The organism is Methylobacterium sp. E-041 (genome assembly GCF_022829665.1).
Classification (GTDB): domain Bacteria; phylum Pseudomonadota; class Alphaproteobacteria; order Rhizobiales; family Beijerinckiaceae; genus Methylobacterium.
This window is the reverse complement of sequence record NZ_JAKSYQ010000285.1, coordinates 111046-223413: the sequence shown is the minus strand read 5'-3', so window position 1 is coordinate 223413 and position 112368 is coordinate 111046. Positions and strand designations below refer to the sequence as shown.

The window sequence follows — 112368 nt, the reverse complement described above, 5'->3', positions numbered from 1 at the left end:
CGCCGGCCGAGGGCGGCCACGGCGCGAGCCTGCCCGAGCTGTTCGCCCTGCTGGTCGAGCTGTCGGTCGCGGATTCCAATGTCACCAATGCGCTCCGGGCCCATTTCGGCTTCACCGAGGATGCGCTCTGCTCGTCGTCGCCGGAATGGCGCGCGGCCTGGATCGGGCGGATCGGAGCCGGCGAGACCATCGGCAGCGGCGTCTCGGAAACGGGGCCGGCCAAGGTCGGCGCCTTCGACACGGTGGTGCGCCGGCGTGACGGCGCCCATGTGGTGGATGGCCGGAAATTCTACACGACCGGCTCGCTGTTCGCGGACTACATCCACCTCTCGGCCGAGGACGAAGCGGGCGGCCCGGTCACCGCGGCGGTGCCCGTGCGCGCGCCCGGCGTGACCATCGTCGACGATTGGGACGGATTCGGGCAGGCGCTCACCGCCAGCGGCACCGCGACCTTCGAGGGCGTGGTGCTCGATCCGGGCCTGATCAAGCCCGATCCCGCCCGCTTCCCCTATGCCATGGCGTTCTTCCAGCTCGTGCACCTGGCGACGCTGGCGGGCGTCGGCCGGGCTGCGGCCGACGACGTGGCGCGGCTGGTGGCCGAGCGCACCCGCGTCTACAGCCACGGCAATGCCGGGCGGACGGCCGACGATCCGCAGATCCAGGCGGTCGTCGGCCGCGTTCGGGCCAACGCCTACGCGGCGGGCGCGATCGTGCTCAAGGCCGCCGAGGCGCTGCAGAGGGTTTACGACGCGCACCGTGCCGGATCGCCGGATGCGGAGCGACAGGCGACGCTCGCCGATGTCGAGGTCAACCAGGCGGTCGGCGTGGTCACCGACCTGATCCTGACCGCGACGACCAGCCTGTTCGACGCGCTCGGCGCCTCCGCGGTCAAGGTCGGAACCGGGCTCGATCGCTACTGGCGCAACGCCCGCACCATCGCCTCGCACAATCCGCGGATCTACCGGGACCGCTCCGTCGGCGCCTTCGCGATCTCCGGCGCGGCGCCGCCGCGCCAATATCGCGTCGGATCGGCGTGAGGCGGCGACGGGCATGGGACGCCGCGACCGCATGCGCCTGGGCGCGTTCCTGTATCCCGGCGGACACCATGTCGCCGCAGGCGGCATCCGTCGTCGCAGGCCGATGCCGGGATCAACGCCGCCCATGACCGGCAGATCGCCCGCACGGCCGAGGCGGCGAAGTTCGACCTGATCTTCCTCGCCGACGGGGTCAGCGTCCGGGGCGACGACCTCGAGGCCCTGAGCCGGACGGCGATCCGCTATGTCGGCCAGTTCGAGCCCTTGACCCTGCTGTCTCACCTCTCGGCGGTCACGGAGCGCATCGGCCTCGTGGCGACCGCGTCCACGACCTACAACGAGCCGTTCCACGTCGCGCGCAAGTTCGCCTTCCTCGACCATCTGAGCGGCGGCCGCGCGGGCTGGAACCTCGTCACCTCCGCCGACCCGCGCGAGGCCTGGAATTTCAGCCGCGCGAGCCACCTCGCCCATGCCGACCGATATGCCAGGGCGGAGGAGTTCGTCGATGTCGTGCGCGGCCTGTGGGATTCCTACGCGGACGACGCCTTCGTGCGCGATCGCGAATCCGGGCGCTTCTTCGATCCCGAAAGGCTGCACTTCCTCGCGCACGAGGGGGCGCATGTTTCGGTGCGCGGCCCCCTCAACGTGCCGCGTGCGCCGCAGGGGCATCCGGTCGTGGTGCAGGCCGGCTCCTCGGAAGCCGGCAAGGCGCTCGCCGCCCGCACCGCCGAGGTGATCGTCACGGCCCAGCAGACGCTGGAGGACGCGGCCGCCGGGAGACGCCATTCCGGACAGCCTAGGCCGCCAGCCTGCGCGCTTGCGCGGCGGTCGGATCGACCGTCAGGGCGATTTGACCCGATGGCGGGGCGGTCTGCACCGTGCTTTCGGCAGCCGGGTTGACGCCGAAGGTCGACATCGCCGCGACGAGCTGCGACGCCTGCGTCTGGGTTCCGGGATCGATGGCGGCCGCGCCGTTCGAGACCGGCGACGGGTTCGTCCGGAACCGCAAGGCGACGTCCGCGATGTCGCCGCGAGAGCCGTCGGCCCACGTGAACCTCCCGTCGGCCAAGATCGTGTTTCCGTGATCGGGGCGACCATCCGGCGTGGCGTTCAGATCGATAGACACGATGCCCAGATCGCCCAGGGAGTGGAGCGAACCGGGGTCCGATACCGCGGTCCCGGACGCATCGACCCAGACCTTCAGGTTGCTCCAGCCCGCATCATGCGCATCGAGCACGCTGTCATGATTCGTATCCGCCGCTCGTAGGGCTTCGAAGGTCGGCACGAGATCGGCAGCATCGGTCGGGGTCTGGGCACCGCTCGGAAGGTCGACGAGATAGCCTTCGCCTGGCGTTCCCCATCCTGTCTGAACCCGGCGGCCGTCGTTCCCCATATCGAAGCGCGCGGGCGAATGGTCGGCGTTCACGGTCTGAACGCCGCCGTGGGCGAGGTCGAGGATCAGCGGGTCGCCGAAGCCACCAAAGAAACCTCCGTCGTCCCCGCCGTCCGCACCGATTGACCCGTCCGAGCCGTCCGAGTTGCCGGGGCTGGTGGAACCGTCCGAGCCGTCCGCGCTGCCGGGGTTGATGGAGCCGTCCGACCCATCCGAGCCGTCCGGGCTTCCGGGGCTGGTGGAGCCGTCCGAGCCGCCTGGATCGTCTCCTTGACCAGAACTGCTTGGATCATCCCCGCTATAGTATCCGTTGTCGAAAGGCGCGTTTCCTTCGTAATCGCTCATGAAGTCATCCGGGGACGTGATCTGGTCCCCCGGCGCCGATGAGTATCCGTCGCCCGTTCCGTTGAGAGACGCCTGCGTTTGGGGGCCGAAGAAGATCCCGGTGGTCTGGTGATCGATCGCATCCGAATTCTCACGGTCATTGCTGACATTAAGTGTATCGGGATTACCGTCTGTATTTCCGATGTAGATGCGTTCGTCGGCGCCCCCGTTGATGGTGTTTCCCCCGCCATGGACGGCAATGCTGTCGCCGGTGTTGAGATTGATCGTATTACCAGAGCCGTCGATGTTCGCGGCCGAGTTGGCGGTGAGGTTGATGCCTTCACCCGATCCGCTGATGACCTCGTTCACAACAGCCGGCGCGGTGTTGACGGTCGAGCCGCTGTCGCCGAGCATCAGGCTTTGTCCATTGTTAATAAGGCCTACAGTGCCGCCACCGTTGACGGTTGCCGTGGTTCCGTCACCGCCGAGGTTGACTACGTCGTTGCCCGTGTCGCCGTTGACGGTTTGGTTTTGGCCAAACACGCCGATCTGATTGTCGGCGTTGCTCTGAAGTTGAATAACGTCCCCTGTCCCAGAAATGTTTATTAATTCACCTGACATAATATTTATATTTGCGCCGTCAAAATTATAATTTCCACCAGCATATATATCGACAGATTGTAGATTTCCACTCTGATCGTAATGGTAGACCGAATTTTCAACACCTGTTGTACTATAGTCGGCGATACTGTTGTTACCGTCTTCGTCTTGGATTTTATATTTATATGCACCAGCCTCACCAATATCTGGGGCGTCATATTCATCTTTTTGCGCCTTAGGCGATAGAAATTGCTTAATACCGCTGTTTCCATCCCTAAGGATATTTATTGCTTGTGCGGTATTATTGATTTGATCTAATTTTATGCCGCTTGCCAAAAACGCGTCATTTTGATTTGCACCAGCTAAATCACTAGTGCGCGCGGCATTTTCATCACTATCATGATTTCCAAACAACCTGTTTGCCGTGTCTATAGTTATGGTCCTAAATAAATAATCGCCGACTGCATTGTCGTGCCCAATCCTCGTGTCCCCAGAAAGGTCTGGGAATTCTACGTGTACTGCTTCATGCACTGCGGTGATCTCAAAGGGCTTGGCTACACCATTTGAATTTATCATTACAACGCCCCCGGCACCATCGGGATGCATATTGTTAATATTAAACGTTGTGACTGCATTCTCCCCGCCGCCGCTCGTTGTTGCATTTTTAGCTGGATCGCCGTTTGAAAAAGCAATTCGATAGCTGGTATTCTGTCCTTGTATCAAATCTGACGTTTGCGCGTCGCCGTAAAGCGTTGCAAATGTTGATTTCACCGACGATAACATATTTGCCGGAACACCAGTATAGTCAATTGTCACATTGCCAATTCTTTGTGTGTTATCCATTTGTCATCTCCATGCAAGAGTAATGACGCATTGATTTTACTTTAGGCTTGTCTTTTCCCAAGTGCCATTTAATCCGCAATCTTCGAATCGTAATTTGGAATTGTCTATTGAAACATTGTATTTACATTTATCTACTTCATTTGGAGAGGGCCACCCATTTCCGGGAAACCCCATGATTGTGATAGAGGTTGATGTGGCCTGGAAAATACCATTTTCGGAAAATGCTTCGCCGGTTTTTGATGTAATTCCGGTAACTGTGCCCTTTGAGTCAAAGCACAAGCGATCGATAATTTCTCCATCTGATTTTTTCCAGCACCCTAAAGCAAACAAGTAAAATGGTGTATTCCTGTTTTTGGCGTATGAATGTCTCGGAATGGCAGTGAAAAAAATTATAGCTACAAGAAAATATGATCGAGATGTTGCAATCAGAAATTTGACAATCCAGACGGATATTGGGGAGATGGCGGCCGATTTTCTATAAAGTTTTACCGACATGCCCGGCCTCCTCGACATGATTCTCGATGGGATTCAAGAGGAAAGCGATCGCCCAGTGCTGGCTGGTGGCGATGTCGACCTGCGCTGGCATCCCCAGCCGCAGTGCAATGTCCGCCCCCTCCGCGCGGACCTGCGCGCGATGCAAGGAGACGAGGAGACGGTAGCCTTGTCCCCCGCGGTCGCCCGACAGGCCGTGAAGTTGCGCCCGACTGATCGTTGGCAACACCTAGTGGTTTCTGTCTATTATTTGTAGAATCGTCATATAGCACGCTATAGATGCTGATAAGCAACGGAACAGGTAGATCATTTGGGTTGTCGGTCGCAACCACATCGTTAGACCCGCGATGAAATCCGTGCCCGGTTATGACAATCGAGCGGTCGACCCGAGCATCGGTGTCGATCAACTTATGAGCATAATTCACCAGTGCATCTTGGTGGCTCCCGCTAACGATGATTTTGACCGGGCCGCCATCAACAGTTTGTGCCATTTTCTTCTCCTAACAATGAGGTTCAATTTATCCTGCAGAGTCGATTTATTTGATTTCTTTCAACGTCTATTCTTTTTATTTTTCCATCAGGGCTTCTTGTTGCATGAATAATAGAACTGCCTCCCACTATATCAGTCACTACTATGTATCTGATGATAGAGGAATCATCCGGCAATTGTTCGATGTGATCATATGTTTCCATAAAAATCCCCTTGACATTCTCGACTGAATACGTCGGGTTGCCTCTTACAGTAGTTATTACAGCACTTTCATCAGAAATATGCACTTTAAATATCTGATGTCCATCCAGCTTGTAAACGAATGTGTCTTTGTCTTTCGTCGGGGAAAAGCTTTTGATTTTGGATACAAATTCCTTTATGTCTGTACATCTATTGAAGATTATTTCCGCATGCGATCTTGAACATGAGGATGATATTGTGAAATAAAACACGGTAAATAACACGTGCATTGTCAACGTACGGAAATAAGCGACCTGTCCTCTGGTTCTATCGTTCATGTCCTGCCTCCGAGACGTGTTTCTCGAGGGGATCGAGGAGGAAGGCGACGATCCGGCGCTTGCCCGTGGCGATGTCGACCTGCGCCGTCATCCCCGGCCGCAGCGCCACCTCCGCCCCTTCCGCGCGGACCTGCGCCCGACACCGAAGCCCGCAAGTGCCGCAAGGCCTCGCGCTGGCGCTCCTTGCGCAGGCTCTGGTCGGCCACCGCCACCTTCTGGAGCGCCTTCACCCGCTGGTCGGCCGCCTCCTTCAGGTGATACTGATGTCACCGATCAAAGTAATGACATCGGCGACTTGAGTATTAACGGAAGCGCCTTGATTATGGCCTGCAATCAATTTGTTTATTTGGAGATCGGCCGCTACCATACCAACCGTACCTGCTGTCAGAGGAGCTACAACAGTAAACAATTCTGCGCCCATTGCTGAAAGATGAGCGCTATTGATCGCCTGCGATAGGGTATCTGAACCAACGCTTGTGGTCGAGTCGATCCCACCAGCCGCACCGGTGATCCGACCAATGACATCAATTGATGGCATTTTTATTTTTCCTGTGAGATGGACACTTAGATTATGTTGTAGATCTTTGTCGCGCGGTACTATCGTCTTCGTATTGATTTGTTTTATCATTTGGTCATAAAAACTTTTTAACAAGAACCATCATAAAAACTATGGTTGAATTTAGCACTATGAAATATGTCATCGGCCTTTTGTTATATACTTTCATTATGCTTGACACCAAGTCTTCGTGTCTTGTCAGTATAAGCCATAGTGACGCGACAAAAGGTAGTATATCTACGCATGATAAAATAATATATAAATCCGCATAGTAATTTCTCTGTCCATTATTGGTTTTACTGAAGTAATAAGCTGATGTAAGGAATAGTGGCATCAAAATTATGGAAGTCTTTATTGCAAATTTTAGAACTATAGTGTTCCGCATGTAGGTCCTCATTTGGACTAAGTTAAATTTATTTAAGAATCTGCTTGTGGTTTTTGCTAGATTTATCTATCGTTCATGTCCTGCCTCCGAGACGTGTTTCTCGATGGGATCGAGGAGGAAGGCGACGATCCGGCGCTTGCCCGTGGCGATGTCGACCTGCGCCGTCATCCCCGGCCGCAGCGCCACCTCCGCCCCTTCCGCGCGGACCTGCGCCCGATCCAGCGAGACGAGGAGACGGTAGCCTTGTCCCTCGCCGTCGCCGGATGCGGTCGGCGCTGGCGCCTGCCCCGGCGGCTTCGGCGCGACGCTCGCCTCGCGGCTCACCAGCCGGACCGCGCCCGGCACCGTGCCGTACCGCGTGAACGGGAACGCCTCGAGCTTCGTCTCCGCCCGCTGGCCCTCGCGCACGAACCCCATCTCCCGGTGCGGCAGGAACGCCTCGACCTCCAGGCGCGCCGCGTCCGGCACGATCGTCATCAGGCTCTCGGCCGCGTTCACCACGCCGCCGAGGGTGTGCACCTTCAGGTCCTGCACCACGCCCGACACCGAAGCCCGCAAGTGCCGCAAGGCCTCGCGCTGGCGCTCCTTGCGCAGGCTCTGGTCGGCCACCGCCACCTTCTGGAGCGCCTTCACCCGCTGGTCGGCCGCCTCCTTCAGGAACTGCGCGTGCACCTGCGCCCGCTTCTGCTCCAGTCCCGCGATCTCCGCACGGAGCTGATGTGCCTGCTCGGGCAGGGATCGTTTCTCGGTCTGCTTGTCGATCAGGTCGTACTGCGCCTGCAGCAGATTGAGCTTCGAGGCGTTGCCGCGATCGTACAGGCCCTTCTGCGTCGCGTAGCGGTCCTCGGCCAGCGGGGTCAGCTCGGTGTTCCTGGCCGTCTCGAACGCCTTGGCGGCGAGGGCCGCATTCTTGTCGGCGATCTCGCTGCCGAGCTCGGCCAGGGCCGCGCGGTGCTCCCTCATCTGCAGCCGCACCTGCTCCTGCGTCGCCGCGAGCAGGGCCGGCTCCACCTCCGCCAAGGGCGCGATCACCGGCTCGGGCGTCTCGCTCAGGAGCAGGCGCGCGGCCTCCGCGTCGAGGAGCGCCTGCATCCGCTCCATGCGGGTGGCTTCCAGGTCCGCCGAGGCCTCCGTCGGGTCGAGGTCGACCAGCACCTCGCCCTCCGCGACATGCTGTCCCTCGAGCACGTGGATGCCGCGCACCACGCTCGTCTCCAGCGGCTGCACCAGCTTGACCTCGCCGACCGGCACGACGCGCCCCTGCGCGGTGGCGACGATCTCGATCTCGCTGAAGCAGGCCCAGCCGACGGCGCCGGCGACCAGCGCCATCAGGACCCAGCCGGTCGCCCGCAAGGTCGGCGAGGCCGGCGTCTCCAGCAGCTCGAGGTGGGCCGGAAGGAAGGCCCGCGCCGTCGCCCTGCCGGCCTCGGGGATCGGGAAGGGGTGAACCTGGCCCATCGTCAACCTCCCGCCACGGCGACGAGGCCGGCGTAGAGCCCACCGGGCCGGGTCGCGAGATCCTGGTGCGTGCCCTCCTCGGCGAGCCGGCCGCGGTCCATCACCAGGATGCGGTCCGCCCCGCGCACCGTCGAAAGCCGATGGGCGATGATCAGCACCGTCCGCCCCCGGCAGATCGCGCGCATGTTGGCCTGGATCGCCCGCTCGCTCTCGTAGTCGAGGGCGCTCGTCGCCTCGTCGAAGATCAGGATGCGCGGATCGGTGGCCAGCGCCCGGGCGATGGCGATCCGCTGGCGCTGGCCGCCCGAGAGGTTGGCGCCGCGCTCCTCCAGGACGGTGTCGTAGGCCTGGGGCAGCTCCAGGATGAAGTCGTGCGCTCCGGCGAGCTGCGCCACCGCGATCACCCGCTCCATCGGCAGCGACGGATCGGCGAGCGCGATGTTCTCGCGCACCGTGCGGGCGAACAGCACGTTCTCCTGCAGCACCACGCCGACCTGCCGCCGCAGCCAGGCCGGGTCCATCAGGGCGAGGTCGACGCCGTCGATCAGCACCTTGCCGCGCTCGGGCACGTGCAGGCGCTGGATCAGGCGCGTCAGGGTCGACTTGCCCGAGCCGGAGCGCCCGACCACGCCGACCACCTCGCCGGCCCGGATCGCGATGTCGACGGCGCGCAGGACCTCGGGGCCGTCGGGGCGGTAGCGGAAGCTCGCGCCCTCCAGCCGGATCGCGCCGCGCAGCGGCGGCAGGTCCTGGCGGGTGCCGGTGCCGGCGAGTTCCGTCGGCGTGTTCAGGATGTCGCCCAGGCGCTCGACGGAGAGGCGGAACTGCTGGAAGTCCTGCCAGAGCTGGGCCAGCCGCAGGACGGGCTGGTTGACCTGCCCGGCCAGCATGTTGAACGCGACCAGCGCCCCGATCGTGAGGGCACCGTCCATCACGTCGTGCGCACCGAACCACAGCACGATCGCCGTCGTCAGCTTGGCCACGAGCTGGATGGCCTGGCTGCCGGCGGCGGCGAGCGACACCACCCGGAACGAGGCGGCGATGTAGGCGGCCAGACCCTCCTCGTAGCGCCGGCGCGCCTGCGGCTCGATCGCCATGGCCTTCACGGTCTCGATGCCCGCCAGGCTCTCGACGAGGAACGATTGCTGCGCGGCGCCCTGCCGGAACTTCTCGTCGACCCGTCGCCGCAGCATCGGCGTGAGAATCAGGCTCAGGGCGACGTAGAGCGGCAGCCCCAGCACGACGATCAGGGTCAGCCTCGGGCTGTAGCTGGTCATCACCGCCAGGAAGACGAACGAGAACACGAGGTCGACGGTCAGCGTCATCGCCGACGAGGTCAGGAACTGGCGCACGTTCTCCAGCTCGCGCATCCGGGCGACGGTCTGCCCGGTGGCGCGCGCGCCGAAGTACGCGATCGGCAGGTCGAGCAGGTGCCGGAACACCTGCGCGCCCAGCACGGCGTCGAGCCGGCTGGTGGTATGCGCGAAGACATGGGTCCTCAGGTAGCCGAGCACCGCCTCGAAGCCGGTGACGGCCACGAGCCCGAGCACCAGCACGTCGAGGGTGGTCAGCCCCTTGTGCACGAGCACCTTGTCGACCACGACCTGGAAGAACAGGGGGGCGGCGAGCCCGAGGAGCTGGATGACGAAGGAGACCGCCAGGATCTCGCCGAACAGGGCCTTGAACCGGGCGGCGGCCGGCAGGAACCAGGCGAGGCTGAAGCGAGTCTCGTGCGGGCCGGGCGCCCCGTCACGGCTGGTCAACAGGACGAGCTCGCCCGACCATTCCTGCGCCAGATCCGCATCGGTCCAGACGGCGGGCGCCTCGCCGGGCCGCTGCACCAAGGTGCGATCGTCCTGCCGGCGGGCCAGCACGAAGAACCGGCCGTCGCGGGATCGGCCGATGGCCGGCAGCGGAAGCGCGGCGAGGCGGGCCGGTCGCGATCGAACCGCTCGGGCACGGAAGTGGCTGCGCCGCGCGGCCAGGACCAGTTCCGATAGCGTCAGAGGCTGTCCCGGGCGTCCGGTCTCGTGCGCGATCCGGGACAGGTCCAGCGGCCGCCGATGAACCGCGGCGACGATGGCGAGGGAGAGGCCGCCCGTGTCGATCAGCGCGTTTTGCTGCTGTCCGGTCCGATGATCGTCGGATGAATGCGCGGCCTGATCGAGCAAAACCGATGCTCCCCCTCGTCTAGGAACGTTAGCCGGATGTCTAGGATCGATATGGCATCTGTAGGCCTGTTTTCTCAAAAGCCATGGTCATGAGTCAAGGCCGCGAGAGACTTTGTTAACGATCAGAAATAACGCCTAAATGAATGCAAGATCCTATTTCGAGGGATTCGGATACAAGCTTCCCGCTGGCATTCGGCGCATTCCGCGACGCGCACATGGCATGCGCGCTTCTCATGTCGGCCGACGCCCATCATTCAAAAGGCATTATTCAAGTGCGGATATAAGAAAACATGCTTGACGTGAGCGGGATTCGATCCTAGCCCTTCCCGGCGGCGTGAGCTTCGATTGCTTGGATAAGGGCAGGATCCTTATGCAAATCACTGGCGCAATTGGTCGGCTGGACACTATCAACGCGGATCCCGGTAGTAGATCCTTCGTCGATACGGATACGGTCTCCGCGGTCCTCTCGATCCTCGCGGCCGCGCATCTACGCCCGATCGGCATCGCTCGCATCGGCCGCGACGACGGACGCCTCGGCCAGCCTCCTAACCTCCAGGAACGCGTCCCGGCCGCACCCTGACCAGCGACCCGGCGAGGCCCCCGACGGCCAGGAGCGCGGACGCGCTCGCGCGGGCCTGGTCCGGCGATCTCCTCCCCCTCGGCGCACGCGAGGGCACGGCGGGGGCGCCTCGATCTTACTTGGTTCCCGACCGCAACTGCTTGGTTCGAGGCGCGGTCGACGAGGTCCGATCACGCTCGACGTGCTGGTCCTCGGCTTGGCCGCGTTCGCCGTCGTCGAACTCAGGTTGTCTTCCTTCGCACGAATAGGGGGCAGCGCACACAGGCATGGAGGCGTGAATCGATGGAACGATGGGAAGCGTCACTCATCGGCTGCTGGCTTGATCCGGGTTCCAAGAAACGGATGGACGTTGGGCCATAATAATAAGACGCATCGATCCAGCAGAACTCTATACTCTGATGGCGCGAGCGGTGCGCTGAAGCGGCTTAGCGTAGAGCGATGCCGTCGGGCTCCGGTACTGCCGCCCCAGCTCACGTTTCATGCGGCAGGCGACGAGCCTTGCCATTTCCTCACAACCGGGTGCGCGACATATGGCGGAGAGCAAGCATGAGCAGTAAGCATTCGTCACGCCTGAACGCGAGAAGACGGCGCGGCGCGATATATCTATGTCTTTACTTGATTTCTGCCAGTGCAACACCGGGCCGCGCAGAGGTGAGGGCAGATGACGCAACCCGGCACGAATCGATCACTCCGGAAACATTCGAAAAGGAATACGTCGAATTAAAAGAGACAAAGCATTTGAGAGCGACGCACAATTCCGAGACTGTCGATATCGTCATCGACACATATGTCAAAGAAATCTACAATAATCACAGCTATAAAATTCATATATTCAGCACCGAAGCCGAAGGTCGCAGATACATTATACCATTCGATCAGCCGGATCATTCATCAGAAGATTTCATCGGCTCTGCATTGTATGACAAATGTCAGGGAAGCGAGGTCAGATTCAAAAAGTCTGATGGTCAAATTCGCATTCTTGAGATCAAGCCCATATGGTCTGATCGGCATCAAGCAAGATATGTACTAAGTCAACTTTCATTTGAGGACGGCAGTATCGCGGGTATCACAAAGATGTACTTCTCCGTCGTGGGGGAGGGGCAATTTACACACCAATGCAAAGATGAGGAATAGGCAGGAGAATTAGGCAATGTCATATATCGCAGCCATGCAGGGGCCGGTACCTCACGGGTTTATCTTTATGGGAACGGCAATGTCGACATTCTTAGTGGAGGAACGAGGGCCGCAAGCGCCTACGATCCGAACGACACCTGCGCGCCTTACGAGCCCGGCGATCCGGAGCCCGGAACGCCTTTCGATCCCGGTGTGCCTGCATTCCGGGTCTCCCGAAGCTGGGCTCCGGTTGAGCGCCGAGGATGGCAGCTACCGGATCGCGGTGGGCCCGGACGGGAGGGCGTGAACGTCGCAGCGCACACCATGCCATTGCATCCCGGAACGGCGGCCCAGACGGATACCGGAACAGGTCAACGGCCTGCGACCGCGGTCCTGTTCGATCCGATCGCGAAGCATCTCGCGGAGGCGGGCATGAGGGACAAACCTCGCTGCGACGTGAATGCTGATCGTTGATGTTTTAGACAGGCGCGAGAAGATGAGAATCATCAGGAAGTGCAATAAAAAATTTATTCTGAGTTCTATATCGATAGTAATTCTATTTACTGCTATATATAATTTTTACGCGCTGATCGGGTTGTTCGTTGGAACAGTTAGATCTACCGAAGACAAAACCAGAGATGCAATGTTCGATAAGGCAATCGAGCAAATTTCTGATGATAAGAGCAAAAAAATCGAACTTTACGATGTCGATCTATCGCACTATTTCGCAAATGTAAGATCCGGCCTAACCGATAAGGAGTACGAAAACTATATCGATAAGCGGCTCGGATTAAAAAGAGGTCCGACGATATCGGAATATCTCGGATATTCACCGGTCTACCAGCTCTCTGGTGGTATTTCTGGTCTTACTCTCAAATCCTATAGTCATAATTTTTCGCTAGACGAACTATTGATATTTGGCTTTTCATTTTCTGATCCGCAATATTCTCATTTAATAAGAACTGGGACACATCTTGTGTATACAGGCGCATTCTAGGAGAACAACCATGGCGACGATCGAGTTGTTTTTCAAGCCGGCGACGAGCTCTGGCGTATCTTCTACTGACGGCGTCGGTGTCGCAAGCCACGGGTTCCTCATTTATAGGGATGATGATGGGCAAGTTACTGGATATGCACGAGGAGGCCCAGAAGCAGCGAGGACATCAAGTTTGACTGGCTTGGGTGTGTTCGGCAACATTGTTACCGATCATGGTCAATATATCGATGGCACTAGAGATTTTGATATATCAGTCCTTCATAACCCTGGATTCATTGTGCATAGTGGAACAAATGATGAAATAGAGGCAATAAAGCAAAAAGATTACAATACTTTGGATCAAATTCAAGATATTGGATTAAAATACAGTCCGTTTTACAGCAACAGCAATTCCGTCGCTGGGACAATATTGAAATCTGACGGTTTCGATGTTCCCCAAGCGGCCTTGAAAAGTATTTATTCGGCTCCTGCCATCGGCCAAGATCTGCTAGATCAGAATTTCATTAACAATGATCGGCAAACACAAGACGCTTTGCGAAATCTATCTGATTCACCGACAACTTACGATGCTTTATCATTTGAGGAAGGTAAGGCAGGCGGTATTACAGCGGTAAGGGGCGATCAAGTCCCTGTAAATCAATCCGACCAAAAGATAGCAGTTGTGGATGATTCTACGGTAAGTATAAATGGGGATAGAAATAGCATAACTCTTGGAATCAATGCCGGCGGCGGGATTTCCGGCACCGGAAATACCATCAACCTGCAGGCCGACAGCAACGAGACCATCGGCATCACGGGCCAGGGGCTGACCGTGACCGGAGACGCCGGCAACGACGTGGTCAACCTCAATGCCGACACCGCGGCCACGGTTTCGGGCGGCGGCTACGTCGGCCTCTGCGGCGACCGCGCGAGCGTCACCCTCACCGACCCGGGCTCATCGGTGCAGATGGTGGGCAATGCCGAGAACGAGTCCGTCAGCGCCAACAATTCCACCATCACATTGAGCGACGGCTCGCTGGTGAACATCAACGGCACCAGCAATACCATCAACCTGCAGGCCGACAGCAACGAGACCATCGGCATCACGGGCCAGGGGCTGACCGTGACCGGAGACGCTGGTAACGACGTGGTCAACCTCAATGCCGACACCGCGGCCACGGTTTCGGGCGGCGGCTATGTCGGCCTCTGCGGCAACGGCGCGACCCTCAAGACCGACGCCGATCAGGCCTTCACCATCAACACTGCCCCGAACGTCACGAACGACACCATCTACGCCGACAACTCGACCATCAACCTCGCCCCGGGCTGGTCTGGCAGCATCTACGGCCTGGGCCTGACCATCAACATGAGCCCCGACAGCGGCTCGGACGTCACGGTCTACGGCTTCGACGATCAGGTCACCGGTAGCCGGGGCGACACCCTGCAGGCCGACGCCTACGATCCGAACGACACCAGCGACCCCTACGCGCCTTACGAGCCCGGCGATCCGGAGCCCGGAACGCCTTTCGATCCCGGTGATTTCGACCCGTTTGATCCCCTGGATCCCTACGATGACGAACGCGTCGCGACGACGTCGACCAAATCCCCGCCTGCCGCTCCGAGCGCGACCGCGGCGCACGACATCCCCAGCATGCAGGCAGGCGCTTCCGCCACCCTCGCGAGCGATGCACCCTCCGCGATCGACTCCTCGAGCCACATTGCGACGCAGGTGTCGCAACTCGTTTCAGCGATGGCGGCCTTCGGTGGGAGCTCGGCCGGCATTACCAACCTGACGACCGCCACGTTGACGGCGAACACGACGCTGACCGCCAATCCGAGCCAGGCCACGCACGCGTTCCGCCACGCAGCCTGACATCTCCCCGGTCCGGGGGGGGGCGCCCCCAGACCTCACGGGCGTGAGGACGGGCCCGACGGCGAGCGCGGCATCGTCCAGCAGACGGCCCCGTTCCGGTCCGCCTGCGCGCCAGGATGGTCGATCATGGCCCCGTCCCTGCGCGTATGGTCCCCGTCGGAAGTTCGGTCGCGCATCGTGGATCGATGCCTTCGTGTGGAGGATGTCCACACGGAGGCTCTCGCTGGGCCGAGGTCCCAAGCCTCCCCCACTCGGTCGCGGACTCATAAAGCTCGCAGCCTGACCCGGACGGCAGCGCGTTTGACGCTGGCGAGGGAGTTGTCGGGATCCGTGTCGTAGCGCGTGGCGACGGCGCGGGCGTGCTTGATCTTGCCGAAGAAGCGCTCGACCCGGTTGCGGTACTCGTACGGGAACGGGCTGAAGGCCAGGACCTGCTTGCGGTTGGCATCGGCACCGACCGTCACGAGGACCGGTCGGGCACCGATATGGAGCATGACCCGCGTCCCCTTCACGCGCGCAGCGAGATCCCGCGGTGGACGCTGCCGCAGGTGATCGGTCCCGGTCTTCGGATCCTTCCAGGGACGGGCCATGCGAAGCGCCCTGTGTGAGACCGCTGTGCGAGAGTCGGCAGTCCCTAAGTCCTTGTCGAACCATAACGTCTTGCGCAGAAAGGCGAAAGGCTGGTGCCGGTGGAGAGGATCGAACTCCCGACCTTCGGTTTACAAAACCGCTGCACTACCGCTGTGCTACACCGGCGGGCATTCCGAAACCCTTGACAGACCTAAGGGTTCTGGCGCGTCAGGGGCGTCTTTGACTACGTTTGACGGCGCTTCGTCAAGGCGCGGGATGCGGCGCGGTCCCCGTCGCGATCCGCCCCGCCCGCCGGCCGCGACGCGCGACTCATCGTCGACTCCCCGTTCGTCGAAGCCCGCACATCGCTCGTTGCCGGACCGTCGGTCGCGGCGGCTGGCCGGAACAGTGCCCTGCGTGCCGCGATTGGTCCGTCGCCGCGACGAGGAACGGAGGGCGCGATGCCGAAACGGAACAGCAAGGCGTGGGCGCTCGGCGTGACGGCTGCGGCGCTCGCCTGGAGCGGCGCCGCCCTCGCGCTCTCGGGCGCGGCCCCGACGCCACCGGGCGGCCAGCTCCCGGCGACGGCCCCCGGGGGCACCGAGGGCATCGCCGGCCCGCGCAACGTGGATGAGGCGATCCGCAGCGGGAATGCCTACGCGGTCCGACCCGATGGCTCTCGCAAGGTCCACCGGCGACAGCCGAGCGTCGATCCCTCCCGTCGATAGCCGGGTGGCCGACCGGCCTCGTGGTTCCGGTGGCGGTCGGCGATCCCGACGGTTGCCCCGGGGCGCCTCCGTCGGCGGAGCACTCGACGACGGAATGGAACTTGGCGAGTGAGCAGAGCTTGGCGAGGGAGCAGGGAACGCGCGCGCTGCTCGCCGCTTTGCCCGCGGATACATCCTGGGAGCGAGACGATGAGCGACGCCGACACCCCGCGACCGGGCGACGATCCGGCGCCGATCGGAGACCCGTCGCCGGGCCCCCAGGAGCCGACCGGCGATCCGATGCCCGACCTCGGCCCGACGCCGCCGATGGACGACGCGGCCGCGATCGCGCAGACCGAGGAGCAGCCGAGCTAGCGGCTCTCAGTCGACCCGCTTCCGGTATCGGTTGCCGGTCGCGTCGGTGAGGATGATCGCGGCCGTGGTCGCGGGATCGGCCGCGATGGCGGCCGGCGCGGTGATGGCCTCGGCGCGGCGCATCGATTGCGCCTGATCCATCGCAACGACGCCGAGCGCCGCCACGGTGATCGCGGACCACAATCCGGCTACGGCGACGGTGGGGATCTTCGGCACGCTGGAACCCTTACGATGGATCGTAGGATGCCGGTGATCGGTTAATGAGGCCGATCCACGGCGGGCGCTCAGTCCAAAAAGACGCGGACCCCGTCGGTGTTGAGGATGTCGCGCTGGTCGGCGCACCAGCGCTCTGCGCCGACCTCCGCGATCTCCCGAGCGAGGCGCTGCCCTTCCTCGTCGATCGCGGCCTGCGCCTGCCGGTGGCCGATCGCCTTGTCGAGGGTGGGACGAACCGTCCGGAGCAGCCCGTCCGACACCGTGTCGTCGATCGTGTAGGTCTTCCGGCAGTACAGCGTGATGCCGGCCTGCGCCCCGACGATGCGCACCATCCCCTGGACCATCTCGGCCTCCTCCTCGGCCGGGGACGGCGCGGCGAGACAGGGGCCGGCGCAGAGGATCAGGGCGAAGGCGACGCGTGCGTAGGTCATCGGCGGATCCATGGCCGACGACCCTCCCTCGGCGTCGCGGCAACGTCTCAACACCCGAGGGCAACGCTCGGCTCCCTCGGCCGCTTGCGCGAGCGCCGTGACCCGACTCCGCGCGCGCCGCCGGCCGAGGCGTCCCTTGCGTCGCGGCGAGGCCCGGCCGTGGATCGTCGGCCGGGCCCGGGCGGCGCATCGGCGCCGCAAGCGGCGTATCAGAAGCGATAGGTGAAGTTGCCCTTCGCCGCATGGTCCTCGGCGCGGGACCCGACCTGCCCGGTATAGGCGATGCCGATCGTGGCGTTGGCCGAGACCCGCAGGTCGAGCCCGGCCTCGGCGACGAGGGCGTCGCGGTCGATCGGGATGCCGGCGGTCAGGAAGCTCGGTCCGGTGCCGAAGGCGAGCAGCGCCTTGGGCACGACGTCGCCGAAGGCGCGGCGGTAGCCGATCAGGCCATGGGCCGAGACCGGCGTCCCGAACCCGAGGTCGAGGCTCGTCTGCGCCCGGACGCCGGCGGTGGCCGCCCCGAGGTCGTAATCGCGGGCGAAGCTCGTGAGCGCCGCGAGGCCCCCGGTCTCCACGAAGCGGTCGCGCCCGATCGAGACGTAGGCGCCCCCGACGAACGGCTCGATGTAGCTGAGCGCCTGGACCGCCGGCGCGACGGGATCCTTCGAGACCAGCGCCGAGCGGCCCTCGCCGAGGAAGATCCGGTAGCCGATCTCGCCGAAACCCTGGATCGTCGAGCCCCCGGTGCGGGCGCTCGGCGTGTCGGTCAGCCCGGCGAACAGAGCGGTGCGGCGCGTGCGCGCCGAATTGTCGGCGTAGACCGCGCCCAGCCGCAGCGCGACCGGGCCGAGCTCGTAGCCGCCGTAGACGCCGCCGAAGCCGCTCTCGATCGTCGCCGATTGCAGGCGGCCGGCCGTGTCGAGGCTGGTCGTGGTGTAGCCGCCGGCCACGCCGACCCGGATGCCGTTCTCGAGGCGCACGTCGCCGCCGAGCACGAAGCCCGAGGTCTGGCGGTTGAGCCCGGCGGCGTTGCCGTCGGTCCGCGCCTGCCCGAAGGCGCCGAAGCCCTGGCCCCAGAACCCGGCGACCCGCGGATCGATCACCTGCATCGGCACCGGCGACGGCGCGACGCGGCGCCCCGGCAGGTCCGCCGTGTAGGTGGCGGGCAGGGTGCCGTAGCTCAGGCTCTCGGGCGCCCCGGGGGTGGAGCCCCAGCGCATCCGGTCGAGGATCGCCTCGCGGACGAAGAACGCGGTCTCGAACTCGGCCGAGACCGTGCTCGCGTGGATGTCGCCGGCCAGCGACCCGAAGGCGCTGCGCGCCGCCTCCGGGTTGGTGGTCACGAGGATGGTCTCGTAGAGGCGGTTGCCGGCGCCGAGGCCTTCGATGCCGGCACCGACCGCGGACTGGTTGCGCGTCGTGCCGACCGAGGCGAAGGTCGTCGCGTTGCGCGACACCGAGAGGTCGACGGCGTTGGCGCCGTAGGCGAGGTCGGTCCCGATGAAGGTGTAGCTCGGGGTCGCGAGGTCGAAGCGCCCGGCGACGCCGCCGGCCGCGGTCAGGATGGTGTAGCGCTGCCCGAGCAGGCTCCGGGCTTCGGCCGCGCTGAGCGGCGCGGCGGCGTTCTCCAGCGACACCGAGACGGTGCCGCCGGCGATCTGCGCCGTGCCGGCCGCCGCGATCCGGTCGCTGCGCCCGCCCGGCGCGACCTCGACGGCGTAGAGCGAGCCGGCCGCGAAGGTCGCGTTGCCGGCGACCGTCAGCGTCCCGATGCTGTTGCCCGGCGCGACCGTTCCGCCGCCGCGGACGTTGAGGGCGCCGACGCTGCCGCCGCCGCCGAGGGTGCCGCCCGCGTTGACGTTGGCCGTCGAGGTGATGGAGCCGTTGACCGCGAGGAGGCCGCCGTTCACCTCGGTGGTGCCGGTATAGGTGCTGGCCCCGGTCAGCTCGAGCACGCCGCCGCCGGACTTCGTCAGGCCGCCCTGGTAGGTGCGCGCGAGAAAGGCCTGGTCGCGGGCGACCCGCCATCCGTACTCGGCCTGCTCGTCGGGCGTCGCCGTCGCGGGCAGCCCGTTCGTCCAGCCGCGCGCCGCCTTCGTCTGCTCCCAGGCCGCGTGCTCGGCGCTGTCCTCGACGAAGCGCTGGCGCAGGGCCGCGTCGGAGATGTTGTTCGACCAGGTGTCGGCGACGCCGGCGCCGAGGCTGGCGTCGAAGCGGCCGAGGAACTGGCCCGGGCCGTTCATCGCGCGGCCGAGGTCGATCTTGCCCCAGCCGAAGACCTCGTTCGGCACGTCGGCGGGGCCGGTCCCGAGATGGGTGGCGGTGGTCAGCAGCACGTCGCGCGCCTGCTCGTTGGTCATGTAGGCGTAGCGCTCCATCACCAGCGCCAGGGCGCCGGAGACGTGCGGGGCCGACATCGAGGTGCCGCTCTTCACCCCGTAGCCGGCCTCGCCGGTCGTCAGGTTGACCACCGTCGAGGTGATGCTGCGGCCGGGCGCGGCGATGCACCAGTACTTGGCGACGCCGCAGCGGTTGAACTGGGTCTGGTCGGCGGCATTCAGGCCCGACGCGGCGATCCAGTCCTTCTCGAGGTCCGGCTGGAAGTAGGGCAGCGCCGCGCGGATGGTCGGGTTGTTGACCCCGGCGTTTCCGGCGGCGACGACCTGGATCACGCCGGCGCGGCCCGCATCCGCGATGGCGTTGAGCCAGCTCAGCTGGCGCGTGAAGGGGGCGTAGGCGGCCGTGAGGCCGGCCAGCGTGTTGTAGTTGTCGCGCGGCGGCGGGCTGCCCCAGCTGCTGTTGATCAGCCGTGCGCCCTGCGCGACGAGGTTGCCGTAGGCGCCCTTGAAGTAGGCGTAGTCCGCGTTCGGGCCGTAGATCGACGAGTCGGTGCCGTTGGTGTTGGTCGCGATCAGCTGGGCGCCGAAGGCGACGCCGTGGGTGCCGGTGCCGTCGCGGTTGGCGACGATGGTGCCGTCGACGTGGGTGCCGTGGTCGTCGTTGACGCCGCGCACCCAGGTGCCGGGCACCGAATAGGGCTGGCCGGCGGTGAAGAAGTCCGAGCGCGTCGTGCCGCTGTCGTAGCGGAAGCTGCTCGAGGAATAGCTGCCGGTGTTGGTGATCGCCCGAGCGCGACCGGCGAATTCCGGATGCGTCCCGAGGAACCCCGAATCCACCGAGCCGACCAGGACGCCCCTGCCGGTGATGCCGCGGGCATAGGCTTGGTCGGCGTTCATCGAGGCCTTGCCGTAATCGGCGAGGTATTCCGGGGTGCGCCAGCTCGCCGGGTCGCCGACGCGACCGGGATCCTGGTAGCCGGCCGACTGCGCCAGAGCCGCCGGGGAAACCGTCGCGCACAGGGCATAGGTCAGGCCTGCGACGCCGAGCGCGCGCGGACGAAAGGTCAAGGGCATGGATGTCACCGTATTCGAGTGAAGAACTACGGCCGATGGCGGCACGCGAAGGTGCGTGTTCTTTCCGAAGAATGCGATCGACGCATTCCTTCGGGCATTCACGATGTCTTGTCGATGCGCATCGTTCTTGAACTCAGTAACGTATGAGCCTCACGTTTCCGTGACTCAAGCTGGAAACGAATGGAAATCCCGATCGCTCGGGATTGTGGCCGGGCGGCAACATTCGCGCTGTGGAGGAGCGCCCTGCCGGCGCGGCGACGGCCGGCGGAGGGTGCCGCGACCCAGGGACCCAGCGCCCTGGCGGGAGGCGGCGAAGAGCTTATCTGCAGCCTCACGGAACGATCGTTCCCGGATGCCGCGATCCGCGGACGCGTCCGGACGCGCCGGTCCGTCGTGCGCGTCCCGAGGGTCCGGCGTCCGGTTCGTCGAGGGCAAGCACGTCGAAGCAAGATCCGGAGCGCCCGGTCCGACACGGTCGGATCGCGCTCCGCGGTCGGGGAGAGGTGCAGACCCAGCCGATGTCAGAGACCGATCCGGAAGCCAACCGCTTTTCCGCCCGCGCCAGCCGCTACGCCCGCGTCGGCGCCAATGTCGGCGGCGTCGCCGCGCGGATGGCGGGCGCACGCCTATTCGGCAAGGAGGGCACCACCAACGCGGCGGCGCTCGCCCAGGCGCTCGGCGGCCTCAAGGGCCCGATCATGAAGGTGGCGCAGCTGCTCGCCACCGTGCCCGACCTGCTGCCGCCCGAATACGCGGCCGAGCTGCAGAAGCTGCAATCGGATGCGCCGCCGATGGGCGCGGCCTTCGTCAAGCGCCGGATGCAGGCCGAGCTCGGCGTCGGCTGGCAGGCGCGGTTCGAGCGCTTCGACCTGAAGCCCGCCGCCGCCGCCTCGCTCGGCCAGGTCCATCGCGCCACCGCGCTCGACGGCACGGCGCTCGCCTGCAAGCTGCAGTACCCGGACATGCAGTCGGCGGTGGAAGCCGATCTGAAGCAGCTCGAGGTCGCCTTCGCCCTGCACCGGCGGATGAATTCCTGGCTCGACACCCGCGAGATCGCCAAGGAGATCGGCGCCCGGGTGCGGGAGGAGCTCGACTACGCCCGCGAGGCCAAGCACGGCGCGCTCTACGGCGCCGTGCTCAAGGACATCGCGCAGGTGCGCGTGCCGGCGATCCACGAGGACCTTTCGACCAAGCGCCTGCTCACGCTCGGCTGGCTCGACGGCGAGCGCATCCTGAGCTTCACCGAGTCGCCGGTCGAGATCCGCAACCGCATCGCGCAGGCGATGTTCAAGGCGTGGTGGCACCCGTTCAGCCGCGCCGCGGTGATCCACGGCGACCCGCATCTCGGCAACTACACCGTGTTCTCGGAGGGCGGCGCGGGGGACCGGGAGCCGCAGGGCATCAACCTGCTCGATTACGGCTGCGTGCGGATCTTCCATCCGCGCTTCGTCGGCGGCGTGGTCGACCTCTACCGCGGCCTCCTCACCGACGACATGGCCCGGATCGTCCACGCCTACGAGGTCTGGGGCTTCAAGGACCTCGACAAGGAGAAGATCGAGATCCTCAACATCTGGGCGCGGTTCATCTACGGGCCGCTGCTGGAGGACCGCACCCGCACCGTCGCCGACGGGGTGAAGCCGGGCGAATACGGCCGGCGCCAGGCCTTTGAGGTGCACCAGGCCCTCAAGGCGCGGGGCCCGGTGACGGTGCCGCAGGAATTCGTGTTCATGGACCGGGCCGCCGTCGGCCTGGGCGCGGTGTTCCTGCACCTCAAGTCCGAGCTGAACTACCACCGCCTGTTCGAGGCCGAGATCGAGCGCTTCAGCCTCGACGCCCTCGCCGCGCGGCAGGCCGAGGCGCTCGGCGCGGTGGGGCTGGCCCTGCCGGCCTGACCGGGGCGGCGGGCCGCGGAGGCGGCCTTCGCCGGCTCACGATCGCGTGTTCGGCGGGTGTTTTGTGCGCAAGTGAATTGAGGCCCAAGCGAAGCCGTGCGATGCCGGTTGCGGCCGATTGCGGCAGCAATAAGCTTGGGCTAAACCCGCACCCATCGAGAGTGGTAGCGTCGAGGACGAGCGCACGATGGCCGATACGAAGGGCGTTTCCGGGGTGGCCTACAGCCCCGCGATGGACGCGAAGACGCACGAGCAGACCTATCGGGGATTCGTCCGCTTCGTCGAGATCGCCACCGGGGTGGTGATCTGCTGGGTGCTCGCGCTGGCGGTCGGCGGCATCCGCGAGGCTTGGCTCACGGCGATCCTCGGCGTCGTCCTGTCGAGTGCGGCCGGCGCGCTCGGCGCCTTCGCTCCGAACATCGGCTGGCGCGCGCCTTGCGTCGTGGCCATCCTGATGGCGCTCTACCTCGCCTTCGCCTGAACGCTCGTCCTCTCCCTGAGCCCGGGACGGTCCGCGCCCCGCGCCCGGGCCTGCCATTACAATCGTAACGCTTCCGTCAGTCCGTCCGTTCAACCCGCCTCGAAAAGCCGTTCCATTTCGCGCATTCGGGAGCGGTCCATCGAGGGGAAATCCTGAATGCGCATCGCTGTCCTGTCGGAGACCGATTCCGCGGAACCGCGGGTCGCGGCGGTGCCCGAGACGGTCAAGAAGTTCCTGGCGCTCGGCGCGGACGTGACCGTGCAGTCGGGCGCCGGGCTGAAGGCCGGCATGCCGGATTCCGAGTACGAGGCCGTCGGCGCCTCGGTCGCGGCCTCGGCCGAGGAGGCCGCCCGCGACGCCGACCTGATCCTCAAGGTCCGCCGCCCCGCCGCCGACGAGCTGAAGCTCCTGAAGCGGGGCGCCGTGGTCGTCGCGATCATGGACCCCTACGGCCGCGAGGCCGAGCTGCAGGCGATGGCCGAGGCCGGCGTCGACGGCTTCGCCATGGAGCTGATGCCGCGCATCACCCGTGCGCAGGTGATGGACGTGCTCTCGAGCCAGGCCAACCTCGCCGGCTACCGTTCGGTGGTCGACGGTGCCTCCGAGTACGGCCGCGCCATGCCGATGATGATGACGGCGGCCGGCACCGTGCCCGCCGCCCGCGTGTTCGTGATGGGCGTCGGCGTCGCCGGGCTGCAGGCGATCGCCACGGCACGCCGCATGGGCGCGGTCGTCACCGCCACCGACGTGCGCCCCGCCACCAAGGAGCAGGTCGAGTCGCTCGGCGCGAAGTTCGTCGCCGTCGAGGACGACGAGTTCAAGCAGGCCGAGACCAAGGGCGGCTACGCCAAGGAGATGTCGGCCGAGTACCAGAAGAAGCAGGCCGAGCTGGTCGCGACCCACATCGCAAAGCAGGACATCGTCATCACCACGGCGCTGATCCCCGGGCGCCCGGCGCCGAAGCTCGTCTCGGCGGCGATGGTCGCCTCGATGAAGCCCGGCTCGGTGCTGGTCGACCTCGCGGTCGAGCGCGGCGGCAACGTCGAGGGCGCCAAGCCCGGCGAGGTCGTGGTGAACGATCGCGGCGTGAAGATCGTCGGCCACCTCAACGTCGCCGGCCGCCTCGCGGCGAGCGCCTCGGCGCTCTACGCCCGCAACCTCTACGCCTTCGTCGAGACCCTGGTCGACAAGGAGTCGAAGGCTCTGGCGATCAAGTGGGACGACGAGCTCGTCAAGGCCACGAACCTGACCCACGACGGCGCCGTCGTGCACCCGTCCTTCCAGCCGAAGGCCGACGCGGCGGTCGCCGACCGCCCGCAGGACGCGCCGCAATCCGAGCAGGCCTCGGTCGGGCTGTCGAAGACCGGGGTGTCGCAGTCACCCAGCACACAGGCAACGGGCGCGGCGTAGGCCGGTCGCGAGGAGCATAACGATGGCCAACATCCCCCCCGATCAGGCGGTCGACCAGACCCGCGTCCTCGCCGACACCGCGCGCTCGGCCGCTGCCGCCGCGCGCAACGCCGCCGACCAGGCCCAGGCCATCGCCGACGGCGTCGGCCACGGTCTCAGCGCCGTGACCCACGGCGCGGTCGACGCCACCGTGTTCCAGCTCGCGATCTTCGTGCTCGCGATCTTCGTCGGCTACTACGTGGTGTGGTCGGTGACCCCGGCGCTGCACACGCCGCTGATGTCGGTCACCAACGCGATCTCGTCGGTGATCATCGTCGGCGCGATCCTGGCCGCCGGCGTGCCCCTGATCGAGAAGGGCACCGGCTGGGCCCGCGCCTTCGGGTTCATCGGCATCGTGCTGGCGAGCGTGAACATCTTCGGCGGCTTCCTGGTGACCCAGCGCATGCTCGCCATGTACAAGAAGAAGGCCTGAGACATGTCCCAGAACGTCTCCGCCCTTCTCTACATCGTCTCGGGCGTCCTGTTCATCATGGCGCTGCGGGGGCTCTCGCACCCGACGACGTCGCGGCAGGGCAACCTCTACGGCATGATCGGCATGGCGCTCGCCGTGCTCACCACCCTGGTCGGCCATCCGCCGGCCGGCGCGGCCGCCTGGCTCCTCGTCTTCCTCGGGCTCGCCATCGGCGGCGGCGCGGGTGCGGTCATCGCCAAGCGCGTGCCGATGACGGCGATGCCGCAGCTCGTGGCGGCCTTCCACTCGCTCGTCGGCCTCGCCGCCGTCGCGGGCGCGGCGGCGACCCTCTACGCGCCGCAGGCGGTGGGCATCCTCGAGAACGGCCACATCCACAAGGAGTCGCTGTTCGAGATGGCGCTCGGCGCGGCGATCGGCGCGATCACCTTCACCGGCTCGGTCATCGCCTTCGCCAAGCTCGACGGGCGCATGTCCGGCAAGCCGATCATGCTGCCGAGCCGCCACCTCATCAACATCGGCCTCGCGGTGGCGCTGGTCGTGCTGATCGCGGTGTTCATCGGCGGCGAGAGCAAGGTCGTGTTCTGGCTGATCGTGCTGCTGTCGTTCGCGCTCGGCGGCCTGCTCATCATCCCGATCGGCGGCGCCGACATGCCCGTCGTCGTCTCGATGCTGAACTCGTACTCGGGCTGGGCCGCGGCCGGCATCGGCTTCACGCTCGGCAACCTCGCGCTGATCATCACCGGCGCGCTGGTCGGCTCCTCGGGCGCGATCCTGTCCTACATCATGTGCCACGCGATGAACCGCTCGTTCATCTCGGTGATCCTCGGCGGCTTCGGCGGCGACGCGGCTGCGGCCGGCGGCGGCGAGGTCGAGACCCGGCCGGTCAAGCAGGGCTCGTCGGACGACGCGGCCTACATCATGAAGAACGCCGAGCGGGTCATCATCGTGCCGGGCTACGGCATGGCGGTGGCGCAGGCCCAGCACTCGCTCCGCGAGATGGCCGACCTGCTCAAGAAGGAGGGCGTCGACGTGAAGTACGCCATCCATCCCGTCGCCGGCCGCATGCCCGGCCACATGAACGTGCTGCTCGCCGAAGCCAACGTCCCCTACGACGAGGTGTTCGAGCTGGAGGACATCAACGGCGAGTTCCCGCAGGCCGACGTGGCCTTCGTGATCGGCGCCAACGACGTCACCAACCCGGCCGCCAAGACCGACAAGACCTCGCCGATCTACGGCATGCCGATCCTCGACGTGGAGCGGGCCAAGACCGTGCTGTTCATCAAGCGCGGCATGGGCTCGGGCTACGCCGGCGTCGAGAACGAGGTGTTCTTCCGCGACAACACGATGATGCTGTTCGGCGACGCCAAGAAGGTCGTCGACCAGATCCTCAAGAACCTCTGATCTGGGCTTCCCGGGGTCGGGGTCGAAGGGCGGGCAGCGATGCCCGCCCTTTTTGCGTCGCGCAGCCCCCGCGTCCTCGGCTGCGGCCCGCGGGAATGGCGCCGGAGCGTCTTCAAGCGAGGCGGATCCCGGCTCGCGTGAAGAAAACGCGCGCTCTCAGCGCGATGGAGCATCGTCCGTGATCCCTGGATCACGGATGATGCTCCAGGCATGACAGACGTCGAGCGGGGCCCTACAACGCGCAACGCCGACCGCCGATCCGGCGCGATGGATCTCCAACCCGGGGCTGGCATGTCGCCCGAGACTTCCGATCCCGATCGACTGGCCGAGTTGGAAGCGTTCGCCGTCCTCGACACGGCACCCGAGGAAGCCTTCGACGACGCGGTGCAGATCGCCCGCACGATCTGCCTCGCCCCCGTGGCCCTGGTCAGCCTCGTCGCCGCCGACCGGCAGTGGTTCAAGGCCCGCGTCGGCTTCCCGCGCTGCGAGACCGACCTGAACGCGTCGGTCTGCAAGTACGCGCTCGGCGAGCCCGATCTCCTCGTCATCCCCGACCTGACGCTGGACCCGCGCACCCGCGACAACCCGCTGGTGACCGGCGATCCGCGGATCCGCTTCTATGCCGGGGCGCCGCTGCGCACGACGAGCGGCAGGGCGCTGGGCAGCCTCTGCGTGATCGACAACGTGCCCCGGCCCGACGGCCTCACCGAGGAGCAGGCGGACGCGCTGCGGCGGCTCGCGCGGCAGATCATGATCCTGATGCGCGAGCGGCGCCAGCTGGTCCGCCTGCGGGCGGAGGAGCGCCTGACCCGCGCCGCCTCGATCCGCCGGGCGGCCCTGATCGAGCTCGGCGACCACCTGCGCGACGTGGCCTCGGTGGCGGCGATGACCGCCAAGGCGGCGGAGATCGTCGGGCGGACGCTCGACGCGAGCCGGGCCGGCTACGGCGAGATCGACGCCAGCGGGGCGCAGGTCACCGTCCTCGAGGACTGGACCGCGTCCGGCGCCGGCAGCCTCGCCGGGACCCATCGCTTCGCCGATTTCGGCCGGCTGGGCGCCTCGATCGAGCGCGGCGACGCCCTCGTCGTCCGCGCGGTCGCGGACGATCCGCGCACCGCCGCGTTCGCGGCTCCGTTCGCGGCGCTCGCCATCGGCGCGATGCTCGACGTGCCGGTGCGGGAGCGCGGGCGCACGGTGGGGCTGTTCTTCGTCCACGCCGCCGCGCCGCGCGACTGGCTGCCGGAGGAGATCGCCTTCGCCCGCAACGTCGCGGACCGGGTCCAGGTCGGCATCGGCCGCCTGCGGGCCGAGGAGCAGCAGGCGGTGCTCAACCGCGAGCTCAGCCACCGCATGAAGAACACGCTGGCGATGGTGCAGGCCATCGCGATGCAGACCATGCGCAACGCCACCGACCTCGAAGCCGCCCGCGACGCCCTCGCCAACCGGCTGATCGCGCTCGGCAAGGCCCACGACATCCTGCTCGACGGCACCCGCGAGAGCGCCAGCCTGGAGAAGGTCGTCCACGGCGCGCTGACGATCCACGACGACGCCCAGGCGGGCCGCCTGCGGCTGTTCGGGCCGCACGTTCAGGTCGGCTCCAAGGCCGCCCTGTCGCTGTCGCTGATGATCCACGAGCTGGCGACGAACGCCGCCAAGTACGGCGCCCTCTCGACGCCCGCGGGCTTCGTGGTGGTCGACTGGTCGATCGACCCGGAGGGCCGCGAGCCGATGGTCCGGCTGCGCTGGGCCGAGAGCGGCGGGCCGCGGGTCGCGCACCCGACCCGGATGGGGTTCGGCAGCCGCCTGATCGAGCGCGGCCTCGCCGGGGCGATCGGCGGCGAGGTCCGCCTGACCTACCCGCCCGACGGCGTGCTGTGCGAGCTGGCCGTGCCCCTGGCCGGGATGGAGGCCGACGAGTAGCGCCGACGCCCGCACGCGGACCGGGATTTGGCCGCCGTTGCGGTCTATGGTGCGCCCCGTGTCAGTCCTGCTTCCAGAGTCCCGCGCCTTCCTCGGCGTCACCCGGTCCATCCTCGGGCGGCCGTGGCGGGAGCGCTGCGCCGACCCGGCCGCGCAGGCCTACGCCGCGACCATGGTCCAGGCCCATGGCCTGCCGGACCTGCTCGCCCGCGTGCTTGCCGGGCGCGGCGTCCGGCCGGACGGGTCGGAGGCCTACCTGCGCCCGCGCCTGCGCGACCTGATGCCCGACCCCGCCTGCCTCGTCGACATGGAAGCCGCCGCCGATCGCCTCGCGCGGGCGGTGCGGCAGGGCGAGAGCGTCGCGGTGTTCGGCGATTACGACGTCGACGGCGCCGCGAGCGCGGCCCTGCTGGCCGGATACCTGCGCGCGCTCGGCGTGCCGACCCGCATCCACATCCCCGACCGGATCACCGAGGGCTACGGCCCGAACACCGCCGCGGTCGCCGCGCTGGCGGGGGAGGGGGCGACCCTGCTGGTCTGCGTCGATTGCGGCACCAGCGGGCACGGGCCCCTGGCGGAGGCGGCGCGGATCGGCCTCGACGTGCTCGTCCTCGACCACCACGGCGCCCCCGAGCTGCTGCCGCCGGTGCGCGCGCTGGTGAACCCGAACCGCCTCGACGACCTGTCGGGCCTCGGCCATCTCTGCGCCGCGGGCGTCGTGTTCCTGACGCTGGTGGCCCTGGCCCGGACGCTGCGGGCGGAGGGGGCCTTCGCCGCGCGCCCCGAGCCGTCGCTGACCGACGCCCTCGACCTGGTGGCGCTGGCCACCGTCGCCGACGTGGTGCCGCTGACCGGCCTCAACCGCGCCTTCGTGGTCCAGGGGCTGACCGTGATGCGTGCCCGCGGCCGCCACGGCCTCGCGGCGCTCCTCGATGCCGCCGCCCTCGACGGGCCGCCGGAGGCGTGGCACCTCGGCTATCTCCTCGGCCCCCGCATCAACGCCGGCGGGCGCATCGGCGACGCGGGTCTGGGCGCGCGCCTGCTCACCACCGACGACCCCGCCGAGGCCGCCCGCATCGCGGTCGAGCTCGACCGCCTGAATCGCGAGCGCCAGGCGATCGAGGCGCAGGCCGTGGCGGAGGCCGAGGCCGAGATGGACCACGCCCTCGGCCGCGACCCCGATCGCCCGGTGCTGGTCGCGGGCAGCGCCGAATGGCATCCGGGCATCGTCGGGCTGATCGCGGCGCGGCTCAAGGAGCGCTTCGGCCGGCCGGCCTTCGCCTTCGCCCTGCGGCCGGACGGGACGGCCACCGGCTCGGGGCGCTCGATCGCCGGCGCCGACCTCGGCCACGCCGTCCGCGCCGCCGTCGCGGCGGGTCTCGCGACGAAGGGCGGCGGCCACGCCATGGCCGCGGGCGTGACTCTCGCCGGCCCCGACCTGACGCGCTTTGCCGCCTTCCTCGCCGCGGACCTGGCGGACGCGGTGGCGCACGCGCGCGCGGTCGAGGCGCTGCTCGTCGACGGCACGGTCAGCGCCGGCGGCGCCACGGCCGAGACCGTCCGCCTGATCCAGCGCGCCGGCCCGTTCGGGCAGGGGGCGCCGGAGCCGGTCTTCGCCCTGCCGCGCCACCGCATCGTCGATGCCGGCCTCGTCGGCCACGGCCATGTCCGTGCGCGCCTGCGCAGCCGCGACGGGCAGGCGGTCGGCGCGATCAGCTTCCGCAGCGCGCAATCGCCGCTCGGGCAGGCGATCCTGGCGGGCATCGGCTCGGAGTTCCACGTCGCCGGCACACTCGCCTGCGACCGCTGGCGCGGGGCCGAGCGCGCGCAGGTCCGCATCTGCGACCTGAGCCCCGCCGCGTGATCGCCGCCGCCCCGCGCGATGCCGGTCCGTCCGCTCTCGCGACATCGTTAACGCGGCGTGGAGGCGCGCGGCCCTAAACTGCGTGCATGCGCTCCTTCCTCTCCGCCGTCGCCCTTCTCCTCGCCGCAGCGCCGGCGCTCGCCGGCGGGGCCGAGGAATTCTTCATGGGCCGCCCGCCCTCGGCCGGCGTGGTGCAGGGCGGCGTCTTCGGGGCGGGCGGCTCGGACTACCTCGGCGAGATGCGCGACGAGCGGTTCGCGGCACCGCGCGCGGTGCGGCCCGCCCGGAGCGCCCGCCGCGTCGTGCACGCCGCGCGCGTCCGGCCCGGCGATGCGTCGCCGGTCGTCGCACGGCCCTACTTCAAGCCCTGACACGGTTCTCGCGCGATCGAAGGGAGGCCGGATCCGGCAAGCCCGCGAAGCCCGGATCCGCCCTCCCGAAGCCACCCGCCGGATCGTCGTGACGCGATCGTCCCGATCCGGCCCAGCGTTTCATCCGCCGTGCCGCGTGGAGCCCATCACGTCGTGAGGGTCAGGGGCGATCCATATAAGCTTGACGCAAGATCAGACCGTGCCGAACCGGCGGCCTGTATTGCTGGAAGGCGTCTTCTATCCTCATGACGTTGCGTTTCGTTGCCGTCGCGGCCGCTCTCGTCATCGACGTTTCCGCCCCCGTCTCGTCCGCGCGCGCGTTCAGCTACGAGGCCCCCGTCGACCGCTTCGCGCCGCCGTCCCCCTCTGACGACCTGGCCACGGGTTCGGTCGGGATCGGCGTCGACGGCACGCCGCGCACCGGCGGGTGCGTGCCGAGCTCGGCGAGCGAGGGCGACGCCAACCGGCAGACCCGGCCGGTGATGCAGTACGGCCAGACCAGCGGCGGCAGCCGTTGCTGAGCGGGAAGCGGACCGGGATCGAGACCATGACGCTGTTCGACGACGCGATGATCGGCGCCTTCGTCTGCGGCCTCGTCGTCACCGCCTACGGCTCCGTCAGCGTTCCGATCGCGCTCTGACGGACGGCGCCCATCGTTCTCGCGAGCCGAAGAGGACGCGGTCCCCCTCTCCTCAGCGGGAGAGGGGCCGCGCTGAGCTTCGACGATGCATCCGCGCCCTCGGCCGGGACGCCGCGGCGCGCCGCCGGCTGCCGCCGCCCGAAGTCCAGACCGTCAGGTTTCGAACATTGGAATGTAACCAGATGTATCAAGGTTGCGAAAACATACAAATTGACAAAGTCGCCAGCTTGACCATAAGATGATGTCGCGGCCTATGGTGATGAATTCTAGGTGAATGTCTTTTTCAGACTTGATTAAACCGCCCGGCCCTAGCACCCGTAGCCACGGCGACGGACCTGGCGTCCGCGACGCACCGGAGGCCTGAGGGCCGCGCCCGGTCGTTCGCAGGCGGTCGGGTCGCGAGGCGTCGCCCCGCTTTGCCAGGACGGCCGACGATGCACGACATCTCCGACGAACGCGGTGCCGACGACGCGATCGGGCGCGTGGCCGGCGATGCCGTGCCGACGCCCGAGCGGCGGCCGCGCGGCGGCGACCGGCGGCTCGATCCGGAGACGCGGCGCCGGATCGGGCGCAGCCTGCGGGTGCTCTATGCGGGCCTGCTCGCCCAGCCGATCCCCGAGCGGTTCGAGGCGCTCGTCGCGGAATTCGCCGCCCGGTCGGAAAAGGAATCCGCGCGATGATCCAGGCCTGTGCCCCCGTCGGAACGCCCGCCGGCGCCGACGCCGAGATGCGCGACCTCCTGCTCGGCGCGATCCCGGCGCTGCGCGCCTTCGCCTTCTCGCTGACCTACGATTTCGACCGCACCGACGACCTCGTGCAGGACACGCTGATGCGGGCCTGGACCAAGGCCGAGAGCTTCCGCCGCGGCACCAACCTCACGGCGTGGCTGTTCACGATCCTGCGCAACCTGTTCTATTCCGAGCAGCGCAAGCGCAAGCGCGAGATCGAGGATGCCGACGGCGGCCATGCCGGGCGGCTGACCAGCCTGCCCGAGCAGGAGGTCCGCGTGGAGATGCGCGCGTTCCAGAGCGCGCTGAACCTGCTGCCGCTGGCCCAGCGCGAGGCGCTGGTTCTCGTCGGCGCGCAGAGCTTCACCTACGAGGAGGCGGCCGAGATCTGCGGGGTCGCCGTCGGCACGATCAAGAGCCGGGTCAGCCGCGCGCGCGGGCGGCTGATCGAGAGCCTCGGCATGGACGACGCCGGCGACGTCGGCACCGACGCCCGCACCCGCGCCGCCCTCGACGCCCGCTGATCGCCGCCCCGGATCGGGGAGGGTGCATGACGTCGCGGCATGTTCGCTGAGGTTCAAGTTATCGTTGAGGTTTCGGGAATATAATTCTCGGGCAGGACCATAATCGAAACGAAGGCTTTACGGATCTGCAAGACATCGCATCGTAGACCCTCCCCTTGGGAGCTCTGCGATGCGATGGAAGCTCGGCGGCGGTATCGCCGCAATTGTGATGCTCGGTGCGGTTTGCGGTCCGGCCGCGAGCGGACCGGCGGCGCAGCGGGCCGCCGGGCGCGAGGCCTATGCCCCGCCTTCCGCGATCCCGTTCCCGGAGACCAATCCCTACGCCCAGGCCAAGGCGGAACTCGGCCGAAAGCTGTTCTTCGATCCGATCCTGTCGGCCGACCGCGACCGGGCCTGCGTGACCTGCCACCTGCCCGACCTCGCCTGGGCGGACGGGCGCAAGCGCGCGCCGGCCCGCAACGATTCCGACATGGACCTGCGGACGCCGAGCCTGCTCAACATCGCCTGGCAGGAGGGCCGCCTCGGCTGGGACGGCAAGTTCCGCGACCTCGAGAGCGTCGCCTTCGTCCCGATCAGCGCGCCCGGCAACATGGGCCTGCCCGCCGACGACGCGGTGGCGCGCCTGTCGGCGGATGCCGCCTATGCCGCCGCCTTCGCCGAGGCCTTCGCCGATCCCGGCGTCACCAAGGACCGGATCGAGGCGGCGCTCGCCACCTTCCAGCGCCTGATCGTGTCCGGCGTGAGCCCGTTCGACCGCTGGATCGCGGGCGACGAGACGGCGATCCCGGTCGCCGCCAAGCGCGGCTTCGACCTGTTCAACGGCCGCGCGAACTGCGCCGCCTGCCATGGCGGCTGGGCCTTCACCGACGGCTCGTTCCACGACATCGGCACGGCGACCGGCGCGGATCTCGGACGCGGGCGCTTCGTGCCGAGCTCGGAGGCCCTGCGCTACGCCTTCAAGACCCCCGGCCTGCGCGAGGTAGCCGGCCGCGGCGCCTACATGCACGACGGATCGATCGCGACGCTGGAGGCGGTGATCGATCTCTACGACCGCGGCGGCATCGCACGCCCGAGCCGCTCGCCGGAGATCCGCCCGCTGAACCTCACGAGCGCGGAGAAGGCCGACCTGCTGGCCTTCCTGCAGACGCTCACCGCGCCGGCCGGGAACGACCGCGCCCTCGCGGACCTGACCGGCGACGCGCCGAAGCCGTAACCGGGCCGGACGGCGGGCGCGGCCCCGGATGCGTCCGCGGCGGCGTCGCCGGCAGCATCGTCGCGCGCCCCTCGATCCACCTGGCTCGGGAATGCCCTAGCGGAACAGCGGCAGCCCAGCGCCGAGCAGGGCGAGGCCGGTCACCAGAAGCACGCCGCCGCAGGATTCGAAGGTGGCGGCGCGCAGGCCCGCACGCGGCGCGAAGCCGGCCAGCCCGATCCCGGCACCGAGGCTCGCGAGACTTGCCAAGCCGATCATCCGCAATCCCCCCACGCTTGGTCCGGCCGGCGATCTCGGGTTCCGGCCGCGCCAGGATCGCCGGCCAACACTGAGCGAAGTCTTGCGCGGCCGTCCGAAGAGCTGGGAATCCGCGTCCATGCTGAATGGCGCGTTGCCCGGCACGGCGCCCTAGACGGGATTCGCTTTCAGCCGATTTTACCCGGCACCCACAGCGTTAACCTTTTCGACACGGACGTTAACAAACCCTTGGCAAAATCCGGCGGCTTAGTTCTAAATGCATCGGTAAGCACTGTTCTGACCCGTTGTGACGAGGCTTCGATGCGGACCTTTGAGTGGCGTTGCTCTTCTCCGTTTCTTGCCGGCGCCCTAGCCCTTCCCGCGACCCTGCTCGCCAGCAGCGAGGCCAGCGCCCATGTGAAGTGGTTCTGCGCCTACGACGTCGCCGGCCAGCCCCGCGGCCTCGAGCAGGTGCTCTGCCTCGACTTCGAGTGGCTCGTCGGCCTGTCGGTCCTGTGCCTGATGTTCGGGTGCCTCGCCGAGGGCACCCCGCTCGGCACCGCCCTGCTCAACGCCCTGGACCGGGTCACCGCGCGGCTGCGCACCGACACCGAATTGCTGGTGCGGGCGACGCTGGGCTTCTTCTTCGTCTCGCTCTGGACGCTCGGCGGCATCATCCTCACCCCCGAGCTCAAGACCGACGCGGCCTGGATCCCGTGGTTCCAGCTCGCGCTTGCGGCCTGCCTGATCTGGCACCGCACCCTGCCGCTGGCCGGCGCCGGCATCGTTGTGCTGTTCGGCTACGCGACCTGGAGCTACGGCGCGTTCCATCTGGCCGACTACCCGGTTTTCCTCGGCGTCGCCGCCTACCTGATCCTCACCGGCCTCGACCGCACCCTCTACGGCATCCGCCCCATCGACGTGGTCCGCGCCGCCGCCGCCGTCACCCTGATGTGGGCCTCGGTCGAGAAGTGGGCCTACCCGGAATGGACCGCGCCGCTCCTGGCCGCCAAGCCCGAGATGACCTTCGGCGCCTCGCCCGAGCTGTTCATGAAGGCCGCCGGCGTCGTCGAGTTCACCCTGGCCTTCGCCCTGATCTGGACGCCCCTGGTGCGCCGCACCGCCGCGATCATCCTGGCCGCGATCTTCGTCTCCGCCGTGTTCGAGTTCGGCAAGGTCGATGCGATCGGCCATTCCGGGATCATCGTGGTGCTGATCGGCATCGCCGCCGACGACGCCCGCAGCGCCGTCCGCCGCCGCGACGTGGCGCTGGCCCCGGCCTACTACGCGGTGGCGCTCACCGGCTTCCTCACGCTCTACTACGTCGGCCATGCGGCGATGTACGGCGCGCTGTTCTCGGCGCCCGTGATCTGATCTGATCGACGCGGAAGACGGGCGGGCGGCCTCCGAGAGGGGGCCGCTTTCGCATGTCCGGTGTTCGGACGGGTCGAAGGCGCGGAGGATCGGTGTGCGGTGGGGGAGGGCGGGCATGGCGCTGGCTCTGGGCGGGCTCGCGCTCGCCGGCGCCGTGCTGGTGGCGCGCGGGCCGGAGCCCGGGGGCATCGAGGACGTGTGGCTGCTGTTCGGCGCGCCCGACCGCGGCGCGGTGGACCTGCCGACCGTCTCGCGAAGCGCGGGCGACGCGCTCGCCTGCCCGCCCGGCCAGTGCCGCGCGGTCTCGGATCGCGTGCCGCCGGTGCTGCCGGTGCCGGGCGAGCGGCTGCGCGCCATCGTCGCCGCGGTGGCGGCCGAGGAGCCGCGCACCGAGCTGGCCTTCCAGGCCCGCTGGGCCGAGGAGGACCGCTACGTCGTCCGCTCGGAATGGCTGCGGCTGCCCGACACGGTCGCCGTCGCGATTCTCGGCGCCGGCGAGGGCCGATCGACCCTGGCCCTGTACGCCCGCCCGCAAATCGGGTTGCTCGATGCCGGCGGCAACCGGGCCCGCCTGGAGCGCTGGCTCGACCGGATCGAGGGTTTGGCGCGGGCCGAGGCCGTGCGGTGACGCGGACGTCTCAGCGCGCGGCAAGCAGCGGCCCGAACACGTCGATCACCCCGTTGATGGTGATCTGGGTGCCGACGCAGAGCAGCAGGAACGCGAACAGCCGACCGAGTACCCGCGCCCCGATCGGCCCGAGCAGGCTCACCACCCGGTCGGCCGAGGCGTAGATCAGCGCCACCGTCGCGGCGACGCCGAGCGCGGCCAGCGACACGCCGACGTAGAAGCCGAGCCGGTCGGCCATCACGGCCGGACGGTTCGAGCCGAGGGTGATCGCCACCGCGATGGTGCCCGGGCCGGTGGTGAAGGGCAGGGTCAGCGGGAAGAACGCGATCTCGGACAGGGGATCGACCGATCTCTGCCCATCCGCCGGCGGCTGGGCTGGAGCGGCGGCCGCCGCCGCTCGGGGCGCGGTCGGCGCCGCCGCTTGGCTTCCGGCTTGCGCTGCCGCTTGGGTCGCTCCTTGTCCCGTCGTCGAGGAGACCTCGGCCTGCTTGCGCGCCTCGCGGGCCTCCGGCCGGTTCAGCAGCCCCCAGGCGGAGGCGCCGACGACGAGCCCGCCCGCGATGCGGAGCGCGCCGAGCGACACGCCGAAGAAGTTGAGGATCGGCGCGCCGGCCCACAGCGCCGCCAGCATGATCAGCAGCGCGTATCCGCCGATCCGGCCGGCGAGCCAGACCCGGTCGTCGTGGCTGTGCCCCGCCGTCACCTGCGCGAAGATCAGCGCCCCGCCGAGCGGGTTGACGATCGAGAACAGGCTCGAGAGCGCGAGCAGGAACTGCTGGATGGCCGCTTCGACGCTCATGGTGTCTTCGCGATCTCCGTCGAGACGGGGTTGGGCCGGGCCGCCGGCGTCGGCGTGCGAAGCGTCGGGCTTAACCCGGCGCGGGCGCCGGCACGAGCACCCGCGCGGGCGCGAGGCGGCGGGCGCGGTGGACCTGCTGCACGGTGATCGGCCGGTAGAGCTGCTTGGTGGCGTGCACCACGTGGAGGCCGGCGAAGGGGAGCGAGAGGCCCGTCCCGACCCGCTCCCAGGCGGCGGCGGTCTGCAGCATCACCCGCGAGCGCAGCGGCGGCATGTAGAGCGTCTCGGCCCAGTCCTCCGGCGAGAACAGCGTGTCGCGCATCAGCCGGCTCAGCTGCGAGCGGCTGTAGGGCTGGCCGTGCCCGAACGGCGTCGCGTCGCGCCGCGCCCAGACCCCGCGCCGGTTCGGCACGACGAGGATCATCCGCCCCCCCGGCGTCAGCGTGCGCCAGACCTCCCGGAGCAGTTCCGTCGGGCTCTCCACCGCCTCGAGCGCATGCACCAGGATCACCCGGTCGATCGCCGCATCCGGCAGCGGCATCATCGTCGGGTCGGCGAGCGCCGAGCACGAGCGGCCGGCGCCGGGCCAGTTCACCACCCCTTGCGTCGCCGGCATGAAGGCCAGCGTCCGCTCGGCGATGCAGTGGACCGGGCTCAGATAAGGCACCGCGTAGCCGAGCCCGAGCACGCGCAGGCCGGAGACCGAGCCGAGGAAGCCGTGCAGGGTGCGGGCGACGATCCGGTGCGTCGTGACGCCCAGCGGCGTGGCGTAGAAGGCCCGCAGGTCGGTGACGTCGAGGCGCATGGGTCGGAGCTGGAGCGGCGTCGGGGAAGGCCGGCGTCCCGGCCCGATGGCGATTCAATGGGGCCGGGCACCCGCCGCGACAAGGCGCAGGCGGCGACTTGCAGGGCGACGCGCCGGGGAACCCCCCGGTTTCCGCATCCGTTCCCGCCCGATACGGCCGGACCGGCCGCGAGCCCGGAGACGCGTTCATGGCCACGGCCCCCGAGATCCGCACCTTCCTGTGCCGCAGCGACAACATCGGCGTGCTCATCCGCGACCCCGCCACCGGCGCCTGCGCGGCGATCGACGTGCCGGAGGCGGCGCCGGTCCTGGCGATGCTGACGCAGACCGGCTGGCGGCTCACCGACATCCTGGTCACCCATCGCCACGGCGACCACATCGCGGGCATCCCCGAGGTCAAGCGCGCGACCGGCGCCCGCGTCACCGCCCCGGCCAAGGCCGGCCCGGCGGTCCCCGACGTGGACCGCACCGTGTCGGAGGGCGACACCGTCCGGGTCGGCGACCTCTCGGCCGAGGTGTGGGAGACGCCGGGGCATTGCGCCGACCACGTCACCTACTGGTTCGCCGAGCCGGGAATCGTGTTCTCCGGCGACACCCTGTTCACCCTCGGCTGCGGCCGGGTGATGGAAAGCCCGCCCGAGACCCTGTGGCGGTCGCTCGAGCGGTTCCTGCCGCTGCCGGATGCGACACAAGTGTACAGCGGGCACAATTACGTGCTGTCGAACGCCCGCTTCGCGGTCGCAGCAGAGCCCGGCAACGCGGATCTGCACGGCCGCCTGCGCGAAGCGGAAGAGCTAAAATCCTCCGGCCGCTTCCTGGTTCCCTCTACGATGGCGGTGGAACGGGCGACCAACCCGTTCCTGCGAAGCGGCCTGCCGGCACTGAAGACGGCGGTGGGACTCGACGAAGCTGCTGACCCGGCAACGGTTTTTGTTGCACTGCGAGAATGGAAGAACCGCTTCTGACGCACAGGTTTTCAAGGAAATTTTGTTGCCTTCTCAAAGAGAAGTGAACATAGGACATTCGACAGGCGCTAAACCGTCTGATCGATAGGCTCCCGGAGGGAGGCTCGACGTCAACGGAAGCGTGTTCCCGCTTCTTTCGGTCAGATGGGGGTCCGTCTCGCCTTACCACCTCTCGTCCTCACGCCTCCCGCTTCCCTTCCTTCAACCGGATCCCGAGCCGCGTTCCGAAGAGCCCGCCGCCAAAGCGACGGCGACGGGACGGTCCCCGTCCGATGCGGACCGTCCGGCCCGCGCCCCCGCGGCCGCCCGATCCCGGGTGGCGCCGATCTCCGCCGACGTGCGGCTGCTCGGGATCGCCACCGAGCACCTGGCCCGGCTCGGCCCCAAGCGGGTCACCGTCGTCGCCGTCGCCGCCGAAGCCGGCATGACGCACGCCAACGTCTACCGCTACTTCCCCTCGAAGGACGCCCTGCTCGACGCCGTCGCCGGCCGCTGGCTGCGGGACATCGAGACCCGCCTGGCCGGCATCGCCGACGCGCCCGACCCGGCCGACGACAAGATCGAGCGGCTGCTGACCGCGCTCGCCGCCCTGCAGCGCGACGCGCTCCAGGACGAGCCGAACCTGTTCGCGGTCCATCTCGACGCCACGGTCGCCGCCAGGCCGATCGCCCGCCGCCACCGGGTCCGCCTGCGCAGCCTGGTCGAGCGGGTGATCGAGGAGGGGATGGCCACCGGCACCTTCTCGGCGCGCGACCGCGAGCGCGCCATCGCCTACATCTTCGATGCGAGCTACCGCTTCACCCATCCCCTGGCGATCCAGCACGACGCCGAGGTGCCGCGCGACCTGGTCGACGCCCGCTTCGGCGCGGTGATTCACGCGATCCAGCGGGTGCTGCGCGCGGGTATCCTCTGAGCGGAATGACAGGTTCAAAAAGTTGTCATAGCGCCGATCCCGAATTGGCAATATCCTCCTAAAGCCCTCGAAAAGCTTAGCTTTTCGAGGGCTTTGTTTTGCGCGCCGCACATCCGCCCTGGCCCGAACCCTGCTTGGGCGATCTGCGTCGGGTTGATGGGGCGGTGCTTTTCGGCCACACAGCCGCGCAGGAAAACCGGTCGCGTCGGGCGGCGCCTCGGACGGACTTTCGACCCCCGAGTCGTCGGCGCGCTCGCCTCACCCTTTCACGCTAAGCTGGAGACGTCTCGGACATGGCACGCAGCAAGATCGCGCTCATCGGCGCCGGCCAGATCGGCGGAACGCTGGCGCACCTCGCCGGTCTGAAGGAACTCGGCGACGTCGTGCTGTTCGACATCGTCGACGGCGTGCCGCAGGGCAAGGCGCTCGACATCGCCGAATCGGCCCCGGTCGACGGCTTCGACGCGAAGTATTCGGGTGCGAGCGACTATTCGGCGATCAAGGGCGCCGACGTGGTGATCGTCACCGCCGGCGTGCCGCGCAAGCCCGGCATGAGCCGCGACGACCTGATCGGGATCAACTTGAAGGTCATGGAGGCCGTCGGCACCGGCATCAAGGAGAACGCGCCGGACGCGTTCGTGATCTGCATCACCAACCCGCTCGACGCCATGGTCTGGGCGCTGCAGAAGTTCTCGGGCCTGCCGACCAACAAGGTCGTCGGCATGGCCGGCGTGCTCGACTCGGCCCGCTTCCGCCACTTCCTGGCCGAGGAGTTCAAGGTCTCGGTCGAGGACGTCACCGCCTTCGTGCTCGGCGGCCACGGCGACGACATGGTGCCGCTCACCCGCTACTCGACGGTCGCCGGCGTGCCGCTGACCGACTTGGTCAAGCTCGGCTGGACCACCCAGGAGAAGCTCGACGCCATGGTCGAGCGGACCCGCAAGGGCGGCGGCGAGATCGTCAACCTGCTCAAGACCGGCTCGGCCTTCTACGCGCCGGCGGCCTCCGCCATCGCGATGGCCGAGAGCTACCTCAAGGACAAGAAGCGGGTCCTGCCCTGCGCCGCCTACCTCGACGGCCAGTACGGCATCTCTGGCATGTATGTCGGCGTGCCCGTCGTGATCGGCGAGAACGGCGTCGAGCGCGTGCTCGAGGTGACCTTCGACGCGGCCGAGAAGGCGATGTTCGAGAAGTCGGTCGGCGCGGTGAACACGCTGATCGAGGCCTGCAAGGGCGTGAACCCGGCGCTCGCCTAAAAACATTGGGCGAATAGCGAATAGGGGCTAGCGAAGACAGAGCCACGTGCTCTCTGCTGCCCCGGCTCGCTATTCGCAATTCGCCACTCCCTATTCGCCTGCGGAGCGCACATGAACATCCATGAATACCAAGCCAAGGCGGTGCTGAAGGAGTTCGGCCTGCCCGTCTCCAAGGGCGTCGCGATCTTCAGGCCCGAGGAGGCGGAAGCCGCCGCGCGCGAGCTCGGCGGCCCGGTCTGGGTGGTGAAGTCGCAGATCCACGCGGGCGGGCGCGGCAAGGGCACCTTCAAGGGCGCGCCGGCCGGCGCCAAGGGCGGCGTGCGCGTCACCAAGTCGATCGACGAGGTGAAGCAGTTCGCCGGCGAGATGCTCGGCCAGACGCTGGTCACGATCCAGACCGGCGAGGCCGGCAAGCAGGTCAACCGGCTCTACATCGAGGAAGGCGCACAGATCGCCGCCGAGTTCTACCTGTCGATGCTGGTCGACCGCGAGACCGGGCAGGTCGCCTTCGTCGTCTCGACCGAGGGCGGCATGGACATCGAGACGGTGGCCCACGACACCCCCGAGAAGATCGTCACCTTCTCGGTCGACCCGGCCACCGGCATCATGCCTCATCACGGCCGCGCCGTCGCCAAGGCGCTGGGGCTCGCCGGCCCGCAGGCGAAGGAAGCGGGCGAGCTCACCGCCAAGCTCTACGCGGCCTTCACGGCCAAGGACATGAGCATGCTCGAGATCAACCCGCTGGTGCTGACCGGCGACGGCCATCTCAAGTGCCTCGACGCCAAGATCTCGTTCGACTCGAACGCGCTCTACCGCCACCCCGACATCGTCGCGCTCCGCGACGAGACCGAGGAGGACGCCAAGGAGATCGAGGCCTCGAAGTACGACCTCGCCTACATCGCGCTCGACGGCACGATCGGCTGCATGGTCAACGGCGCCGGCCTCGCCATGGCGACGCTCGACATCATCAAGCTCTACGGCGAGGAGCCGGCGAACTTCCTCGACGTCGGCGGCGGCGCGACCGAGGAGAAGGTCACCGCGGCCTTCAAGATCATCACCGCCGACCCGCAGGTGAAGGGCATCCTCGTCAACATCTTCGGCGGGATCATGAAGTGCGATGTCATCGCCCGCGGCGTGATCGCGGCGGTGAAGACGGTGGGCCTGGAGGTGCCGCTCGTCGTGCGCCTCGAGGGCACCAACGTCGAGGAAGGCAAGGCGATCATCAGCGGCTCGGGGCTCAACGTGATCCCGGCCGACGATCTCGACGACGCCGCGCAGAAGATCGTCGCCGCCGTGAAGAAGGGCTGAAGCGTTATGTCCATCCTCATCGACGCGAACACCAAGGTCATCTGCCAGGGCTTCACCGGCAAGAACGGGACCTTCCATTCCGAGCAGGCGCTGGCCTACGGCACCAAGATGGTCGGCGGCACCTCGCCCGGCAAAGGCGGCTCCAAGCACCTCAACCTGCCGGTCTTCGACACGGTCGGCGAGGCCCGCGAGGCCACCGGCGCGACCGCATCCGTGGTCTACGTGCCGCCGCCGGGCGCGGCCGACGCGATCTGCGAGGCGATCGCGGCCGAGATGCCGCTGATCGTCTGCATCACGGAAGGCATCCCGGTGCTCGACATGGTGCGGGTCAAGCGTGCGCTGATCGGCTCGAAGTCGCGCCTCATCGGGCCGAACTGCCCCGGCGTCGTCACCGCCGGCGAATCGAAGATCGGCATCATGCCGGCGAACATCTTCAAGCCGGGCTCGGTCGGCATCGTCTCGCGCTCCGGCACGCTGACCTACGAGGCGGTGTTCCAGACCTCGACCGCCGGCCTCGGCCAGACCACCGCGGTCGGCATCGGCGGCGACCCGGTGAAGGGCACCGAGTTCATCGACATGCTCGAGATGTTCCTCGCCGACGAGAAGACCACGTCGATCGTGATGATCGGCGAGATCGGCGGCTCGGCCGAGGAGGAGGCGGCGCAGTTCCTGGCCGACGAGGCCAAGCGCGGCCGCAAGAAGCCGATGGTCGGCTTCATCGCCGGCCGCACCGCGCCTCCGGGCCGCCGCATGGGCCATGCCGGCGCGATCATCTCCGGCGGCAAGGGCGGCGCCGAGGACAAGATCGCGGCGATGGAGGCCGCCGGGATCCGCGTCTCGCCGTCGCCGGCGCGCCTCGGCTCGACGCTGGTCGAGGTCCTGAAGGGCTGAAACCGAGTGACAGCCGCGCGCGTATGACCCGCGCGCGGCTGTGTTGCAGCGCACGCAAGCCGGTGACGCCCATATGATGGGCGACGGAGCGCCCGCTTCGTGCGCCCACAGGAATCGCAGCGCGGCCCGCGCCTTCCGCTCGCGGAGGCGCCTCCCGCGCGATGACGCGGCTCATCCGCACCGGCGGAGGGCCCGAAGGACAGGATGACCCGCCGATGGCACGCCAGGACGTGAACGAAGCGCTGCTGGAAACCTCGTTCCTCTACGGCGGCAACGCCGCCTACATCGAGGAATTGCAGGCGGCCTACGCCCGCAACCCGGCTTCGGTCGACCCCGAGTGGCAGAGCTTCTTCAAGGGGCTCGGCGAGGACGAGACCCTGGTCGAGAAGAACGCGGCCGGCGCCTCGTGGACCAAGCCGAACTGGCCGGTGCCGGCCAACGGCGAGATCGTCTCGGCGCTCGACGGCAACTGGGCGACCCTGGAGAAGGCGGTCGGCGAGAGGATCCTCGCCAAGGGCGCGGAGAAGGGCGAGCAGAGGCCCGGCAAGCCCGCCGACGGCCTCGCCGTCACCGGCAAGACCGGCGTCTCGGTCGAGCAGGCGACCAAGGATTCGGTTCGCGCGATCATGCTGATCCGCTCGTACCGCATGCGCGGCCACCTGCACGCCAAGCTCGACCCGCTCGGGCTGGCCCCCCGCGGCGACCACGAGGAGCTGCATCCGCAGCATTACGGCTTCCTCGAATCCGACTGGGACCGGCCGATCTTCCTCGACAACGTGCTCGGGCTGGAATTCGCCACGATCCGCGAGATCGTCGCGATCCTGGAGCGGACCTACTGCCAGACCCTCGGCGTCGAGTTCATGCACATCTCCGATCCCGAGGAGAAGGCGTGGCTGCAGGAGCGCATCGAGGGCAAGGACAAGGAGATCTCGTTCACCCCCGAAGGGCGCCGCGCGATCCTCAACAAGCTGATCGAGGCCGAGGGCTTCGAGAAGTTCCTCGACCTCAAGTACACCGGCACCAAGCGCTTCGGCCTCGACGGCTCGGAGGCGATGATCCCGGCGCTCGAGCAGATCATCAAGCGCGGCGGCGCGCTCGGCGTGCGCGAGATCGTGCTCGGCATGGCCCACCGTGGGCGCCTCAACGTGCTCACCAACGTGATGGCAAAGCCGTTCCGTGCGGTGTTCAACGAGTTCAAGGGCGGCTCGGCCTCGCCGGCCGAGGTCGAGGGCTCGGGCGACGTGAAGTACCATCTCGGTGCCTCGTCCGACCGCGCCTTCGACGGCAACAACGTCCACCTGTCGCTCACCGCCAACCCGTCGCACCTCGAGATCGTCGATCCCGTGGTGCTCGGAAAGGTTCGCGCCAAGCAGGACCAGCGCGCCAAGCCGAACGTCGTGCGCGCCAGCGTGATGCCGCTCCTGATCCACGGCGACGCGGCCTTCGCCGGCCAGGGCGTGGTCGCCGAGTGCCTCGGGCTGTCGGGCCTGAAGGGCCACCGCACCGGCGGCTCGATCCACTTCATCATCAACAACCAGATCGGCTTCACCACCGATCCGCGCTTCTCGCGCTCCTCGCCGTACCCGTCCGACGTGGCGAAGATGGTCGAGGCGCCGATCTTCCATTGCAACGGCGACGACCCGGAGGCGGTGACCTTCGCCACCAAGGTCGCGGTCGAGTACCGCCAGAAGTTCGGCAAGCCGGTCGTGATCGACATGCTGTGCTACCGCCGCTTCGGCCACAACGAGGGCGACGAGCCGGCCTTCACCCAGCCGAAGATGTACCAGCGCATCCGCAAGCACACCTCGGTGCTGGAGAGCTACGCGCGCAAGCTGATCGAGAACGGCACCCTGAGCCAGGAGGCCTACGACGCCCGAAAGGCCGAGTTCCGGGCGATGCTCGACGCCGAGCTCGAGGTCGCCGGCACCTACAAGGCCAACAAGGCCGACTGGCTCGACGGGCGCTGGTCCGGCTTCAAGGCCGTGCACGAGGACGTGGACGATCCGCGCCGCGGCCGCACCGGCGTGCCGGTCGAGACCCTGCGCGAGATCGCGCAGAAGATCACCCAGGCGCCCCCCGGCTTCCACCTGCACCGCACGATCCAGCGCTTCATGGACAACCGCGCCAAGGCGGTGGAGACCGGCGTCGGCATCGACTGGGCGACCGCCGAGGCCCTGGCCTTCGGGGCGACCATGCTCGACGGCAACCGCGTCCGGCTCTCGGGCCAGGACGTCGAGCGCGGCACCTTCTCGCAGCGCCACGCCGTGGTGATCGACCAGGAGAACGAGCAGCGCTTCACGCCCCTCAACGCCATCCGCGAGGGCCAGGCGCCGCTGGAGGTGATCAACTCGATGCTGTCCGAGGAGGCGGTGCTCGGCTTCGAGTACGGCTACTCGGCGGCCGAGCCGAACGCGCTCGTGCTGTGGGAGGCGCAGTTCGGCGACTTCGCCAACGGCGCGCAGGTGGTGATCGACCAGTTCATCGCGTCCGGCGAGCGCAAGTGGCTGCGCATGTCCGGCCTCGTGATGCTGCTGCCCCACGGCTACGAGGGGCAGGGGCCGGAGCACTCCTCCGCCCGCCTGGAGCGCTACCTCCAAAGCTGCGCCGAGGACAACATGCAGGTCGCCAACTGCTCGACGCCGGCGAACTACTTCCACATCCTGCGCCGGCAGCTGAAGCGCGACTTCCGCAAGCCGCTGATCCTGATGACGCCGAAGTCGCTGCTGCGCCACAAGCGGGCGGTGTCGACGATCGAGATGATCGCCGAGGGTTCGAGCTTCCACCGCATCCTGTGGGACGACGCCGAGCACGACGAGAGCGGGGTCAAGCTCGTCCGCGACGACAAGGTCCGCCGCGTCGTGCTGTGCTCGGGCAAGGTCTACTACGACCTGTTCGAGGAGCGCGAGAAGCGCGGCGTCAACGACGTCTACCTGCTGCGCGTCGAGCAGCTCTACCCGTTCCCGCTCAAGGCGCTGGCCAACGAGATGGGCCGCTTCCGCAATGCCGAGGTGGTGTGGTGCCAGGAGGAGCCCAAGAACATGGGCGCCTGGGCCTTCGTCGAGCCCTACCTCGAATGGGTGCTCGGCCAGGCCGGCTCCGCGGTGAAGCGCGCCCGCTACGTCGGCCGCCCGGCCTCGGCCTCGACCGCCGTGGGGCAGATGTCGAAGCACCAGGCCCAGCTGCAGGCCTTCCTCAACGAGGCCCTCGCGGTCTGAATGTCCTCACCTATGGCGGCGGCTCTCCGGGGCCGCCGCTCACCCTGCCCGGCCGTCCGGTACGGCCCAACCGATCCGGCATGAGCTGACACAATGGCAACCGACATCCTCGTCCCGACGCTCGGCGAATCCGTCAGCGAGGCCACCATCGGCCGCTGGTTCAAGAAGCCGGGCGACACGGTCGCGGCCGACGAGCCCCTGGTCGAGCTCGAGACCGACAAGGTGACCCTCGAGGTCAACGCCCCCGCCGCCGGCGAGCTCGGCGAGATCCTGGTCAAGGACGGCGAGACGGTGGAGCCGGGCGCGCTGCTCGGCTCGATCGTCGAGGCGAGCGGCGGCGGCGCCAAGCCCGCGCCCAAGGAGGCCGCGCCGAAGAAGGAGGCCGAGGCCAAGTCCGAGAGCCGCAGCGAGGCGCCGAAGGCGTCCGCCCCCGACGCCAAGGCGGTCGAGGAGGCCCCGGCCAAGGAATCGGCCGCCGGCTACGGCAACCACGGCGACGCGGCGCCCCCGGCCGCCCGCCCCTCCGACGACAACGGCCCGGCGGTCGGCAAGCTGTCGCGGGAATCGGGCATCGACCCGTCGAGCGTCAACGGCAGCGGCAAGGACGGCCGCGTGACCAAGGGCGACATGCTCGGCGCGATCGCGAAGGGGCCCGCGCAGGCGGCTCCCGCCCCGGCCAAGGAGGCGCGCCCGACGCCGCCGCGCCCGGCCTCGAAGCCGGACGACGCCGCCCGCGAGGAGCGGGTGCGGATGACCAAGCTGCGCCAGACCATCGCTCGCCGCCTCAAGGACGCGCAGGACACCGCCGCGATGCTCACCACGTTCAACGACGTGGACATGGGCGCGGTGATGGCGCTGCGCGCGCAGTACAAGGACATCTTCGAGAAGAAGCACGGCACGAAGCTCGGCTTCATGGGCTTCTTCACCAAGGCGGTGATCGGGGCGCTCAAGGACGTGCCGGCGGTCAACGCCGAGATCGACGGGCAGGATCTCGTCTACAAGAACTACTATCACATCGGCATCGCCGTCGGGACCGACAAGGGTCTCGTCGTGCCGGTGGTGCGCAACGCCGACGACCTCTCAATCGCCGGCATCGAGAAGACGATCTCGGGCTTCGGCCGCAAGGCCCGGGACGGCAAGCTCTCGATCGACGAGATGCAGGGCGGCACCTTCACCATCACCAACGGCGGCATCTACGGCTCGCTGATGTCGACCCCGATCCTCAACGCGCCGCAATCGGGCATCCTCGGGATGCACCGCATCGAGGAGCGCCCGGTGGTCCGCAACGGCAAGATCGAGGCGCGGCCGATGATGTATCTCGCCCTCTCCTACGATCACCGCATCGTCGACGGGAAGGAGGCCGTGACCTTCCTGGTGCGGGTGAAGGAGGCGCTGGAGGATCCGGCGCGGCTCGTCCTGGATCTGTAAGGCCGGCGCGATGCTCACCCCCGATGCCGTCGCGGTCGTCACCGGCGGCGGCCGCGGCATCGGCCGTGCGGTATCCCTGCTCGCGGCGCGGCGCGGCTATCGCGTCTGCCTGAGCTACGTCTCCGACGCGGCCGCGGCCGCGACGGTGGTCGCGGCGATCGAAGCCGAGGGCGGCCAGGCCGTCGCGGTGCGCTGCGACGTGGCGGAGGAGGCCGACGTGATCGCCCTGTTCGCGGCGGCCGACCGTCTCGGCACCGTCACCGCGCTGGTCAACAATGCCGGGGTGGTCGATCTCTCCGCGCCCGTGTCCGAGATGAGCGCCGCCCGGCTCCACCGGATGATGGCGACCAACGTCGTCGGCTCGTTCCTCTGCGCCCGCGAGGCGGTGCGGCGGATGTCGACGAAGCAGGGCGGCCGGGGCGGGGCCGTCGTCAACGTCTCGTCGATCGCGGCGCGCCTCGGCGGGGCCGGGCAGTTCGTCGACTACGCCGCCTCGAAGGGAGCGATCGACAGCTTCACGATCGGCCTCGCCCGCGAGGTGGCCGATGCCGGCATCCGGGTGAACGCCGTGGCGCCCGGCATCATCGACACCGAGATCCATGCCAGCGGCGGCACGCCCGACAAGGTGGCGGCGATGGGACCGGGCGTGCCGATGAGGCGCGCCGGCACCGCCGACGAAGTCGCCGCCCCGGTGCTCTGGCTGCTCTCCGACGAGGCGGCCTACACCACCGGCGCCATCCTCGACGTCTCGGGCGGTCGGTGATCCCCGGCAACGAATGAATCCGGCGGCGACCCGCCACGGCGGTCGCCGCACGCGCATGCAGGAACGAACAGAACCATGAGCACCTACGATCTCGTCGTCATCGGCACCGGCCCCGGCGGCTATGTCTGCGCCATCCGCGCCGCGCAGCTGGGCCTGCGCACCGCCGTCGTCGAGAAGCGCGCGACCCATGGCGGCACCTGCCTGAACGTCGGCTGCATCCCGTCGAAGGCGCTGCTGCACGCCTCCGAGGCGTTCGAGGAGGCGACCAAGCACTTCCCCGATCTCGGCATCGAGGTCGGCACGCCGAAGCTCGACCTCGCCAAGATGCAGGGGTTCAAGCAGAGCGGCGTCGACGGCAACACCAAGGGCGTCGAGTTCCTGCTGAAGAAGAACAAGGTCGACACCATCCGCGGCACCGGCAGGATCGCCGGCGCCGGCCGCGTCGAGGTCACGTCGGAGGACGGCGGAAACCAGATGCTGGAGACCAAGAACATCGTCATCGCCACCGGCTCGGACGTGACGCGCCTGCCCGGCGTCGAGATCGACGAGAAGACCGTGGTCTCCTCTACGGGTGCGCTCGAGCTCGCGGCGGTGCCGAAGAAGCTCTTGGTGATCGGCGCGGGCGTGATCGGCCTCGAGCTCGGCTCGGTCTGGCGCCGGCTCGGGGCCGAGGTCACCGTGGTCGAGTATCTCGACCGGGTGCTGCCGGGGATGGACGGCGAGGTCGGCAAGCAGTTCCAGCGGATCATGTCCAAGCAGGGCATCGCCTTCAAGCTCTCGACCAAGGTCACCGGCGTGGCGACCGGCGCGGGCGGCGCGACCGTCACCGTCGAGCCGGCGGCGGGCGGCGAATCCGAGACGCTTCAGGCCGACGTGGTGCTCGTGGCGATCGGGCGGGTGCCCTACACCGAGGGGCTCGGCCTCGAGGGCGTCGGCGTCGGGCTCGACAACAAGGGCCGGATCCAGACCGACAGCCACTACGCCACCAACGTCACCGGCATCTACGCGATCGGCGACGTGATCGCCGGGCCGATGCTCGCGCACAAGGCCGAGGACGAGGGCGTCGCGGTGGCCGAGATCCTGGCCGGCCAGTCCGGCCACGTGAACTACGCGGTGATCCCGAACGTGGTCTACACCTATCCGGAGGTCGCCTCGGTCGGGAAGACCGAGGAGGAGCTGAAGAAGGACGGCATCGCCTACAACGCGGGCAAGTTCCCCTTCACCGCCAACGGCCGGGCCAAGGCCAACGGCACCACCGAGGGCTTCGTGAAGGTGCTGGCCGATGCCGCGAGCGACCGGGTGCTCGGCGTCCACATCGTCGGCGCCGATGCCGGCAACCTCATCGCCGAGGTGGCGGTGGCGATGGAGTTCGGGGCGTCGGCCGAGGACATCGCCCGCACCTGCCACGCCCACCCGACCCTGACGGAAGCGGTGAAGGAGGCCGCGCTCGCGGTCGGGAAGCGCGCGATCCACGTCTGAGGACGCGGCCGCGCCCGTCGCTCAGGCCGAGCGGCGGGCCGGGGCGAGGGCGGCGATGCGCAGGAGGGCGGTCGGGGCCGGCGGCGCGGTGATCGCGTTCAGCAGGTACGGCCGCCGCAGACCGAGCGCGTGGTGGAGCGTGAGGTCGATGTCGCGGGCGTGGAACGGCATCTTCAGGACGAAGGTGGCGCCGAAGTAGCGGGCGGCCTGGGCGATCGGCTCGGGATCGCCGCTGGTCAGCATCGTGAGGCGCGTCGTCAGGTTCAGGGTCTGAACCTGGCAGGCGAGCTCGAGGCCGTCGGTCCCGTTGAGCTTCACGTCGACGAAGGCGAGCGGGTAGGCGTCGGTCTTCAGGAGCTTCAGGGCGTGCCGGCCGCAATCCGTCTCGTCGATCTCGAGGGCGAAGCCGCTGCGCGCCAGCACCCGCCCGATCGCCGCGCGCGCCGCGTCCGACGAGGAGGCGAGCAGGATGCGCGTCGGCTGCCGGCGCCGGGTGTCGGCGTGCAGCAGACTCTCGATGTGGGCGGTGTCGAGGGGCACCTTCAGCACCTCGTAGGCGCCGAGCGAGACCGCGAGTTCCTGCCACTGCGCGAAGACGCGGGCGGCGATCAGCACGAGGCAGGGCAGGGTGGCGCCGCGCTTGCGCGCCACCGCCACCGCCTCCGGGCCGCTCACGCCTTCGAGCTGGAGGCCGACGAAGGCCAGGGCCGGCTTGTGCGCGAGGGCGAGATCGATCAGCGCCTCGCCCGAGGCCGTTTGCACGATCACGGCCCTGGGATCGAAGTGCGATACCACCGTGGCGAGTTCGGCCCGGCGTCCCGCGTCGCGATCGGCGATGAGGACGGTGCCGGCTTGCGGGGGCCGGACCGCGCTTCCGATATCGGCGTGTTCGCCCGCCATGGTTCCTGTCCAGTCCGATCCTATGACAAGAGAAATAGCGCTCAAATCTCTCGGCAAGCTTAATGGCTGGCCGAACCGGCTATTTGCTCTGTCTAGTGTGTCAACGTGTCATCTCAATGCACGTCGCGTGTCACGCCTCCGTCGGCACGGCACGGCCGGCGCGCGGATGGGTGGCGTCGAAGGCGCTCATCAGGCGGGCCGCGTCGACCTTGGTGTAGAGCTGCGTCGTCGAGAGCGAGGCGTGGCCGAGCAGCTCCTGGATCGCGCGCAGCTCGCCCTGCCGCGCCAGGAGATGCGTCGCGAAGGAGTGCCGCAGGGCGTGCGGCGTGGCGCTGTCGGGCAGCCCGAGAGCGCCGCGGGCGCGGGCGACGACGTACTGGATGATCCGCGGTGAGAGCGGGCCGCCGCGGGCGCCGACGAAGAGCGGGCCCTCCGGCGGCAGCGGGTGCGGGCAGGCGGCGAGGTAGGCGGCGACCGCCTCGGCCACCACCGGCAGCACCGGGACCATCCGCTGCTTCGCGCCCTTGCCCAGCACCGTCACCGCGTCGATGCCGGGCACCGGGGCATCGCGCCGCGCCAGCCCCAGCGCCTCCGAGATGCGCAGGCCCGCGCCGTACAGCAGCGCGAGCACCGCCGCGTCGCGCAGCAGGATCCAAGGGTCGCGGTCCTCGTCGGCGCGCAGCGACACGTCGGTGAGGGCGCGGGCAGCCGCCACCGGCAGCGGACGCGGCAGGCGCCGCTCCACCTTGGGCGAGCGCACGGCGCCGAGCGCCGCCACGGTGCCGTGACCCTCGCGCTCGAGGTGCTTGGCGAAGGAGCGCAGGCCGGCCAGGGCCCGCATCAGCGAGCGGCCGCCGACCTCGTCGGCCCGCCGCGCGGCCATGAAGGCGCGGACGTCGCGCGGCTTCAGCGCGACGATCGCGGGGATCGTCGGCGTGCCGGTGCGGGCGTCGAGATGGGCGAGGAACTGGCGCAGGTCGCGCTCGTAGGCCTCCACCGTGTTGGCGGACAACCGCCGCTCGGCCGCGAGGCTGAGGCCCCAGGCGCGGGCGGCGGCAAGGAGGGCGGCATCGCCCGGCATCGCGGGAAGGACGGAGCCCGACGCGGGAGCGGAAGTCGGCATCGGGTCTTCCTCGCGGAGCGCGCCCGCGTCGAGCGCGCGAGCCGGTCACTGGACGCCCGCGCGGTTGCCCGGCGGTTAACGGGTCTTCTCGATCCCCATCGCCTTGATGCGCGAGGCCAACGTCGTCGGGCGCAGCCCCATGAGCTCGGCGGCGCCGCCAGGGCCGAACACCTTGCCGCCGGTGAGCGAAAGGGCGGCGGCGATCTCGGCGCGGTCGCGGGCGCGGCGGTCGGCCTCCGTCGGCGGCCGGTCGGCGGGAAGCGCCGGCAGCGTCGCGTCGACGGGGCCCGCGGGATCGGGCCGTTCGGATTCGCGCCGTTCGGATTCGGGCAGGTCGAAGCGCAGGCGGCCGCGGACGGCGAGGATGGCGGCGCGCTCGATCACGTTCTCCAGCTCGCGCACGTTGCCGGGCCAGGCGTAGCGGGCGAGCCGGCGCACGTCGCCCTCGGTCAGCCGCGGCTCGGGGATGTTCAGGCGGCGTGCGGCCCCCGTCAGGACGTGCTGGGCGATCGGCGCGATGTCCTCGGGGCGCTCGCGGAGCGGGCTCGCGGCCAGCGGGAAGACGTTGAGGCGGAAGTACAGGTCCTCGCGGAACCGGCCGCGGCGCACCTCCTCCCGCAGGTCGCGGTTGGTGGCGGCGACGAGGCGGATGTCGACGGCGCGCGTGCGCTCCTCGCCGACGCGCTCGAACGAGCGCTCCTGCAGCACCCGCAGCAGCTTGCCCTGGAGATCGAGCGGGATCTCGCCGACCTCGTCGAGGAACAGCGTGCCGCCGTCGGCGAGCTCGAAGCGCCCGACGCGATCGCGCAGCGCACCGGTGAACGCGCCGCGGGCATGGCCGAAGAACTCGCTCTCGAACAGCTCGCGCGGCACCGCGGCGCAGTTCACGCGGATCATCGGCCGGTCGCGCCGCCGGCTGGCCTCGTGGATCGCGCGGGCGATCAGCTCCTTGCCGGTGCCGGACTCGCCGGTGATCAGCACGGTGGCGTCGGTGCCAGCCACGAGGTCGATCTGGCGCAACGTCGCCACGATGGCGGGGGAACGGCCGATGATGCCCTGGTGGTGGCGCTCCAGCCGGATTTCCTCCTTCAGGTAGGCGTTCTCCAACTCCAGCCGCTCGCGCAGGGAATCGACCTCGGCGAGCGCGCTGCGCAGCCGTTCCTCGGCCTCGCGCCGCTGGCTGATGTCGCGGAACACGATGACGGCGCCGAGCAGACGCCCGCGATCCCGGATCGGCGTCGAGGTGTACGCCACCGGGAACGCGGTGCCGTCGCGCCGCCAGAACACCTCGTCGTCGACCTGGCGCACCGCGCCGTCGCGGAAGGCCGCGTAGATCGGGCAGTCGCGGTGCGGGTAATGCGCGCCGTCGGAGCGGGTGTGGTGCACGGTGGCGTGCATGTCCTTGCCGACGAGGTCGGCGGCCCGCCAGCCGAGCATGCGCTCGGCGGCCGGGTTGACGAAGGTGGTCGCCCCATCGGCGTTGACGCCGTAGATGCCCTCGCCGGCGGCCCGCAGGATCAGCTGGTTCCCGCGCTCGATGTCGCGGAAGATGCGCTCCATCCGCTGCCACTCGGCGATGCCGGCGCGCATGTGGTCGTCGGCCTGCCCGTCGACCGCCCGCCGACGGCGCGCCTCGAGATCGGAGAGCGTCAGGAGAAGCCGCGGCGGGTCGCCCGCGAGCGGGCTCGCGGCGTATTCGAGGCGCAGCCCGCGGCCGTCCGCGTGGCGCGGCTCCAGCGTCCGCGACCACCATTGCCCCTTGGCGAAGGCGCCCTGCGTGAACACCACCAGCGCGGGCCGCTGGCCCGGATGCAGCGCGCTCGCCGTGATCCTGCGGAGCGCCGCGCGGTCGTAGCCGAGCAGGCGCGCCGCGGCCGGGTTGGCATCGACGATCCGGTCGGCCTCGGGCTCCAGCACCAGCATCGCCTCCCGGTGCTGCTCGAAGACCGGCCCGAAATCCTCGATCATGTCGGCTCCGACGCACCTGTCTCGCTACGAGACTTCGTGGTCATACCACGAGATCTCGTCGGGCACGAGATCTCGTAGCTGATGATCCTCAGGCCAAGTCGCTGTTCCCTCGGCGGTTCTTCGCAACGACCCAGCTGGCACATCGCTTGCGCAATCCTCGCTCGAGCGCGCCCCGCCGGCACACTACGCGGTGGGGCGCGACCGATCTCACAACCTGCCGGAGTGCCGACCATGAAGCGCGAAGACCTCACCGAGAAGCTCCTCGACATCAAGCGCGACAAGGGCTGGACCTGGAAGTACATCCAGGACGAGATCGGCGGGCTCTCGCCGATCCTGATCACCGCCGCCTGCATGGGCCAGATGAAGCTGCCGAAGGCGCAGGCCGCCAAGGCCGCCGCGCTGTTCGGGCTCACCGAATCCGAGGAGCGGATGCTCAACGAGGCGCCCTATCGCGGCTCGATCCCGTCGATGCCGCCGACCGATCCGCTGATCTACCGCTTCTACGAGCTGGTGATGGTCTACGGCACCACCTTCAAGGAACTGATCCAGGAGGAGTTCGGCGACGGCATCATGTCGGCGATCGACTTCAACATGACCATGGAGCGCGAGGCCAACAACAAGGGCGACCGCGTGAAGCTCGGCATGTCCGGCAAGTTCCTGCCGTACAAGTATTACGGCAGCGAGGACGGCGTGCCGGAATACGGCTTCAAGGAGGGCTGAGCCGGGCCGGGCGAGGCGGCGGCCGCCGCGCCTTGCCGCTTCGGCCGGTTTCCACCGAAGCTGCGGCGGCTCGGGCGACGGCGGACGGCTCGCTCATGGGGGGCGGAACGGGGCAGCGAGGGGGACGACGTGGCGACGGACGAGGGGACGGCGCACCTGCGCAACCCGGTGCTCGACGAGCTGGCGGCGGCGCTCGGCATTCCGACGACGGCGTTCTTCGCCACGCTCGACGAAGGGGATCGGATCGCCGAGAGCCTCACCCTGCTGCGCCTGTGGGCCACCCTCGATCAGCCCGGGCAGCGTCGGGAGCTTCTGGACCACCTCCGCCGGATGAGCGACGGGCCGCCGCCCGGCTGAGCCGGGCGGGCGCGCCTTTGCGCTCCGGGAGGATCAGTCGGCGTGATGCTCGGCGATGTAGCGCCCGAGCGCCCCGGCCGCGTTGAGCATGTGCGCCCGCATGCGCCGTGCCGCCGCCTCGCCGTCGCCCTCGGCGATCGCGGCCAGGATCGCGCCGTGCTCGGCGTGGGAGCGGCGGATGCGGTCGCCCTGGCGCAGCTGCGTGCGGCGGAAGGCCGAGAGCCGGGTGCGGATCGCCAGCGCCTGCTCGGCCAGGAACCCGTTGTGGGTGGCCGCGTAGAGCCCTTCGTGGAACTGGCGGTTCAGGCCGTCGTAGGCGTCGAGGTCGCCGCCCTCGACCGCCGCGCCCGAGCGCCGGTGCAGCTCCATCAGGGCGCTGAGCTCGAGCGGGCGCATGCGGTGGGTGGCGAGCCGCACGCACAAAGCCTCGATCTCGGCGGTGGCCTCGAACATGTCCATGATCCGCTCGGGCGTCATCCGGGCGACGACCATGCCGCGGCGCGGGCGCTGCTCCACGAGGCCGCCGAAGGCGAGCTGGCGCAGGGCCTCCCGCACGGGGGTGCGCGAGGCGCCGAAGCGGTCGGCCAGCGTCTGCTCGTCCAGGGTCGTGCCGGCGGCGAGCTCGCCCGCCGCGATCGCATCCGTGAGCGCGTCGCGGATGCGATCGGAGATCAGCGCCCGCTCCTCGGTCTCGTGGCCCGCGTCCATGGCTCTCCCGCCCCGCGAAGCCGGGCTCAGCCGACGATCGCCCGCACCGTCAGGAACAGCACCGACGGGCCGACGAGGCAGCCGATGCCGGTGTGGAAGGTCGCGGTCAGCGCGCCGTAGGGCACGAGCTTGGGATCGGTGGCGGCCAGGCCGCCGGCCACCCCGCTGACCGTGCCCATCAGCCCGCCATAGGCCATGGCCGAGCGCGGGTTGTCGAGGCCGATCAGCTTGGCGACGAGGGGCGTGCCGACCATCACGCCCACCGCCTTGGTCACGCCGGTGGCGATCGAGAGCGCCATCACCGTCGAGTCGGCGCCGAGCGCCGCGCCGGTGACCGGGCCGACGATGTAGGTGATCGCGCCCGCGCCGATCGTCGTGATCGAGACCGCGTCGTGGTAGCCGAAGGCGACCGCGGTCAGCGTGCCGACGAGGAAGGGCAGCAGCGTGCCGAGCGCCAGCGCCAGCACGCCGACGAGGCCGGCCCGGCGCGCCTCGATCACGTCGACCTCGAAGGCGGTGGCGACGATGGCGAAATCGCGCAGCATGGCCCCGCCCATCAGCCCGATCCCGGCCAGCGCCGGGATGTCGGCCAGGCCCTTCTTGCCGCCGGTGAGCACGCCGCCGAAATAGGCGAGCACCAGGCCGAGCACGATGGCGATGGCCGAGCCGTGCACCCGCCCGTTGGTGAGCCGCCGCGCGGCGACGTTCGAGACCAGGATCAGCGCCCCGACGACGGCGAAGGCCGCAACCAGGCTCTGCTCGACGAAGACGTGCTCGAGGCCTTGCCACAGGCCGCTCATCGCGTCCGCCCCGCCGGGATCGCCGCGGCGTCGGCCCGCGCTGCCTCGGGTTCGCCGCCGATGACGGCGCCGCCGTGCTCGACCTCCGGACCGCCCGGGTCGCGGCCGCCGATGCGGCTGAGCAGCGCCACCGCGGCGAAGCAGATCGCCAGGGAGCCGAAGGCGGCGATGATCACGATCGGGCCGCCGCTCACCGCGGCGACGACGTTCTGCTGGGCGGCCATCGCGACGACGATGGGAATGTACATGCCGCCCCAGAACTCGACGCCGAACTTGACGTTCTTGCTCAAGCGGCCGTGGCGCATCAGCCAGACGCGGGCGGCGATCAGCAGGATCATGGCGATGCCGACCCCGCCGACATTGGCCTTCACGCCGAGTGCGATCCCGAGGAGATCGCCGAGATACACGCCGATCAGCGTGCAGGCGGCGAGCAGCGCGACGCCGGCGATGATCATGGCCGCAGCCTCCAGTGCGGGGCACTCCCGATCGGGCCGGGCGATGGTCGAGGAGGCGCAATGGCACGGGGCATCCGGCGTATCCGTCCCGATTTCGTGATTCGTCTTCGTTGCCACTGAGTATGCAAAATATTGACAGATCGGCAAGCTGGTATACGATCATGTGATCGAACGGATCACTCGCATACGAATTGCTGTGTCTGATCCGCGATCGCATGCCGACAGCGTGCGGGCGGATCGACGGTTTGGGGATCGGGATGACGGACTGGCGCAGGCAGAGGACGGCGCGGGATGCGCGGATCGCGGCCGGCCGCGCCCACGCCGACGGCAAGGTCGTCGCGGCCGCCGACGTGGTCGACCTGCTCGAAGCCGTCCTGCGCCCGGGCGACCGGGTCTGCCTCGAAGGCGACAACCAGAAGCAGGCCGACTGCCTGGCGCGCGGGCTGAGCGCCTGCGACCCGGACAAGGTGCACGGCCTGCACATGGTCCAGTCCGGCATCGTGCTGCCGGAGCATCTCGACGTGTTCGAGACCGGCATCGCCAAGCGCCTCGACTACTCGTATTCCGGCCCGCAGGGCGCCCGCATCGCCAAGATGCTCTACGGCGGGCAGATCGAGCTCGGGGCGGTGCACACCTACCTCGAGCTGTTCGCGCGCTACTTCATCGACCTCACGCCGAACGTCGCGCTGATCGCCGGCGTCTCGGCCGATCGGGCCGGCAACCTCTATACCGGCCCCAACACCGAGGACACGCCGACGGTGGTCGAGGCCACCGCGTTCAAGAACGGCGTGGTGATCGCGCAGGTGAACCAGATCGTCGAGACGGTGCCGCGGGTCGACATCCCCGGCGACCGGATCGACTTCGTGGTCGAGGCCGACACGCCGTTCTACGTCGAGCCGCTGTTCACCCGCGACCCGGCCGCCGTCACCGAGACGCAGATCCTGATGGCGATGATGGCCATCAAGGGAATCTACGCCGAGTACGGCATCCGCCGGCTCAACCACGGCATCGGCTTCGGCACCGCGGCGATCGAGCTGCTGCTGCCGACCTATGGCGAGCGGCTCGGGCTGAAGGGCCGGATCGCCACCAACTGGGCGCTGAACCCGCACCCGACGCTGATCCCGGCGATCGAGGCGGGCTGGGTCGAGCAGGTGCACTGCTTCGGCTCGGAAGTCGGCATGGACCGCTACATCGCCGCGCGGCCGGACATCTTCTTCACCGGCGCCGACGGCTCGCTGCGCTCGAACCGCGCCTTCTGCCAGACGGCGGGGCTCTACGCCTGCGACCTGTTCATCGGCTCGACCCTGCAGATCGACCTCATGGGCCACTCCTCGACCGTGACGACGAACCGCGTCGCGGGCTTCGGCGGCGCGCCGAACATGGGCTCGGACCCGCACGGCCGCCGCCACCCGTCCGACACCTGGATGAAGGCCGGGCGCGAGGCGCAGCAGACCGGCGACCCGGCGCTGATGCGCGGGCGCAAGCTCGTGGTGCAGCTCGTCGAGACCTTCGGCGACGGGCTCGTGCCCGCCTTCGTCGAGCACCTCGACGCCCTCGAGCTCGCCCGGACGATCGGCCTCGAGCTCGCGCCGGTGATGGTCTACGCCGACGACGTCACCCACATCGTCACCGAGGAGGGCATTGCCAACCTCCTGCTCTGCCGCAACGCGGACGAGCGCGAGCAGGCGATCCGCGGCGTGGCCGGCTACACCGAGGTCGGGCGCGGCCGCGACAAGGCCAAGGTCGAGCACCTGCGCGCCCGGGGCATCGTCCGCCGCCCGGAGGATCTCGGGATCGAGCCGCTCGACGCCGACCGCAGCCTGCTCGCGGCGAAGTCGATCAAGGACCTCGTGCACTGGTCGGGCGGCCTGTACGAGCCGCCGGCCCGGTTCCGGAACTGGTGAGATGATCGGGCTGACGGAGCAGGCGCGGAACGCGGTACGCGACCCCCTCTCGCGTTCGGGAGAGGGGACCCGCGATCCCGCCGGATGGCATTGGGCGCAGGAGGACGATGTCACATGGAAACGATGACCTTCCGCCACACCACGAAAGGACCGCTCGCCGGCACCAAGCCGCAGGCGATCACCGGCGTCGTCGCATCCGGCAACCTCGAGGTGCTGCTGGAGCGCGTGCTGCCGCCGGACCAATGCACCATCGAGATCGCGACGCCGGTGGTCGGCTACGGCGACGTCTGGGAGGCGGTGGCGGCCGACTTCGTGGCGCGGGCCCAGCCCGGCGGCCTGCGCATCGCGATCAACGACGGGGGCGCCCGGCCCGACACCGTGTCGCTGCGCCTGCTCCAGGGCGCGCGCCTGATGGAGACCGGCCGATGAGCTTGAGCTGGTACGAGGCCAGCGCCCGGCAGCGCGTCGCCGCGCTCGTCGACGCGGAGAGTTTCGAAGAGTTCGTCGGCCCGGAGCAGCGGGCGATGAGCCCCCACCTGCCGCTGTTCGACCTGCCCCGCGCCTTCGACGACGGCATCGTCGTCGGCCGGGGCAGGCTCGACGGCCGCACGGTCTACCTCGCCGCCCAGGAGGGCCGCTTCATGGGCGGCGCCTTCGGCGAGGTGCACGGCGCCAAGCTCGTCGGGCTTTTACGCGCCGCGGTCACCGAGACGCCGGAGGCCGTGCTGATCCTGTTCGACACCGGCGGCGTCCGCCTGCAGGAGGCCAATGCGGGCGAGACCGCCATCGCCGAGACCATGCGCGCCATCGCCGATCTGCGCCGCGCCGGCATCCCGGTGGTCGGGCTCGTCGGCGGCCGCGCCGGCTGCTTCGGCGGCGGCGGCCTAATCGCCGGAACCTGCTCGCGCCTCGCGGTCTCGGAGGGCGGGCGCATCTCGGTCTCCGGCCCGGAGGTGATCGAGACCAACAAGGGCGCCGAGGAATTCGACTCGAAGGACCGCGCCCTGGTCTGGCGCACCATGGGCGGCAAGCACCGGCGCCTCGCCGGCGGCGCCGACCGGTTCTGCGACGACACCGTGGAGGCGTTTCGCGCCGCCGCCCTCGACCTGATCGGCCGGGCGCCGGCCTTCGACCTCGCGACGCTCGAAGCGGAGCAGGCGCGGCTCGAAGACCGCATCGCGCGCTTCGGCGATTGCCGCGACGCCACCGAGATCTGGGCGCGCCTCGGCGTCAACGACCCGGCCGGCGTGCCGGCCCTGTCGGCGGCCGACTTCGACGGCCTCGTCGCCGGGCTCGAGGGGACGACACATGACGCTCGCTGAGATCCTGGCCTCGCTCTTCCCCGACGGCCACGCGGTCGCCGTCGCCGACGGTCTGATCACCGGCCGCGGGCCGCTGGACGGCCGCGACCTCGCGGTGGTCGGCGTCGACGGCGACACGCCGCTCGGGATCGAGGGCGCGCTGGCCCTTTCGGCCGCCGTGCTGGCGACGGTGCGGGCCGGCGGCGCCACGCCGATCCTCGTGCTCGTCGATTCCGACAGCCAGCGCATGAGCCGGCGCGACGAGCTTCTGGGGCTGAACGAGTGCCTGGCCCACCTCGCCAAGGCGCTGCTGCTGGCGGATGCGCAGGGCCACCCGACGATCGGCCTGATCTACGGCCACTCGGCCGCCGGCGCCTTCATCGCCACCGCCCTCGCCACCCGGGTTCTGGTGGCGCTGCCCGGGGCCAACCCGAGCGTGATGGACCTGCCCTCCGTCGCCCGCGTCACCAAGCTGCCGCTGGAGAAGCTCGAGGCGATGGCGAAATCCACCCCCGTCTTCGCGCCCGGCCTCGACAACATGGTCCAGGCCGGCGCGGTGCAGGCGGTGCTCGATCCCGCCAAGCCCCTCGGGCCGCAGATCGCGGCCCTGATCGGCGAGCCGCCCTCGCACGACGCCCGCGACGCCCTCGGCAAGGATCGCGGCGGTCGTCCCGTCGCCCACGACATCGCCGCGCGGGTGGTCGACGCGGCGCGCGCGTGACGACGCTTCGCCGCCACGACCTGTTCGTGGTGGCGCCCGAGGCCTGGGACCGGCTGCTCGCCGGGCGCTCCGACCTCGACGGCGTGCCGCATGTCGCGGCCTGGGCCGCCAACGGCTGGCCGGTGATCGTGCGGCGCCGTCATCCGGACGAGGGCGACCATCTGCCCGCCGGGCTGCCCCTGCCGCCGGCCGCCGGCAAGCGCCGCATCGGCCTCGCGGTGCCGTGGGCCGACGCGACGCCGTCCCCTCCGGTGACCCTCGCCGCCGCGCGCCCATCCGCGCCGCCGGCCTGGCACCTCGCCGTCGACGCGGTGCTGGCGCTGGCCGCCGAATACGGCGTCGTCCCGCAGGTGTTCGGCGGCCTGCTGTGGCAAAGCCTGACCGGCCTCGCCTACCTCTCAACGACCTCGGACCTCGACCTGCTCTGGCCGGCCACCGTGACGCACCGCCTCCTCGACGGCCTCGCCGCGATCGAGGCGGGCGCCCCGATGCGCCTCGACGGCGAAGTCGTCCTGCCGGACGGCGCCGGGGTGAACTGGCGCGAACTCCGCGACGCCCCGCCCGGCGGATCGGTGCTGGCCAAGGGGCTCGATCGGGTGGCGCTGGTTCCTGCGAGCTTGGACCGGTGAGGCCGAAGGATCGAGCCTTCAGCCGATCCCGTCCACCATCCTCATCCTGAGGTGCCGTAGCGAAGCGGAGGCCTCGAAGGAGGCTTCCAGCTTGCGCGCGATTCCCGGAGGGCTCCGTCGAGGCCCGCTGGCGCGGGCGCCTCAGGATGAGGGAGTGGGATGGAGGAGCCCCGCATGCCCTATGGCGTCGAGCCTCAGCCCGCCAGCTCGCCCGCCCGCCGTTTGGCCGCCGCGACGGCCTCCCGCATCAGGGGGCCAAGCGCGTCGTCGCGCATCAGCACGTCGAGGGCGGCGGCGGTGGTGCCGCCCGGCGAGGTGACGTTGCGGCGCAATTCCGATGCGGGCAGGTCGCTCGCGTCGAGGAGGGCGCCGGCGCCGGAGATCGTGGCCCGGGCAAGCCGCGCGGCGACCTGCGGATCGAGCCCGGCGGCGATCCCGGCCTCCGTCATCGCCTCGACCATCAGGAAGACGTAGGCCGGCCCCGAGCCCGACAGGGCGGTGACCGCATCGATCTCGGCTTCCGAGCCGACCCATTCGACGAGCCCGTTGGCGCCGAGCAGAGCCGCGACGGCGGCACGCTGGCCCGCGGTCACCGCCGCGTTCGCGACGGCGCCGGTGGCCCCGCGGCCGATGCTGGCGGGCAGGTTCGGCATTGCGCGCACGATCGCCCGGGCGCTCGGCAGGCGGCCTTCGATGTCGGCCACGGTCTTGCCGGCCAGGATCGACATGACGACGGTGCCCGGGCCGATCATCCGGTCGAGGCCGGGCGAGGCGTCGGCGAACCCTTGCGGCTTGATCGCGAGGACGAGGACGGCGGCGGGCGCGACCGTGGCCGGGTTGAGGGCGAGGCCGCGGGCGGTGCAGAGCGCGCGCAGCGCATCGGACGGATCGGCCTCGACGATCGTCGTGCGCTTCGGGTCGAGGCCGGCCGCGAGCCAGCCTTCGAGCATCGCCCCGCCCATCTTGCCCGCCCCGACGAGGGTGAGGGAGGCGGGCAGGGCGCCCGCCGCGGGAGGAGCGGCCATGGCGGGCCTCAGGCCTCGCCCTCGGTCTCGAACAGGACCGCGTCCAGCGCCTCGCGGGCGGACTTGCCGGCCCAGAGCACGAACTGGAAGGCCTGGTAGTAGCGCTCGCATGCCTCCACCGCCGACTTCAGCAGCATCGCGCATTGCGGATGCGTCGGCACCGAGCCGCCGGCGAGCAGGAGCGAATGGCGGAACATCACCACGTCGTCGCTCGACCACAGGTCGAAATGCCCGATCCAGAGCTGCTCGTTGATCAGCGCGATCAGGCGCTGCACCTCGGTGCGGCGGCGATCCGGCACCTTGAGGTCGAAGGCGCAGGCGACGTGCAGGGCCTCGACGTCCTCGATCCAGGTGAACGCGACCTGGTATTCGGTCCAGCGCCCGGCCACCACGACGGACATCTCGTCCGTCTCGGCGCGATCGAAGATCCAGTCGCGGAGCGCGGCAAGACGCTCCACGACATCGAGCGGGTGCTCGATCCGATCGTAGCCTTCGATGTCGACGTGAAGCTGTGGCATGACGATCCGAGATGACGCCGCCGTATTCCGGCGCCGCGGCATGGTGAACGATAAATAACCAAAGTTCGGAGCCATGTCACGACGCGAAATCACTTGTCCCGATGGGACGGAATATCGCGCGATGACGACTTGGCGGCTCCCGGTCTTCGGCGGGCTAAGGCGAATCAGTACGTCACCGACTATAAACCGGCGCGGACTCGCGACACAAAGCGCTTCGCCCGGCCGGTGAACAGGAAATGGATCGTTCGCGCGCGCTTCCTGTGTACAAGCCCGCCGCCCCGCCGAGACCGATTCGCGCCGGTCGCCCGCGCGTCGGATCAGATCGCCTCGCTCGCTCCGGCGGTGGACGCAGCGGCCGCGGCCGGCGCCGCATCGGCCTCGAGCGCCGCGACCCGCGCGGTCAGCGCCTCGTTCTGCGCGCGCAGGGTGGCGACCATGTCGCGCAGCACGTCGAGCTCCTCGCGGGAGGCGATGTCCATGTCGCGGATCAGCCGCTCGGCCTGGGCACGGATCACGGTCTCGGCCTCGCGGCGCACCCCCTGCGCGGCGCCCGCGGCATCCGTCATCAGGCGGGCGAAGTCGTCGAACAGGCGGTTGGAGGGGGGCATGTGGTCTCCGAAAGCTCGCAGCCGCAACCCGGCCTGCGCCTCGACATAGGAATCCGCGGAGTCCGGGGCAATCCGCCGGCGCGCAGCGGCGCGGGCGGCCACAAAAGAAAACGGGGCCCCGAAGGACCCCGTCGCCGACCGATCAGGGTCGGTCAGATCACATGCGGCGCATCATGTGGCGGCGCATCATGCGGTGCTCCATGTGCCGGCGCATCATGCGACGCTCCATCCGGCGATGCATCATGCGACGCTCCATGCGGTGCATCTGGACATGCTCGATCGCGTCGGGGGCGGTCACGCCCATCGGGGCGCCCGGGGCGGCGGAGGCGGGGGCGGTGATGGCGGCGGCGCCGAGCGAGGCCAGAACGGCAACGGCGAAGGTCAGTTTCCTCACGGAGATAATCCTGTTTCTTGTCGTCGGGCCGCGGCACCCATGTCATCTCCCGGGTCCGGGAGATGAGAGAAGGACGTCGCGCCGGTGAAGCGCGGCGGGTCTCCGCTTCGACCCGCCGCTGGTAACTCGCAACTTACAGATTCGTTTCCTCGAAAGCCTTCACCCACTCCGCGCAAATTCCGGAGCGGACGATGTCGTCGCGGGTGAACTCGACCACGGGGATCGGCATCATCCGGCTCTTGATCAGGTGGATGACGGTGCGCAGCCCCGAGGTCTCGCGCAGGTCGGTCTGCGAGACGTCGCCGTTGATGATCACCTGGCAGGCGTCGCCGATGCGGGTGAGGAACATCTTGATCTCGGCGGTGGTCGTGTTCTGCGCCTCGTCGAGGATCACGAGGCAGTCCTTGAAGGTGCGCCCGCGCATCACCTCGAACGGCACGATCTCGATGTCGCCGGCCTTCAAGGCGATCTCGAAGGCGGCGGCGCCCATCCGTTCCTTCATCGCCTCGGTGAGGGGAGCGACCCAGGGCGCGATCTTCTCCTCCAGCGTGCCGGGAAAGAAGCCGAGCGAACGGCCGCCGGGAACGTTCGGGCGGGTGATGATCACTTTGGCGATCCGGCGCTGGCGCAGCAGGTCGGCGGCGCGTGTGCCGGCGATGTAGGTCTTGCCGGTGCCGGCCGGGCCGAGCACGATGACCTGCGGGTTCAGGGCGAGCGCGTCGAGGTATTCCGCCTGCCGGTCGGTCAGCGGCTGGATCGGGCCTAGGTTTCGTTCCTCGTCGAAGCGGGTCCTGTGCAGCCGGACCGTGCGGTCTTCCACCAGCTCGAGTCGTGCGCGCCGTCTTTTCATCGATCAACACTCCGCGTGGGATTTGCCAACCAAAAGGACTTGCTAACCAGAAACCGCTCTTCGCTCTAACCTTCGTATCGTGGGCTTATCTCTCCTCTCGGAAGCAATGACGTTGCCTTGAGCCGGTTCCGGCCCTCGACACGAAGCTTGTGGACAAGACGAGCCGCTGCGCGGCCCGCCTGGTCGTTGCCGGAGCATGCAACGCGCGCACCATAGAGGCGGGCGATGCGACGGCCGCATGACGGGGCCCGGCAGGTGTTGCTGAAATGGCTCGGACGACGGCGGATGGTGCGCCGGGACGGTCGGGGGATGGGGCCGTGTCCGGTCCGCCCAAGGTCGTGTCCTGCGCCCGACGTCACGCTCGTCCGCGAGCGGCCTCAGGCCGGCTGCAGGAAGCTGTCGAGCACCATCTTGCGACCGGCCTTGTCGAAGTCAACGGTGAGCTTGTTGCCGTCGACGGCGGCCACGTCGCCGGGGCCGAACTTGGTGTGCAGAACCCGCATCCCGGCCTCGAAGGCCGAGGGCGTGCCGGTGGATTTGGCGATCAGCTCGCCCTCGATCTGGCGCGGGCCGCCGCGCCCGCCGCCGGGCGAGGCGCCGAAGCCGCGGGCGGTGGTGTGCGCCGCGCCCTTGCCGAAGTTGCTCTGCTGCCCGGTATTGGCCTGCGCCCGCTGCCAGCCCGGCGTGCCGTAGCTCGAGCCGAAGGGCTGCGGGTTGCGGTCGAAGCGCGAGGCGCCGGCGGAGAAGTGGGCCGGCGCCTCGATCACGTCGACCGCCGATTCCGGCAGCTCGTCGATGAAGCGCGACGGGATGGTCGAGGACCACAGGCCGTGGATGCGGCGGTTGACGGCAAAGGACAGCTTTGCGCGCTTGCGGGCCCGCGTCAGCCCGACATGGGCGAGGCGACGCTCCTCCTCGAGGCCCGCGCGGCCGCTCTCGTCGAGGGCGCGCTGGTTCGGGAAGAGGCCGTCCTCCCAGCCGGGCAGGAACACCGTGTCGAATTCCAGCCCCTTGGCCGCGTGCAGGGTCATCAGCGAGACGCGCTCGGCGCCCTCGGCCTCGGAGGCCTCCATCACCAGCGAGACGTGCTCCAGGAACGCGCCCATGTCGGGGAACTCCTCCATCGAGCGGACGAACTCCTTGAGGTTCTCCAGCCGCCCGGCCGCGTCGGCCGACTTCTCCTTCTGCCACATCTCGGTGTAGCCGGATTCCTCGAGGATGGTCTGCGCCACCTCGGAATGCGGGTTGCTCTCGACGAGCCGCGCCCACCGCGAGAAGCTCTCGGTGAGCGCGCGCAGCGTCGAGCGCACGCGGGGCTTGAGCTCGTCGGTCTCGCAGAGCTTTCGCGCGGCGTGGAGCAGCGGGACCTGCTCGGCGCGGGCGTAGAGGTGGAGCTGCTGCAGCGTCGCGTCGCCCAGGCCGCGCTTGGGGGTGTTGACGATCCGCTCGAAGGCGAGGTCGTCGGACGGGTTGTTGGTCGCGCGCAGGTAGGCCAGCGCGTCGCGGATCTCGGCGCGCTCGTAGAAGCGCGGGCCGCCGATCACCCGGTAGGGCAGGCCGAGCTGGACGAAGCGGTCCTCGATCTCGCGCATCTGCGCCGAGATCCGCACCAGCACCGCGATCTCGGAGAGCGGGTGCTGCTTGGCCTGGAGCGCCTCGATCGATTCCGCCAGGAGCCGCGCCTCTTCTTCCGAATCCCACGCGCCCGACACGGTGACGGGCTCGCCGAGCTCGTCCTCCGTGCGCAGGGTCTTGCCGAGCCGGCCCTGGTTCTTGGCGATCAGGCCCGAGGCGGCGGCCAGGATGTGGCCCGTCGAGCGGTAGTTGCGCTCCAGGCGGACCACCACGGCACCGGGAAAATCGTGCTCGAAGCGCAAGATGTTGTCGACCTCGGCCCCGCGCCAGCCGTAGATCGACTGGTCGTCGTCGCCGACGCAGGCGATGTTCTTGCGCACCTGCCCGAGCAGCCTGAGCCAGAGGTACTGGGCGACGTTGGTGTCCTGGTACTCGTCGACGAGGATGTAGCGGAACCGGTCCTGGTAGTTGGCCAGCACGTCCGGATTCTCGCGCCACAGCTTGAGGCAGAGCAGCAGCAGGTCGCCGAAATCGACCGCGTTGAGCGTGACGAGCCGGGCCTGGTAGGCGGTGTAGAGGTCGCCGCCCTTGCCGAAGGCGAAGGCCTGCGCCTCGCCGGCCGGGATCTGGTCCGGGCCGAGGCCGCGGTTCTTCCAGCCGTCGATGACGTGGCCGAGCGCGCGTGCCGGCCAGCGCTTCTCGTCGATGTTCTGGTCCTTCAGCACCTGCTTCATCAGGCGCAGCTGGTCGTCGGTGCCGAGGATCGTGAAGTCGGATTTCAAGCCCACCAGCTCGGCGTGGCGGCGCAGGATCTTGGTGCCGATGGCGTGGAAGGTGCCGAGCCAGGGCATGCCCTCGCCGGCCGGCCCGATCAGCGTGCCGATGCGGTGCTTCATCTCCCGCGCGGCCTTGTTGGTGAAGGTCACCGACAGGATGTCGAACGGCCGCGCCCGGCCGGTCGTGATCAGGTGGGCGATGCGGGTCGTCAGCACCCGCGTCTTGCCGGTGCCGGCGCCGGCCAGCACCAGGACGGGGCCCTCCGTCGCCTCGACGGCGCGGCGCTGCTCGTCGTTCAGGCCGTCGAGATAGGAGGACGCGCTCGGGCGCAAGGCCCCCATGGCGCGGGCGGCGATGGAGCTGGAGCCACGCTCCGCGTCGGAAGGCGGCGTCGCATGCGAAGAGTTCGGCATGGGCAATCCCTGGACCAAAACGCGAACGGCGTCGAGACCCGGACGCCGAGGCCTCGACGCTGAGGCGCGATCGCCGAGGCCCGGAGCCCGAGGCCCGGACGCAATGTCGCCGCCCCGCGCGGCCGCCGGGCGGGAACTTGAAGCAGGCCGGCCGCTTGCTCACATCATCGACAGACATCCCCCACACAGGAGCGCCCGATGCGCATCGTGCCGATCGCCATCATCGCCGCCCTCGCCGCCACGCCCGCCCTCGCGCAGGTCCGGCAGGGCAACCCCGACGCCGCCAACGAGTCCTTCGCCCGCCAGGGCGAGTCCCGGGCGCTGCAGCAGAACCTCACCTCGCAGAACAACACCACGCGCATGGAGATCCAGCGCAGCCAGCAGATGCAGGCGCCCCAACCCACCCCGGGCGTGATCGTCGCCCCCCGGCGCTGAGCCGAGCCCGCGGGCGTTGAACCAAGGCCGCGGGCGCCCTGGCGCCTGCGGTCGCCCGCCGTGCTATGCCCGCCGTGAACCCGCCGGGTGGCGCGGGGTGCATGCGGAACGATCACGGTGCGTGACCTCCTGACCGCGCTCGCGGGCGCCGTCATCCTGATCCTCGTCGCGGCGCTCGCGGTGCCGCCCTTCATCGACTGGCCGACCCATCGCGCCTTCGTCGACGCGACTGTGAGCCGGTCCCTCGGCCTGCCGGTGCGCAGCGAGGGCCGCATCGACGTGCGGCTGCTGCCCTCGCCGCGCCTGCGCCTCGACCGCCTTCATCTCGGCGACGAGCCGGGACGGCCCGCCCTCGATCTGCGCTTCGTCAAGGCCGAGCTCGGCCTGAGCCCGCTGCTGGCGGGCGCGTTCCGCTTCACCGAGACCCGGATCGGCCGCGCCGAGGTCAAGCTGCCGGTGACCGAGGGCGACGCCCTCGTGGTGCCCGCCGGCCTCGGCGAGGCCCTGCGCGGCCGCGACCTCGCGATCGAAGACCTCCACGTCCAGCAGCTGCTGCTGACCACGGTGGTGCCCGCGACCGGGCGCACCGACCAGTTCTACGCGGAAGCCGTGCAGATCCAGGCGCCGGCCCTCGTCGGCCCCTGGCGGGTCGCGGGCACCAGCGGCGTCCTGCCGTTCACCCTAGTCAGCGGCGAGCCGGCGGCGGACGGCGCCGTCGCCCTGAAGCTCTCGGGCGGCGGCGACGCCCATCCGCGCTTCGAGGCCGACGCCCGCATCGCCTTCGTGCCGGCGGATCCGCGCGGCGGCGCCCGCAGCACCGAGCCGCGCCCGCTCGTCGCCGAGGCCGAGGGCAGCGCCCGCCTCGTCGTCGGCCCGCCGGCCCAGGCCGCCGGCGCCTACCTGCCGTTCGCGCTGGGCGGCAAGTTCAAGGCCCGCGGCGCCCTCGTCCGGTTCGAGGGCGTCAACGCCGAGATCGATCCGGGCGGGCAAGCCTTGCGGCTTTCCGGCAGCGGCCAGATCGACCTGCGCCGCTGGCGCGCGGGGCTGACCCTGGAGGCGCGCCGCCTCGACCTCGACGCCTTCCTGCTCTCGCCGGGCGGGCAGGCCTTCGTGGCGCGCGGGCTGCCCAAGGTGGGCGCGAAATCGGGTGGCGGCCTGCCGGTGATGCTCGACCTCGACCTCTCGGTCGAGGCGGCCGTGCTCGGCTTCGAGGAATGGTCCAACCTCAAGGCCACGGGCACCCTCGACCGCACCGGCGGCCTGCTGCTGCGACGCTTCTCGGCCGTGGCGCCGGGTGCGGCGACCGTCACGGCCAGCGGCGAGATCGACACCGATCCGAGCCCGCGCTTCACCGGCCCGGTCGCGCTCGCGGCCCCGGCCTCCGACGGGCTCGGGCGCTACCTGCGCCGGCTCGGCCTCGACGGGCCGCCGACGGCGCTGCTCGACGGGCGGCCGGTCGAGGTCTCGGCCGAGGTCTCGGCGGCCGGCACCGCGTTCTCCCTGCGCAACCTCCGGCTCGCGCTGGGCGAGGCGCAGGTCACCGGAAATGCCCGCTACACCCCGGCCGAGGGCCGGACCCGCGGCCGGTTCGACGCGCAGATCCGCGCCCGCGGCCTCGACGTCGCCGGCCTGCCGCCGCTCGGCAACGCGCTCGCGGGGCTGCACGGCCACGACCTCGGCCTGACCATCGAGGCGCGCGACCTGCGCTACGGCGCGACCGGCACCGGGAACGGCACGCTCTCGGCCAGCATCCAGTCGGACGGCGCCGCCCTCGTCGTCGACAGCCTCGACGTGACGGACCTGGCCGGCGCCAACGCCAAGCTGTCCGGGCGGATCGGCGCCGACGGCACGGGGCGCGTCGCCGGCCGGCTCTCGGCCCCGGTGGCGGCGCCGCTGCTCGCCCTGGTCGACCGGGTCTGGATCGCGGAGACGCGCCTGATCCCGGCCTTCCTGCGCGCCGGCGCGCTCGACCTCGCCGTCACGCTGGAGCGCGACGCGGGCGACGCCGACGCGCTGCGGCTCGCCGCCACGGGCCAGGCCGCGGGCGGCAGCCTCGACCTGTCGCTGGTCAGCCGCGCCGGCGCGGTCGAGGGGGCGAGGATCCGCCTCGCGACGCCGCGGGCCGGCACCTGGCTCGGCCGCACCGACATCGCCGGCCTGCAGCAGCCGGCCGACCTGAGCCTGGTGGCGGCCCGCGCGGCCGACGGCGGCCTGACGCTCCAGGCGACCGGCACGATCGCCGGCGCCACGCTGTCGACCGCGACGCCGCTGCGGCTTCCCACCGAGGGCGGCCCGCCCCGATCCGGCGCGCTGCGGATCGAGACCGCCGACCTCGCGCCGTTCCTGACGCTGGCGGGCGCCGCCGCCCTCGCGCCGGGGCCGTGGCCGGCCGACCTTTCCGTCGCGCTGACCCGGCAGGGAGACGACGCGCGTGCCGCGCTCGCCGGCCGGATCGCGGGGGCGGCCCTCGATGCGACCCTCGTCCGCGCGCCGGACGGGGCGCTGTCGGGAACGGCGCGCCTCGCCCGCCTGTCCCTGCCGCACCTCGCGGCCGCCCTGGCGATGCCGGCGGGCGCCGCCGGCCGGTTCGGCCCGGTGCCACCACCGGGACCGCCGGTCTCCCTCGACCTCAGGGTCGACCAGCTCGAGCTCGGGCGCGGGCTCACCGCCTCGGGCGCCGCCATGGCGTTGGGGTTCGAGGAGGGGACCCTGACGCTGCGCGACCTCTCGGCCAGGCTCGCCGAGGGCCGGATCGCCGGCTCGGCGACCCTGTCGCGGCGCGGCGGCCTCGCCTCGATCGCGGGCGAGGGCACCGTCGCCGAGCTGTCGATCCCGGCGCTCGCGGGGGGCGGCCCGCTCGGCGGGCGCCTGTCGGCGGCGCTGCGCTTCGGCACCTCCGGCGAGACGCCCGGCGCGCTGGCGGCCAACCTCTCGGGCACCGGCAGCCTCACGCTCGCCGCCCTCAACCTGCCCGAGACGGATCCCGCCGCCGTCGGGCGCGCCCTCGTCCGCGCCCTGCAGATCGAGGACCCCTTGCGCGACGGCCGGCTCCAGGCCCTCGTCGCCGAGGAGCTGTCGAAGGCCGCCACCGGCACGACGCAGCCGGCCTCGGCGCCGGCCACCATCATCGGAGGGGTCGTGCGCGCCGGGCCGCTCGACCTCGATTTCGGCGCGGCGCGCTGGAACGGGACGCTCGGCTACGATCTTCGAACGAGCCGGCTCGACGCCCGCGGCACGCTCGGCGGCGGTGCGGCGCCGAAGGGCTGGAGCGGCGGGCCGCCCGCGATCCAGCTCGGCTTCGCCGGCCCGCTCGCCGCGCCCGAGCGCAGCCTCGACGTCGGCCCGCTCACCACCGGGCTCGCCGCCCTGGTGCTGCAGCGCGAGCTCGAGACCATCGAGCTGATCGAGGCCGACCAGATCGAGCGCCAGCGCCGCCGCGCCCGGATCGAGATGGACAAGGCCCGCGCCGCCGCCCTCAAGGCCGCCGCCGAGAAGGTCGCTGCGGAAAAGGCGGCTGCGGAAAAGGCGGCCGCCGACAGGGCCGCGGTCGAGGAGGCCGCCCGCCAGGCCCGGCTCAAGGCGCAGGCCGCCGAGGAGGCTGCCCGCCGCGCCCGCGCCGAGACCGCCGAACCGCCGCCGGCCGAGCGCCCGCTCGACATCCGCCCGCCGCCCGCCCAGCCGTGATGCGCGTCCTCCCTCCCCCGCAGTGGGGGGGAGGGCGTGTTCCTATCTCGGCGGCGCCACCCCGCGCCCCCTCAAGCCTTCCCCACCGCCGCCAGCGCGAAGCCGTAGATCAGCGCCACCTCCTCGAGCCGGTCGAAGCGGCCGGCGGCGCCGCCGTGGCCGGCTTCCATGTTGGTGCGCAGCAGGACCGGGCCGCCGCCGGTCATGGTCGCGCGCAGGCGCGCCACCCATTTCGCGGGCTCCCAGTAGGTCACGCGCGGATCGGTGAGGCCGCCGAGCGCCAGGATCGCCGGATAGGCCTTGGCCGCGACGTTGTCGTAGGGCGAGTACGACAGGATCGTCCGGAACGCCGCCTCGCTCTCGGCGGGGTTTCCCCATTCCGGCCATTCCGGAGGGGTCAGCGGCAGCTCGGCGTCGAGCATGGTGTTGAGCACGTCGACGAAGGGCACGTCGGCGACGATGCCGGCGAACAGCTCGGGGGCGAGGTTGGCCACCGCCCCCATCAGCATGCCGCCGGCGCTGCCGCCATGCGCGACGATCCGCTTCTCCGACGTGTAGTTCGCGGCGATCAGCGCCCGGGCGCAGGCGACGAAGTCTGAGAAGGTGTTGGGCTTCTTCTCGCGCTTGCCGTCGAGGTACCAGCGCCAGCCCTTCTCGGTGCCGCCGCGGATGTGGGCGATGGCGTAGACGAAGCCGCGGTCGACCAGGCTCAGCAGGTTGGTGCGGAACGCCGCCGGCATCAGCGTGCCGTAGGCGCCGTAGCCGTATAGCAGCAGCGGCGCCGACCCGTCGAGGACGAGGTCGCGCCGGTGCAGCAGCGAGATCGGGACCTGCTCGCCGTCGGCGGCAGTCGCGAACAGGCGCCGGGTGACGTAATCCTCCGGCGCGTGCCCGCTCGGGATGGTCTGGCGCTTGCGCAGGAGCCGGGCGCGGGTGGCGCAATCGTAGTCCCAGGTCTCCGTCGGCGTCGTCATGGACGAGTAGGCGAACCGGATCGTCGCCGTCTCGAACGCGTAGCCGGGCTGGAGGCCGAGCGAGTAAGCCTCCTCGGCGAACGCCACCGCATGCTCCTCGCGGGTCGCGAGGTCGCGCACGATGATCCGCGGGCGGGCGTTCTCCACCTCGAGGCGGACCAGATGCGCCGCGAGCACGTGCAGGTGGCGGATCATGGTGCCGGCGCGGTGCGGCACGAGGTCGGTCCAGTGCGCCCGGCCCGGGTCGGCCACCGGGGCGGTGACGATCTTGAAGTCCTCGGCGCCGTCGGCGTTGGTGAGGATGTAGAGATCCGTCCCGCGATGCTCGACCGAGTAGATCAGCAGCGGCTCGCGCGGCTGCACCGCGCGCAGGCGCCCGTCCGGCGCGGCGCGGTCGAGGAGGTGGACCTCCGAGGTCTCGTGGTCGCTCGCGGTGATGGTGAGGTAGGCGCCCGACTGCGTCGCCCCGATATGGACGAAGAACCCGGAATCGCGCTCGGTGTAGACCGCGAGGTCGTCGGCCTGGTCCGCGCCGAGGCGGTGGTACATCACCCGTGCCGGCCGGTGGTTGGTGTCGACCGCCACGTACCAGAAGCCCATGCCGTCGGCCGACCACACCGCCTCGCCGGAGGTCGCCTCGACCCGGTCCGGCGCGTCGGTCCCGGTGGCGAGGTCGCGTACGCGGATGGTGTGGAGCTCCGAGCCCTTGGTGTCTGCGCCCCAGGCCAGGCGGGCGTGGTCGTCGGAATGGGTGGCCCCGGCGATCTCGAAGAACGCCTGGCCCGCGCCCTCATCGTCGCCGTCGATCAGAATCTCCTCGGCCCCCGCGTCGTCGACGGAACCGGTCGGCCGGCGACAGATCAGCGGGTGCTGGCCGCCGTCGCGGTGGCGGTTGTAATAGGCGAACGGCCCATCCGGGGTCGGCACGCCGCTGTCGTCCTCGCGGATGCGGCCGCGCATCTCGGCGACCAGGGTCCTGCGCAGCGGCGCCGCGTCGGCGAGCGCAACCTGCGCGTAGTCGTTCTCGGACTTCAAGTAGTCCGCGATGTCCGCGGGCAGGGCTGCCGGGTCCTTGAGGACATCCTGCCAGTTCTCGGCCTTCAACCAGGCGTAGTCATCGGTGATGGTGCGGCCATGGACGACGTAGCTGTGCGGCCGGCGCGGCGCCTTCGGTGCGTCGGATGCGGGCGGGACGTGAGCCGTTTCGAACGCCATCTGAAATTTCCCGTGGAGAATCTTCGAGCCTGCGCATGTGCCGTGCGGCCCGTTCCCGGACAAGACCCGGCGTCGAAACGCTCGCGATCGGATGGTGTTGGCCGGGCGGGGCATCGCGCGGACGGGGTGCCCGGGACGAGCGCGGCCGCGCCAGGGTTTGACCAGGACGAGGGCTTGGCGAGGACGAGGGCTTGGTGCGGACGAGGGCTTGATGCGGACGAGGACTTGGCGAGGACTTGGCTTGACAGCTTTCGCCGCGAGGCTCTCGGTGGCGGGCGGCGGCGTGGCGTCCGCCGAGGGAGGCGCAATCAGAGGTAGCGATACTCGCCGCCAGCACTTCGCCCTTGAGTAGGCATCTGTTTCAGCGATGTCGGCAAGCTGAAATATTCTTCCGGATAGTTGACGTTGCGTATCCAAGCTGCCGTCGAGCAACTTGCGGCCGATCTGCAAATATCCTATTGAGATGTCGTGGCGAAAGGGGTCGCCGCATTTCACTCAGCACTTGCGGGCAGGACGACCATTGTTGCGGGAATGCCCGCATCGCACCACGAGACGTCGGGGCCGATGGTCCGCGCCGCTCGGGACGCGTCGACTGCCTCAGCGTCCAGGGGACATCGCCGAACATGAACGACACAGACACCACGGTCGATTACGTGGAACTCGCCGCCGACATCGTGTCGGCTTACGTCAGCAACAATCCGGTCCCCCCGGGCGAGCTGGCGCAGCTGATCGGCCGCGTCCACGCTTCGCTGGTGCAGGTCGCGGGCGGGCAGGTCGAGGCGGCCGCCCCCGCCGGTCCGCTGACGCCGGCCGTGCCGGTGAAGAAGTCCGTCACCGCGGACCACATCATCTGCCTGGAGGACGGCCGGACCTTCAAGTCGCTCAAGCGCCACCTGCGCGCCAAGTACGACATGAGCCCCGAGCAGTACCGCGCCAAGTGGGGCCTGCCGCCGGATTACCCGATGGTCGCACCGAACTACGCCAAGGCCCGCTCCGACCTCGCCAAGGCGATCGGCCTCGGCCAGACCCGCAACGGCAACTACGACGAAGCCGCCTGAGGCGGCCGGAGGCGAAGCCGGGGCGCACCCGGCTTCGCTCGCGCTGCCAGAGGAACGAACCTTGCACTGCCTCAGTCCTGTCCCGTGAGCGGTCTGTTCCGATGAGCGATCCCAAGATCCCCACCGACGACCTCGCCAAGGCGAACGACGTCCTGGCGGAGTGGGCCGCCCGGTCCGCGGCCGACAGCGACGGGCTGGTCGAGCGGCTCGCCGCGATGGGCTACGACGTTCGCGGCAAGTCCGAGGACGAGATCGCCGAGGTGCTGAAGCATCCGCCGACCCAACCCACGGCGTGAGCTGCGTGACGCTCCACAGCGCGCGGGCCGTCAAGTCTTGATCTAGGACGATTTTCAAGACTCTCCTGTTTCCTTCGCCGTGACGAAGATCGTTCGCGTTGGGAACAAAACATGAACAAAACCTCTCAGGCCCGGACCGCCCGCCCCGTGGCCGTGCCGCGCGCGGAGGCCGCGCTCGGGCGCGCCGGCGAGCGGCTGCTCGCGGCGCTCGCGCCCGAGGGCGCCTACGCCTTCCCGGACCCGGTCGAGGATGCGATGCTGATCGTGCGGTGCGGCGGCGGCGTCTCGCTCGGCGGCGGGCGCTTTCCCGCGGCGTCGGGCGAGCGCCTGCTGGCCGCGGACCTCGCCCACCGCGAGCCAGGTCCGCGCGGCCGCATCCTGCTGGCACCGGCCGGCCGCGCCCGCCTCAGGCGCGGCGACGCCCCGGCCGGCGAAGCGTTCCGCGGCCAGCATCTCGACCTCGTGGTGGAGGGCGAGGGGGCGGAGCGACGCCTGCGCGACGCCGCCGAGAGCCCGATCGCCTGGATGGTGCGGCGGCGCGGCCGGGACGGGGCGCCCCTCCTCGACCGGGCCTCGTTCGAGGCCGGCGAGCGCCTGCGCCGCGACATCACCACGGGCCTGATGATGCCACGAATGGGCATCGACTGGAGCGCGATCCGCGTCGACGGTTCCGGCCCGCGCGACGCCGCCGGCGCCTCGGATGCGATGATGGCGGCCCGTGCCCGGGTGGAGCGGGCGATGGCCGCGGTCGGCCACGACTTGTCGGGCCTGCTGATCGACCTGTGCGGCCACGTGAAGGGGCTCGAGCGGATCGAGGAGGAACGCCGCTGGCCGGCGCGCTCCGCCAAGGTGGTGGCGAAGATCGCCCTCGGGCGCCTCGCCGAGCATTACGGCCTGCAGCGCGAGGCGGTCGGGCCCGACCACGCCCGGATGCGGCTGTGGCGGGACCGGGCGTGACAGTTCGAGAAGACGCTTCTCGCGACGAGGTCGGTTTTCCCTCCCCCCTCTGCGGGGGAGGGTGGCCCGCGAAGCGGGTCGGGAGAGGGGAGCGACGGTGCCGGATACGGCGCTCCCCTCTCCCGACCCTCGCTGACGCGAGGCCTATCCTTCCCCACAGAGGGGGGAAGAGGGTGCATTGAAAGTGAGCTTCGGCGTCCCTGAGATTTGGACTCGATCAGGCTGCCAATCGAGCGGCGTCCCTTCTGATGCGATTCACCATCTCGCGCACGCCGTTTGAGCGTTTCGAGGTGACATGAGAGCCAAACTGCAACTGCCTGAACAATTCCAGACCATCCGTCTCGGCAGCTTTGCCAGGAGCCAGTCCGTTGTATAGGCTTAACATCAAAGCTACAAAACCACATACGATCACAGAGTCGCTAAAGCCTTGCAGCGACATCTTCGGTCCGGACGGATCGATGTCAAGCTTGGTATCGATCCAGACCTGACTTTCACAACCGCGCACTCGGTTCTCATCTGTGCGTAAGGCCTCGGGCATGGGCGGCAAGGCACGGCCCAATTCAATTAAGTATTCTAGGCGCATGTAGTCATCTTCGATGAATTCGAAGTTCTCGACGATGGTCTCGATCGGAGGCAGCATGCTCGGCCGGTTTCGTGTCGGGGGGGCGCGGGATATCCTGGATATAGGTCGCCGCCCCGGCCGATGCGAATCGCGACGCCCGCTCAGGCCGGGTCCTCGACCCGCGCCTCCGGCAGCTGCAGCCGCAGCGGATCCTCGGCGGTCGCGACGCCGGTGACCGCGATCTCGGCCTGGGCGGCGTAGGCCGCGATCAGCCGCGGCCCGAGCTTCGGGATGTTCGGCCGACCCGACTCCGCCTGGTCGCCGGCGCCGGAGACGATCGAGAGACGCACCGGTGCACCGGGGGCCGCGTCGATGTCGATGGCGATCGCGCAGGCGACGCTCTCGGCGGTGGCATCGAGGCATTCGGCGACGATCTCGGCGACGATCATGCCGAGGGCGTTGGCGGTGCGCGGCTCGACCAGGCTGGTGCCGGTGCCGCCGAGATGGACGCCGATGCGGCCGGCCCGGCGCAGCTGGCCGAGGCCGGAGGCGAGCCGGTGCAGGTAGTCGCGCAGGTCGATCGAGGCGATGTGCGGCGCCTCGTGCAGGTGCTGCTGCACCAGCGCGATCGCCCGCACCCGCTGGCCCAGCGCCTCGAAGCTGCCGCGGCAGGGCTCGGGCGCCGCGCGGCCGTAGAGCCCGATCAGGCTGACCATCACCTGGAGGTTGTTGCGGACCCGGTGGTAGACCTCGGCGAGCAGGGTCTCCTTCTCCTGCAGCGCCTCCTCGATATGCACCTCGGCATGCTTACGGTCGGTGATGTCGAAGCACGAGCCGAGATAGCCGCGGAACTCGCCGTCCTCGGTCAGCGGCCGGGCGGTGTCGAGCAGCCAGCGATAGGCCCCGTCGTGGCGCCGCAGGCGGAACTCCACGGTGAACGGCTCCCGCGCCGTGAACGCGGCCGAGACGATGCGCGCGTGGCGCTCGAAGTCGTCCGGGTGGAGCCCCGTGCGCCAGCCGGCGCCGAGCTCCTCCTCCAGCGGCCGCCCGGTGAACTGGAGCCAGCACTCGTTGTGATGGATCGCGTGGCCGAGATGGTCCGAGCGCCACATCATCAGCGGAACGTCGTCGGCGAAGCGCCGGAACTCCGCGCTGACCATGGGCGCTCCCGGCTCGCTGTCCTGACCGCCCGCACCGGCCGGCTTCGACTCACCGTTCATGATCTTCCCGATCCGCCCCTGTTCCGACCTGATGTGCGCTAGGCAAGCGCCGGTCAACGTGTCGGGCGATGGGCCGTTCCGATAGGGACGACGTCCTGTCACCCGCGCGGCCCCGCCCGGCCTCCCGGGCCGGCGGAACCGCGCGGTGGGCCGCGTCTCAGCGCGGGTCCGGCGGACCCTCGCCCTTGCCGACGAAGGGGATGCCGTCGATCGGGCATTCCTCGGTGCCGACGCCCTGCCGGGTGATGGCGCGCACCGCGTCGCGGGTGGCGTCGGGGTCCTCGATCCAGCGGCGGTAGAAGTCGTAGGGGCATTCCGACAGCCCGTGCCGGTTCTCCTTCGAGTTGATCATCCCGGTGTAGCCGCGGTGCAGCAGCTTGAAGAGGTGGTTCTCCGACTGCCCGTGCGCACGGAAGTCGCGGATCAGGAACTTCGACAGCGCCGCGTACTGGATGCCCATCTCCTCCTCGCCGCACTCGCCGAGGGTGCGCCCGTCGAAGCCGACGATCGCGGAGTGGCCGAAGTAGCTGTAGACCCCGTCGAAGCCGGCCGCGTTGGCCACCGCCACGTAGGTGTTGTTGGCGAAGGCCATCGCCTTCGACATCAGGATCTGCTGTTCCTTGGCCGGGTACATGTAGCCCTGGCAGCGGATGATGAGCTCGGCCCCGCGCATCGCGCAGTCGCGCCAGATCTCGGGATAGTTGCCGTCGTCGCAGATGATCAGGCTGATCATCAGGCCCTTCGGCCCCTCCGAGACGTAGGTGCGGTCGCCCGGGTACCAGCCCTCGATCGGCGTCCAGGGCATGATCTTGCGGTACTTCTGCACGATCTCGCCCTGGTCGTTCATCAGGATGAGCGTGTTGTAGGGCGCCTTGTTCGGGTGCTCCTCGTGGCGCTCGCCGGTGAGCGAGAACACGCCCCAGACCTTGGCCTTCCGGCAGGCGGCGGCGAAGATCTCGGTCTCCGCCCCCGGCACGGTGGAGGCGGTCTCGTACATCTCGCCCGCGTCGTACATGATCCCGTGGGTCGAGTATTCGGGGAAGATCACCAGGTCGAGGCCCGGCAGGCCGGCCTTCATCCCGACGATCATGTCGCCGATCTTGCTCGCGTTCTCCAAGACCTCGGCCTTGGTGTGCAGGCGGGGCATCTTGTAGTTCACCACCGCGACGCCGACGCTGTCGGCGCTGGACGAGATGTCTCCGTGCATCATGGCGTGGGTTCCTCCTGGCTTGGGTTCTTGCCTCCCCCGCGAGAGGGGGAGGGTGAGCTGCAGCCTAGTGGCTGATCATCCACGGCCGCGCGTTCGGAAAGCTCTTGGCGGCCGTGGGGTTGGACTTCGCCTTGGTCCCGCTGCAGCAGCCGCAGCCGGCCCCGTGCGCGGACGACTTGCGGGGCGCGTGCGCGCTGCGCTCGTTGGTGGCGAAGGCCTTGCGCCGGCCCGCATCCATGGAGGCGAGGTTCGGCGCGGTGAGGAAGGCGCGCCCGCACGCCGCCCCGCAATCGGGACAGTCGTGCGGGTCCCTGAACTGCGCCATCGGGCGCAGCACCGTGAACGGCCCGCAGGCCTCGCAAGCGTAATCGTAGACGGGCATTCGAGCGCTTTCAGGCAGGGTGCACGCGGTCTGCCGCCCGGAAGGCGCGGCAGACCCGAAGACTACAGATCCGGCGAGAGCGGCATCTGGATCGAGCCGTCGAGGAACTTCGTCGGCCCGGCAGCAGTGGGATTGATGTCGAACTCGAAGATCTTGGTCGGAATCCACAAGGTCGCGCAGGCGTTCGGGATGTCGACGACGCCGGAGATGTGGCCCTGGACCGGCGCGGTGCCGAGGATCGAGTAGGCCTGCGCGCCCGAGTAGCCGAACTTCTTGAGGTACTCGATCGCGTTGAGGCAGGCCTGGCGGTAGGCCACCGTCACGTCGAGGTAATGCTGCTTGCCGTGCTCGTCGACCGAGACGCCCTCGAAGATCAGGTGGTCGTCGAACTTCGGGGTGATCGGCGACGGCTTGAAGATCGGGTTCTTGATCCCGTACTTGGCCATGCCGTCCTTGATCAGGCTGACCTTGAGGTGGACCCAGCCCGCCATCTCGATCGCGCCGCAGAAGGTGATCTCGCCGTCGCCCTGGCTGAAGTGCAGGTCGCCCATCGAGAGGCCGGCGCCGGGCACGTAGACCGGGAAGTAGATCTTCGAGCCGCGCGACAGGTCCTTGATGTCGCAATTGCCGCCGTGCTCGCGCCCCGGCACCGTGCGGGCGCCGGCGGCCGCCGCCTTGTCCTTCGCCTCGCCCTTGAGCCGGCCCATGTGGGCGGTCGGCGCGAAGGGCAGGGTGGCCAGCGCCGGCACGCGGTTCGGGTCGGTGTCGAACAGCGCCTTCTCGCGGGTGTTCCAGGTCTCCAGCATCTTCGGGTCGGGCAGGCAGCCGATCAGCCCCGGGTGGATCAGGCCGGGGAAGCGCACGCCGGGGATGTGGCGCGACTTGGTGAACATGCCCTCGAAGTCCCAGATCGACTTCTGCGCCTGGGGGAAGTGCTCGTCGAGGAAGCCGCCGCCGTTGTTCTTCGAGAAGAAGCCGTTGAAGCCCCACTGGCTCTCGGGCTTGGCGCCGATGTCGAGGAGGTCGACCACGAGCAGGTCGCCGGGCTCGGCGCCCTCGACGCCGATCGGGCCGGAGAGGAAGTGGACGATCGACAGGTCGATGTCGCGCACGTCGTCGGCGGAATCGTTGTTCTTGATGAAGCCGCCGGTCCAGTCGTAGGTCTCGACGATGAAGTCGTCGCCGGGCTTCACCGTCGCGACCATCGGGATGTCCGGGTGCCAGCGGTTGTGCACCATGTCGTTGTCGTAGGCCGATTGCGTCAGGTCGACCTTGATCAGCGTCTCGGGCATGTCTCGACTGTGCTCCCTGTTGTTCGAAAATCCGGGGCTTGGCGCATCCCCGCCCGGCCGGCGCACCGGCCGAAACCGTTCAGCTCGCGAGCAGCTCTTTGAGCGTGTCGTCGAGGGTCTTGATGTCGTCGGGGCTGGTGCCGGGGCCGCCGGCGAAGTGGCCCCACCAGGTGTCGATGACGCGCAGCTCCGCGTTCGGCATCGACTCCGCCTCGATGCGGTTGTCCTCGGGCGGGAAGTACAGGTCGGTCGAGGCCGGCATCAGGATCGCCTTGGCGGTGATCGCGCGAAGCGCCGCCTTGGTGTCCCCGTGGAAGGTGTCGTTGGCGCCGATGTCGCCGTTCTGCCAGGTCCACAGCATCGCGAGCAGGTCGTTGGCGTCGCGCGTGTAGAACAGCCCCTCCCAGAACCCGACGAGGAAGTCCTCGAGCGAGGCGTAGCCCATGTGGGTCTTGTCGGCCTCGATCCGGTAGAAGGTCTGCGACAGGCCCCAGCCGGCATAGACCCGGCCGAAGGCGCGCAGCCCCTTGTTCGGCGGGCTCGCGTACCAGCCCTCGGCGAAGGCGGCGTCGGCCTGGAGCGCGGCCTTGGCGCCTTCGAGGAAGACGAAGTTGTGCCGCGAGCACTTGGCCGAGCCCTGAAACGGCAGGATGCGCGGGACCATGTCCGGATAGAGCGCGCCCCAATGGTAGGTCTGGAGCGCTCCCATCGACCACCCGGTCACCAGCACCAGCTTATCGATGCCGAAATGCTCGGTGACGAGCCGGTGCTGCGCGCAGACGTTGTCGTAGGCGGTGACGTTCGGGAAGCGCGGCCCGTTCCAGGGGGCCGGCGTGTTGCTCGGCGAGGACGAGAGCCCGTTGCCGAACATGTTCGGGATGATGATGAAGTACTTCTCGGGGTCGAGCGCCTTGCCCGGCCCGATCAGCCACTCGTTCTCGGTGTGCTGGCCGGAATACCAGGTCGGGTAGACGATGGCGTTGTCGCGCGCCGCGTTCAGCGTGCCGAAGGTCTTGAACGCGAGCTTGGCGTTGCGCAGCGTCTTGCCGCATTGGAGAACGTGGTCGCCGAGCTCGAAGATCTCGTAATCGGCCATGATGTCCTCGTTCAGACCGAGAGGAAGCGGGCGACCTGGGCCTCGTCGATGTCGGCGCGCAGCGATTCGTGGACGATCTCGCCGTTCTCCATGACGAGCACCCGGTCGGCGACGTCGAGGGCGAAGCTCAGGACCTGCTCGGAGACGACGATCGACAGGCCGCGCGCGTCGCGGATCTTCTTCAGGGTCCGGCCCATCTCGCGGATGATCGACGGCTGGATGCCCTCGGTCGGCTCGTCGAGGAGCAGCACCTTCGGCTTGCTCGCGAGCGCGCGGGCGATGGCGAGCTGCTGCTGCTGGCCGCCCGACAGATTGCCGCCGCGCCGTCCCTTCATCTCGAGCAGCACCGGGAACATTTCGTAGAGGTCCTGCGGCACCTTGCGGGCGCCGGTGACGGTGAGCCCGGTCTCGATGTTCTCCTGCACCGTCATGGTCGAGAAGATCATCCGGCCCTGCGGCACGTAGGCGAGACCCTTGGCGACCCGGGCGTGGCTCTTGAGGGCGCCGATCTCGGTGCCGTCGACGCGGATCGAGCCGGCCTTCACCGGCACGATCCCCATCAGGGTCTTCAGCAGCGTGGTCTTGCCCATGCCGTTGCGGCCCATCACCGCGACGATCTCGCCGGGCGCGACCTGGAAGTTCAGCCCGTGCAGCACCTCGCTCTGGCCGTAGGCGGCGTGCAGGTCCTCGACGCTTAAGATCGGCGCCGCCGAGGGGAGCGTGGTGAGCGGAGGGGCCTTGGCCAGGGGGGGATGCGCGGTCTGCAGCATGATGCTCAGTGTCCCAGATACACTTCGATGACCTTCGGATCGTTCTTGACCCGCTCCATCGAGCCCTCCGACAGGACCTTGCCCTGGTGCAGCACGGTGACCCGGTGGGCGATGTCCTCGACGAACTTCATGTCGTGCTCGATCACCAGCACCGAGCGGCCGACGATGATCTGGTTCAGCAGCTCGGCGGTCTTGATGCGCTCGCCGACGCTCATCCCGGCCACCGGCTCGTCGAGCATCAGCAGCTCCGGGTCCTGGATCAGCAGCATGCCGATCTCGAGCCACTGCTTCTGGCCGTGGCTGAGGAACTCGGCCCGCTCCAGCAGCTGGTCCTTCAGGAAGATCGTCTCGGCGATCTCGTGGATGCGCTCGCGGACCTGCGCGTCGCGCTTGAAGGTCAGCGCCCCGAACACCGAGCGCCCGCGCGGGAACGAGATCTCCAGGTTCTCGAACACGGTCAGGTCGTCGTAGATCGACGGGGTCTGGAACTTGCGCCCGACGCCGGCCTGGACGATCGCGCTCTCGGTGAGCTTGGTCAGCTCCTGGCCCTTGTACTTGATCGACCCGGCGCTGGCGCGCGTGCGCCCGCAGATCAGGTCGAGCACCGTGGTCTTGCCGGCGCCGTTCGGGCCGATGATCACCCGGATCTCGTTGGGGTCGACGTAGAACGAGACGTCGTTGACCGCCTTGAACCCGTCGAAGGAGACGGTGAGCGCGTCGACCGCCAGCAGGTATTCGGGGGCGTTCGGGTTGGCGCCGATGACGGAGCCCGGGAGGATCGCGGCGTTCATGCTGTTCTCACTCGGCCGGTGCGCCGTGGGGGACGATCGCGGGGGGCGGGGCGCGCAGACCCTTCACCCGGCGCGTCAGGCGCGGCTCGACGTGCTCGCGCCAGATGCCGGCGAGACCGTTCGGGAAGGCCAGCACCACGGCGATGAACAGCGCGCCGAGGCCGAACAGCCACAGGTCGGGGAAGGATTCCGAGAAGCTGGTCTTGGCCCAGTTGACGAGCAGCGTGCCCCAGACCGCGCCGAACAGCGACATCCGCCCGCCGACGGCGGCGTAGATCACCATCTCGATCGAGGGCACGATGCCGACGAAGGACGGCGACATGAACCCGACCTGGAGGGTGAACATCGCGCCGCCGATCGCCGCGAAGGCGGCGGCGAGGCAGAAGGCGAAGACCTTGAACCCGGCGACCGAGTAGCCGGAGAACCGCACCCGGTCCTCCTTGTCCCGCATCGCGACCAGGATGCGCCCGAGCTTCGACTTCTTCACGAACTGCGCGATCAGGATGCAGCCGATCAGCAGGCCGCCGTTGACGAAGTAGAGGATGGTGTGGGCGCCGTCGGTGCGGATGTCCCAGCCGTGCAGCGTGCGCAGGTCGGTGATGCCGTTGATGCCGCCGGTGTAGCCCTGCTGCCCGACGATCAGGATCGTCAGGATCGCGGCGATCGCCTGGGTGATGATGGCGAAGTAGGTGCCGCCGACCCGGCGCTTGAACATCGCCGCCGAGATCACGAAGGCGAACAGCACCGGTACCGCGACGACGAGGATCAAGGTCAGCGGCAGGCTCTGGAACGGCTTCCAGAACCACGGCAGCGCCGTGATCTGGTTCCAGTCCATGAAGTCGGGGATGCCCGGCGTCGACTGGATCTTCGTGTTCTCGACGCTGGACGCCTCGAGCTTCAGGTACATCGCCATGCAGTAGCCGCCGAGGCCGAAGAAGCAGCCCTGGCCGAGCGACAGGATGCCGGCATAGCCCCAGCAGATGACGAGGCCGAGGGCGACGAAGGCGTAGGTGAGGTACTTGCCAACCAGGTTGAGCCGGAAGGCGTCGAGCAGGCTCGGCAGCACGACGAGCAGCACCAAAGCCAGCACCGCCAGGCTCAGCCACTCGATCGGCTTCATGAACGGGTTGTCGTTCACGGTGACGGACTTGGTCAGGGTCTGGACGGGGTTCTTCATCGTCGAAATCCTCAGCGCCGGACCTTGAGGGTGAACAGGCCCTGCGGCCGCAGCATCAGGATGCCGACCACCGCGAGCAGGGTGAGCACCTTGGCCATCGAGCCGGAGAGGAAGAATTCCAGCGTCGACTGGGTCTGGGAGATCGAGAACGCCGAGGCGATGGTGCCGAGCAGGGAGGCCGCCCCGCCGAAGACCACGATCAGGAAGGTGTCGACGATGTAGAGCTGGCCCGAGGTCGGCCCGGTCGAGCCGATCATCGTGAAGGCCGAGCCGGCCACGCCCGCGATGCCGCAACCGAGGCCGAACGTGTAGCGGTCGACCTTCTCGGTATCGATGCCGACGGCGCCCGCCATCGGGCGGTTGGCCATCACCGCGCGGACCTGCTGGCCGAAGCGCGAGCGGTAGATCAGCAGCGCGACGCCGACCGTGATCAGCGTGGTGACCGCCATCACGAACAGGCCGTTGATCGGGATCTCGATCGAATCGGTGACCTGCACCGAGCCGATCAGCCAGCTCGGCAGCTCGACGCCGACCTCGCGCGCGCCGAAGATCGAGCGGTAGGCCTGCTGCAGGATCAGCGACAGGCCCCAGGTGGCGAGCAGCGTGTCGAGCGGGCGCTTGTAGAGGTGGCGGATCAGCGCCCACTCCACCAGCATCCCCAGCGCCCCGGAGGCGCAGAAGGCGAGGATCATCGCCAGGAAGAAGTATGCCGGGAACAGCGCCGGCAGGTAGGTCTGGAAGAAGGTCGAGCACAGGTAGGTCATGTACGCGCCGAGGATCATGAACTCCCCGTGCGCCATGTTGATCACGCCCATCTGCCCGAAGATGATCGCCAGCCCGAGCGCCATCAGCACGTAGACCGAGAACAGGATCAGGCCGGCGAAGCCCTGCATCGCGAAGATCGCGCCGAGATCGCCGAGGGAATAGTCACCGAACATCCGTGCGCTCCGAGCCGTCGGGAATGCCGGAGGGCCGTGGCCCGCCGCTTTGCGCGATCGCCGTCTCCCACCCGCCCACCTCATCCTGAGGTGCCGGAGCGAAGCGGAGGCCTCGAGGGAGCCCTCCGAAGCGCTCGGCGATCCCTGGAGCCCTCCTTCGAGGCCCACCGTCGCGGGCGCCTCAGGATGAGGCCGGGGGATGGGGGATCGTCGAAAGGCCGTCTGCAAATCGCGCGCCGCATCGGCGGCGCGCGCATGCGGCCTACTGGTAGCCCTTCGGGAACGGGTCGGGCTTGATCAGCTCGGGGCTTGTGTAGACGATCTCGAACTGGCCGTCGGTCTTGGCCTTGCCGACCCGGGTCTTCGACCACAGGTGGTGGTTCGGGTCGATCCGGACGTAGCCCTCGGGGGCGCCCTTGAACTCGAGATCGGGCGAAGCGGCGACGACCTTGTCGACGTCGAACGAGCCGGCCTTCTCGCAGGCCATCTTCCACAGGTAGGGCCCGAGATAGGCGGCCTGGGTGACGTCGCCGATGACGGTCTTCTCGCCCCACATCTTCTTGAAGTCGGCGACGAACTTCTTGTTGTTGTCGTTCTCGATCGACTGGAAGTACTTCATGCACGAGTACGCGCCGGCGATGTTGTCGCCGCCGATGCCGTCGATCTCGTCCTCGGTGACCGAGATCGTCAGAAGCACCTGCTTCGAGAGGTCGATGCCGGACGCCTTGAGCTGCTTGTAGAACGCCACGTTCGAGCCGCCGACCACGTCGGTGAAGATCACCTTCGGCTTCGTGAGCTTGATCTTGTTGATCACCGAGTTGAACTGCGTGTGACCGAGCGGGAAGTATTCCTCGCCGACGACCTTGCCCTTGAGCACGTTCTCGACGTGCTTGCGGGCGATCTTGTTCGAGGTGCGCGGCCAGATGTAGTCCGAGCCGACGAAGAAGAACGTGTCGCCGCCCTTCTCCTTGTGCACCCAGTCGAGGCCGGCGAGGATCTGCTGCGTCGCCTCCTGGCCGGTGTAGAACACGTTCTTGGACTGCTCCAGGCCCTCGTAGAAGGTCGGGTAGTACAGGAGGCCGTTGTACTGCTCGAAGACCGGCAGCACCGCCTTGCGCGAGGCCGAGGTCCAGCAGCCCATCACCGCCGCGCACTTGTCGTTGACGAGGAGCTTCTTGGCCTTCTCGGCGAAGGTCGGCCAGTCGGAGGCGCCGTCCTCCTGGATGATCTTGATCTTGCGGCCGAGGATGCCGCCGGCCTCGTTGATCTGCGCGATGGCGAGCTTCTCGGCCTGCTGGGCGCCGGTCTCCGAGATCGCCATGGTGCCGGTGATCGAGTGGAGGATGCCGCAGGTCACCTCGGTGTCGGTGACGGCGAGGCCGGTGGTGCTGACCGCCGAGGTGGCAGGCCCCGCCGCGAACGCGGTGCGCGGCAGGAGCGAAAGGGCGGGCGCGGCCGCCAGCCCCATCAGCAGCTTGCGCCGCAGGGGCGAGCGCAAGCCGCGGTCCATGCCCCGATCCAGATCGTGATCCCCGTCAGCCATCGTGCCTCACGCCTCGCATCTCGCGTCCGGCGGCTCATGGAACGGCCGCGGATCGTGGAGCGCAGGCTAGGGGCTCGGTTGCGTTGCAGCATATACGCTGTTTTGCGTATGGCCGCCGGCGCCCGGGCGGCGCAGTCTGCTCCACCCTCGACGCCCGGGGACCGGCACGGCCGGATCAGTACAGCGGCTGCAGCCGCACGTTCGGGATCGCGATCGGCCCGAACATCATCCGGCCGTCGGCGAGGCGCAGCGGCGGCAGCGGCTTGAGCGGCACGTCGCCCCCCGGCTCGCCCTCGGGCTGGCGCCTAAGCCCGAGCAGGCCGCCGACGAGGTTGCCGATGAGCGCGCCGCGATCGGCGCCGAAGCGCTGCCCGACGACCGACGCGACCAGCGCCTCGACCCCGGCGGCCCGCAGGTCCAGCTGGCCCTCGACGCGATGATCCTGGTCGATCCCGAGATTGCCCTTGGCCTGCAGGCGGCGCGCACCCTTGGCCAGCGACAGCCCGGCGACGTCGAGGCTGCCGTCGGCCTGGCGCCAGCGTTCGAGCTCGCGCGCCACCGTGCCGGTGCCGAGCATCGCCGCCCGGTTGACCGTGGCGTCGAGGGTGAGGTCGGCGGGATCGGCGTTGCCGATCAGCGCATCCGCCATCGGCGCCAGGGCCTGCGACAGGCGCAGGCTGAGGTCGACCGCGCCGTCCGAATCGAATCGTCCCGGCGTCGGCCGCGCATGCAGCTCGAGGTGGCGGGCGGAGACGGCGATCGGATCGGGCGCCGCGCCGGCGACCGTCACCGAAGGCCCGTCGACCACGAGCGAGGCGCGCACGAACCCGTCCGACGCGCCGTGGAAGCTGCCTTCCAGCATCGTCCAGGTCGCGTCGCCGACGAGGTCGCCCTGTTCCACGTGAAACGGGCCCTCGGCGAGCATCAGCACGTGCCGGGGTTGGTAGACCTGCGTCACCGCGGTCAGCGGACCCAGCCGGAAGCGGCCGTCGGCACGCGCGAGGCTGACCGAGGCGCAGCGCAGCTCGATCCGGAACGGATAGCCGGTGATCGACCGGTCGGCGCAGGTCCAGGTCCGTCCGGCCGCGGCCTCGCGGGCGACCCAGCCGTCCATCTCGGTGGCGGCGCGGCCGCGGAGGTAGACCCAGCCCGCCGACCACAGCAGCACCAGCGTCAGCAGCAGGATGTAGGGGAGGAACAGGCCGCGCCGGGAACGCGGCGCCTTGGGCGGGATCGCGGCGGGCTCGGCCGGGGCTTGCCCCGAAGGATCTTGCCGTACCGGATCCTGCATCGTTCGCTCCGCGCTCTCGCCCCGTCGCGGGTTCGTCCGCGATCGTCCATGCCGCACAAGGCATGAGGGGAGGCTCGGGGCGAAACTGGGGCGTGGGCGGCGTGATCCAAATCCGCATCACCTCGCCGGACCGGCAGATTCGGCCTTCGATCGCGCGCGGGCCTGCCGGATATGCCGACCGCCCTGATCGAGCGGAGGGATATCAGGCGTGCGCCGGATCCGCGCTCTCCATCGAGAGATCGTCGACGATGGCCTTGCGCTCGGCCTCGTCCTCGGCGAGCCGATGCACGTGCATCTCGGTCGCGCCGCCCTTCCGGGCGCGGGCGAGCCAAGTGCGGTGCAGGCGCTCGCGGGGGCTCTCGCCGGAGGCCGACACCGCGACCAGCTCGGCGATGCCGGCGGGATCGCGGCGGACCGCGATCACCACCGCCTCGCCCATCTCGTCGAGCTCGGGCGCGCTGAGGTCGTGGACGCCGACGACGTAGCGCCGGCCGGAACGTCCGCGCCAGGCGCTGAGCGCCAGGGCAGGGGTGCCGCGAAGGCCGGCGGTGGTCCTCAAGCGCTCTTCCCGCACGTCCTGTCTCCGTGTCCGCTCGTCCTTCAGGTCGCGCAGGGCGGCCGACCAGGACAAGGCTCTCTTGTTCGCCATTTGTTCCAACCTAGATCGGGCATCGCGCGCCAGTCAAGCGATTCGTCTCGTTCAACGGAAATGGGAATTCGCAGGCCGATTCGCAACGTCCCGACGGTTCTCCGCGCGCACGAATCGGGCGCGCGGGTCAGGCCGGACGCGAGGTTTCGCGGCGCGGCTCCGGGACCGTGCGGGCGGCCTGCCCGAGGTCGGCGAGGCCGGCCGCGAGCAGGGCCTTCGAGGCGGTCTCGATGCGGTCCTCGACGAGGTCGAGGAAGGCGGCGCGTGCCAGCCCCGGCGGGATCGGCGGCAGGAACTCGATCACCGTGGTGCCCGGGCGGCGGACGAAGCTGCGGCGCGGCCAGTACAGGCCGGTGTTCAGCGCCACCGGCAGGCACGGCACGGAGAGCGCGGCGTAGAGGTGGGACAGGCCCTGCTTGTAGGCCGGGGCCGCGCCGGGCGCCGTCCGGGTGCCCTCGGGGAAGACGATGAGCTGGCGCCCCTGCGCGATCGCGTCGGCGGCTGCCGCGTTCATCAGGCTCATGGCGCGCGCGCCCTTCGACCGGTCGATCGCCACCATGCCGCTGCGCGACAGGAACCAGCCGATCAGCGGGATGAACAGCAGCTCGCGCTTCAGCACGTAGGCGAATTCGGGAAACACCGTGCACAGGGCCAGGGTCTCGAGCGCCGACTGGTGCTTGGCCCCGACCAGCATCGCGCCGGACGGGATGTTCTCCAGCCCGCGGAACTCCACCCGCGTGCCGGCGACCACGCGCAGCAGCCACAGCGTCACCCGCCCCCAGAACCGCGCCAGCCGCATCACCGCCCGCCCCGAGACCAGCGTCGGCAACCCGCCGAACGCGATCAGGGTCGTGGCGGCATAGAAGCAGATATTGAACGCGAGGGAGCGGACGGCGAGCATCGGGACCTTCTGTGACGGTTCCCTTTAGCGCGTGGGCGCGGCGGGGGCCAACAGATGGCGCCCGGTACCGGGGCGAAAGCTGTGACGGGAAGCGGGCCGTGCACCCCGGGTCCGGGCCAGCGCATCCCGCGCCGCTTCGCGGGAGACGGCCCGAGCATCGTCCTCGGGTGACGATCGAAGGCTTGCGGCTTGTCCATCGATCGATCTTGTCATCGCTCGATCTTGGCTTCAGCTCGATCTTGGCTTCATCGAGTCTCGGCCTTGCATCTCGGCCGTCACCGGGGCGGCCAACGACCGTCGCCGTTTCAGGAGGGCGTCCTTCCAGTGTCTGCGATGGCCAGGGCGCGGTATCTCCCGCGGGGTGACGAAGCCCGTCTGCGGGCGGCACGGAAGATCTCGTCGGCCCTCGGGATCGATCTGAGCCTCGGAATCTGGTCTCGCAGGGCGTCCGAGGCCTGGAAGAGGCAATGGTTGGGGTTGGACCGGCGGTCCGCGGAATGTTGGGACTGGGATCTCGTCCACGACCGCTACCACAACGAAGTCGATCGCCTCGACCTCGTGATGTGGGTCGGCGACCGACTCTGCGGCCTTGCCCTGACCACGCTGTCCGGCGAGGCGGCCACGGTCAGGTTCCTGGAAGGCAGTCCGCGGCAGGATTGTCCCCTGACCGGATATCGGGCCCTCGTGGCGTTGGAGGCGACGCAGAACTACGCACAGCTTAACGGCAAGCGTGAGATCCGGGTGCAGCCGGTCGTGCCTCGGCTGGAAGACCTGTATCGCGGCATTTTCGGGTTCGAGCTTGCAACCCCGAGGGGCCAGGACGCATATTACCGGCTGGAGATACCCTGATGAACACCTTAGCACGCCTTCTCGGGCCGTTCCGTCGGGTGCCGCTGGCCTCCAAGGCTGTTCCCGCGTCTGACGCGTCGGCGCAACCGCAACCGCGTCCCATGACGAGCTTCTTCGACGGGCTTTCCGAGGACCAGAAGACGCGGCTCCGCGCCTATCGCGGCGCAGAAAGCCATGGCGATCCGGCCTACCGCTCGTCGAACACGGCATAGGACGCCGTGGCGCGACGGACCCAGCAGCCCCGCTTCGGCGGGGTTTTTCATGTCCCGACGCCGCCGGACGGCCGCTCGGCCCCACCTCAATACCCTTCGGCGAGCGTGTCGCGCTGGCGCGGATCGGCGGCGCCCGAGAGCAGGCCGCCGCTGCGCAGGATCGAGTTGGCCGAGCCCGAGCTCGACCCGACCCTGACGTCGTGCCCCCGCGCCCGCAGGAGGGCGAGGGTGTCGGGCGACAGGCCCTGCTCGACCCGCAGCACGTCGGGCTTCCACTGGTGGTGGATGCGCGGCGCGTCGACGGCCTCGGCGAGGTTCATGCGGAAGTCGATCAGGTTGACGATCACGTCGAGCACGGTGGTGATGATGCGGCTGCCGCCGGGGCTGCCGGTGACGAGGTAGAGCTGCCCGTCCCGGAACAGGAAGGTCGGCGTCATCGAGGAGAGCGGCCGGGCGCCCGGCGCCACCGCGTTGGCGTCGCCGCCGACGAGCCCGTAGGCGTTCGGGGTGCCGGCCTTGGCGGAGAAGTCGTCCATCTCGTTGTTGAGCAGCACGCCGGTGCCCTCGGCCACCAGCCCGATCCCGTAGGAGAAGTTCAGGGTGTAGGTGTTGGCCACCGCGTTGCCCGCGGCATCGACCACCGAGAAATGCGTGGTCTGGTCGGGCTCGGGCGGCAACGGGTCGCCGGCCGCGATGCTGTCGGCGGGCCGTGCCCGCTCCGGGTCGATCGCCCGCCGCAGCCGCGCCGCGTAGGATTTGGCGGTGAGGCCCTGCACCGGCACGCGGACCCGGTCCGGGTCGCCGAGCCAGGTCGCCCGGTCGGCGTAGGCCGGCTTCATCGCCTCGGCCAGGGTGTGGATCGCGGCGGCGCTGCCCGCACCCATCGCGGCGAGGTCGAAGCCCTCGAGGATGTTCAGGATCTCGATCAGGTGGACGCCGCCGGACGAGGGCGGCGGCATCGAGACCACCTCGTAGCCGCGATAGGTCCCGCGCACGGGCTGGCGGACCACCGGCCGGTAGGCGGCGAGATCGGCCTCCGTCATCGGGCCGCCGGCCGCGCGCACCGCCGCCGCGATCCGCCCGGCGATCGGGCCGGCATAGAACGCGTCCGGGCCGCCCTCGGCGACGGCGCGCAGCGTGTCGGCGAGGTCCGCCTGCACGAGGCTGTCGCCGCGGGGCAGGGGGACGTCGCCGCGGAAGAAGATCCGGCGGGTCGAGGGCCAGCGCCCGAGGAGGCCGGCCGACCGCGGCAGGGAATCGGCGAGGCCGCCGGTGACCGGGATGCCGGCGCGGGCCAGGGCCTCGGCCGGCGCGATCAGCTCGGCGAGGGACAGCTTTCCCGATCCGTAGAGGCGGTGCGCCTCCGCCAGGCCCCGCACCGTGCCCGGCACGCCGACGGCCTTGCCGCTGCGCCGCGAGGCGGCGCGGTCCGGCTCGCCGCCGGGCGCCAGGAACATGTCGGAGGTGGCGGCCTGCGGCGCGGTCTCGCGGTAGTCGATCGCCACGGTCTCGTGCCGGTCCGCCAGGTGCACCAGCATGAAGCCGCCGCCGCCGAGGTTGCCCGCCTGCGGCAGGGTCACCGCCAGCGCGAAGCCGACGGCGACCGCGGCGTCGACCGCGTTGCCGCCGCGCTTGAGGATGTCGACGCCGATCCGCGTCGCCCGCGCCTCCTGGCTCGCGACCATGCCGTGCGCGGCCTGCACCGGCAGCATCCGTGCGTCGTCGGAGGGGATCGGCGGCCCCGAGCCCTGCGGGAGGGCGGGGCCGCCCAGCATGAGGAGAACGGCGAGGGCGGCGCGGATCGATCTCATTCGCTTCCCGATAGCACGGCCGCGACCGTCCGGCAGGCGCCGGTCATTCGCCCTGGCGTCGCGTCACCAGCGTGCGGTTCGGCTCGACCTCGCCCTTGTCCTGGTAGAGCGGCACGATCGCGCGCAGCCAGCCGCGGGTCTCCCGGCCGCCGTAGTTGCGCTCGACCACGTCGCGCGTGAGGTAGGCCTGCAGGTTCACCGGGCCGAAATTGTAGCCGACGAGGCCCCCCACCGCGATCTGCCCCTGGGGCCGGTCGCTGCCGACCCCGGTCGGCAGGTCGGTCGAGCCGAAGGCCACGGCGCCGACCTGCCACTGGCCGAGCTTCCTCGTCGCGGTGAGGTCGAGGTTGAGGTAGTCCGGGTAGAGCGTGCCCGTGGGCGAGCGGTCGTCGATGAAGATCCCGTGCAGCAGGTTGGCGGTCAGGTTCCAGCCGTTGCCGGTGTAGCTGACCGCGAAGCGCTGGGTGATCGAGGCCGACTGCGTCAGGAAGCGGGTCTCGATCGGCAGGTAGCCGCCGAACAGGTAGCTGAACCCGAGGTCGTTTCCGAGGTCCCAGGCGAGCTGCGCCGCGAGCAGCGGCTGCCCGACGCCGCTCTGGTAGGGCGCGCCGCGCCCGCTCGAGGCGACCACCGGCTGCGTGACGAAGAACTGCAGCCGCGCGTCGGCGATCGTCCACGGCGTCGCCCAGGCGAAGGTCGGCAGGTTGACGTTCGATTCCGAGTCCAGGGGCCGCGTGTCGCGGACGCCGAAGCTCGACAGGTTCACGAAATAGAACCCGACCGGCAGTTGCGCCCCCGCCGGCAGGCCGACGGTCTGGCCCGGCTGCGCCGCCGAGCCGGCCCAGGCGGGGCCGCCGGGCAGGAGGGCCGCGAGCAGGGCGAGGGCGGTCCGGGTCGTCCACGGGCGGCGTGCGATCATCGTTCGTCCCTCGTCGCCGCCAGGGGGATCCTGGGCGGGCCGACCGGGGTTCGACGGTTCGACGCATCCGAAGCATCCCGCCGGGCCGCCCCGAAGCGCGCCCGTGTCGCGGAAACGTCACGCCCGCGTCGGGGGCCGCCCGGCGCTTCGCCCGGCGATCAGCCAGTACACGAGCCCGGCACCGGCGCCGGCGAGGAACAGGATCGCGGTGACCCGCGCCTCGGCCGCGAGCGCCGTGCCGCCGGGGTGCACGGCCCCGCGCGCGAGCCAGGGCAGGGCGGCGGTGATCAGGCCGCACCCGGCGCCGTACCAGAGCAGGCCGCGCCAGCGCAGGGTCTCGCCGACCAGCGCCACCAGGGCCGGCGGCACCGCGAGCAGCACGAAGGACGCCTTCGCCAGCCCCGCGAGGACCCACGCGAAGCTCTCCGGCGGCAGGCCGGCGGCGAGGTCCGACAGGCCGGCATCGAGCCCGGCGAGCGCGCCTTTCGTCAGCCAGACGCTCGCCACCGGATCGAGCACGAGCGCCATAAGCAGGATCGCGCCGCCGCTCGGGATCGCGAGGAGCAGGGCGAGGGAGCCGAGGAGAAGGCGGCCGAGGATGCGCATCGGCGCGGTATAGCTCGGCTGATCGGCTCGGGCCGCATCGCCCGGCGGGACGGCGCGCCGGCCCCTCCGCCGCGCCTCCCCGCGCCGGCCCGCAGCTTCGACCTGCCCGGCGCCGAATTCCGATGGGCGGTCGGCGCCGGGCGGGTGTAGGCTCGCGCCCATGCCCCTGCGTGCGCCCTTTCCGAAGACCGTCTTCGTCCTCACCGGAGCCGGCGTCTCGGCCGAGAGCGGGCTCGGCACGTTCCGCGACCGCGGCGGGATGTGGGCGCGGTTCGATCCGATGCGGCTCGCGACGCCCGAGGCCTTCGCGGTCGACCCCGGCACCGTCCTGGACTTCTACAACCTGCGCCGGCGCGGGGCGGTCGCGGCCGCGCCGAACCCGGCCCACGTCGCGCTCGCGCAGGCCGAGGCGGCGCTGGCGGAGCGCGGCGGGCGGCTGTTCCTGTGCACCCAGAACGTCGACGACCTGCACGAGCGGGCGTGCTCGCGTGCCGTCGTCCACATGCATGGCGAGCTGCTGAAGGGCCGCTGCACCGCCTGCGCCGGCACCTTTCCCTGTCCCGGCGACCTCGACGTCGCCGATGCCTGCCCGCTGTGCTCGGCGGTCGGCACGTCGCGGCCCGACGTGGTGTGGTTCGGCGAGATGCCCCACCACCTCGACGCGATCCAGGCGGCGCTGTCGGCGGCGGACCTGTTCGTCGCGATCGGCACCTCGGGGGCGGTCTACCCGGCGGCCGGCTACGTGCGGCTGGCGCAGGCGCGGAACATCCCGACCTGCGAGCTGAACGCCGAGCCCTCCGACAACGCGGACGCGTTCGACGAGGCCCGCTACGGCCCGGCCAGCGAGACGGTGCCGGCCTTCCTCGCCGCTCTCACATCGTGATCCGATGCAATGGCGCAGGAACACCTGCAGAATAACGCAGGCTGCGACCGCACAGGTTTGAAAAACCACGGGAATTGCGTTCGGAAACTCAATATCCGCTTGCGCGCAATCGGACTTTCTCGGCCGAATCACGCAGGATCGCCGTGTCAAGACATGGACGCTCACGGCGCTGTGCGTACAATGGACAAGCTTGGTGCGGTTGCCGCGGCACGTACCGGCGTTCGATGAAGCCACACGGGAGCCAAAAGCCCATGCAGAACTTCACGGTCACGGCCCGCGAGCGCGACACCGTCCTGGCGGCCCTGCGCTATTACCAGTTCTACCGGATGCAGGGTCATCCGTTCGACCCCCGCCAGGATCACCTCATCGACGCCATCGCCGCCGAGACCGGCGAAGCCCTCGACGTCGCCGAGATCGACGACCTCTGCGCCGGGCTCAACGGCAACGCGCACGCCCTCGGCGCCGCCTCCGCCCGCGTCCCCCTAGACGCGATGGCCTGACGAAGCCTCCGCGGGGCGTGGACATGGTCTCCGCCCCCCGACCCGCGATGGTCTCGCCGCGACCGGCCCTTACAGAAACCGTTTCGCCGTCGACGGCGTCATAACCGCAAACTGTCTTCTCATCCCGCCATACGTCCGCGCCGGACGGGCTCCGCCTCCACGCCGGTGCTTCCGATCCGGCGCTCGAACCCGACCGAGCCCGCGCCGCCCCCGCATCCGGTGGGGGAAGACGGGCGCGCTCGCTTACGGCGCCGCCTTGAGCTGCGCCTCGGCGCGGGTCAGCGCCGCCTCGCAGGCCTTGGCGTCGCCCTTGCCGTCGGCGGTGCGGGCCTCGTCGAGCGCCACCTTGGCCTGCTGGGCGGCGTCGGCGCCCTTGCCGGCCTCGGCCGACTTCTCCGGCGGAGCCTGCGGCGACTGGCCGGGCGCGTTGCCTTCCGTGCCGGTCACCCCCTCGCCGCCGCGCTTGGCCGCGGCGCCCTGGCCGCTGGTCGAGGCCGAGATCGCCTCGGTCGACTCCGCCTTCACTCGCTTTTCAAGGCCGGCGATCCGCTCGGAGCAGGGCGAGGCCGAGGCCGGCACGATCAGGCCGGGCGCGACCAGCGCGGACAGGGCGAGCAGGGCGGCGAGGTACGCAGGACGCGTCATCGAATGGGATCTCCGGTGGTTGGGAGCCGAACGCGGGGACCGACAGCACGATCCCGGTGGCTTCGGCATGGAAACGCGGCATCCACCGGCAAGGCTCCGCCGAAACGCGATGTCGCGCAAAACAGAAGCCTCGGACACGGAGCTTTTCGCAAAACGCCGAGGGGCCCGCTCTTCCGGTGGAAGAGGGGCCCCTCGGTCGTCCGGTCCGTCGCCGCGCCGGCGGGCGGCGCGGCTTCCTTGGCTCAGGCGCTGAGCTGGTCGCGGATCGGCAGCTGCCGCACGCGGCGGCCGGTGGCCGCGAACACCGCGTTGGCGATCGCCGGCGCCACCGGCGGAACGCCGGGCTCGCCGACGCCGCCGAGCGGCCCGTCCCAGGTGCCCGAGTTGACGAGGTGCACGCGGATCACCTTCGGCGCGGCGTCGATCCGGATGATCTCGTAGCCGTCGAAGTTGTTCTGCTGCGCCCGGCCGTTCTTGAAGGTGATCTCGGAGGTGAGCGCGAGGCCCATCCCCATCACCACGGCGCCTTCCATCTGCGAGCGGATGCGCTCCGGGTTCACCTGCGGCCCGCAATCGATCGCGATGTCGACCGCGACGACCTTCACGCCGCCCTTCGGGTCGACCTCGACCTCCGCCGCGACCGCGGTGTGGGTGACGAAGCTGTAATGCCCCGCGATCCCGAGGCCCCGGCCCTTCTCGAGCTTGCGGCCCCAGCCGGCGCCGCCGGCCGCCGTCTCGATCACCCGGCGCAGGCGCCCGGTATCGATCGGGTAGAGCTTGGGATCCTCGCCGTGGTTCCAGACATCGCCGATCGAGGTGGGATCGATCTTGCGCGCCGGCCCGATCAGGTCGAGCAGGTAGTCCTTCGCGTCGCGCCCCGCCGCGTGCGCCAGCTCGGCGACGAACGACTGGATCGCGAAGGCGTGCGGGATGTTCGAGACCGAGCGGAACCAGCCGATCCGCACGTGGGCGGCCGCCTCCGGGTTCTCCAGCCGGATGTTCGGCACCGCGAACGGCGTGTTGACCAGGCCCATGCCGAGCTCGAACGGCAGCTCGTGCTTCGGATCGGGCGCGAAGATCGAGCCGATCGTCGGCGCCGCCGAGCGGTGGAGCCAAGCCACCGGCATGCCCTTGTCGTCCAGTCCCGCTTCGAGGTGCTCGGCCGAGATGGTGTGATAGTAGCCGTGGTGGATGTCGTCCTCACGGGTCCAGGTGAGCTTCACCGGCGCGCCGCCGACCTCGCGCGAGCAGAGCGCGGCCTCGACCACGTAGTCGGGCTTCGACTTGCGGCCGAAGCCGCCGCCGAGCAGCGTCACGTTCACCCGAACCTTGTCGGCGGGAAGCCCCAGCGCCTTGACCAGCCGGTCGTGCGCCGCCTGCGGCCCTTGCGTGCAGGCCCAGGCCTCGCACGCGCCGTCCTTCACCTGCGCCACCGCGGCCGGCGGCTCCATTGGAGCCTGGACAAGGTGGGGCACGAAGTAGTCGGCCGTCAGCTTGGTCTTGGCCTTGGCCATCGCCCCGTCGACGTCGCCCTGGTTGCGCACGACCTTGCCGGGCGCGCGCGCCGCCTTCTCGAGCTCGGTGCGGAACGCGTCGGTGTCGTAGCCGGCGTTCGGGCCGTCGTCCCAGACGATCTTCAGCGCCTCGCGGCCCTTCATCGCCGCCCAGGTGTTCTTGGCCACCACCGCGACGCCGCCGAGCGGCATGAACTCCGAGGGGATCTCGCCGCCGTCGATCTTGAACACCTTCACGACGCCGGGGACCTTCCGGGTCTCGGTATCGTCGAAGCTCACGACCTTGCCGCCGTAGACCGCCGGGCGCGCGACCAGCGCGTACAGCATGCCCTCGCGCTTCGTGTCGAGGCCGTAGGCCGCCTTGCCGGTGGTGATGTCGCGGTTGTCGATGATGCCGATCTGGCCCTTGCCGATGTAGCGGAAGGCCTTGGGGTCCTTCAGCACCACGCTCTCGCGGGCCGGCACGGGCAGCTCCGCCGCGATCGCCGCGACGTCGCCGTAGCCGAGCGTGCGCTTCGACTTGGCATGCGTCAGCACGTGGTTCTCGGCCGTCACCTCGGAGGCCGGCACGTTCCACTGCTTGGCCGCCGCCTGGATCAGCATCAGCTTGGCCGCCGCGCCCGCGTGGCGGAAGTGCTGAAAGAAGTGGCGCAAGCTGCGCGAGCCGTCGGTGTCCTGGTTGCCGAAGCGCTCCTCGTCGCCCCAGGCCTGCACCACGCCGACCTTCGACCAGTCGGCCTCCAGCTCGTCGGCGACGACGAAGGCGACCGAGGTGCGCACGCCCTGGCCCATGTCGGAGCGGTGGTTGGTCACGGTCACGCGGCCGTCGGCGGCGATCGCCACGAAGATCTTCGGGTCGTCGCGCCAGCCGTGCGGCATGCCGTCGGCGCCGAACTTCGCCGGCTCCTGGGCCTTGGTCTCGGCCTTGGCGGTGTCGCGCAGGTTCACCGCGAGCACGAAGGCGCCGAGCCCGCCGAGGATGGCGCGGCGGCTGACGTTGGCGATCAGGGTCGGCCGGGTCGGCGCCTCGGCGGCGAGGTCGGCCATCATCTTTGCGTCATGGATCACAGCCGCTCTCCCTTGCTGGCGGGCGCCTGACCGGCGGCCTGGTGGATCGCGGCGCGGATGCGCGGGTAGGTGCCGCAGCGGCAGATGTTGCCGCTCATCTGCTCGTCGATCTGCGCGTCGGTCGGCTTCGGCGTATCCTTCAGGAGCGAGGCCGCCTGCATGATCTGGCCGCACTGGCAGTAGCCGCACTGCGCCACGTTGAGGTCGCGCCAGGCCACCTGCACCGGATGGTTGCCGTCGGGGGAAAGCCCCTCGATGGTCGTCACCTCCTGGTCGGCCGCGGCCGAGATCGGGGTGGTGCAGGAGCGGGTCGCGGTGCCGCCGAGGTGGATCGTGCAGGCGCCGCACAGCGACTGGCCGCAGCCGAACTTGGTGCCGACCAGGCCGAGCTCGTCGCGCAGGTACCACAGCAGCGGCATGTCGGGGTCGCCGTCGAAGCTGCGTGGCGCTCCGTTCACCGTCAGTTTGATCATTCGCAAACGTCCTGTGTGAATGCGGATCGCACCGGGACGGCGCGACGGCCCGGGCGACGCGAAGGCCTCCCGTGCCGCAACGCCCCCCGGGTCCGCATGTCGTTCTCAGAATGAATTCAATCTACGGCATGCCTGCTGCGCGGTGCAACGCGGGCAAACGACCGCACGCGGCCCGAGCCCGGCGCCTGGGGCATGCCGTGTGCGTTGGCGCACGCACACATAGGAGGGAACGGGCGGATAGCCGAATCCCAATCCGCCACCTACGATGATCAGCTCGATGGGCATTGAGGGCGATGGAAACGGTGAGCTTGGCAGAGGCAAAGGCGCGACTCAGCGCGCTCGTCGACCGAGTGGTCGCCGGCGAAGCCGCTGTCGTCACGCGTCGCGGGCGCGAGGTGGCACGGCACAGTGCCATGCTGGGACCGAAGCGGCCGATCGATATCGCGACCCTCAGGGCCGTCACCGCCGCGATGCCGCTGCAGCCGGAGGGTGCCGCGACGTTTGTGCGCGCGATGCGGGACGACGAACGGTACTGATGCCGTATCTCGATACGTCGGTCTCGGTCGCGGCGTAGACCGAGGAGCGGGAAACCGCCCGGATGCAGGCTTGGCCCACCGCCTGGGCAGGCGGGGACCTCGCCATCAGTGCCTGGGTCGCCACCGAGTTCTCGGCACCGCTCTCGATCAAGTTCCGCACGGGCACGATCGATTCGCAGCATCGTTCGGTGGCCCCGTCGGCGTTCACGCGCCTGACGGCTACGTCGCTCGTGATGCTGCCGATCGACGAGAGGACGTTTCGGACGGCGGCACGCTTCGCGGACCAGACCCATCCCGGCTTTCGCGCTGGAGATGCGCTTCATCGGGCGATCGCCGCCGATGCCGGCCTGACGCTCGCGACCCTCGACACGCGCCCCGCAGAGGCGGGTGCGGCCGTGGGCGTGCCCGTCGAACGCCTGTGACATCGAGCGACGATGCGCGCCGCCATCCCGGCTGGCCTGGAAGTGGGGCGCCTCAGACCGTGACCTGCGTCCCCACCTCCACGACCCGGCCCGTGGGGATCTGGAAGAAGTCCGTCGCGTCGTTGGCGTTCTTGGCGAGCGTGATGAAGATCCGGTCCTGCCACAGCGGCATCCCGGAATGGGCGGCCGGGCGGATCGAGCGGCGCGACAGGAAGAACGACGTCGCCATGATGTCGAACTTGAAGCCCTCCTTGCGCAGCAGCACGAGGGTTTTTGGGATGTTCGGCGTCTCCATGTAGCCGAACTTCATCACGACCTTGTAGAAGCCCGGTCCGATCGGCTCCAGCCGCACCCGGTCCGGCCCGTTGGCGCGGGGGGTGTCGACGGTCTCGACCGTGAGGATGACGTTCTTCTCGTGCAGCACCTTGTTGTGCTTGAGGTTGTGCAGGAGGGCCGCCGGCGCGATCTCGGGATCGCTCGTTAGGAACACCGCGGTGCCGCGCACGTGGTGCGGCGGGCTCTTCTCCAGCATGCCGACGAGCTCGAGGATCGGCACGTCGGTCTTGCGGGTCTTGTTGAACAGGATCGTGACGCCCCGCACCCAGGTCCACATCAGCACGATCAGGCCGGCGGCGAGCAGCAGCGGCACGTAGCCGCCCTCGAACACCTTGAGCAGGTTCGAGAGCAGGAACAGGAACTCGATCACGATGAACGGCAGCATCAGGGCGGCCGCCGCCACGGGCGACCAGTGCCACAGCCGCCAGACCACGAGGAAGGTCATGCTCGCGGTGAGCAGCATCGTGCCGGTGACCGCGATGCCGTAGGCCGAGGCCAGGGCCGAGGACGAGCGGAACACCACCGCCAGCACCACGACGCCGATCATCAGCAGGCCGTTGATCTGCGGCAGGAAGATCTGCCCCGAATGCGATTCGGAGGTGTGGCGGATCTCGAGCCGCGGCAGCAAGCCGAGCTGGATCGCCTGCCGGGACAGGGAGAACGCCCCGGTGATGACCGCCTGGCTCGCGGTGACGGTGGCGAGCGTCGCCAGGATCACCATCGGCAGCAGCGCCCATTCGGGAAACAGCTGGAAGAACGGATCGGTGGTCTCGGGCTTTTCCAGCACCAGGGCCGCCTGGCCGAGATAGTTCAGGGCCAGCGACGGGAAGACGAGGCCGAGCCACGCGATCTGGATCGGCCGCCGGCCGAAATGGCCGAGGTCGGCGAACAGCGCCTCCGCGCCGGTGACGGCGAGGAAGACCGCGCCGAGGGCGACGAGGGCGCCGGTGCCGTGGCCGAGCAGGTAATGCACGGCGTACCACGGGTTCAGCGCCTTGAAGACCGTGAGGTTTCCGACGATGTGCGGCACGGCGGCGAGCGCCAGCGCCAGGAACCACAGCACCATCACCGGCCCGAAGAAGGCCGCGACCTTGCTGGTGCCGCGGCTCTGCACCAGGAACAGCGCGAGGATGATCGCCACGGTGATCGGCAGCACCGAGCCCTCGAAGGCCGGGGTGACGAGCTTCAGCCCCTCCACCGCCGACAGCACCGAGATCGCCGGGGTGATCACCGCATCGCCGTAGAACAGCGCCGCGCCGAGCAGGCCCAGCGCGAACACGATCCGCGATCCGCCGAGCGCCTTCCGCGCCAGCGCCATCAGCGAGAGGATGCCGCCCTCGCCGTTGTTGTCCATGCGCAGCAGGATCGCGACGTACTTCACCGTCACGATCAGGAACAGCGCCCACAGGATCAGCGAGGCGGTGCCGAGCACCTCCTCCGCCAGCAGGATGTTGTCGTAGCGGGCCGGCACCAGCGCCTCGCGGAAGGCGTAGAGCGGGCTGGTGCCGATGTCGCCGTAGACCACGCCGACCGAGCCGACGGCCAGCGTCCAGAGGCCCGGCGCGGCGTGCGCCCGGCCCTCCGCCGGGTCGACGGCGCCGGCGGGGTGCACGACGGTGCCGGGCGCGGCCAGGGCCGGGCCGTCCGCGGCGGGCTGGACGCCCGCGGCGTCGGGCTGAGCGGCGGTGCCGCCCGGTGTCACGGGTTGGGTCATCGGGTGCGATCGAGGCTCATCAAGCCTGCACGGCGTTTCGCGGTGTGGCGCATCGAGGGTCCCACCGGAGGATGCGACCGGGAACGCGAATGCCGGGCCACGGCGGCCGCTGGGCCTGCCGCTCACGGAATCTCGGCGCCCTGCTATCACGCCCCCGTGCGGGCGGGAACAGGGAGGTTTCGGGGAACGGGGCGTCCCTCCGCCCGACCGATCTCGGGCCCGCCCCAAACCTGCACCTTCATGTGCCCAAGCCGGGGTGTGCCCGACTTGGGTGCGGGGGAGGGGGAGGCGCGGCGGTGCTACTCCGCGGCGTTGCGGGCGCCCTGGCCGAAGCGGCGCTCGATGTAGTCGATCACCACCGTCTCGAAGTCCTTGGCCAGCGTCGCGCCGCGCAAGGTCATCGCCTTCTTGCCGTCGATGAAGACCGGCGCGGTCGGGGTCTCGCCGGTGCCGGGGAGCGAGATGCCGATGTCGGCATGCTTCGATTCGCCGGGGCCGTTGACGATGCAGCCCATCACCGCGACGTTCAGGCCTTCGACGCCCGGATAGGTCTTCTTCCACTCCGGCATCGAGGTGACGATCCAGTTCTGGATGTCGCGGGCGAGCTCCTGGAACGTGGTCGAGGTGGTGCGGCCGCAGCCGGGGCAGGCCGCCACCATCGGCACGAAGGTGCGGAAGCCCATGGTCTGCAGCAGTTCCTGGCTGGCCTTCACCTCGACGGTGCGGTCGCCGCCGGGCTCCGGCGTCAGCGAGTAGCGGATCGTGTCGCCGATGCCTTCCTGCAGCAGCACGCCGATGGCGGCAGACGCCGCGACCAGGCCCTTCGAGCCCATGCCGGCCTCGGTCAGCCCGAGGTGGATCGCGTAGTCCGAGCGGCGCGCGACCTCGCGGTAGACCGCGATCAGGTCCTGCACCGCCGAGACCTTGGCGGAGAGGATGATGCGGTCCTTCGGCAGGCCGAGCTCCACGGCGCGCTCGGCCGAGGACAGCGCCGACTGCACCATCGCCTCGCGCATCACCGCGCGGGCGTCGATCGGCCGGGGCAGCCGGGCGTTCTCGTCCATCAGGTGGGTGAGCAGCGCCTCGTCGAGCGAGCCCCAGTTCGCGCCGATGCGCACCGTCTTGCCGTAGCGGATCGCCTGCTCGATGATGGTCGAGAACTGGACGTCCTTCTTCTCCTTGAAGCCGACGTTGCCCGGGTTGATCCGGTACTTCGCCAGCGCCTCGGCGCAGGCCGGGTGATCGGAGAGCAGCTTGTGGCCGATGTAGTGGAAGTCGCCGACCAGCGGCACGTGGCAGCCGATGCGGTCCAGGCGCTCGCGCACCTTCGGGACGGCGGCGGCGGCCTCGTCGCGGTCGACGGTGATGCGCACCAGCTCCGAGCCGGCCCGCGCCAGCTGCGCGACCTGCGCCACCGTGGCGTCGATGTCGGCGGTGTCGGTGTTGGTCATCGACTGGACGACGACCGGTGCGCCGCCGCCGACGGTCACGGCGCCCTCGCCCTGGCCGACGCGCACCCCGACGGTGCGGTGCCGCGGGGCCGGCCCGGCGATCTCCGGTCCGGTCAGGCCCGCGGCCTGCGCGGCGAGCGGGTTCTGGTCGAGGCTGGCGGCTTGCATGGCTTCCATCGTGGACCTTCGTTCAAGGCCTTGTGTTTCGCGACGTCGCGATCGGCCGGCGGCTGCGCGCAGCACGCCATCAGCTTGCACGGTCGATCGTTTAGCTGCGATTGACGCGGGACCGCGTCAATCCTGCGGCGATGCATGTCTGCACCGCGCGTGTCATGTCGCATCCGCCCCGCGATGTCGAGTTCGCGCAGGCCACGGCCCGGTGCGATCGTGCCGGCCCCGCCTCGGATAAGCGTTGTCCGCCAACGGGATCGTGCTCGCCCGCCCCGGACCTCGCGCGCGCTCCGGTCGCGTCGCGCTGGCCGGGCCGCCGCCGTCCACCGCGCCGATTCGCGGAACCGCGACGCACCGGGCGCGCTTGCGCCGCCGCCGCGTCCGTAGAAAAATGCTGCGATGCGGCCTTTGATACCGCAGTGCAACAATCCATGTTGAGGCGATGATGACGCCGACTTCGCAGCCCTGCACCGATCGTCCCGAGCCCGGCAACCCGGTCACCGCCGTGCCCGGGCCTGTCTCCGACGGCATCGCCGACCGCCCCTCCGCCCACCCCTCGCATCACGTGCTCGCGGGGCCGCGGGCGGAGAAGAACGTCGCCTTGGCGCTGCAGGGCGGCGGCGCGCACGGCGCCTTCACCTGGGGCGTCCTCGACGCGCTGATCGAGGACGGGCGCCTCGGCTTCGAGGCGGTCACCGGGGCGAGCGCCGGCGCGATGAACGCCGTGGTGATGATCGACGGCTGGCTGAAGGACGGCCCCGAGGGCGCCCGCGCCGGGCTCGAGCGGTTCTGGCGCGAGGTCAGCCTCGACGGCGACTTCTCGCCGGGCCAGCGCAGCCTGTTCCACGGGATGTTCGGCGCGCTGAAGGGCAACCCGGTGATCGAGTTCTGGTCGAAGGTGCTGACGCCGAGCCCCTACGTCTCGAACCCGCTCAACATCAACCCGCTGCGCAAGGCGCTCGCCGCCCAGGTCGATTTCGAGCGCCTGCGCGAGGCGAGCACGGCCGGCGTCTTCGTCTCGGCCACCAACGTCTGGACCGGCAAGCTCGCGGTGTTCGAGCGCGAGCGCCTCACCGTCGACCACCTGATGGCCTCGGCCTGCCTGCCGACCGTATTCCAGGCCGTCGAGATCGACGGCGTGCCCTACTGGGACGGCGGCTACCTCGGCAACCCGCCGCTCTATCCGCTGCATCGCGGCGCCGTGACCCGCGACATCCTCCTGGTGCAGATCAACCCCGTCGAGCGCCGCGAGACCCCGCGGACCGAGCGGGAGATCCAGGACCGGCTGAACGAGATCACCTTCAACGCCAACCTGATGCGCGAGCTGCGCGCGATCGACTTCGTCGACGGGCTGATCGAGGAGGGCGTGCTCGGCCAGGGCCAGTACCAGCGGGTGCTGGTCCACCGAATCGACGGCACCGACGCGCTCGACGCCTACAATGCCGGCTCCAAGCTCGACGCGCGCTGGCGCGTGTTCCAGCGCCTGCGCGACAAGGGCCGCCACGCCGCGCAGGCCTGGCTTGCCGAGAACTACGAGAAGATCGGCCGCGACTGCTCGCTCGACCTGCAGCAGGCGTACCAGTAAGCCGAGCGCGGCGGGCCGCGTGCGCCGGCGCACCCGACCCTTCGGGCACGCCGGCGCGCGGACGGATTAAATCCGCGCGCCGCTCCGTTAGCGTTCCATGATCGCCGACAAGACCAAGCGCCCCGACATCGTCGACCTCCTGGTGCCGTTGCGGCGCTATGCGCGCTCGCTCACCCGCGACACCCTGCGGGCGGACGACCTCGTGCACGACACGCTCGTGCGGGCGCTGGAGGCGGAAGGCAGCCTCCGGCCCAACACCAACCTGCGCACCTGGATGATGACGGTGCTGCACAACGTCTTCATCGACGACCAGCGCCGCAAGCGCGTCGAGACGCGCCATGCCGACGTGCTGGTGCAGATGCACGAGGAGGTGGCGCTGCCGGCCCAGGAGGGGCAGGTGCGCCTCGCCCAGATCCGCCGCGCCTTCCTGACGCTCCCCGAGGAGCAGCGCGCCGCCCTCCATCTCGTCACCCTCGAAGGCATGGCCTACGCCGACGCCGCGGCGGTGCTCGGCATCCCGATCGGCACGCTGATGTCGCGCCTCGGCCGCGGCCGGGCGGCGTTGCGCGCCTTCGAGGAGGGCGAGGGCGCCGCGCGGGAGAACGCCGCGCGGAAGGGCGCCGACGAGCCTCGACCGCGCGCGCCCGAGCGGCCGGGCCTGCGCCTCGTGACCCGGGACGGCCGCACCGAGGGGCCGGGCGATGCGCCCTTTGCCCGCCGCGCCGTCGGCGACTTCTGACGGCGCGGAGCGAGACGACGGCGAACGAGACGACAGGACGAACCCGCGATGACCGACCCGATTGCAGACACCGACCTCATCGCCTTCGTCGACGGGCAGCTCGACGTGATGCGCCGCCTCGACGTGGAGGCGTACCTGGCGGGCAACCCCGACGTGGCGGCCCGCGTGATGGCCGAGATGCACGACCGCGACGCTCTGCGCGAATCCTTCGCGCCGTCGCCCGGCCCCGGGCCGGACCGCCTGCGCATCGCCGCCCGCCGCCTCGACCGGTCGCTGCGCTGGAACCGCGTCGCGTCGCGCTTCAAGCGGGCGGCGGCGATCGCCGTGCTCGTCGGCGCGGGCTGGCTCGCGCACAGCGAGGTCGGCCAGTTCGGGGTGCCCGACACCTTCGCCTCGCCGGTTGACCCGGCGCTCGTGGCCGACGCGCAGCAGGCCCGGCAGGTGGCGCAGCTCCGCGTCCGCATCGGCGCGCAGGGCGTGCCGGCCTACGACCGGGCGCGGCTCTCGGCGGCGACCGGTATCGCGCTGCCCGCGGTCCCCGAGGGCTGGACGGTGCGCGACGTGCAGGTGTTTCCCGCCCGCAGCGGCACCGGGATCGAGGTGGCGTTCGCGGCCGGCGAGCTCGGCGAGGTTTCCCTGTTCGCAACCCGGCGACGCGCGACCGGGCTCGTGCACGCGGCCGGGCTCGCCACCGAGGTGGCCGATGCCGGCGACGGCGCGACGCTGGCCTGGACCACCGGCGACTCGGCCTACGCTGTCAGCGGCGGCCACGACGCGAAGGACCTGCGCCACGCCGCGCTCGCGCTCGCTTCGGCGCCCTGACGCCGTTCAGTCCAGCATCGACGGCGTCCGGTCGGCGGCGAGCATCGCCCGCGCCTCGGCCGAATCGATGTCCATGCGGGCGATCAGCGCCTCGGCGCTCGAGAAGCGCTCCTCGCCGCGGATGAAGCCGACGAGCTCGACCGCGATCTCCTGCCCGTAGAGGTCGCCCGCGAACCCGAACAGGTTGACCTCGAGCAGCGGCGCGCCGTCGTCGAAGGTCGGGCGGCGGCCGTAGCTCGCCACCCCGTCCCGCATCGTGCCGTCGGGCAGGCGCACGCGCACCGCGTAGATGCCGTGGGCGAGGGCGCAGTCCGAGAGCGCGAGGTTGGCGGTCGGATAGCCCAGCGTGCGCCCGCGCTTGTCGCCGTGCCGCACGGCGGCGATCACGAACCAGCGGTAGCCGAGCAGCGCGTTGGCGCGGGCCACCTCGCCCTCGGCGAGCGCCCGCCGGATCGCGCTCGACGAGACCGGGTCGGCCTCGGTACCGAGCGCCACCGGCGCGACGATGCGGCACGACAGGCCGACCTCGGCGCACAGGGCCGCCAGCATCGCCGGCGTGCCCTCGCGCCCGCGCCCGAAATGGAAGTCGTGCCCGACGACGACGCCCGACAGGCCGAGGTCGTCGCGCAGCAGCCGATCGACGAAGTCGCGCGCCCCGGTGCCGGCGAGGCCCGCGTCGAACCGGCGCACGATCACCCCGTCGAGCCCGAGCCGCCGGAAGACGATCTCGCGGGCGGCGACGCCGGTGAGGCGGAACATCGGCTTGTCGGGGGCGAAGTAGGCCCGCGGATGCGGCTCGAAGGTGAGGATCGCCGCCGGGACCCCGGTCTCGTCGGCGGCGGCGCGCACCGCCGCGACCAGCGCGCGATGCCCGCGATGGACCCCGTCGAAATTGCCGATCCCGGCGACGGCGCCGCGAAGCGCTGCCGGCACCGGCTCGTCCTCGCGGCAGATCGTGAAGGGCCCGGGAGCCGCCTCGGGAGCCGTCTCGTCGCCTGACGCCATCGGGAGCTTTTGCGGATCGTCCAGTGCGGCGGCCCTCGCCGGAACCGCGGATTGCAGCGCCGCGGACCCTGTCGAAAACCGCCGGGGCGGTCAAGCGAGGGGGGCCTCCGCAGGACCGTCGAGCCCGCCCGACCCGACATCCGCCCAGCCCGCTTGGTCGCCCGGCCGGAACATGCGACCACCGGCAGCATCCGAGGCGGTGGCGCCTTGCCGATGAAGGGGCCGAGACGCCCGGTGCGCGAGATCCGCTTCGACCCAGGTTTCGACCGAGCCCGGCGATGGCGCGGCCGGTGATGCCGCGCTCGCTGCGGGCGCGGCTGCTCGCGCTCTGGCTGCTGCTGCTCGCCTCCGCCGCGGCCACCGGCTACCTGCTGTTTGCGTTCTACAGCCAGTCGGCCGACGTGCAGGTCGGCCAGGCCGAGGTCGCGGTCGCCCGCGCCTGCCGCGAGATCGTCGACCGCACCGCCTTCGTCGCCGGCGCGATGCCGTCCACGCGCGCGGTCGACGCCGCCCTGCGCGCCGACCTCGCCGATGCGGTGAGCGTGGCGCTCGCCCGTTCGCCCGGCGTCGAGGGCGGGATCTGGACCGCGTCCGAAGGCTCGGTCGCCTACGCCTTCCCGACCTACGAGGGCACCGGGCCGAAGACCGACCTGCCGGCGGCCGAGCGCGACAGCATCGCGCAGATCAACGCCGACGCGCTGCGCACCGAGCGGCCCGTGGCGCTCCGCCGCCCGAGCCGGACGCAGGCCTTGCTGCTCCAGGCCTGCCCCCTGCGCGGCCCGATCGTCGGCGCGACGGCCTGGACCATGGCGCGGATCCAGACCGATCACGGCCCGGCCTACCGCCAGCTGCTTGCCGGCTTCGCCTTCCTCGCGGCGACCGTGCTCGGCTCGGCGCTGTTCCTCGGGCGCTTCCTCTACGGCTTCTCCGGCCACATCGCCCGGCTCAAGGCGCAGCTCGCCGCGCCGCGCTCCGAGCGCGGCGACCTGCCCGACCTCGCGCCGACCGGCGAGCCGGAGCTCGACCGCCTCGTCGACGCGCTGAACGCGGCGAGCGCGCGCCTGCGCGAGGCGCAGGGACGGGCGGTGGCGGCCGAGAAGCTCGCCGCGGTCGGGCGGCTCTCGGCGAGCGTCGCCCACGAGATCCGCAACCCGCTCTCGGCGATGCGCCTCAAGGCCGAGAACGCCCTGGCGAGCGGCGATCCGGCCCGCGCCCGCGGCGCGATCGAGACCGTGCTGGAGCAGGTCGCCCGCATCGACGGGCTGCTCTCGGACCTCCTCGGCCTGACGCAGGCGCGGCCGCCCGTGCGTGCGCCCGCCGACGTCGCCGCCCTGCTCGAGGCCAGCGCCCGCCTGCACGAGGATCTGGCCCGCGAGCAGAGCGTGCGGCTCGCGGTCGAGACCGACGGGCTGCCGGCCGGCGCCCGGGTCTCGATCGATGCCGGCCAGATCGCCCGGGCGCTGGACAACCTCGTGCTCAATGCGCTCCAGCACGTGCCCGAGGGCGGCCTCGTCCGGCTCGCCGCCGCGCGCATCGGCGACGCTCGCGGCGCGCGCCTGCTCCTCACCGTCTCCGATACCGGGCCGGGCGTCCCCGACGCGATCCGGGCCGAGCCGTTCGAGCCCTTCGCCACCGGGCGTCCCGACGGCACCGGCCTCGGCCTCGCGATCGTGCGCGAGATCGCCCGCGCGCATGACGGCGAGGTGCGGCTCGTCGAATCGACCGTGGGCGCCACCTTCGAGATCGACCTGCCCTGGCTCTGATGGCGATATGGCTCTGATCCTCATCGTCGACGACGACGCGGCCCTGGCCGAGAGCCTGGCCGAGACCATCGCCGATCTCGGCCACCGGCCCCTGGTGGCGGCCTCGGGCCGCGAGGCCCTGTCGCGGCTGGCGGCCGAGCCGGGGGTCGCCGCGATCCTGCTCGATCTGCGCATGCCGGGCGATCTCGACGGCATGGCGGTGCTCGCCCGCATCCGCGCGCAGGACAGCCCGCCGCCGGTGACCGTGCTGACGGCCTACGCCAATGCCGGCAACACCATCGAGGCGATGCGGCTGGGCGCGCACGACCACCTGACGAAGCCCGTCGGCCGCGCCGACCTCGCGGCGGTGCTGTCCGCGATGCTCGACCGGCCGGCGATCCCCTCGGCCGCGGCCGGCGAGCCGGGCGCCGGCGACGGCCTCGTCGGGTCGAGCGCCGGGATGCGGCGGGTGCAGAAGACCATCGGGCTCGCCGCCGACAGCGATGCGACGATCCTGATCCAGGGCGAGACCGGCACCGGCAAGGAGCTGGTGGCGCGCGCGCTCCACACCTACGCGAAGCGCCGCTCCGGCGCCTTCGTCCCGGTCAACTGCGCCGCGATCCCCCGCGACCTCCTCGAGAGCGAGCTGTTCGGCCATGTCCGCGGGGCGTTCAGCGGCGCGGTGACGGACCGAACCGGCGCGTTCCGCGAGGCGAACGGGGGAACCCTGTTCCTCGACGAGATCGGCGACATGCCGCGCGAGATGCAGGCCAAGATCCTGCGGGTGATCCAGGACAAGGTCGTGGCGCCGGTCGGCGGGCGCCCGGTCGCCGTCGCGGTGCGGGTGGTCGCCGCGACCCACCGCGACCTGCCGGGGATGGTCGCCGCCGGCACGTTCCGCGAGGACCTGTACTACCGCCTCAACGTCGTCCCGATCGCGCTGCCGCCCCTGCGCGAGCGCCTCGCCGACATCCTGCCGCTCGCCGAGCATTTCCTGGCCGGCGCCGGGCTCGGGGGGAAGCGGCTGACAGCGGCGGCCGCCGCGCGGCTGCTCGGGCATGCCTGGCCGGGCAACGTCCGCGAGCTGCGCAACGTGATCGAGCGCGCCGGCGTGCTGGTGCGGGGCGACGCGATCGACGCGCCCGACCTCGACCTGCCCGCCGCCGCCCGCAGGGCCGAGCCGGTCGACTGGCTCGCCGGCGACCTGCCCGGCGCCGTGGCGCGGCTCGAGGCGGCGATGATCGCAGCGGCCCTGGAGGCGTCCGGCGGCAACCGCACCGCGGCCGCCCGGCGCCTCGGCATCCAGCGCCAGCTGCTCTACGCCAAGATCGAGCGCTACGGCCTCGGCGCGCCGGCCGACGGCGCGCGCCTGTCCGATCTCACGACGGTCGCTGTCGCGAATCCGGACGATCAAGCTTGACCGTTGCTGAGGCAACCATCTGATCCGTAAGCGTTTTGTCGATGGCACGGACGGTGCCATGGCCTTCCCGTGATCCGATCGGGACAGGGAGGCGTCGTGCGGCATCGGAAGACGGCTCTCCTCCCGGCCATCGCGGCGCTCGCCCTCTCGGCAGCGAGCGCCGCGGCGCAGACGGCGTTCGATCCCGCCGGCCTGCCCGAGACACGCGGAACGGTGCGGCAGTACACGCTGACGCCACGCGGCGACATCGACGGCCTGATCCTCACCGACGGCACCGAGGTGAAGGCGCCGCCCCATCTCAGCGTGCAGCTGGCCTTCGCGGTGCGCCCCGGGGATGCCGTCACCATCCACGGACTGAAGGCCCGCGCGCTGCCGCTGGTCGACGGGACGATGATCCGCAACGACGCGACCGGGGCGACGGTGATCGACCTCGGGCCGCCCGGGCGCGACCGCAGCGAGACGACGGTGACCGGGCGCGTGGCCATGCCGCTGCACGGCAAGCGCGGCGAGATCAACGGGGTGCTGCTCGCGGACGGCACGCAGGTGCGGATGCCGCCGCGCGAGGCCGAACGCTGGAACGCCGAGCTCCGGGCCGGGCGCGTCCTGACCGTCCGCGGGGTTCTCGCCCGCTGGGCGCTGGGCACCGTGATCGAGGCGCACACCATCGCCGCCGCCACCGGCGCGATGACCGAGATCGATCCGGGGCGGCCCCCGCCGCCGGACGCCCCTCCGCCGCCGCCGGACGCCGCGCCGCCGCGCTGACCGACCCACCACCCCTCAGAGAGACGATCATGACGACGACGAACGCCACCGGAACCGTCTGGGCCATCTTCGGGCACCGCTTCGCCATCGAAGGCGCCGACGGGCGACACCTCGCCGACCTCGGGCCGAAGGGGGCCGAGGGCATCGCGCTCCGCGTCGGCGATGCCGTGACGGTGGAGGGCGAGCGCAAGCCGTCGGAGATCAAGGTCGCGCGCCTCACCGCCGCCGACGGCACGGTGCACGCGGTGACGTGGCCGGCGAAGGCTGCGGGTTCGGATGCGGATCCGGCCGCGGCGATCGCCGCCGCGGAGGCCGCCGGCTACCGCGTGACCGGCGAGCCGGAGCGGCGGCCGAAGCACTTCGACGTGCCGGCCGAGAAGGACGGGCAGGCCGTCCGGCTGCACGTCGACCACGACGGCACCGTCCGCAAGCCGAAGCCGGCGACGGCCGAGGCGGCCTGATCGCAGCCGGGCGGCGGAACACAGGCGCGATCAACGACTT

General features: G+C 69.8%; 102 protein-coding genes, 1 tRNA gene and 2 pseudogenes (1 of these 105 only partly in view). 54 read left to right on the top strand and 51 right to left on the bottom strand.

The annotated features are described in order from the left end of the window. Together MKK70_RS26735 and MKK70_RS26730 are read left to right on the top strand one after the other, a co-directional pair. A protein-coding gene (locus MKK70_RS26735; RefSeq protein ID WP_243950915.1) for a monooxygenase crosses the window boundary here: on the top strand, positions 1-1037 show its 3' portion. The gene continues 184 nt to the left of window position 1, outside the view; 1037 of the gene's 1221 nt are visible here — the last part of the coding sequence; its start codon lies off the left edge, out of view; the stop codon is at positions 1035-1037. Positions 1038-1050: 13 nt separating this feature from the next. Next, positions 1051-1808 (top strand): annotated as a pseudogene (locus MKK70_RS26730) (NtaA/DmoA family FMN-dependent monooxygenase); the annotation flags it as partial. A gap of 22 nt (positions 1809-1830) precedes the next feature. On the opposite strand, the gene MKK70_RS26725 reads toward MKK70_RS26730, so the two are convergent. The 7 genes from MKK70_RS26725 to MKK70_RS26695 form a co-directional block, all read right to left on the bottom strand. After that, on the bottom strand, positions 1831-4194 hold the full coding sequence (locus tag MKK70_RS26725) for a hypothetical protein (RefSeq protein ID WP_243950913.1): 2364 nt from the start codon (positions 4192-4194) through the stop codon (positions 1831-1833). A 36-nt stretch (positions 4195-4230) separates the two neighbouring features. Next, positions 4231-4689, bottom strand: a complete 459-nt coding sequence (locus tag MKK70_RS26720) for a hypothetical protein (protein WP_243950911.1) — start codon at positions 4687-4689, stop codon at positions 4231-4233. Further along, the gene (locus tag MKK70_RS26715; protein ID WP_243935107.1) at positions 4670-4915 is read right to left on the bottom strand and encodes a hypothetical protein; all 246 of its coding nucleotides are present in this window, start codon (positions 4913-4915) and stop codon (positions 4670-4672) included. The genes MKK70_RS26720 and MKK70_RS26715 overlap by 20 nt, the downstream gene beginning before the upstream one ends. 284 nt (positions 4916-5199) lie before the next feature. Then, positions 5200-5694: a hypothetical protein gene (locus MKK70_RS26710; RefSeq protein ID WP_243950910.1), complete on the bottom strand. Its 495-nt coding sequence runs from the start codon at positions 5692-5694 to the stop codon at positions 5200-5202. Between the two features lie 250 nt (positions 5695-5944). Continuing rightward, positions 5945-6346 carry a hypothetical protein gene (locus MKK70_RS26705; RefSeq protein ID WP_243950908.1) on the bottom strand — a complete coding sequence of 134 codons (402 nt, stop codon included), beginning with the start codon at positions 6344-6346 and terminating at the stop codon, positions 5945-5947. 355 nt (positions 6347-6701) lie between these two features. Further along, positions 6702-8093, bottom strand: coding sequence for an HlyD family type I secretion periplasmic adaptor subunit (locus MKK70_RS26700; RefSeq protein ID WP_243950906.1), 1392 nt, complete (start codon positions 8091-8093; stop codon positions 6702-6704). A 2-nt stretch (positions 8094-8095) separates the two neighbouring features. Continuing rightward, positions 8096-10264: a type I secretion system permease/ATPase gene (locus MKK70_RS26695; RefSeq protein ID WP_243950904.1), complete on the bottom strand. Its 2169-nt coding sequence runs from the start codon at positions 10262-10264 to the stop codon at positions 8096-8098. Positions 10265-11390: 1126 nt separating this feature from the next. Between MKK70_RS26695 and MKK70_RS26690 the strand changes: the two genes are divergently transcribed. The 3 genes from MKK70_RS26690 to MKK70_RS26680 all read left to right on the top strand — a co-directional run bounded on the left by MKK70_RS26690 (position 11391) and on the right by MKK70_RS26680 (position 14806). Continuing rightward, positions 11391-11978: a hypothetical protein gene (locus tag MKK70_RS26690; RefSeq protein WP_243935101.1), complete on the top strand. Its 588-nt coding sequence runs from the start codon at positions 11391-11393 to the stop codon at positions 11976-11978. 439 nt (positions 11979-12417) lie between these two features. Then, positions 12418-12954 carry a hypothetical protein gene (locus MKK70_RS26685; protein WP_243935100.1) on the top strand — a complete coding sequence of 179 codons (537 nt, stop codon included), beginning with the start codon at positions 12418-12420 and terminating at the stop codon, positions 12952-12954. 10 nt (positions 12955-12964) lie between these two features. Then, positions 12965-14806: a hypothetical protein gene (locus MKK70_RS26680; protein ID WP_243950902.1), complete on the top strand. Its 1842-nt coding sequence runs from the start codon at positions 12965-12967 to the stop codon at positions 14804-14806. Positions 14807-15069: 263 nt separating this feature from the next. Here the strand turns inward: MKK70_RS26680 and MKK70_RS26675 are convergent. Then, positions 15070-15249 (bottom strand): annotated as a pseudogene (locus MKK70_RS26675) (IS5/IS1182 family transposase); the annotation flags it as partial. Positions 15250-15487: 238 nt separating this feature from the next. Continuing rightward, positions 15488-15562, bottom strand: a tRNA-Thr gene (locus MKK70_RS26670). A gap of 275 nt (positions 15563-15837) precedes the next feature. Between MKK70_RS26670 and MKK70_RS26665 the strand changes: the two genes are divergently transcribed. After that, entirely contained in the window at positions 15838-16104 is a 267-nt protein-coding gene (locus MKK70_RS26665) for a hypothetical protein (protein ID WP_147858906.1), read from the top strand. Between the two features lie 189 nt (positions 16105-16293). Continuing rightward, entirely contained in the window at positions 16294-16458 is a 165-nt protein-coding gene (locus MKK70_RS26660; protein ID WP_187274755.1) for a hypothetical protein, read from the top strand. Positions 16459-16464: 6 nt separating this feature from the next. Here MKK70_RS26660 and MKK70_RS26655 read toward each other — a convergent pair whose 3' ends face one another. From MKK70_RS26655 to MKK70_RS30750, 3 genes are all read right to left on the bottom strand, one after another. Continuing rightward, positions 16465-16674: a hypothetical protein gene (locus tag MKK70_RS26655; RefSeq protein ID WP_243932808.1), complete on the bottom strand. Its 210-nt coding sequence runs from the start codon at positions 16672-16674 to the stop codon at positions 16465-16467. A gap of 68 nt (positions 16675-16742) precedes the next feature. Next, positions 16743-17105 (bottom strand): hypothetical protein, encoded by a 363-nt coding sequence (locus MKK70_RS26650; protein ID WP_147726540.1) that lies wholly within the window; start codon positions 17103-17105, stop codon positions 16743-16745. Between the two features lie 209 nt (positions 17106-17314). Further along, a complete protein-coding gene (locus MKK70_RS30750; RefSeq protein WP_279593057.1) occupies positions 17315-20518 on the bottom strand; it encodes an autotransporter serine protease in 3204 nt (1067 codons plus the stop codon). A gap of 518 nt (positions 20519-21036) precedes the next feature. Between MKK70_RS30750 and MKK70_RS26630 the strand changes: the two genes are divergently transcribed. From MKK70_RS26630 to MKK70_RS26575, 12 genes are all read left to right on the top strand, one after another. Beyond that, positions 21037-22410, top strand: coding sequence for an ABC1 kinase family protein (locus MKK70_RS26630; RefSeq protein ID WP_147726542.1), 1374 nt, complete (start codon positions 21037-21039; stop codon positions 22408-22410). A 187-nt stretch (positions 22411-22597) separates the two neighbouring features. Then, on the top strand, positions 22598-22891 hold the full coding sequence (locus MKK70_RS26625) for an aa3-type cytochrome c oxidase subunit IV (RefSeq protein WP_147726543.1): 294 nt from the start codon (positions 22598-22600) through the stop codon (positions 22889-22891). 156 nt (positions 22892-23047) lie between these two features. Continuing rightward, positions 23048-24301: a Re/Si-specific NAD(P)(+) transhydrogenase subunit alpha gene (locus MKK70_RS26620; RefSeq protein WP_243938380.1), complete on the top strand. Its 1254-nt coding sequence runs from the start codon at positions 23048-23050 to the stop codon at positions 24299-24301. Positions 24302-24323: 22 nt separating this feature from the next. Next, positions 24324-24773 carry an NAD(P) transhydrogenase subunit alpha gene (locus tag MKK70_RS26615; RefSeq protein ID WP_147726547.1) on the top strand — a complete coding sequence of 150 codons (450 nt, stop codon included), beginning with the start codon at positions 24324-24326 and terminating at the stop codon, positions 24771-24773. 3 nt (positions 24774-24776) lie between these two features. Beyond that, the gene (locus tag MKK70_RS26610) at positions 24777-26174 is read left to right on the top strand and encodes an NAD(P)(+) transhydrogenase (Re/Si-specific) subunit beta (protein ID WP_147726549.1); all 1398 of its coding nucleotides are present in this window, start codon (positions 24777-24779) and stop codon (positions 26172-26174) included. A 267-nt stretch (positions 26175-26441) separates the two neighbouring features. Then, on the top strand, positions 26442-28094 hold the full coding sequence (locus MKK70_RS26605) for a sensor histidine kinase (RefSeq protein ID WP_243950900.1): 1653 nt from the start codon (positions 26442-26444) through the stop codon (positions 28092-28094). Between the two features lie 46 nt (positions 28095-28140). Beyond that, entirely contained in the window at positions 28141-29958 is a 1818-nt protein-coding gene (recJ, locus tag MKK70_RS26600; RefSeq protein ID WP_409568329.1) for a single-stranded-DNA-specific exonuclease RecJ, read from the top strand. An 86-nt stretch (positions 29959-30044) separates the two neighbouring features. Further along, positions 30045-30329, top strand: a complete 285-nt coding sequence (locus MKK70_RS26595; RefSeq protein WP_243950898.1) for a hypothetical protein — start codon at positions 30045-30047, stop codon at positions 30327-30329. Between the two features lie 245 nt (positions 30330-30574). Next, complete coding sequence (locus MKK70_RS26590; RefSeq protein WP_243950896.1) at positions 30575-30850, top strand: hypothetical protein; 276 nt, start codon at positions 30575-30577, stop codon at positions 30848-30850. A 553-nt stretch (positions 30851-31403) separates the two neighbouring features. Continuing rightward, complete coding sequence (locus tag MKK70_RS26585; RefSeq protein ID WP_243932787.1) at positions 31404-31649, top strand: NepR family anti-sigma factor; 246 nt, start codon at positions 31404-31406, stop codon at positions 31647-31649. Then, on the top strand, positions 31646-32221 hold the full coding sequence (locus MKK70_RS26580; protein WP_147844126.1) for a sigma-70 family RNA polymerase sigma factor: 576 nt from the start codon (positions 31646-31648) through the stop codon (positions 32219-32221). The genes MKK70_RS26585 and MKK70_RS26580 overlap by 4 nt, the downstream gene beginning before the upstream one ends. A gap of 169 nt (positions 32222-32390) precedes the next feature. Continuing rightward, a complete protein-coding gene (locus MKK70_RS26575) occupies positions 32391-33434 on the top strand; it encodes a cytochrome-c peroxidase (RefSeq protein WP_243950894.1) in 1044 nt (347 codons plus the stop codon). Between the two features lie 96 nt (positions 33435-33530). On the opposite strand, the gene MKK70_RS26570 is transcribed toward MKK70_RS26575, so the two are convergent. Then, positions 33531-33683, bottom strand: a complete 153-nt coding sequence (locus MKK70_RS26570; RefSeq protein WP_187274756.1) for a hypothetical protein — start codon at positions 33681-33683, stop codon at positions 33531-33533. Between the two features lie 309 nt (positions 33684-33992). Between MKK70_RS26570 and MKK70_RS26565 the strand changes: the two genes are divergently transcribed. Both MKK70_RS26565 and MKK70_RS26560 read left to right on the top strand, forming a co-directional pair. Then, positions 33993-35045 (top strand): hypothetical protein, encoded by a 1053-nt coding sequence (locus MKK70_RS26565; RefSeq protein ID WP_243950892.1) that lies wholly within the window; start codon positions 33993-33995, stop codon positions 35043-35045. Positions 35046-35160: 115 nt separating this feature from the next. After that, the gene (locus MKK70_RS26560) at positions 35161-35673 is read left to right on the top strand and encodes a hypothetical protein (protein WP_243950890.1); all 513 of its coding nucleotides are present in this window, start codon (positions 35161-35163) and stop codon (positions 35671-35673) included. Between the two features lie 10 nt (positions 35674-35683). Here the strand turns inward: MKK70_RS26560 and MKK70_RS26555 are convergent, their stop codons facing one another. After that, positions 35684-36472, bottom strand: a complete 789-nt coding sequence (locus MKK70_RS26555) for a MarC family protein (protein WP_243934646.1) — start codon at positions 36470-36472, stop codon at positions 35684-35686. 70 nt (positions 36473-36542) lie between these two features. Beyond that, positions 36543-37277 (bottom strand): class I SAM-dependent methyltransferase, encoded by a 735-nt coding sequence (locus tag MKK70_RS26550; RefSeq protein ID WP_147727163.1) that lies wholly within the window; start codon positions 37275-37277, stop codon positions 36543-36545. A 188-nt stretch (positions 37278-37465) separates the two neighbouring features. Between MKK70_RS26550 and gloB the strand changes: the two genes are divergently transcribed. The 9 genes from gloB (at position 37466) to lpdA (ending at position 49495) form a co-directional block, all read left to right on the top strand. Next, positions 37466-38242, top strand: a complete 777-nt coding sequence (gene gloB / locus MKK70_RS26545; protein ID WP_243950888.1) for a hydroxyacylglutathione hydrolase — start codon at positions 37466-37468, stop codon at positions 38240-38242. Between the two features lie 316 nt (positions 38243-38558). After that, positions 38559-39155 carry a TetR family transcriptional regulator gene (locus MKK70_RS26540; protein WP_243932769.1) on the top strand — a complete coding sequence of 199 codons (597 nt, stop codon included), beginning with the start codon at positions 38559-38561 and terminating at the stop codon, positions 39153-39155. Positions 39156-39448: 293 nt separating this feature from the next. Beyond that, positions 39449-40411, top strand: coding sequence for a malate dehydrogenase (mdh, locus tag MKK70_RS26535; protein ID WP_147727161.1), 963 nt, complete (start codon positions 39449-39451; stop codon positions 40409-40411). A 111-nt stretch (positions 40412-40522) separates the two neighbouring features. Then, positions 40523-41719 (top strand): ADP-forming succinate--CoA ligase subunit beta, encoded by a 1197-nt coding sequence (gene sucC / locus MKK70_RS26530; RefSeq protein ID WP_147727160.1) that lies wholly within the window; start codon positions 40523-40525, stop codon positions 41717-41719. 6 nt (positions 41720-41725) lie between these two features. Then, positions 41726-42610: a succinate--CoA ligase subunit alpha gene (gene sucD, locus MKK70_RS26525; protein ID WP_147727159.1), complete on the top strand. Its 885-nt coding sequence runs from the start codon at positions 41726-41728 to the stop codon at positions 42608-42610. Between the two features lie 215 nt (positions 42611-42825). Next, the gene (locus MKK70_RS26520) at positions 42826-45825 is read left to right on the top strand and encodes a 2-oxoglutarate dehydrogenase E1 component (protein WP_147727158.1); all 3000 of its coding nucleotides are present in this window, start codon (positions 42826-42828) and stop codon (positions 45823-45825) included. 93 nt (positions 45826-45918) lie between these two features. Further along, on the top strand, positions 45919-47253 hold the full coding sequence (odhB, locus tag MKK70_RS26515) for a 2-oxoglutarate dehydrogenase complex dihydrolipoyllysine-residue succinyltransferase (RefSeq protein WP_147842858.1): 1335 nt from the start codon (positions 45919-45921) through the stop codon (positions 47251-47253). Positions 47254-47263: 10 nt separating this feature from the next. Then, positions 47264-48016, top strand: coding sequence for an SDR family oxidoreductase (locus MKK70_RS26510; protein ID WP_243950886.1), 753 nt, complete (start codon positions 47264-47266; stop codon positions 48014-48016). Positions 48017-48091: 75 nt separating this feature from the next. Further along, positions 48092-49495, top strand: coding sequence for a dihydrolipoyl dehydrogenase (gene lpdA / locus MKK70_RS26505; protein ID WP_147728742.1), 1404 nt, complete (start codon positions 48092-48094; stop codon positions 49493-49495). Positions 49496-49516: 21 nt separating this feature from the next. On the opposite strand, the gene MKK70_RS26500 is transcribed toward lpdA, so the two are convergent. From MKK70_RS26500 to MKK70_RS26490, 3 genes are all read right to left on the bottom strand, one after another. Next, positions 49517-50395: a response regulator gene (locus MKK70_RS26500; RefSeq protein ID WP_243933599.1), complete on the bottom strand. Its 879-nt coding sequence runs from the start codon at positions 50393-50395 to the stop codon at positions 49517-49519. Between the two features lie 130 nt (positions 50396-50525). Next, positions 50526-51476, bottom strand: a complete 951-nt coding sequence (locus MKK70_RS26495; protein ID WP_243950935.1) for a tyrosine recombinase XerC — start codon at positions 51474-51476, stop codon at positions 50526-50528. A gap of 117 nt (positions 51477-51593) precedes the next feature. Then, complete coding sequence (locus MKK70_RS26490; protein ID WP_243950884.1) at positions 51594-53486, bottom strand: sigma 54-interacting transcriptional regulator; 1893 nt, start codon at positions 53484-53486, stop codon at positions 51594-51596. Positions 53487-53717: 231 nt separating this feature from the next. Between MKK70_RS26490 and cynS the strand changes: the two genes are divergently transcribed. Together cynS and MKK70_RS26480 are read left to right on the top strand one after the other, a co-directional pair. Beyond that, positions 53718-54206, top strand: a complete 489-nt coding sequence (cynS, locus tag MKK70_RS26485) for a cyanase (protein ID WP_147844587.1) — start codon at positions 53718-53720, stop codon at positions 54204-54206. Between the two features lie 129 nt (positions 54207-54335). Continuing rightward, positions 54336-54563: a hypothetical protein gene (locus MKK70_RS26480; RefSeq protein ID WP_243950882.1), complete on the top strand. Its 228-nt coding sequence runs from the start codon at positions 54336-54338 to the stop codon at positions 54561-54563. A 33-nt stretch (positions 54564-54596) separates the two neighbouring features. Here MKK70_RS26480 and MKK70_RS26475 read toward each other — a convergent pair whose 3' ends face one another. The 3 genes from MKK70_RS26475 to madL are packed head-to-tail and all read right to left on the bottom strand — an operon-like array spanning position 54597 to position 56526. Next, positions 54597-55271, bottom strand: coding sequence for a GntR family transcriptional regulator (locus tag MKK70_RS26475; protein ID WP_147844029.1), 675 nt, complete (start codon positions 55269-55271; stop codon positions 54597-54599). A gap of 26 nt (positions 55272-55297) precedes the next feature. Continuing rightward, positions 55298-56071, bottom strand: coding sequence for a malonate transporter subunit MadM (madM, locus tag MKK70_RS26470; protein ID WP_409568328.1), 774 nt, complete (start codon positions 56069-56071; stop codon positions 55298-55300). Further along, positions 56068-56526, bottom strand: coding sequence for a malonate transporter subunit MadL (madL, locus tag MKK70_RS26465; RefSeq protein WP_243932730.1), 459 nt, complete (start codon positions 56524-56526; stop codon positions 56068-56070). The genes madM and madL overlap by 4 nt, the downstream gene beginning before the upstream one ends. Before the next feature lie 257 nt (positions 56527-56783). Here madL and mdcA point away from each other — a divergent pair, with 257 nt between their 5' ends. The 5 genes from mdcA (at position 56784) to mdcG (ending at position 61081) form a co-directional block, all read left to right on the top strand. Beyond that, a complete protein-coding gene (mdcA, locus tag MKK70_RS26460; protein ID WP_243933594.1) occupies positions 56784-58430 on the top strand; it encodes a malonate decarboxylase subunit alpha in 1647 nt (548 codons plus the stop codon). Positions 58431-58544: 114 nt separating this feature from the next. Beyond that, the gene (mdcC, locus tag MKK70_RS26455) at positions 58545-58859 is read left to right on the top strand and encodes a malonate decarboxylase acyl carrier protein (protein WP_147726513.1); all 315 of its coding nucleotides are present in this window, start codon (positions 58545-58547) and stop codon (positions 58857-58859) included. Next, positions 58856-59752, top strand: a complete 897-nt coding sequence (locus tag MKK70_RS26450) for a biotin-independent malonate decarboxylase subunit beta (RefSeq protein ID WP_147726514.1) — start codon at positions 58856-58858, stop codon at positions 59750-59752. The genes mdcC and MKK70_RS26450 overlap by 4 nt, the downstream gene beginning before the upstream one ends. After that, positions 59739-60452: a biotin-independent malonate decarboxylase subunit gamma gene (mdcE, locus tag MKK70_RS26445; RefSeq protein ID WP_243950879.1), complete on the top strand. Its 714-nt coding sequence runs from the start codon at positions 59739-59741 to the stop codon at positions 60450-60452. Before MKK70_RS26450 ends, mdcE begins: the two co-directional genes overlap by 14 nt. After that, positions 60449-61081 carry a malonate decarboxylase holo-[acyl-carrier-protein] synthase gene (mdcG, locus tag MKK70_RS26440; protein WP_243950878.1) on the top strand — a complete coding sequence of 211 codons (633 nt, stop codon included), beginning with the start codon at positions 60449-60451 and terminating at the stop codon, positions 61079-61081. The genes mdcE and mdcG overlap by 4 nt, the downstream gene beginning before the upstream one ends. 194 nt (positions 61082-61275) lie before the next feature. Here mdcG and proC read toward each other — a convergent pair whose 3' ends face one another. From proC to MKK70_RS26410, 6 genes are all read right to left on the bottom strand, one after another. Next, positions 61276-62106, bottom strand: coding sequence for a pyrroline-5-carboxylate reductase (gene proC, locus MKK70_RS26435; protein WP_243950876.1), 831 nt, complete (start codon positions 62104-62106; stop codon positions 61276-61278). A gap of 8 nt (positions 62107-62114) precedes the next feature. After that, positions 62115-62624, bottom strand: a complete 510-nt coding sequence (locus tag MKK70_RS26430; RefSeq protein ID WP_147726522.1) for a YbjN domain-containing protein — start codon at positions 62622-62624, stop codon at positions 62115-62117. A gap of 317 nt (positions 62625-62941) precedes the next feature. Next, complete coding sequence (locus tag MKK70_RS26425) at positions 62942-63232, bottom strand: accessory factor UbiK family protein (RefSeq protein WP_147726524.1); 291 nt, start codon at positions 63230-63232, stop codon at positions 62942-62944. A 157-nt stretch (positions 63233-63389) separates the two neighbouring features. Beyond that, on the bottom strand, positions 63390-63626 hold the full coding sequence (locus tag MKK70_RS26420; protein ID WP_147726526.1) for a hypothetical protein: 237 nt from the start codon (positions 63624-63626) through the stop codon (positions 63390-63392). A gap of 133 nt (positions 63627-63759) precedes the next feature. Further along, entirely contained in the window at positions 63760-64476 is a 717-nt protein-coding gene (locus MKK70_RS26415) for a PhoH family protein (protein WP_147726528.1), read from the bottom strand. Between the two features lie 377 nt (positions 64477-64853). Beyond that, positions 64854-67241, bottom strand: a complete 2388-nt coding sequence (locus tag MKK70_RS26410) for an ATP-dependent helicase (RefSeq protein ID WP_243950874.1) — start codon at positions 67239-67241, stop codon at positions 64854-64856. 198 nt (positions 67242-67439) lie between these two features. Between MKK70_RS26410 and MKK70_RS26405 the strand changes: the two genes are divergently transcribed. Beyond that, positions 67440-67676: a hypothetical protein gene (locus MKK70_RS26405; RefSeq protein WP_147843467.1), complete on the top strand. Its 237-nt coding sequence runs from the start codon at positions 67440-67442 to the stop codon at positions 67674-67676. Positions 67677-67793: 117 nt separating this feature from the next. Further along, on the top strand, positions 67794-71360 hold the full coding sequence (locus MKK70_RS26400) for an AsmA family protein (RefSeq protein ID WP_243950872.1): 3567 nt from the start codon (positions 67794-67796) through the stop codon (positions 71358-71360). 71 nt (positions 71361-71431) lie between these two features. Here MKK70_RS26400 and MKK70_RS26395 read toward each other — a convergent pair whose 3' ends face one another. Continuing rightward, positions 71432-73549: a S9 family peptidase gene (locus tag MKK70_RS26395; RefSeq protein WP_243950870.1), complete on the bottom strand. Its 2118-nt coding sequence runs from the start codon at positions 73547-73549 to the stop codon at positions 71432-71434. Positions 73550-74172: 623 nt separating this feature from the next. On the opposite strand from MKK70_RS26395, the gene MKK70_RS26390 reads away from it, so the two are divergent. The 3 genes from MKK70_RS26390 to MKK70_RS26380 all read left to right on the top strand — a co-directional run bounded on the left by MKK70_RS26390 (position 74173) and on the right by MKK70_RS26380 (position 75860). After that, the gene (locus MKK70_RS26390; protein ID WP_147729091.1) at positions 74173-74607 is read left to right on the top strand and encodes a MucR family transcriptional regulator; all 435 of its coding nucleotides are present in this window, start codon (positions 74173-74175) and stop codon (positions 74605-74607) included. A 101-nt stretch (positions 74608-74708) separates the two neighbouring features. After that, positions 74709-74903 carry a hypothetical protein gene (locus MKK70_RS26385; RefSeq protein ID WP_243950868.1) on the top strand — a complete coding sequence of 65 codons (195 nt, stop codon included), beginning with the start codon at positions 74709-74711 and terminating at the stop codon, positions 74901-74903. 111 nt (positions 74904-75014) lie between these two features. After that, entirely contained in the window at positions 75015-75860 is an 846-nt protein-coding gene (locus MKK70_RS26380; RefSeq protein WP_243950866.1) for a DUF6456 domain-containing protein, read from the top strand. Positions 75861-76077: 217 nt separating this feature from the next. Here the strand turns inward: MKK70_RS26380 and MKK70_RS26375 are convergent, their stop codons facing one another. The 14 genes from MKK70_RS26375 to MKK70_RS26310 form a co-directional block, all read right to left on the bottom strand. After that, on the bottom strand, positions 76078-76500 hold the full coding sequence (locus tag MKK70_RS26375; RefSeq protein WP_243950864.1) for a SufE family protein: 423 nt from the start codon (positions 76498-76500) through the stop codon (positions 76078-76080). 83 nt (positions 76501-76583) lie between these two features. Continuing rightward, positions 76584-77582 carry a sensor histidine kinase gene (locus MKK70_RS26370; protein WP_243950931.1) on the bottom strand — a complete coding sequence of 333 codons (999 nt, stop codon included), beginning with the start codon at positions 77580-77582 and terminating at the stop codon, positions 76584-76586. Between the two features lie 217 nt (positions 77583-77799). Next, on the bottom strand, positions 77800-78852 hold the full coding sequence (locus MKK70_RS26365; RefSeq protein ID WP_147842655.1) for an aliphatic amidase: 1053 nt from the start codon (positions 78850-78852) through the stop codon (positions 77800-77802). Between the two features lie 64 nt (positions 78853-78916). Then, positions 78917-79234, bottom strand: a complete 318-nt coding sequence (locus MKK70_RS26360; protein WP_147726951.1) for an FmdB family zinc ribbon protein — start codon at positions 79232-79234, stop codon at positions 78917-78919. Between the two features lie 62 nt (positions 79235-79296). After that, positions 79297-80526 carry a formamidase gene (fmdA, locus tag MKK70_RS26355; RefSeq protein WP_147726952.1) on the bottom strand — a complete coding sequence of 410 codons (1230 nt, stop codon included), beginning with the start codon at positions 80524-80526 and terminating at the stop codon, positions 79297-79299. Positions 80527-80605: 79 nt separating this feature from the next. Beyond that, positions 80606-81622, bottom strand: coding sequence for an alpha/beta fold hydrolase (locus MKK70_RS26350; RefSeq protein WP_243950862.1), 1017 nt, complete (start codon positions 81620-81622; stop codon positions 80606-80608). Between the two features lie 11 nt (positions 81623-81633). Then, positions 81634-82323 carry an urea ABC transporter ATP-binding subunit UrtE gene (gene urtE, locus MKK70_RS26345; protein WP_243950929.1) on the bottom strand — a complete coding sequence of 230 codons (690 nt, stop codon included), beginning with the start codon at positions 82321-82323 and terminating at the stop codon, positions 81634-81636. Between the two features lie 74 nt (positions 82324-82397). After that, positions 82398-83183: an urea ABC transporter ATP-binding protein UrtD gene (gene urtD / locus MKK70_RS26340; RefSeq protein ID WP_147726955.1), complete on the bottom strand. Its 786-nt coding sequence runs from the start codon at positions 83181-83183 to the stop codon at positions 82398-82400. Positions 83184-83190: 7 nt separating this feature from the next. Continuing rightward, a complete protein-coding gene (gene urtC, locus MKK70_RS26335; protein WP_147726956.1) occupies positions 83191-84360 on the bottom strand; it encodes an urea ABC transporter permease subunit UrtC in 1170 nt (389 codons plus the stop codon). A gap of 11 nt (positions 84361-84371) precedes the next feature. Continuing rightward, positions 84372-85298, bottom strand: coding sequence for an urea ABC transporter permease subunit UrtB (gene urtB / locus MKK70_RS26330; protein ID WP_147842653.1), 927 nt, complete (start codon positions 85296-85298; stop codon positions 84372-84374). Between the two features lie 262 nt (positions 85299-85560). Beyond that, the gene (gene urtA, locus MKK70_RS26325; RefSeq protein WP_147842652.1) at positions 85561-86808 is read right to left on the bottom strand and encodes an urea ABC transporter substrate-binding protein; all 1248 of its coding nucleotides are present in this window, start codon (positions 86806-86808) and stop codon (positions 85561-85563) included. 208 nt (positions 86809-87016) lie between these two features. Next, positions 87017-88132 carry a DUF2125 domain-containing protein gene (locus tag MKK70_RS26320; RefSeq protein WP_147842651.1) on the bottom strand — a complete coding sequence of 372 codons (1116 nt, stop codon included), beginning with the start codon at positions 88130-88132 and terminating at the stop codon, positions 87017-87019. A gap of 202 nt (positions 88133-88334) precedes the next feature. Continuing rightward, complete coding sequence (locus MKK70_RS26315; RefSeq protein ID WP_147729237.1) at positions 88335-88781, bottom strand: hypothetical protein; 447 nt, start codon at positions 88779-88781, stop codon at positions 88335-88337. A 127-nt stretch (positions 88782-88908) separates the two neighbouring features. Next, positions 88909-89682: a lysophospholipid acyltransferase family protein gene (locus MKK70_RS26310; RefSeq protein ID WP_243950860.1), complete on the bottom strand. Its 774-nt coding sequence runs from the start codon at positions 89680-89682 to the stop codon at positions 88909-88911. 477 nt (positions 89683-90159) lie between these two features. Between MKK70_RS26310 and MKK70_RS26305 the strand changes: the two genes are divergently transcribed. After that, positions 90160-90531 carry a hypothetical protein gene (locus tag MKK70_RS26305; RefSeq protein ID WP_243950858.1) on the top strand — a complete coding sequence of 124 codons (372 nt, stop codon included), beginning with the start codon at positions 90160-90162 and terminating at the stop codon, positions 90529-90531. Positions 90532-90829: 298 nt separating this feature from the next. Here the strand turns inward: MKK70_RS26305 and ggt are convergent, their stop codons facing one another. The 3 genes from ggt to MKK70_RS26290 all read right to left on the bottom strand — a co-directional run bounded on the left by ggt (position 90830) and on the right by MKK70_RS26290 (position 94241). Beyond that, positions 90830-92554: a gamma-glutamyltransferase gene (gene ggt, locus MKK70_RS26300; protein ID WP_409568327.1), complete on the bottom strand. Its 1725-nt coding sequence runs from the start codon at positions 92552-92554 to the stop codon at positions 90830-90832. A 43-nt stretch (positions 92555-92597) separates the two neighbouring features. Further along, a complete protein-coding gene (locus MKK70_RS26295) occupies positions 92598-93473 on the bottom strand; it encodes a transporter (protein ID WP_243950857.1) in 876 nt (291 codons plus the stop codon). Positions 93474-93590: 117 nt separating this feature from the next. Next, the gene (locus tag MKK70_RS26290) at positions 93591-94241 is read right to left on the bottom strand and encodes a hypothetical protein (RefSeq protein WP_313899115.1); all 651 of its coding nucleotides are present in this window, start codon (positions 94239-94241) and stop codon (positions 93591-93593) included. Between MKK70_RS26290 and MKK70_RS26285 the strand changes: the two genes are divergently transcribed. Next, entirely contained in the window at positions 94240-94962 is a 723-nt protein-coding gene (locus MKK70_RS26285; protein WP_243950855.1) for a Sir2 family NAD-dependent protein deacetylase, read from the top strand. The two genes, MKK70_RS26290 and MKK70_RS26285, sit on opposite strands and share 2 nt — an antisense overlap. A gap of 251 nt (positions 94963-95213) precedes the next feature. Further along, positions 95214-95462 carry a hypothetical protein gene (locus MKK70_RS26280; RefSeq protein WP_243950853.1) on the top strand — a complete coding sequence of 83 codons (249 nt, stop codon included), beginning with the start codon at positions 95214-95216 and terminating at the stop codon, positions 95460-95462. Positions 95463-95705: 243 nt separating this feature from the next. On the opposite strand, the gene MKK70_RS26275 is transcribed toward MKK70_RS26280, so the two are convergent. The 3 genes from MKK70_RS26275 to MKK70_RS26265 all read right to left on the bottom strand — a co-directional run bounded on the left by MKK70_RS26275 (position 95706) and on the right by MKK70_RS26265 (position 99162). Beyond that, positions 95706-96107 (bottom strand): hypothetical protein, encoded by a 402-nt coding sequence (locus MKK70_RS26275; RefSeq protein WP_243950851.1) that lies wholly within the window; start codon positions 96105-96107, stop codon positions 95706-95708. A gap of 242 nt (positions 96108-96349) precedes the next feature. Further along, entirely contained in the window at positions 96350-98689 is a 2340-nt protein-coding gene (locus MKK70_RS26270) for a xanthine dehydrogenase family protein molybdopterin-binding subunit (protein WP_243950849.1), read from the bottom strand. Continuing rightward, positions 98686-99162: a (2Fe-2S)-binding protein gene (locus MKK70_RS26265; RefSeq protein ID WP_147728433.1), complete on the bottom strand. Its 477-nt coding sequence runs from the start codon at positions 99160-99162 to the stop codon at positions 98686-98688. The genes MKK70_RS26270 and MKK70_RS26265 overlap by 4 nt, the downstream gene beginning before the upstream one ends. Positions 99163-99455: 293 nt before the next feature. Between MKK70_RS26265 and MKK70_RS26260 the strand changes: the two genes are divergently transcribed. Beyond that, a complete protein-coding gene (locus tag MKK70_RS26260; protein ID WP_243950847.1) occupies positions 99456-99698 on the top strand; it encodes a type II toxin-antitoxin system Phd/YefM family antitoxin in 243 nt (80 codons plus the stop codon). Positions 99699-99760: 62 nt separating this feature from the next. Further along, the gene (locus tag MKK70_RS26255) at positions 99761-100120 is read left to right on the top strand and encodes a type II toxin-antitoxin system VapC family toxin (protein WP_243950845.1); all 360 of its coding nucleotides are present in this window, start codon (positions 99761-99763) and stop codon (positions 100118-100120) included. Positions 100121-100172: 52 nt separating this feature from the next. On the opposite strand, the gene MKK70_RS26250 is transcribed toward MKK70_RS26255, so the two are convergent. Then, complete coding sequence (locus MKK70_RS26250; RefSeq protein ID WP_243932687.1) at positions 100173-102170, bottom strand: potassium transporter Kup; 1998 nt, start codon at positions 102168-102170, stop codon at positions 100173-100175. Positions 102171-102469: 299 nt separating this feature from the next. Continuing rightward, positions 102470-103789 carry a flavodoxin-dependent (E)-4-hydroxy-3-methylbut-2-enyl-diphosphate synthase gene (gene ispG, locus MKK70_RS26245; RefSeq protein ID WP_147729028.1) on the bottom strand — a complete coding sequence of 440 codons (1320 nt, stop codon included), beginning with the start codon at positions 103787-103789 and terminating at the stop codon, positions 102470-102472. Positions 103790-104234: 445 nt separating this feature from the next. Here ispG and MKK70_RS26240 point away from each other — a divergent pair, with 445 nt between their 5' ends. From MKK70_RS26240 to MKK70_RS26230, 3 genes are all read left to right on the top strand, one after another. Next, a complete protein-coding gene (locus MKK70_RS26240) occupies positions 104235-105377 on the top strand; it encodes a patatin-like phospholipase family protein (RefSeq protein ID WP_147729027.1) in 1143 nt (380 codons plus the stop codon). 97 nt (positions 105378-105474) lie between these two features. Beyond that, entirely contained in the window at positions 105475-106116 is a 642-nt protein-coding gene (locus MKK70_RS26235) for a sigma-70 family RNA polymerase sigma factor (RefSeq protein ID WP_147843667.1), read from the top strand. Between the two features lie 48 nt (positions 106117-106164). Next, entirely contained in the window at positions 106165-106938 is a 774-nt protein-coding gene (locus tag MKK70_RS26230) for an anti-sigma factor family protein (protein WP_147843668.1), read from the top strand. 6 nt (positions 106939-106944) lie between these two features. On the opposite strand, the gene MKK70_RS26225 is transcribed toward MKK70_RS26230, so the two are convergent. Further along, on the bottom strand, positions 106945-107943 hold the full coding sequence (locus MKK70_RS26225; RefSeq protein ID WP_243950842.1) for a bifunctional riboflavin kinase/FAD synthetase: 999 nt from the start codon (positions 107941-107943) through the stop codon (positions 106945-106947). A 278-nt stretch (positions 107944-108221) separates the two neighbouring features. On the opposite strand from MKK70_RS26225, the gene MKK70_RS26220 reads away from it, so the two are divergent. From MKK70_RS26220 to MKK70_RS26205, 4 genes are all read left to right on the top strand, one after another. Beyond that, positions 108222-109706, top strand: a complete 1485-nt coding sequence (locus MKK70_RS26220) for a sensor histidine kinase (protein ID WP_243932683.1) — start codon at positions 108222-108224, stop codon at positions 109704-109706. Positions 109707-109713: 7 nt separating this feature from the next. Beyond that, positions 109714-111105, top strand: coding sequence for a sigma-54-dependent transcriptional regulator (locus MKK70_RS26215; RefSeq protein ID WP_243950840.1), 1392 nt, complete (start codon positions 109714-109716; stop codon positions 111103-111105). A gap of 96 nt (positions 111106-111201) precedes the next feature. After that, complete coding sequence (locus tag MKK70_RS26210; RefSeq protein ID WP_243950838.1) at positions 111202-111867, top strand: OB-fold nucleic acid binding domain-containing protein; 666 nt, start codon at positions 111202-111204, stop codon at positions 111865-111867. 29 nt (positions 111868-111896) lie between these two features. Continuing rightward, a complete protein-coding gene (locus MKK70_RS26205; RefSeq protein WP_243933565.1) occupies positions 111897-112328 on the top strand; it encodes a hypothetical protein in 432 nt (143 codons plus the stop codon). Positions 112329-112368 lie beyond the last annotated feature (40 nt).

What these genes read in the sequence shown, in the direction of transcription:
- MKK70_RS26725 (WP_243950913.1), bottom strand. Translation starts at nt 4,194, where the DNA reads ATGGATAACACACAAAGAATTGGCAATGTGACAATTGACTATACTGGT.
- MKK70_RS26720 (WP_243950911.1), bottom strand. Translation starts at nt 4,689, where the DNA reads ATGTCGGTAAAACTTTATAGAAAATCGGCCGCCATCTCCCCAATATCC.
- MKK70_RS26710 (WP_243950910.1), bottom strand. Translation starts at nt 5,694, where the DNA reads ATGAACGATAGAACCAGAGGACAGGTCGCTTATTTCCGTACGTTGACA.
- MKK70_RS26700 (WP_243950906.1), bottom strand. Translation starts at nt 8,093, where the DNA reads ATGGGCCAGGTTCACCCCTTCCCGATCCCCGAGGCCGGCAGGGCGACG.
- MKK70_RS26690 (WP_243935101.1), top strand. Translation starts at nt 11,391, where the DNA reads ATGAGCAGTAAGCATTCGTCACGCCTGAACGCGAGAAGACGGCGCGGC.
- MKK70_RS26685 (WP_243935100.1), top strand. Translation starts at nt 12,418, where the DNA reads ATGCTGATCGTTGATGTTTTAGACAGGCGCGAGAAGATGAGAATCATC.
- MKK70_RS26680 (WP_243950902.1), top strand. Translation starts at nt 12,965, where the DNA reads ATGGCGACGATCGAGTTGTTTTTCAAGCCGGCGACGAGCTCTGGCGTA.
- MKK70_RS26665 (WP_147858906.1), top strand. Translation starts at nt 15,838, where the DNA reads ATGCCGAAACGGAACAGCAAGGCGTGGGCGCTCGGCGTGACGGCTGCG.
- MKK70_RS26660 (WP_187274755.1), top strand. Translation starts at nt 16,294, where the DNA reads ATGAGCGACGCCGACACCCCGCGACCGGGCGACGATCCGGCGCCGATC.
- MKK70_RS26650 (WP_147726540.1), bottom strand. Translation starts at nt 17,105, where the DNA reads ATGACCTACGCACGCGTCGCCTTCGCCCTGATCCTCTGCGCCGGCCCC.
- MKK70_RS30750 (WP_279593057.1), bottom strand. Translation starts at nt 20,518, where the DNA reads ATGCCCTTGACCTTTCGTCCGCGCGCGCTCGGCGTCGCAGGCCTGACC.
- MKK70_RS26630 (WP_147726542.1), top strand. Translation starts at nt 21,037, where the DNA reads ATGTCAGAGACCGATCCGGAAGCCAACCGCTTTTCCGCCCGCGCCAGC.
- MKK70_RS26625 (WP_147726543.1), top strand. Translation starts at nt 22,598, where the DNA reads ATGGCCGATACGAAGGGCGTTTCCGGGGTGGCCTACAGCCCCGCGATG.
- MKK70_RS26620 (WP_243938380.1), top strand. Translation starts at nt 23,048, where the DNA reads ATGCGCATCGCTGTCCTGTCGGAGACCGATTCCGCGGAACCGCGGGTC.
- MKK70_RS26615 (WP_147726547.1), top strand. Translation starts at nt 24,324, where the DNA reads ATGGCCAACATCCCCCCCGATCAGGCGGTCGACCAGACCCGCGTCCTC.
- MKK70_RS26610 (WP_147726549.1), top strand. Translation starts at nt 24,777, where the DNA reads ATGTCCCAGAACGTCTCCGCCCTTCTCTACATCGTCTCGGGCGTCCTG.
- MKK70_RS26605 (WP_243950900.1), top strand. Translation starts at nt 26,442, where the DNA reads ATGGATCTCCAACCCGGGGCTGGCATGTCGCCCGAGACTTCCGATCCC.
- recJ (WP_409568329.1), top strand. Translation starts at nt 28,141, where the DNA reads ATGGTGCGCCCCGTGTCAGTCCTGCTTCCAGAGTCCCGCGCCTTCCTC.
- MKK70_RS26595 (WP_243950898.1), top strand. Translation starts at nt 30,045, where the DNA reads ATGCGCTCCTTCCTCTCCGCCGTCGCCCTTCTCCTCGCCGCAGCGCCG.
- MKK70_RS26590 (WP_243950896.1), top strand. Translation starts at nt 30,575, where the DNA reads ATGACGTTGCGTTTCGTTGCCGTCGCGGCCGCTCTCGTCATCGACGTT.
- MKK70_RS26585 (WP_243932787.1), top strand. Translation starts at nt 31,404, where the DNA reads ATGCACGACATCTCCGACGAACGCGGTGCCGACGACGCGATCGGGCGC.
- MKK70_RS26580 (WP_147844126.1), top strand. Translation starts at nt 31,646, where the DNA reads ATGATCCAGGCCTGTGCCCCCGTCGGAACGCCCGCCGGCGCCGACGCC.
- MKK70_RS26575 (WP_243950894.1), top strand. Translation starts at nt 32,391, where the DNA reads ATGCGATGGAAGCTCGGCGGCGGTATCGCCGCAATTGTGATGCTCGGT.
- MKK70_RS26565 (WP_243950892.1), top strand. Translation starts at nt 33,993, where the DNA reads ATGCGGACCTTTGAGTGGCGTTGCTCTTCTCCGTTTCTTGCCGGCGCC.
- MKK70_RS26560 (WP_243950890.1), top strand. Translation starts at nt 35,161, where the DNA reads ATGGCGCTGGCTCTGGGCGGGCTCGCGCTCGCCGGCGCCGTGCTGGTG.
- MKK70_RS26555 (WP_243934646.1), bottom strand. Translation starts at nt 36,472, where the DNA reads ATGAGCGTCGAAGCGGCCATCCAGCAGTTCCTGCTCGCGCTCTCGAGC.
- MKK70_RS26550 (WP_147727163.1), bottom strand. Translation starts at nt 37,277, where the DNA reads ATGCGCCTCGACGTCACCGACCTGCGGGCCTTCTACGCCACGCCGCTG.
- gloB (WP_243950888.1), top strand. Translation starts at nt 37,466, where the DNA reads ATGGCCACGGCCCCCGAGATCCGCACCTTCCTGTGCCGCAGCGACAAC.
- mdh (WP_147727161.1), top strand. Translation starts at nt 39,449, where the DNA reads ATGGCACGCAGCAAGATCGCGCTCATCGGCGCCGGCCAGATCGGCGGA.
- sucC (WP_147727160.1), top strand. Translation starts at nt 40,523, where the DNA reads ATGAACATCCATGAATACCAAGCCAAGGCGGTGCTGAAGGAGTTCGGC.
- sucD (WP_147727159.1), top strand. Translation starts at nt 41,726, where the DNA reads ATGTCCATCCTCATCGACGCGAACACCAAGGTCATCTGCCAGGGCTTC.
- MKK70_RS26520 (WP_147727158.1), top strand. Translation starts at nt 42,826, where the DNA reads ATGGCACGCCAGGACGTGAACGAAGCGCTGCTGGAAACCTCGTTCCTC.
- odhB (WP_147842858.1), top strand. Translation starts at nt 45,919, where the DNA reads ATGGCAACCGACATCCTCGTCCCGACGCTCGGCGAATCCGTCAGCGAG.
- MKK70_RS26510 (WP_243950886.1), top strand. Translation starts at nt 47,264, where the DNA reads ATGCTCACCCCCGATGCCGTCGCGGTCGTCACCGGCGGCGGCCGCGGC.
- lpdA (WP_147728742.1), top strand. Translation starts at nt 48,092, where the DNA reads ATGAGCACCTACGATCTCGTCGTCATCGGCACCGGCCCCGGCGGCTAT.
- MKK70_RS26500 (WP_243933599.1), bottom strand. Translation starts at nt 50,395, where the DNA reads ATGGCGGGCGAACACGCCGATATCGGAAGCGCGGTCCGGCCCCCGCAA.
- MKK70_RS26495 (WP_243950935.1), bottom strand. Translation starts at nt 51,476, where the DNA reads ATGCCGGGCGATGCCGCCCTCCTTGCCGCCGCCCGCGCCTGGGGCCTC.
- MKK70_RS26490 (WP_243950884.1), bottom strand. Translation starts at nt 53,486, where the DNA reads ATGATCGAGGATTTCGGGCCGGTCTTCGAGCAGCACCGGGAGGCGATG.
- cynS (WP_147844587.1), top strand. Translation starts at nt 53,718, where the DNA reads ATGAAGCGCGAAGACCTCACCGAGAAGCTCCTCGACATCAAGCGCGAC.
- MKK70_RS26475 (WP_147844029.1), bottom strand. Translation starts at nt 55,271, where the DNA reads ATGGACGCGGGCCACGAGACCGAGGAGCGGGCGCTGATCTCCGATCGC.
- madM (WP_409568328.1), bottom strand. Translation starts at nt 56,071, where the DNA reads ATGAGCGGCCTGTGGCAAGGCCTCGAGCACGTCTTCGTCGAGCAGAGC.
- madL (WP_243932730.1), bottom strand. Translation starts at nt 56,526, where the DNA reads ATGATCATCGCCGGCGTCGCGCTGCTCGCCGCCTGCACGCTGATCGGC.
- mdcA (WP_243933594.1), top strand. Translation starts at nt 56,784, where the DNA reads ATGACGGACTGGCGCAGGCAGAGGACGGCGCGGGATGCGCGGATCGCG.
- mdcC (WP_147726513.1), top strand. Translation starts at nt 58,545, where the DNA reads ATGGAAACGATGACCTTCCGCCACACCACGAAAGGACCGCTCGCCGGC.
- MKK70_RS26450 (WP_147726514.1), top strand. Translation starts at nt 58,856, where the DNA reads ATGAGCTTGAGCTGGTACGAGGCCAGCGCCCGGCAGCGCGTCGCCGCG.
- mdcE (WP_243950879.1), top strand. Translation starts at nt 59,739, where the DNA reads ATGACGCTCGCTGAGATCCTGGCCTCGCTCTTCCCCGACGGCCACGCG.
- proC (WP_243950876.1), bottom strand. Translation starts at nt 62,106, where the DNA reads ATGGCCGCTCCTCCCGCGGCGGGCGCCCTGCCCGCCTCCCTCACCCTC.
- MKK70_RS26430 (WP_147726522.1), bottom strand. Translation starts at nt 62,624, where the DNA reads ATGCCACAGCTTCACGTCGACATCGAAGGCTACGATCGGATCGAGCAC.
- MKK70_RS26425 (WP_147726524.1), bottom strand. Translation starts at nt 63,232, where the DNA reads ATGCCCCCCTCCAACCGCCTGTTCGACGACTTCGCCCGCCTGATGACG.
- MKK70_RS26415 (WP_147726528.1), bottom strand. Translation starts at nt 64,476, where the DNA reads ATGAAAAGACGGCGCGCACGACTCGAGCTGGTGGAAGACCGCACGGTC.
- MKK70_RS26410 (WP_243950874.1), bottom strand. Translation starts at nt 67,241, where the DNA reads ATGCCGAACTCTTCGCATGCGACGCCGCCTTCCGACGCGGAGCGTGGC.
- MKK70_RS26405 (WP_147843467.1), top strand. Translation starts at nt 67,440, where the DNA reads ATGCGCATCGTGCCGATCGCCATCATCGCCGCCCTCGCCGCCACGCCC.
- MKK70_RS26395 (WP_243950870.1), bottom strand. Translation starts at nt 73,549, where the DNA reads ATGGCGTTCGAAACGGCTCACGTCCCGCCCGCATCCGACGCACCGAAG.
- MKK70_RS26390 (WP_147729091.1), top strand. Translation starts at nt 74,173, where the DNA reads ATGAACGACACAGACACCACGGTCGATTACGTGGAACTCGCCGCCGAC.
- MKK70_RS26385 (WP_243950868.1), top strand. Translation starts at nt 74,709, where the DNA reads ATGAGCGATCCCAAGATCCCCACCGACGACCTCGCCAAGGCGAACGAC.
- MKK70_RS26380 (WP_243950866.1), top strand. Translation starts at nt 75,015, where the DNA reads ATGAACAAAACCTCTCAGGCCCGGACCGCCCGCCCCGTGGCCGTGCCG.
- MKK70_RS26375 (WP_243950864.1), bottom strand. Translation starts at nt 76,500, where the DNA reads ATGCTGCCTCCGATCGAGACCATCGTCGAGAACTTCGAATTCATCGAA.
- MKK70_RS26370 (WP_243950931.1), bottom strand. Translation starts at nt 77,582, where the DNA reads ATGGTCAGCGCGGAGTTCCGGCGCTTCGCCGACGACGTTCCGCTGATG.
- MKK70_RS26365 (WP_147842655.1), bottom strand. Translation starts at nt 78,852, where the DNA reads ATGATGCACGGAGACATCTCGTCCAGCGCCGACAGCGTCGGCGTCGCG.
- MKK70_RS26360 (WP_147726951.1), bottom strand. Translation starts at nt 79,234, where the DNA reads ATGCCCGTCTACGATTACGCTTGCGAGGCCTGCGGGCCGTTCACGGTG.
- fmdA (WP_147726952.1), bottom strand. Translation starts at nt 80,526, where the DNA reads ATGCCCGAGACGCTGATCAAGGTCGACCTGACGCAATCGGCCTACGAC.
- MKK70_RS26350 (WP_243950862.1), bottom strand. Translation starts at nt 81,622, where the DNA reads ATGGCCGATTACGAGATCTTCGAGCTCGGCGACCACGTTCTCCAATGC.
- urtD (WP_147726955.1), bottom strand. Translation starts at nt 83,183, where the DNA reads ATGAACGCCGCGATCCTCCCGGGCTCCGTCATCGGCGCCAACCCGAAC.
- urtC (WP_147726956.1), bottom strand. Translation starts at nt 84,360, where the DNA reads ATGAAGAACCCCGTCCAGACCCTGACCAAGTCCGTCACCGTGAACGAC.
- urtB (WP_147842653.1), bottom strand. Translation starts at nt 85,298, where the DNA reads ATGTTCGGTGACTATTCCCTCGGCGATCTCGGCGCGATCTTCGCGATG.
- urtA (WP_147842652.1), bottom strand. Translation starts at nt 86,808, where the DNA reads ATGGACCGCGGCTTGCGCTCGCCCCTGCGGCGCAAGCTGCTGATGGGG.
- MKK70_RS26320 (WP_147842651.1), bottom strand. Translation starts at nt 88,132, where the DNA reads ATGCAGGATCCGGTACGGCAAGATCCTTCGGGGCAAGCCCCGGCCGAG.
- MKK70_RS26315 (WP_147729237.1), bottom strand. Translation starts at nt 88,781, where the DNA reads ATGGCGAACAAGAGAGCCTTGTCCTGGTCGGCCGCCCTGCGCGACCTG.
- MKK70_RS26310 (WP_243950860.1), bottom strand. Translation starts at nt 89,682, where the DNA reads ATGCTCGCCGTCCGCTCCCTCGCGTTCAATATCTGCTTCTATGCCGCC.
- ggt (WP_409568327.1), bottom strand. Translation starts at nt 92,554, where the DNA reads ATGAGATCGATCCGCGCCGCCCTCGCCGTTCTCCTCATGCTGGGCGGC.
- MKK70_RS26295 (WP_243950857.1), bottom strand. Translation starts at nt 93,473, where the DNA reads ATGATCGCACGCCGCCCGTGGACGACCCGGACCGCCCTCGCCCTGCTC.
- MKK70_RS26285 (WP_243950855.1), top strand. Translation starts at nt 94,240, where the DNA reads ATGCCCCTGCGTGCGCCCTTTCCGAAGACCGTCTTCGTCCTCACCGGA.
- MKK70_RS26290 (WP_313899115.1), bottom strand. Translation starts at nt 94,241, where the DNA reads ATGGGCGCGAGCCTACACCCGCCCGGCGCCGACCGCCCATCGGAATTC.
- MKK70_RS26280 (WP_243950853.1), top strand. Translation starts at nt 95,214, where the DNA reads ATGCAGAACTTCACGGTCACGGCCCGCGAGCGCGACACCGTCCTGGCG.
- MKK70_RS26275 (WP_243950851.1), bottom strand. Translation starts at nt 96,107, where the DNA reads ATGACGCGTCCTGCGTACCTCGCCGCCCTGCTCGCCCTGTCCGCGCTG.
- MKK70_RS26265 (WP_147728433.1), bottom strand. Translation starts at nt 99,162, where the DNA reads ATGATCAAACTGACGGTGAACGGAGCGCCACGCAGCTTCGACGGCGAC.
- MKK70_RS26260 (WP_243950847.1), top strand. Translation starts at nt 99,456, where the DNA reads ATGGAAACGGTGAGCTTGGCAGAGGCAAAGGCGCGACTCAGCGCGCTC.
- MKK70_RS26255 (WP_243950845.1), top strand. Translation starts at nt 99,761, where the DNA reads ATGCAGGCTTGGCCCACCGCCTGGGCAGGCGGGGACCTCGCCATCAGT.
- MKK70_RS26250 (WP_243932687.1), bottom strand. Translation starts at nt 102,170, where the DNA reads ATGACCCAACCCGTGACACCGGGCGGCACCGCCGCTCAGCCCGACGCC.
- ispG (WP_147729028.1), bottom strand. Translation starts at nt 103,789, where the DNA reads ATGCAAGCCGCCAGCCTCGACCAGAACCCGCTCGCCGCGCAGGCCGCG.
- MKK70_RS26240 (WP_147729027.1), top strand. Translation starts at nt 104,235, where the DNA reads ATGATGACGCCGACTTCGCAGCCCTGCACCGATCGTCCCGAGCCCGGC.
- MKK70_RS26235 (WP_147843667.1), top strand. Translation starts at nt 105,475, where the DNA reads ATGATCGCCGACAAGACCAAGCGCCCCGACATCGTCGACCTCCTGGTG.
- MKK70_RS26230 (WP_147843668.1), top strand. Translation starts at nt 106,165, where the DNA reads ATGACCGACCCGATTGCAGACACCGACCTCATCGCCTTCGTCGACGGG.
- MKK70_RS26225 (WP_243950842.1), bottom strand. Translation starts at nt 107,943, where the DNA reads ATGGCGTCAGGCGACGAGACGGCTCCCGAGGCGGCTCCCGGGCCCTTC.
- MKK70_RS26220 (WP_243932683.1), top strand. Translation starts at nt 108,222, where the DNA reads ATGGCGCGGCCGGTGATGCCGCGCTCGCTGCGGGCGCGGCTGCTCGCG.
- MKK70_RS26215 (WP_243950840.1), top strand. Translation starts at nt 109,714, where the DNA reads ATGGCTCTGATCCTCATCGTCGACGACGACGCGGCCCTGGCCGAGAGC.
- MKK70_RS26205 (WP_243933565.1), top strand. Translation starts at nt 111,897, where the DNA reads ATGACGACGACGAACGCCACCGGAACCGTCTGGGCCATCTTCGGGCAC.